This window comes from Castellaniella hirudinis, assembly GCF_042651965.1.
Classification (GTDB): domain Bacteria; phylum Pseudomonadota; class Gammaproteobacteria; order Burkholderiales; family Burkholderiaceae_B; genus Castellaniella; species Castellaniella hirudinis.
On record NZ_JBHSDY010000001.1, the window covers coordinates 1 to 110349 of the forward strand.

Sequence of the window (110349 nt, forward strand, 5' to 3'; positions counted from 1 at the left end):
AAGCCCACACACCGGGAAACTTCTACCTGGCCCTGGACCCTGGAGCGACGCGGTAACCATTCTGGTAAAGCCGTTCAATCTAGGGGTTAACCCGGGTGCCTGGCGGCGAAGAAACGAGACTATAGCACAGCTTTTTTAGACGATGCAAATCCTGTCATCAAAACGTCAAAAAAAGCGGACTCAAGGGGGAGCGCCCTCTATGCAGGCGCCGGTACGACGCTGCCCATGCGCTTGCAGACAGCCATCAATACCAGGGAAGCCAGGATCATGACGGCGGACATCCAAGGGAGGTCCGCCAGGCCGAAGGTCCGTGTCACCAGCCCACCCAGGGCGGTGCCCAATGCAATCCCCATCTGCATGCCGGATTGATTGAGCCCGACCAGGACGCCCCGCGCCTCCGGCACGAGGGCTGCGGCCCGGACCTGTTGGGCGGGCCCCGCCGCCCAGGCCGTCACCGACCACATCACCAGGACCGCAGTCACCGCCCACACCGAGCCGGGCGACCAGAACCAGAGGACCAGCGGCAAGGCCAGCATAAAGCACATTTGCAGGAGCTTGGACGAGACCAGCGTGGCATAAAACCCGAGCCTGTCGGTTCCGACGCCGCCCAACTGCGAACCCGCCAGGCTGGCCACGCCGAAGACCAGCAGCACCGGACTGACCCACGCAGAGGGCAGGTGCTGGACCTCTATCAGATAAGGCGTGAGGAAACTGTAGGTCATGACATAGCCCGCCATCCACAGCACGGTCACCATCACGCCGCCCAGCACCGGCAGGCGTCGAAGCAGGGCCAATTGCGCCCGCAGGGGAATGGAGGCCGCGGGACTGAGGACGGGCAGCGCGAGCCGCTGGCTGAGCGCCGCGGCCAGGCTCAGTACGCCGATCAGGGGAAAGATGGCATGCCAGCCAAAACGCAAGGCGATCTCCCGACCGATCGGGACGGCCACGATCAAGGACGCGGTGAACCCCATGATGACTGTGGCGATGGCCCGCCCCTGGCGCTGCGGCCCCGCAATCGAGACGGCTGTCGACAAGACGGTGACTCCGGCCGTTCCGCCCGACAGGGCCTGGATGACGCGGATCGGCAGAAACGTCCAGAAGTCATCTACCCAGACCGTCATCAGGTTGGCCAACCCATAGATCACCATCGCGGCGACCATGATCTTGCGCCGGCCGATATGGCTGGTCAGCGCGATGACGATCGGCACGCACAGACCATAGACGAAGGCGTACAAGGTGATCAACTGCCCGGTCAGCTCGACCGGGACGCCCAGACCCGGCGACACCAGATCCAGGATGCCGGCAAGAATGTATTCATTGGCCCCGGCGACGAAGGTCGTCATGGCGAGCAGAAGAATCTGATATCGGGGAGAGACATTCATGATTTCACATCTACAATTTTGGATTTATCAATACGTTAAGATAAAAAAAACGGCCGAAAGCCCCTCTTCCGACGGCGATGAAGCCGTCCGGGGCCGGACGCACGAGGTCAAAGGTCCCGGATGATGGCGGCGGCCACCGCAGCCACCGCCTGTTCGTCGCGTTGATAACGGGTGTATTTCCCGACCCGGGACGCCGTGACCAGACCGGCGGCGCGCAGCATCGACATATAGGTCGAGGCCGTGGACTGGTTGACGCCCAGCAGTTCGGACACCTGCGTCACACACACCCCATCGATCAGCGGGTCGGTCCCGCCGATCGGCTTGAAATGCCTGCGCGGGTCCCGCATCGCCGAAAGGACGGTGCGCCGGTGGGTGTTGTCCAGCGCTTTGAGTGCCAAGTCCAGATCCATGCCGGGAATATTAAATGACATATCGCAAATCGTCAAATTGTTTGATGGACGCCCCCGAGGCAATCCCCTGAAAGACAGGGTGTCACGCCCCGATCCCGTGACCATTCAAGCCTCTCAGCATTTTCTGGCTATTGTATCCAGTTGACTGGTCTACAATGCCTCCTTCTTGCTCTCATCTGAAAGGTCCTCTGGCGTGGAACAGGCATCCAGTCAACGCAAACCTCTGAAACGTCAGAATCTGGCTTCCATGCTGGTGGACGACCTGCGTAAACGCCTGCTCAGCGGTGAATTCAGCGGCGGCACCCTTTTGCGTCAAGAACAGCTCGCCCAGGAGTACGGGGTGTCGCGGATGCCGGTACGAGAGGCCCTGCGGCAACTGGATTCAGAGGGCCTGGTCATCATGCAGGCCAACCGGGGGGCCACGGTCTCCGAGCTTTCAGTGGCCGAAATCGATGAAATCTTCGACCTGCGCACGGTGCTGGAGCTGGATCTGCTCGAACGCGCCATTCCGAACATGACCCCGGCGTCGATCGACAAATCCCAGCGGATACTCGACGAACTGGACGCGGCCTACGCGACACGCGACATCGCGCAGTGGGGCTCGCTCAACGGCAAATTCCACATGAGTTTGTACGAGCCCTCCGGACGGTCGATCTCGCTGTCGCTGATCAGCCGCATCAGCCTGCAGGTCGACCGCTATCTGCGCCTGCAGATCTCGATGACCGAAGCCATGATCGATGGCGCAGTCGAACACAAAGCCATGCTGGAGCTGTGCAGCCAGGGCAAGACCGTCGAGGCGCTGGAACTGCTCGCCACCCACATCCGACGCACCAAAGCCCAGTTGATCGGCATCCTTTCCGCCCGTCACGGCGACTGACCCTTACAGTCACGATGCGCGTCCGGGATGAAAGCCCGGCGCACGCGCACGCCTCCTGCTTCTGAGCCCAGGGTCCACGCGGCCCTCCCCGCGCACGCCCACGGCGAGCGCGATTCCCGGAATCCGCTCTACCCGCACCAGGGTTTCTCCCGATCCCAATCGCGTTGACACGCCCATGCCCGGCCATTACCATGGCCTTTCATTTTGGATACAGGATACTTTCGGCAGGATCCTATGAACAAATTCTTGATGTTTCTGATCGACCGGATCAACTTTTTCACCCGCATCCTGCTCGGCGTCGGCCTGCTGTGCATGGTCGTGCTGATCTCGCTACAAGTCGCCGTGCGCTTCATCCTGCCCAAACTGGGGATGCCCGCGGGCCTGCCCTGGACGGAAGAGGCCGCACGCTATCTGATGGTCTGGGTGATCTTCCTGGGCGGCGCCATCGCCGCGCGCCACGGGCTGTTGATCGCCGTCACCGCGCTCATCGAAGCCCTGCCGACGACACCCTCGCGCCTGTTGCGGCGCACGGCCCTGGCTCTGCTGGCGTGCATCTTCGCCGCCATGACCTGGTACGGCTGGCAATGGACCTTGTTCGGGGCCGATGAAATCTCCCCTGCTCTTACGCTGTCCAAGTTCTGGCTCTACCTGGCGATGCCCGTCGGTTGCGCGCTGGCCGCCGTGAACACCCTGGTACTGATGTGCCAGAACGGCGAAACGCAGGAAGCCCTGGCCGCCTGAGCCCCCCCCTCCCCACAAGCACAACAACACCGAGACACACCACCATGCTCCTCATGTTCGGCACCTTGCTGTTCTGTCTGGCGATCGGCGTGCCCGTCTTCGCCTGCCTGGGCATCGCCGCCGGCTTGGCCATGCTGCAATTCGGCCTGGACCTGCTCAGCGCCCCCCAGACCATCTTCGAATCGCTCGACTCATTCACGCTGATGGCTGTCCCGTTCTACATCCTGGCGGGCAACCTGATGCAGACCGGCGGCATCTCGCGGCGCCTGATTCATCTGGCCAACTCGATCGTGGGCTGGTTGCGAGGCGGCCTGGGCGCCTCCTCGATCCTGACCTGCATGTTCTTCGCCACCATGTCGGGCTCGTCCTCGGCCACCACGGCCGCGATCGGGTCGAGCATGATTCCCGCCATGGAAAAGAAAGGCTATCCCAAGAACTTCGCCGCGGCCTGCGTGGCCGTCGGCGGCGAACTGGGCGCCATCATTCCGCCCTCGCTGACCATGATCGTCTACGGCCTGGTGGCCAACGTGTCGATCGGCAGCATGTTCATCGCGGGCATCCTGCCCGGTCTGCTGGTGGGCTGCTCGCTGATGCTGACCATCGTGCTGGTGGCCTCGCTCCGCGGTTTCGACAACGTCACCCGGGTCAGCCCCGGCGTCTGGCTGAGCAATGTCTACACCGCGCTCAAAGGATCGATCCTCGCACTGCTGATGCCGGTCATCATTCTGGGCGGCATCTATTCAGGGATTTTCACCGCCACCGAAGCCTCGGTCGTCGCCGTGCTCTACGGCCTGCTGGTGGGCGGTCTGATCTACCGCGAGCTGACCCTGCGCGACCTGATCAAGACCTTCATCGATTCGGCCGTCATGACCGGCGTGATCATGCTGATCGTGGGCTGCGCCGCCCTGTTCGCCTACATGCTGACTCTGAATCAGGTGCCGCAGACCTTCGGCCGCTTCATCGTCGAGATCGCCGGCGGCCCCATCGGCTTCCTGCTGCTGGCCAACCTGCTGCTGTTCGTGGCCGGCATGTTCATGGAAGCCTTCGCCCTCATCATCATCCTGGTGCCCATCCTCGCGCCGATCGCCGTCCAGTTCGGCATCGACCCGATCCACTTCGGCATGATCATGATCGTCAACATCTGCATCGGCATGGTGACCCCGCCGGTCGGCGTGAACCTGTTCATCGCCTGCCAGATCGCCAACCTGCCGATCGAAAAACTGCTGCGCCCCCTGGGCATCTTCCTGGCCGTGCTGATCCTCGACGTCCTGCTGATCAGCTACATCCCCTGGTTTTCCATGGCATTCCTCTAGCCTCCCGCTCCCTCCCCCCACACCATCAACGGAGACACACCATGAAAAAAATCCTGCTTTCGGCCTGCCTCGCCGCCGCGTTGCCTCTGGGCGCCGCCCAAGCAGCCGACGTCGTAGAGCTGAACCTGGGCCACGTGCTGGCCACCGACAGCCACTACCACATCGTGGCCCAGAAACTTGCGGAGGTCGCCGCAGCAAAATCCAATGGCACCCTGAAAATCAACGTCTTTCCCAGCGGCCAACTGGGCGGCGAGGTCAAGCTGATCCAATCGGCGCGCACCGGTGCAGTCCCTCTGGTCGTGACGGGCGAACCCCCCGTCGAAAACACCGTCAAGGAATTCGGCGTCTTCTCGCTGCCGTACCTGTTCCCCGATCTGCAGAAAGCCAACCACGCCATGCAGAGCGACTTCGGCAAGCATATGCTGGGGTACCTGGACAAACACGGCCTGGTCGGCCTGGGCTGGATCTCGTCGCTGGAACGCAATATCTACGGCGTGCGCAAGGTCGCGCATCCCGACGACATGAAGGCCATGAAGATCCGCGTCATTCAGTCGCCGGGCTACGTGAAAGCCTATGAGGCGCTGGGCGCACAACCCACCCCCATGGCGTATTCCGAGGTCTACCTGGCGCTGCAGACCGGCGTGATCGACGCCGGCGAAGCATCGCCGGACACCATGATCCAGGACAAGTTCGCTGAAGTCAGCAAATACTACAACCTGGTCAAGATCCACTACATGCCCGCCGTCCTGCTGATGAGCAAAGCGCGCATGGACAAGCTCTCGCCGGAGCACCAGAAGATCATGCGCGAGGCCGCTGACGAAGCAGTCAAGTACGGCATCCAGTACTACACCGACGGCTACGCCAAGAGCCTGGAGCAGATCAAGGGCATGGGCGTCGAGATCGTCACGCCGGACATCACCGAATTCCGCGAGAAGACCGCCACCCTGTATCCGTCCCTGCTGGCTGACATTCCCGATGGCGAAGCCAACGTGAAGGCCGCACGGGCCGCCATCGACTAGTCACTCCCCCTCTCTCATCAACCCCAACAGATAGCCCGGGCGCTCCCCGGGCCAGGAGATTGTCATGTCCCAAGAATTGAAAGGCATCTGCGCCGCCGCCTGCACCCCCATGAGCGATGATGGTTCGTCGGTGGATTACGACCGCCTCAAGACCCATCTGGACACCCTGATCGAAGCCGGTGTGCACATCATCGCCGTGTGTGGCGGCACGGGTGAATTTCCGTTCCTGTCCACCGAGGAAAAGCGCCGGATCGCCGAGGTCGCAGCACGCCACATCGACGGGCGCACCAAGCTCATCGTCCAGTCCTCGGCCATCCGCACCGAGGACGCCATCGAGGCCTCGCGCCACGCCGCTGACCTGGGCGCCGACGCCCTGCTGGTGCTGCCGCCCTACTTCGAAGGCCCCACCCCCGATGGCGTCTACAGCCACTACGAACGCATCGCCCAGGCGGTCAAGACGCCGATCATGGCCTACAACATCCCCGTGCACTCGGGTTTCGACATTACGCCGGACTTCTTCAAGCGGCTGCAACAGATCGACAACGTCAAGTACATCAAGGACACCAGCGGCAACTTCGTGCGCCTGCAGGAGTTGATCGCCGCCGGCCTGCCGGTCTTCAACGGCGCCGATCCGTTCGCCTTCCACGCCCTGGTGGCCGGTGCTCAGGGCTGCTTCTGGGGCGCCGTCAACGCCATGCCGCGCCAGGCCGTCGAACTTTACAACCTGGTCCAGGCCGGCCAGGCCACCAAGGCCGCCGAACTCTGGAAGCGCATGCTGCCCGCCAACCTGTTCTTCTGGAACCACCCGTACAACCCGGCGGTCAAGGCCGCAACAAATCTTCTGGTGAACAAGGTGGGCGCCTGCCGTCAGCCGGTTCAGCCTCTGTCCGACGCCGATCTGCGCGAGCTGGACGTCGCCCTGCAACCTCTGCGCTGACCCGGCGCACATCAAAAAGGAGCCTCCATGTCCGCCATCGAACGAGTCTACGGCCAGGCCCGGGCCGGCACGCTGTATGCCGGCCCGGTGATCCCGGGATTCCAGGCCTCGGCCGCCCGCATGCCTGTCGTCAGCCCCATCGACAACACCACGATCGGCGCCCTCGTCGCCGGCACGGCAGCCGACGTGGATGCTGCCGTCGCCGCCGCCCGCGCGAGTTTCGAGTCGGGTGAATGGTCGGGCCTGGCTCCCGCCGCGCGCAAACAAGTGCTGCTCGACTGGGTGTCGCTGATCCGTGAGCACGCAGAGGAAATCGCCGCGCTGGATTGCGTGGACGCAGGCAAGCCCATCACGGAATGCCTGAACACCGACATGCCCGCGACGCTGGATACCTTCGCCTGGTACGCCGAGGCCGTCGACAAATGCTTTGGCCGCATCTCGCCCACCGGAGGCGACGCCCTGGGCCTGATCGTCAAGGAGCCCATCGGCGTCGTCGGCGCGGTGCTGCCCTGGAATTTCCCGGCCCTGATGTTCGCCTGGAAGGTCGCTCCGGCCCTGGCGGCCGGCAACTCGGTGATCGTCAAGCCGGCCGAGCTGACCTCGCTCAGCGCCTACCGCCTGACCCAGCTCGCCCACCAGGCCGGCGTGCCCGCCGGCGCGTTGACGCTGGTCACCGGCACGGGCGAGGACACCGGCGAACCCCTGGGCCGCCATCCCGACGTAGACATGGTGTCCTTCACCGGATCCACCGAGGTCGGCCGCCTGTTCCTGAAGTACTCCGCCGAGAGCAATCTGAAGGAAATCGTCCTGGAATGCGGCGGCAAGAGCCCGCAAGTCGTGTTCGAGGATGCCGACCTGGATGCGGCGGTTGGCCAGATGCTGTCGGCGGCCTATTGGAACATGAGCGAAAACTGCAGTTGCGGATCGCGTCTGATCGTGCAGGCCACCATCAAGGACGCCGTCATTGAGCGCCTCAAGCAGGGCCTGGCCGATTGGAAAGTCGGCCTGCCCACCGATCCGGCCACGCGTATCGGCCCCATGGTCGAAGAGCCTCATTTCCAAAAAGTGCGAGCCTTCCTCGAAGAAGCGCCGGCCGCAGGCGCACGCCTGGCGCACGGCGGGCGCATTCATGCCGAACTGGGCAGCGGCTGGTACGTCGAACCGACGATCTTCGACGGCGTAACGCCCTCAATGCGCCTGTTTCAGGAAGAGGTCTTCGGCCCGGTCCTGGCAGTCACCACCTTCGAGACCGAGGACGAGGCCGTGGCGCTGGCCAATGACACCCAGTATGGACTCGCTGCTTCGCTCTACACCCGGGACGTGGGCCGGGCGCAGCGTGTGTCTCGCCGCATCAAGGCCGGCACGGTGTCAGTCAATGGTTTCTCCGAAGGCGACATCACGGCGCCCTTCGGCGGCTACAAGCTCTCGGGCTTCGGCGGCCGCGACAAAGGCATGGAGGCGTTCGACCAGTACACCCAGACCAAGGTCATCTGGTACATGAACGTCTGAGCGCGCTCGAGGAAACGGCGATGGATCCGAAAGATGCTCTAGGCCCCGAAACGCTACAGCGCCTGCTCGAAAAACAGGCGCTGCTCTGGCTGTCTCCGACGCACGATCCGACGGATGACGGCCGGGACCTGCCCTACGACCCTTCGGCGGCGCATGCCCGCTTCGAGCGTTGCGCCGGCCTGCTGGCCCGCTTGTTCCCCGAGCTGGAGGCGGCCGGCGGCCGGCTATCCTCGCCGCTGTCGCCCATTCCCCGTCTGCAGCAAAGACTCTCATCAGTGGGTGAACCGGGCGCCGGCTCGGAAGGCGCCTGGTTCCTCAAGCGGGACGACATTCTGCCCGTGGCCGGTTCGGTCAAGGCGCGCGGGGGGTTCCACGAAACCCTGTGCCTGGCTGAACGCCTCACGCTGGAGGCCGGACTGCTGAATGCGGACGCCGACCGTGCGCGGCTGGCCGAGCCCTCGGTCCGCCAGTACCTCGGCCGGCATACCCTGTCGGTCGGCAGCACCGGCAACCTGGGCCTGGCCATCGGCCTGATCGGCGCCGGCCTGGGATTCCACGCGGCCGTCCACATGTCCTCGGATGCCAAGGCCTGGAAAAAAGACCGCCTTCGAAACTGCGGCATCACCGTCATCGAACATGCCGGCGACTATGCCGCCGCCGTCGCCTCGGGACGCGCAGCGGCCCTGGACGACCCCTTGACCCATTTCGTCGACGACGAGCGTTCCGAGGCGCTTTTCCTGGGCTATGCCGCTGCAGCGCGGGAACTGCTGGACCAACTCCAGGCCGCCCGACGTCCCGTGGACGCCGCCCATCCCCTGTTCGTCTACCTGCCCTGCGGCGTGGGAGGGGCCCCCGGCGGCATCGCTTACGGCCTGAAGCGCCTGCTCGGCCCGCACGTGCATTGTTTCTTCGCCGAACCCGCCGCTTCGCCTTGCATGCTGGTACAACTGGCTGCGGACACCCGGACCCCGGTGTCGGTGCACGACATCGGCCTGGACAACCAGACCGAGGCCGATGGCCTGGCCGTCGGCCTGGCATCGCCCCTGGTCGCTCCCCTCATGTCCCGGCTGCTGGCCGGCGTCTTCACCGTGGACGACGCCACGCTGTTCCGCGATGCGCTGACCCTGGAGCAGGCCGAAGGCATCTCCATCGAGCCCTCGGCCGCCGCCGGCCTGCGGGGGCCTCGCTGGCTGCTCGGTTCGCCGCGCGGGCGCCGCTACCAGCAACGGCACGACCTGACCCCAGTCATCGGCGGCGCCACCCACGTGATCTGGAGCACCGGCGGCGCACTGGTGCCGGAAGACATGCGCGCCCAGTTTCGGGCGCGCGGCGCGCACTAACCCTGCAGCGCCTTGATGGCCGCCGCCACCCCCGCCCCATAAGCAGGGTCGGCCTGGGTGCAGTGCTCGATATGGCGGGCCTGCACGTCGGGCGTCACACCGGCGATGGCGCGGGCGGTATTGTCGAACAGGGCCTGTTGCTGCTCGGGACTCATCAGGCGGAACAGCGCGCCCGGCTGCGAGAAGTAGTCGGTGTCCTCGCGGTGGTTCCAATGGTCGGCCGCGCCTTCCAGGCTGAGCGGCGGCTCGCGGTAGTCGGGCTGCTCGGCCCATTCGCCCGCGCGGTTGGGTTCGTTACCCGTCAGGCCGCCGTGGTTGCCGTCCACCCGCATGGCGCCGTCGCGGTGATAACTATGGAAGGGACAGCGCGGGGCGTTGACCGGGATCTGATGGTGATTGACCCCCAGGCGGTAGCGCTGGGCGTCGCCATAAGAGAACAGGCGGGCCTGCAGCATGCGGTCCGGCGAAAAACCGATGCCCGGCACGACGTTGGCCGGGGTGAAGGCGGCTTGTTCGACTTCGGCGAAGAAGTTTTCCGGGTTGCGGTTCAATTCCAGCACGCCGACCTCGATCATGGGGTAGTCGCCATGCGGCCAGACCTTGGTCAGGTCGAAGGGGTTCAGGTGATAGCTGCCGGCTTCTTTTTCGGGCATGACCTGGATGAACAGCGTCCAGCGCGGGAAGTCGCCCTTGGCGATGTTGTCATACAGGTCACGTTGGGAACTTTCGCGGTCGCGGCCGATCAGGTCGGCGGCCTGCGCGTCGGTCAGGTTGCGGATGCCCTGCTGCGACTTGAAGTGGAATTTCACCCAGAAACGTTCGTTGCCGGCATTGATGAAGCTGAAGGTGTGGCTGCCGAACAGATGCATGTGGCGGAAGTCGGACGGAATGCCGCGATCGCTCATGACAATGGTGATCTGGTGCAGGGCCTCGGGCAGGCCGGTCCAGAATTCCCAGTTGTTCTGGGCGCTGCGCATGCCGGTGCCCGGGTCACGCTTGACCGCGTGGTTCAGGTCGGGGAATTTCAGCGGATCACGGAAGAAAAACACCGGCGTGTTGTTGCCCACCAGGTCCCAGTTGCCCTGCTCGGTGTAGAACTTCATGGCGATGCCGCGGATGTCGCGCTCGGCGTCGGCCGCACCGCGTTCACCGGCGACCGTGGAAAAACGGGCGAACATCGGGGTCTGCTTGCCGATCTGTGAGAACAGCGCGGCGCGCGTGTAGCGGGTGATGTCGTGGGTGACGGTGAAGGTGCCGTAGGCGCCTGCGCCCTTGGCATGCATGCGGCGCTCGGGGATCACTTCGCGGTCGAAGTGGGCCAGCTTTTCGAGCAGCCAGACGTCCTGCAACAGGGCCGGGCCGCGCGGGCCGGCGGTCTGGATGTTCTGGTTGTCGGCGACGGGCGCGCCGGCGGCGGTGGTCAGTTGCTTCATGAGCCTCTCCTGTGCGGTAGCGCCGCCTTCTGCGCGGCGCCAGTTCGGGGAATCGTGGAACCCACGTACCGGGTCCCTCATGAAAACAGTCTAGCGAGGTCTGCTGGATAAATAAAATTGAATATTACTGTCGCTTTAATAGCGAACAACTATGCTAGGTCGGCAGTTCGGTCGTTTCCTTGATGGATTGCAGCGCAAAGCTGCTGCGGATGTCGACGACGGCCGGATGCCGCATCAGGGTATCCATGGCGAAACGGGAAAAGGCCGCCAGGTCCTCGACCTGGACGCGCAAGAGGTAATCCATGTCGCCCGACATGGCATAGCACTGGACGACTTCCGCCCAGCTCTGGACGTCACGGGCGAAAGCGGACATGGCGCCGTGTTCGGCGCGATGCGACTTGTCCAGGCGGACGAAGACATAGGCCAGCAGCCCCAGGCCGAGCTTTTCCGGATCTGCCAGCGCGACGTAGCGGCGGATGTAGCCCTGGTCCTCCAGCCGCTTGACGCGCCGCAGGCAGGGGCTGGGCGACAGGGCCACCCGCTGGGCCAGGTCCTGATTGCTGATCCGGCCGTCGCGCTGCAGATGCGTCAGGATCAGGCGATCTGTCCTGTCCAGGTCGTCGATAGGCATCATATTGTCTCAACCACGAATTATTAGATGAATGATTGCGTCACGGTAGGGGATCGTACCGCAAGTTTGCAATCTTTCCCCCCGCTGTTTTCCCTAGACTAGAAGCGGCATGCCAATGACGGAGACCCTCATGACCGAATCCTTCACCCCCTGGGACAATCCCCTGGGCACTGCGGGCTTTGAATTCGTGGAATACACGGCGGAAGATCCCGCCGCGCTGGGCCGCGTGTTCGAGGCCCTGGGCTTCCGGGCCATCGCCCGGCACCGCAAAAAGGCCGTCACGCTGTACCGCCAGGGCGCGATCAATTTTCTGATCAACGCGGAACCGGACTCTTTCGCGCAGCGTTTCGCGCGCCAGCACGGCCCGTCGATCTGCGCCATCGGCCTGCGCGTGCAGGATGCGGCCCACGCTTACAAACTGGCCCTGGAACGCGGCGCCTGGGGTTTCGATTCGCATAGCGGCCCGATGGAACTGAACATCCCCGCCATCAAGGGCATCGGCGATTCCCTCATCTACCTGGTGGACCGCTGGCGCGGCAAGCACGGCCACGGCGGCATCGGCGACATCAGCATCTATGACGTGGACTTCGAACCCCTGGACCACGCCACGGCCCAGGACGATCTGCGCCACGCAGGCGCCGGCCTGATCGGCATCGACCACCTGACCCACAATGTGCACCGCGGCCGGATGGGGGAATGGGCCGAATTCTACGAGCGCATCTTCAATTTCCGCGAAATCCGCTACTTCGACATCGAGGGCCAGTTGACCGGGGTGAAATCGAAGGCCATGACCTCGCCTTGCGGACTGATCCGCATCCCCATCAACGAAGAAGGCGGCGAGACCCCCGGCCAGATCCAGGAATACCTGGACCAGTACCGGGGCGAAGGCATCCAGCACATCGCGCTGTCCACAGGCGACATCTATCGCACGGTAGAGCAACTGAACGGCCAGGTGAAGTTCCTGGGCACCCCGGATACTTATTACGAGTTGCTGGACGGTCGGCTGCCGGGCCATGGCGAGGATGTGGAACGCCTGCGCCGCAACCGCATCCTGCTGGACGGCGCTCCGGGCGGCGGCCTGCTGCTGCAGATCTTCACCGCGAACCAGATCGGGCCGATCTTCTTCGAGATCATCCAGCGCAAGGGCGACGAAGGGTTCGGCGAAGGCAATTTCAAGGCGCTGTTCGAATCCATCGAACTGGACCAGATCCGACGGGGCGTGCTGCAGCGTTAAGGAGCAGACGCGAGCAGGCGCGCGCTGGCATCAGGAGCGCCCTACAATGCCGGGATGCGGCCCGCCCGACGACGCGCCGCCCCTCCCGGAATCATCCATGCTCCATTACCTGAACACCATCCGGCTGCGCAGCACGCGCATGTTCCTGACGATCACGCGCATCATGCTGCCGGTGATGGTGATCGTCTACATCGCCGACCGCCTGGGCCTGGTGCGCCTGGCCGGCGAGGCCCTGACGCCCGCCATGGCGTTGCTGGGGCTGCCGCCCGAGGCCGGCATCATCTGGGCCACCACCGTGTTGACCAACATCTACGGCGGCATGGCCTCGATGGCCGCGCTGTCCGACAGCATGCAGATGACGGTGGCCCAGGTCAGCGCGCTGGGATCGATGATGCTGTTCGCCCACAACATCCCCACTGAACAGTCCGTGGTACGCCGCGCCGGCGCCAGCGCACTGATCACGGGGGCGCTGCGCATCCTCGTCGCGCTGGTCTACGGTGCGGCCGTCAGTTGGATCTGCCGGGCGCTGGACGTGCTGCAGGATCCGGTTTCCCTGGGCTGGATGCGCCAGGATGCGGGACTGACCCAGGGGCCGCCGGATTTCTGGCCCTGGGTCCTGTCCACCCTGCAATCGCTGGCGCTGGTCCTGGGCGTCATCATCGGGCTGGTGGTGCTGCTGGACGTGCTGGAACGCCTGGGCATCACACGGCTCGTGACCCGGCTGCTGACGCCCGTGCTGCGCCTGTCCGGCCTGGAGGAACGCGCCGCGCCCCTGACCACGGTGGGCGTGCTGCTGGGCCTGGCCTACGGCGGCGCGCTGATCATCGACGCGGCCGAGCGCGAAAACTACAGCCCGCGCACGCGGCTGCTGGCCCTGTCCTGGCTGTCGCTGTGCCACGCCTTGATCGAGGACACGCTGCTGATCCTGGCGCTGGGCGCCGATATCTGGGTGATTCTGGTGCTGCGCGGCCTGGTGACGCTGGGGGTGCTGGCGGGGCTGGCGGCGCTGACGCGGCCGGACACCGCCTGGGGCCGCAGACTGGCAAGATCAGCGCAATAAGTGCGCGTAGCGCCGGCGGAACTTCGCCATCTTGGGCGCGATGACGAACTGGCAATAGCCTTGTTCCGGATTGCGCCGATAGTATTCGGCGTGCACCGCTTCGGCGACCCAGAACGGACCGGCGGCTTCGATGCGGGTGACGATCGGATCGTCAAAGGCCGCCTGGGCCTCGTCGCGCACGGTCTCGGCCAGGACGCGCCGGGCCTCGGTCTCGTAGAAGATGACCGAGGCGTACTGCGGGCCGACGTCATGCCCCTGGCGATCCCGCGTGGTCGGGTCATGCGTGCCGAAAAAGACTTCCAGCAGGGTGCGATAGCCGACACGGGCCGGATCGAAAGACACCTGCACGACCTCGACGTGGCCTGTGTCCTGGCGGCAGACCTGTTCGTAAGTGGGATGGTCAACGCGCCCCCCGCAATAGCCGGGCTGCACGTCCAGCACGCCGTCCAGTGCGCGGAACACGGGTTCCAGGCACCAAAAACAGCCGCCGCCGAAGATCGCAGTCTCGGATGCGGAATTCTCTGGGTGTTCCATGTGATGCTCCTCGTCTCGTGCAATCCGCTGTCCGGCAGACGCAGTCATCAATCCGCCGCAGCGTCCTTCAGCGACAGGATCCACAGCGCCAGGCGCCTGGCGTCGATGTCGGACAGGCGGGTCTGGGCCGGCATGGGGATCGCGCCCCACTGGCCACGGCTGCCCTCGCGCATCATGCGGGCCAGATGATCGGCGGCTTCCGGCCGGCCCTGGAACCGTTCGGCGATGGCGCGAAACGGCGGTCCCACCCGACGGGCGTCGACCTGATGGCAGCCCAGGCACTGGCGCTGACTGGCCAGCGCCAAGCCATCGACTGCCGCGCCGCCGGTCGTCTGGGCGCTTGCCGCACCCACTGCGCCCAGCGTCAACACAGCCGCCCGCATGATTCTGATTGCTTTACCGCGCATTCCGGTCCGTTCCTTCATCCCGCCCCGATCACGGTATTATCCATGATTGTTTTCCCTCTCGGCCGCGCCCATGCCCTTCCCCCACATCGACCCCATCGCCCTGCAGATCGGTCCCATCGCGATCCATTGGTACGGACTCATGTACCTGGCTGGTTTCGGCCTGGCCTGGCTGCTGGGCCGCTGGCGCATCCAGCACCATCCCGTCCCGGAAGGGCTGACGCTGCGCGACCTGGAGGACATCATTTTCTACGGCGTGCTGGGCGTGGTGCTGGGCGGGCGCCTAGGCTACGTGCTGTTCTACAAGTTCGACGACTACCTGGCCCACCCGCTGTCGATCTTTGAGGTCTGGCAGGGCGGCATGTCCTTTCACGGCGGTCTGATCGGCGTGATTCTGGCGATGCTGTACTTCGCCCGCAAGCGCGGCCAGCCGCTGCTGGCGATCGGGGATTTCATCGCCCCCCTGATCCCCCTGGGCCTGGCGGCCGGGCGGCTGGGCAATTTCATCAATGGGGAGCTGTGGGGCCGCCCCACGGACCTGCCCTGGGGCATGGTCTTTCCGGGGGCGGGCGACGGTACGCCGCGCCACCCCTCGCAGTTGTACGAGATGGGGCTGGAGGGTTTTGCCCTGTTCGCCCTGGTGTGGTGGTTCGCCCGCAAGCCCCACCCGACGGGTCAGGTGGGGGCCGTCTTTCTGATGGGCTACGGGTTGTTCCGGTTCCTGGTGGAATTCACCCGTGAACCGGACAATTTCCTGGGGCTGCTGGCGGGCGGGCTGTCCATGGGTCAGCTTTTGTCGCTGCCCATGATCCTGGCCGGGCTGGCGTTATTCATTTGGGCAGCAAAACGATCGTCCCCTGCACCGACACGCTGATCCGCTCGCGCCCGCCCTCGACGGGTGCAGCGGTCTTGTCGGCGGCCATGGCGCTCATCATCATGCGGGGAGCAGGCGCATACGGCATGGCGCCCTGCCCGCCCAGATCGACGGTGCGGAAGCGATAGTCGGCGAAGCCCAGCGCCTGGGTCAGCGCCTGGGCGCGGGTCTTGAACGCCTCGACGGCCTGGCCCAGCAGCTTTTGTTCTTCGGCCGCGCGCCGTTCCCGCGAGACCGAGAATGCCATGCCGGAAATCGGCATGCGGTCGCCCAGGCCGGCCGCGAGCTTCGAGACGGCGGGAAAATCACGCGATTCCAGCACGATTTCGGCCTGGCCCCGCCATTCGGCGATCTTGCCGTCACGATCGGTCGTCGGCCAGATCCGGTAGGAACCGCTGCGGGCCTCGATGCCTTCGTGCCCCTTGGCCTGCTTCATGACCGAGTCCAGACGCTGATTCAAGGTCTCGGCGACCTGGGTCTGCGACGTCCCGGACAGTTCGGCCGACAGTGTGATTTCGACCGTGTCCTGACCGACCTCGGCCGAGGCCTCGGCCGACAGCGAGGCCCGGGGCTCAGCGGGTTCTTTGGCTTCGTGGGCCACCACAGGCAAGGCCGCCGTCGCCAGAGCCAGTGACAGACCAAACAGAAAATTCTTGCGATTCAGCACGCTTCGACACATATGACATCCCTGGAAAGACGAAAGCCCGTCGCGATGTCACGACGAGCTTTCTGGTAATGCCCCGCCTGTGCCGTCTAGGCCGGCATCCCGGAACCGAGGGTTCACGGTGGTCGCCATCAGTCAGGTTTCGGGCCGTCCAATGAAGGCAGCGCTCCTATCTGTCAATCCGGCAACCTATGCCAAATAGCATTGGTTCAAGGAATGTATGGCCAGGTCACGAACACGGCAGGGACTTAAACGACCGGATGACCTGGCGCATCCGGAAAGTAAACTTTAAACGGCGCTGCCCAGGACTTCATCGAGCATGCTGTTCATGGATTCGATTTTACCCTTGAAATCGCCCAAGGCAATATTTCCGAGGGGACCGTCGGGCGCGCGCATGCTGAGCAGCTCGTTGGCGATCTGGATGGCCGCCATCACGGCGATGCGCTCGTTGCTGGCGATCTTGCCGACGCCCTTGATGGCCAGCATGCGCTGATCGACCAGGCGCACAGCGGACAGCAAGGCGGCTTTTTCTTCGGGGGGGCAGGCCAGCGAATAATCGCGGCCGAGGATAGCGACGTCGACGCGTTCCATGCTTCGCGGCTCCTTGGTCAGTGTGGGCAGGCCCTACTGGGCTTGCGCGCCGGGCAGGCGCTCGAGGATGAGTTCGATCTGCTGCTGGGCGCCGGTGGCGGCCTCGCGCAGGCGGTCACGTTCGGATTCGACCTGGATCAGGCGGCGCTGCAGGGAATCGGAACGGATCTGATGGTCGCGCGCCTCGGACTCCAGGGCCGCCCGATGCTGGCCGGATTCTTCGCGTGCGGACTGGAGTTCCTGGTCGTGGCGCGCCAGCCGTTCGGACATGCGGGCGAATTCCTGGCCTTCTCGCAGTTGCTGGTCTTTCAGGGCCTGGCATTCTTGCTCGAGTTGCCGGACCTTGGCCTGCAAGGCGGTGCGTTCGGATTGCAGTTCCCGCGCAAGCTGAGCGACTTGGCGGATCCGCTGGGACAAGGCGTCGAGGTCTTGGAGCATGCGGTCAAACCTTTTGGGGTGCCGGCGCGGTGCGCCACGAAAGGGATTGAATCATACCTGTTCAGGCCGTGGGTTTTTGGGGGCCGGCGCATCCGCCGCCTGATCGGCGGCGCGTTCGTGCGGCCCGGCGCCCCGGGGGCCCCGGTGACGCAGATAGCGGTTTTCACGCCCCCGGCGAAACAGCAGGCCCGACAGTTCGTTGAGCGCCAGGGAATAGACCTCGCGCTTGAATTCGATGACGGCCTCCAGCGGCACCCAATAGGCGTTCCAGCGCCAGGCGTCGAACTCCGGCGTGTCGGTGGCGCGCAGGCTGACGTCGCTGTCGCGACCCACCATGCGAAGCAGAAACCAGATCTGCTTCTGGCCCTTGTAGTGGCCGCGCAATTCGCGGCGCACGTAATGATCCGGCACGGTATAACGCAACCAGTCCCGGGTCCGTCCCAGAATGCGTACATGTTCGGCGAGCAGGCCGGTTTCCTCGTGGAGTTCGCGGTACATCGCCTGCACGGGGGTTTCGCCGTGCTTGATGCCTCCTTGAGGGAACTGCCATGCGTGTTCCCGGATGCGCTTACCCCAGAAAACCTCATTTTTCTGGTTCACGAGAATGATGCCGACATTCGGACGGTAGCCTTCGCGATCCAACATGGGGCCACCTCGGTTGTGAATTCAATACAATTACCGTCGATTATACGTACCAACCGGAATCCCTACCATGCGCGCCAGCCAGTACCACTTGAACACCCTGAAGGAAGCCCCCGCCGAAGCGGAAGTCGTCAGCCACCAGTTGATGACGCGGGCGGGCATGATCCGCAAGATCGCCGGAGGCGTCTACACCTACATGCCGATGGGCCTGAAGGTGCTGCGCAAGATCGAGGCCATCGTGCGCGAGGAAATGAACCGCGCAGGCGCCATCGAACTGCTGATGCCGGTGATCCAGCCGGCCGAGCTGTGGCAGGAATCGGGCCGCTGGGAACAGTACGGCCCAGAGCTGCTGCGCATCAAGGACCGCCACCAGCGCGACTTCGTGGTGCAGCCGACGTCCGAGGAAGTCATCACCGACATCGCCCGCAACGAAATCCATAGCTGGCGCCAGTTGCCGGTGAACTTCTACCATATCCAGACGAAGTTCCGCGACGAGCGCCGGCCGCGCTTCGGCCTGATGCGCGGGCGCGAATTCACCATGAAGGACGCCTATTCCTTCGACCGCGACGAGACCGCCGCCCAGGCCAGCTACGACGCCATGTACGCCGCCTACCAGCGCATCTTCACGCGCCTGGGCCTGACGTTCCGCGCCGTGGCGGCCGACACCGGCTCGATCGGCGGCTCGCGCAGCCACGAGTTCCAGGTGATCGCCGACACGGGCGAGGACCTGATCGTCTACAACCCGGATTCCGAATACGCCGCCAACATCGAACTGGCGGACGCGCCCTGCCTGCTGGCCGAACGCGAGCCGGCGCGCGAAGCCCTGGAAAAACGCGCCACGCCCGACGCCCCCAAATGCGAGATCGTGGCCGAACAACTGGGCCTGCCGCTGTCGCGCACGGTCAAGGCCGTGGTGCTGGCCACCGACCCCGCCGAAGGCCCCGCCCGCCTGTGGCTGCTGCTGATCCGCGGCGACCATGAAACCAACGAGATCAAGGTCGGCAAGCTGCCGGGCTTCGGCGACGGCTACCGCCTGGCCACCGAGGCCGAGATCGACTCGGTCTTCCACTGCGCCCCGGGCTACCTGGGCCCTGTCGGCCTGCCCCCCAAGGCCATCACCGTCATCGCCGACCGCACGGTCGCCCACATGGGCGACTTCGTCTGCGGCGCCAACGAGGCCGGCTACCACCTGAGCGGCGTGAACTGGGGCCGCGACCTGCCCGAGCCGGACCTGGTCGCCGACCTGCGCAACGTGGTGGCGGGCGATCCCGATCCGCGCGGCGGCACCCTGGCGATCCAGCGCGGCATCGAGGTCGGCCACGTGTTCTTCCTGGGAGACAAGTATTCGCGCGCCCTGAACGCGACCTTCCTGGAAACGGACGGCAAGCCGGCCGTGCTGCAGATGGGCTGCTACGGGATCGGCGTCAGCCGCATCTCGGCCGCCGCCATCGAACAGAACCATGATGACCGGGGCATGATCTGGCCGCGCGCCATCGCACCGTTCGAGGTCGTGCTGTGCCCCATCGGCATCGGCAAGAGCGACGCCGTGCGCGAGGCCGCCGAATCGCTGTACCTGGCGCTGCAAGCGCAAGGCGTGGACGTGATCCTGGACGACCGCGACACCCGGCCGGGCATCATGTTCGCCGACTGGGAACTGATCGGCGCGCCGCTGCGCGTGACGCTGGGCGACCGCGGCCTGAAGGAAGGCATCGTCGAAATCCAGGCGCGCCGCGACGACCAGGCGCAGCGCATCGCCCAGGCCGACGCCCTGGCGTACATCCTGGAACGGCTGGAATCCCTGTAAGCGCCGGCCCCGTCCACGGGCGCTGCCGTCCCGGCGCCCGTGTCACAAGGCCTCACCAAAAAATGTATCCCGATCGAACCAATCCCCCCGGCGAACTGTCCATTCGCGTATATTACGAAGACACCGACACCGGTGGGGTCGTGTACTACGCGAACTACCTCAAATTCTTCGAACGCGGTCGCACCGAATGGCTGCGCGCGCTCGGAATGGATCAACACACTCTCGCAACACAGGAACAGATGATGTTTGTGGTCAAGCATGCGGACATTGCCTACCGGCAACCAGCCCGCCTGGACGACTGCATCCTCGTCCGAACCGCCGTGACCGGGCTGGGCGCTTCGACGATCCGGTTCAGCCAGCAGGCGCTGCGCGGTGACACCTTGCTCGCCAGCGCGGACATTGATATCTGCACGGTACACGCCCTCAGTTTCAAACCCATTCGTCTCTCCCCCTCCGTCAGGGATCTACTGGAAAAGGCCCTTCATTAACCATGCAAGCCTCTAGCGATTTGTCGTTGCTGTCCCTCATCGGCAACGCCAGCCTGCCCGTGCAGATCGTGATGCTGATTCTGCTCGGCGCCTCGGTCCTGTCCTGGACCTACATCTTCAGCAAGCGGGCGGCCCTGCGGCGCGCCGACGAGCAGACCCGGCGTTTCGAAGACGATTTCTGGGCGGGCGGCGATCTGACCGTCCTGCAACAGGCGATTGCCAGCCGCCGCAACGAACACGGCGCCCTGGCGCGCATCTTCGACGCCGGCATGACCGAGTTCGTCAAGGCGCGCCGTTCCTCCAGCCGGGGCGACACCCTGCTGGACGCGCCCCGGCGCGCCATGAAGGCCGCCTTCCAGCGCGAGATGGACAGCCTGGAATCACACCTGAACTTCCTGGCCTCCACCGGCTCGGTCAGCCCCTACATCGGGCTGCTGGGCACGGTCTGGGGGATCATGCACGCCTTCATGGGCCTGTCGACCATGCAGCAGGCCACCCTGGCCGCCGTGGCCCCGGGGATTGCCGAGGCCCTGATCGCCACCGCCATCGGCCTGTTCGCCGCCATTCCGGCCGTGCTGGCGTACAACCGCTACACCAATCAAATCGACCGGCTGTCGATCCGCTTCGAGAGCTTCGTCGACGAGTTCCTGAACATTCTCCAGCGCCAGGTGCATTGAGATGAGTGCATTCAGCAGCCGTCGCTCACGCCGCATGAAGAACGACATCAACGTCGTCCCCTACATCGACGTCATGCTGGTCCTGCTGGTGATCTTCATGGTCACCGCGCCCATGATCACCCCGGGCCAGATCGAACTGCCTTCGGTCGGCACGGCCTCTGACGTGCCCGTGCAGCCCATCGAAGTCCAGATCGACGAACAAGGCGCGATCGCCCTGCGGGTGCGCGAAGGCGGCGCTTCGTTCCGTCCCGTCGACAAGGCCAATCTGCTGGCCGAGGTCCGGGCCGTCGCCACGGCGGACACCCCGGTGGTGATCTCCGCCGATGGCAAGGTGCCCTATGAATCCGTCATGCAGGTCATGGACCAGTTGCGCAACGGCGGGATCGGCAAGCTGGGCTTGCTGGTCAACCAGAACGCCCCGGCCACGCGCTGACATTCCACCCCATGAATCTGTTCGACCGTTTCTTCAACGCCGGCTCCCACGATGACGCGCGCCCCGGCGCGCGCGACGATCGGCGCGGCCTGATCGTCTCGCTGGTCGCCCACGGTCTGCTGATCCTGCTGATGGTGGTGGGCTTTTCCTCCGCACCCGACAATCCCGGTCCCGTCCAGGTCGAACTCTGGGCCCAGGGCACGGTGTCCGACGCCGCACCGCCGCAGGAGCAGCCTGAAGAACAACAGCCCGAGCCGAAACCCGAACCCACGCCCGAGCCGGAACCCGAACCGAAACCGGACGACAGCGCGCGGCAGGCCGCCGAGCAGGCTGCCCAGGAGGCCGAGCGAGCCGCCCAGGCCGAGGCCGCGCGGCAGGCCCAGATCGCCGAGGCCCAGGCGCGCGCCGCCGAGGCGGCCCAGGCCAAGGCCGAGGCCGAAATCGCCCTGGCCAAGGAACGCAAGGCGCGCGAGGACATGGAACGCCGGCTGGCCGAACAGGAAGCCAAGGAAAAGGCTGACAAGGAAGCCGCCGCACAGGCCGCCCGTGAAAAGGCCGCTCAAGAAAAGGCAGAGAAAGAAAAGGCCGAACAGGAAAAGGCTGAAAAAGCCGCAGCCGAACAGGCGGCCGCCGAGAAGGCCGCAGCGGACAAGGCTGCGAAGGAAAAGGCAGCCAAGGACAAGGCCGACAAGGAAGCCGCCGCGCAGGCCGCCAAGGTAAAAGCCGAGAAAGAAAAAGCTGACAAGGAAAAGGCTGAAAAAGCCGCCGCCGAGAAAGCCGCCGCTGAAAAGGCCGCGGCCGAAAAAGCGGCCAAGGAAAAAGCCGCAAAGGAAAAGGCCGCAAAGGAAGCCGAGGCCAAGCGCGAAGCCCTGCGGGCCGCCATGCGCGGCGACGCCCTGGAGGCCGCCGGCATTCCCAGCGGCAACGCGGACCGCAACCAGCGCGGGGGCGGCGGCAACGACGGCTACGCGGCCAAGGTGCGCGCCTGCGTCCAGCCGCGCGTGGTGTTCAACCCGCCTCAGCAAAGCGGCTCTGCCAACCCGACGGCCACTTTCCGTGTCCGTCTGCAATCCTCTGGACAAGTCCAGGGCGCCGACCTGACCCGATCTTCTGGCAATCCCCGTTTCGACGATGCCATCCAGAAGGGGATTCTGGCCTGCTCGCCCTTCCCGAAACCGCCTGGCGGCAAGTATCCGTCGTATATTGACGTGGACTACCGCATGTACGATTAAGGAGATCGTCACTATGACCGTATTCACAGCCTCCGGCTTCCTCGGGCGCCTCTGGCAGCGCGCCTCAGCGGCCGGCCTGGGCCTCGCGCTGGCCGCCACCGTCGCGCCGGCCGCCCATGCCCAGTTGCGCGTCGACATTTCCGGCGTCGGCGCCACCCAGTACCCCATCGCCATCGCCGATTTCGCGGGCACGTCCGGCGCCACCTCGACCCCTGAGGTCATCCGCGCCGACCTGACCCGCTCCGGCCAGTTCCGCCTGATCGGTGCCTCGGGCGCCGGCCTGGATGTCCAGAGCAAGATCGACTACGGCACCTGGCAGGCGCGCGGCGCCGACTACCTGGCCTACGGTACGGTCGCCCAGAACGGCGGCCAGTACACGGTCAGCTACCGGCTGGTGGACAACGTCCGCAAGACCGAACTGGACCAGGCCTCCTACAGCGGATCCGAATCGGAAATGCGCCGGATTTCGCACCGGATCGCCGATCGCATCTACGAAAAGATCACCGGCGTGCGCGGCGTATTCTCGACCCGGATCGCCTATGTGTTGCAGACTGGCAACGGATATGAGTTACAAATTGCTGACGCCGACGGCCAGAATCCGCAGGTGATGCTGCGTTCGAAGCAGTCCATCATCTCGCCCGCGTGGTCGCCGGACGGCTCGAAGCTGGCCTACGTCAGCTTCGAATCGGGCAAATCCGTGATCTATGTGCAGACGCTGGCGACCGGACAGCGCCAGCCGGTCTCCAATTACAAGGGCAACAACAGCGCGCCCGCCTGGTCGCCGGACGGTCATCGCATGGCGATCGTGCTGTCAAGAGATGGCATTTCCCAGATCTACACCATCAACTCGGATGGATCTGACCTGCGCCGGGTGATGCGCTCGCCGCTGATCGACACCGAGCCGCGCTTCACCCCCGACGGCCAGTCCCTGGTGTTCACCAGCGACCGGGGCGGCAGTCCCCAGGTTTACAAGGTGCCGGCTGGCGGCGGAGACGCCCAGCGCCTGACCTTCTCGGGCAGTTACAATATTTCACCTAGGGTATCGCCGGATGGACAACAACTGGTGTACGTTACTCGCAGAAATGGTGCTTTCAGGATTGCAAGCCTCGCCTTGAACTCGGGTTCCGAACAAGTGCTGACGGACGGCCCGGACGACCAATCCCCCAGCTACGCGCCCAATGGAATGCAGGTGCTTTACAGCGCCATCCAGAACGGTCGCAGCGTGTTGGCGGTGACTTCGATCGACGGGCGCGTGCGCCAGACGTTGTCGGTACTCAACGGCAAGGTCCGCGAGCCGGCCTGGGGCCCTTTCACAGACTGATTTTTCCGTGTGACTCTTTTCTAAAGGACATTAAATGAGCTCGCGCATCACCAGGACCCTGACTATCGCCGCCTTCGCTGCCTCGCTGGCCGCCTGCAGCTCCGTGCCGCTGGACCAGAACGGCGCCGGCAACGGCTCCGATTCGGCGTCCGCTGGGCAAATCATGGATCCCTTCAATCCGCAAAGCCCGCTCGCGCAACAACGCTCGGTCTACTTTGACTTCGACAGCTACACGGTGCCCGAACAGTACCGCAGCGTCGTCGAGATGCATGCCAGCTACCTGAGCAGCCACCAGGGCCAGAAGGTCCGCGTGGAAGGCAACACCGACGCACGCGGCAGCACCGAATATAATCTGGCCCTGGGCCAGCGCCGTTCGGATGCCGTGGCACGCATGATGACCCTGCTGGGCGTCAATGCCAACCAGATCGAAGCGATCAGCTTCGGCAAGGAACGTCCCAAGGCCCTGGGCAACACCGACGCCGATTACGCCGAGAACCGCCGCGCCGACATCAACTATCAACATTGATCGTCAGCCCCAGGCAGTGACAACGCCGTAGCGGCCCCCGCTACGGCGTTTTTTCATGGAAGACTCATGACCGCACCCTATCGCCTGCACGCCCTTTCCGCCGCCGCTCTGCTGGCGCTGACGCTGGCAGCCCCTGCCGCTCAGGCCTTTTCGGACGACGAGGCGCGCCGCGCCATCCTGGAACTGCGCACCCAGATCAAGCAGATGAACGAACAGAATCAGCAGGCCCGGCTGCAGCTGGCCGACCAGATGGACCTGCTGCACCAGGAAATCGCCTCGCTGCGCGGCCGCGTCGAAGAACTGAGCCAGCGCGCGCCCTCGGCCGGCGGCAACGCCGGCCATGCCAACGCGCCCCAGACGCCGCAAGCCGGCGATCCGCAGGAGCAGGCCGTCTACGAAGCTGCAGCCGACCAGTACCGCAACGGCCGCTACAAAGAAGCCGCCGCCGGCTTCTCGTCCTTTCTCCAGTCCTATCCCGACAGCGATCTGTCCGGTGACGCGCAGTTCTACCTGGGCAGCAGCCAGTACGCCTCCAAGGACTTCAAGAACTCCATCCAGACCATGCAGTCGCTGGTCAAGAACCGCCCTGAAGATCCCCGGGCGCCGGACGCCCTGCTGGTGGTGGCCGCCGACCAGATCGAACTCAACGACATGAAGAGCGCCAAGGCCAGCCTGCAGCGCATCATCAAGGACTACCCCGGCAGCCCCTCCGCCGAGACGGCCAAGAGCCGCCTGAAGCTGCTGTAATGCCGGCGCCGCACCCCGAACCACCGCACCACATCCTGCCCCTGCCCGACGGCGACCTGCACTACACCCAGGCCGGCGCGGGCACGGATGCGCCGATCCTGCTGATCCATGGTTCGCTGTGCGACTACCGCTACTGGCGCTGGCAGACGCCGGCCTTCAGCGACACGCGCCGCGTCCTCGCCCCCAGCCTGCGCGGCTGCTGGCCCGGCGCGCAATCCCATCCCCAGGCCACCTACGCAGTCAAGCGCCATGCGGGCGATCTGGCGCATCTGCTGCGCGCGCTGGACGCGTACGGCGGCGCCCACGTGATCGGCCATTCGCGAGGCGCCCAGGTGGCCCTGGCCCTGGCAGTCCAGGCGCCGGACCTGTGCCGCTCGCTGACGCTGGCCGACCCGGGATTTCGCTTTGCGGACGAGCCGGAAACGCCCGTCTTCTATGCCGCCGCCGTGCAACGGCTGCAGGCCGGAGACACGGAAGACGCGCTCGAACAGTTCATCGACACGGTGAACGGCGCCGACACCTGGCGCAAGATGGTCGGCTGGTTCAAGGACATGGTGCGGGACAACGCCGCAACGCTGCTGTCGCAGATCGTCGAAGCCAACCTGCCGGTGGATCCCCGGGACGCTGCCGCCCTGTCCTGCCCGCTGCTGCTGATCACCGGCGCCAACAGCCCGGCCAAGTACGGCACGCGCCTGGACCGGCTGCAGCAACTGCTGCCGCAGGCGCAGCGCGCCCGCATTGCCCTGGCCTCGCATGGCATGAACCTGGCCAATCCCCGGGCCTTCAACCGCGCGGTGCTGGATTTCATTGCGGACGCCTGAGCGCGCCGGCCCTGGCCAGGCCCGGCCCGGCGGCACACGCTCCCGCGGGGCGCCGCCGCAGCCCCGGCAAGCGCGATGTCCTGCCGGGGCCGTGGCACGCGATCAGTGCTTCATGTGCTTGGACATGTCATGCCCGCCCGTGCCCGGCATGGCCTTGGGCGACTTGACCTCGCAGGTCGCGGAGAAGCCTTCGCCGTCGGCCAGCGTGAAATCCACTCGCACGGAATCGCCGATCTTCAGCCCGTCGCGAGGCTGTTCCAGCATCAGGTGGTAGCTGCCCGGCTTGAACGCCAGGTCCTTGCCCGCCGGAATGGCGACCTGATGGACCATGGCCATCTTGCTCATGCCGCCGGATTCGGTGGTCTCGTGCAACATCACCATGCCGTAGTCGGGCGAATGGGCGCCCGTCAGCACGGCGTCGGCAGACCCGGCGTTGTGCGCCACGAAGAAACCGCCCGAAGGCGCCGGAGACGGGATCAGACGGATCCAGCAATCGGACGCCGTCACGGTGGCGGAAGCCTTGGCCGGTGCGGCGGCCGGCGCACCGTGCGCCGCGCCGTGTCCCTGCCCCCAGGCCGAGGTCGCCAGCAGCAAGCCGGCCGAAATTCCCAGTGTGCGCGTCAAGAATCTATTCATTTCACTACCCAATGATGTGGCCCGCAGTCCGCCCTGGCGGCCCTGCGGCGGGACCGGCCGGAACGCCGGCCGGCGCGGCCGGTCAGCACCCGTCTGATCCGGCTGAGCCAGTGTACTATGGGCTTTTTCACCCTTCTTTGCGCTATGTCCACGCCGCTCGAAATCGTCGCTGAAACCGCCACGCCCGCTGCCCCCGAGGCCCGCATCAGCCTGGAAGCATTTCGCGAACTGCTGGACCGGCTGCATCCCTTTGCCGCCGTGCTGGGCATCGAGATTCTGGACATCCAGTACGGGCAGGCCACGCTGCGCCTGCCGCCCAGCCCGGCCAACCAGCGGCTGGGCGGCATCGTCGCCGGACCGATGCTGATGGGACTGGCCGACCTGGCCCTGTACGCGGCCGTGGTCGGCGCCACCGGGGTCGCCGAAGCCGTCACTTCCAGCCTGACGATCAATTTCATGCGCGGCGCGCCCGCCGGCGGGATCATCGCCCAGGCGCGGGTCTTGAAAACCGGCCGCATGACGGCCGGCGATGTCCTGCTGCTGCCCGAAGGCGGCGGCGACCCGGTCGCCCAGGTCGTCAGCACCTGGTCAGTACCCCGTAAGGCGGATTAAGAACCCTTTTTGCCGCCGGGCCGCCCCAAGGCAAAAAGCGCCCCCTCGGGGGGCAGCAAGCGGCCGAAGGCTGCGCAGCGTGGGGGCTCTAGTTCTTCGTCAGCTTCCCGACCACGCCTTCGACGTAATAGTCCATGGCGTTCAGGCCCGCGTCGTCCAGCGCGCCTTCGGCCAGCACCACCTTGCCCTCGTTGGACTTGAGCGGCGCGGCGAAGACGTTCAGCGAACCATTGGCGATGGCGTCTTCCTTGGCCTTGAGATCGGCCTTCAGCGCGTCATCCACGGCCGGACCGAAGCCTTCGAGGGCGACCATGCCTTCCTTGAAGCCGCCCCAGACCTGGTCGGACTTCCAGGTGCCGTCCAGCATGGCCTTGGCTTCGCGGGTGAAGTATTCGCCCCAGTGGTGGGTCACGGCGGCCAGTTGGGCCTTCGGGCCGAACTTCAGCATGTCGGAGTGATAGGCGATGGCCCACTTGCCGCGTTCCTCGGCCGCCTGTACGGTGGCGGTCGAATCGGTGTGGTGGGTCACGATGTCGGCCCCCTGGTCCAGCAGCGCCAGCGCGGCGTCGCGTTCCTTGCCCGGATCGAACCAGCTATTGACCATGATGACGCGCACCGTGGCGTCGGGCTTGACGCTGCGCAGGCCGAGCGTGAAAGCGTTGATGCCTTGCAGCACCTCGGGGATCGGGTAGGCGCCCACATAGCCGACCACGCCGGTCTGGGTCTTGTGCCCGGCCAGCACGCCGGCGACATAGCGCGACTGGTAGAAGCGGGCGTTGGTGGTGGCGACGTTCGGCGCGGTCTTGTAGCCGGTGGAGTGCACGAACTTCACGTCCGGGAACTGCTTGGCGACCTTGATGGTCGGATTCATGTAGCCGAAGGACGTGGTGAAGATCAGCTTGTTGCCTTGCTGGGCCAGGTCACGGATGACGCGCTCGGCGTCGGCGCCCTCGGGCACGTCTTCGACGTACTGGGTCTTGATCTTGTCGCCCAGTTGCTGCTCCATGAACTTGCGGCCCAGGTCCTGCTGCCAGGACCAGCCCGCCTCGCCCACCGGGCTGACGTAGACGAAACCGATCTTCAGGGGTTCATCCGCAGCGGCGGGGCCGGCGGCCCAAAGGCATGCCGCAGCAGTCGCGGCCACCAGGGTTTGACGAATCAAGCGAGTTTTCATGAGAAGGTCTCCGTAGGACGACAACAATCAGTGATTGGGGTTGAACACGCGCCCCAGGGACGCGGGCATATTGATGCGGATCCAGTTCACGTTGCGCGAGATCAGGACCAGCACCAGAATGGTGGCCAGGTAGGGCAGCATCGACAGCAACTGCGAGGCGATCGGCACGCCCAGCGCCTGCATGTGGAAGGTCAGGATGGTGATGCCGCCGAACAGATAGGCGCCGACCAGCACCCGCAGCGGGCGCCAGGTGGCGAACGGCGTCAGCGCCAGGGCGATCCAGCCGCGCCCGGCGACCATGTTCTCGACCCACATCGGCGTGTAGACCAGCGACATGAAGGCCCCGGCCAGGCCGCAGCAGGCCCCGCCGAACAGCAAGGCCGCCAGGCGGATGCGGCGCACCGAGTAGCCCAAGGCATGCGCGGACTCGGGGGATTCGCCCACGGCGCGCAGGATCAGCCCGGGCCGCGTCCGGTACAGGAACCAGGTCAGCCCGACGGCCAGCGCCAGCGCCCCGTAGACCAGGGGATGGTGCTGGAACAGGGCCGGGCCGACGAACGGCAGATCGGCCAGCCCCGGCACCGCCCAGGCCGAAGCCTGGATCGTGGCGCCGACGTAGGGCAAGCCGATGAAGGCCGACAGGCCGACGCCGAACAAGGACAGGGCCAGGCCGCAGGCGACCTGATTGGCCCCCAGCCAGACCACCAGCCAGGCGAACAGGCCCGCCATCGCGGCGCCGGCGGCCGCCCCGGCCAGGAACCCCAGCCCGGAACTGCCGAACTGCACGGTCACGGCAAAACCCAGGGCCGCCGCCACCAGCATCATGCCTTCGGAGCCCAGGTTGATGACGCCGGATTTCTCGTTGATGAGCAGGCCCAGGGCCGCCAGCATCAGCGGCGTGCCGGCGTTCATGGCGGCTGCGATCAGGGGAGCCAATACGTCCATGGTGTCAGCGCCTCCAGCGCAGGCGTTGGTGGATCAGCACATCACAGGCCAGCAGCGAAAACAGCAAAATGCCCTGGAAGATGCCGGTGATGGCGTTGGGCATGCCCAGCCGCGTCTGCGACAGTTCACCGCCGATGTAGAACAGGGCCATGACGAAGCTGGCGAAGATCACACCGATGGGATGCAGCCGCCCCACAAAGGCGACGATGATGGCGGCAAACCCATAGCCCGGCGAGATCGAGGGCGTCAGCTGGCCGATCGGCCCCATGATTTCACAGGCGCCGGCCACCCCGGCCAGGGCGCCGGAACCCAGCATGCAGCCCCACAGTGCGCGGCGCGAGGAAAACCCGGCGTAGCGTGCCGCCAGCGGCGCCAGACCGCCCACCGTCAGGCGGTAGCCGGCGAACAGGCGCGACAACAGCAGCCAGGCGGCAAAGGCCGCGACCAGTGCCAGTCCGAAGCCCAGGTGCAGACGGGTGCCCGGCCACACCGGCAGCAGGAAACCATCATCGAACAAGCGCGACTGGGGAAAGCCGAAGCCGTCCGGGTCGCGCATCACGCCGTGCACCAGGTAGCTGAGCAGCAGTTGCGCCACATACACCAGCATCAGCGACACCAGGATTTCATTGGCGTGATAGCGATCGCGCAGCCAAGCCACCAGCCCCGCCCACACCGCCCCGCCCAGGGCGCCGGCCAGCAGCGCCAGCGCGATCATCAGCAGTCCGCCGCCACCGCCCGTCCCGTCGTCGAAATGCAGGATGAAGGCGCCGGCCACGATCGCGCCGACTGCCAGCTGGCCCTCGGCCCCGATATTGAAGATATTGGCGCGAAAGCACAGCGCCAGGCCGACCGCGCACAGCAGCAGCGGCGCCATCTTGACGCCGATCTCGGCCCAGCCGTGCTGGCTGGAGAGCGGTTCGATGAAAAAGACGGCCAGGCCTTGCAAGGGCGGCTTGCCCATGGCCAGAAACATGCACAGGCCGCACAGCGCCGTCAGCGCGACGGCCAGCAGCGGCGACAGCCACACCATCCGGCGCGAAGGCTCGGCGCGGGGGATGAGCTCAAGCATGGGCGGCCTCCGCGTCAGCACGCACGGCTTGATCACCGGATGCGTCGGGCGCGGCAGCCCCAGGCCACAGGCCGCTCATCCACTGGCCGATCTGTTCGCGCGTCGCCTGGGCGCGGGCGATGGCGGGCGACAGGCGCCCCTTGGCCAGGACGACCAGGCGATCGGACAGTTCGAACAATTCGTCCAACTCCTCGGAAATCAGCAGGATGGCGCAACCCGCGTCGCGCAAGGCAAGCAGTTCGCCCCGGATCTGCGCCGCCGCGCCCACGTCCACCCCCCAGGTGGGCTGGGCGATGATCAGCAGCCGGGGTTGGCGCACGACCTCGCGGCCGACGATGTATTTCTGCAGATTGCCCCCCGACAGGCTGCCGGCCAGGGCCTGAGGCCCGGGCGCCTTGACGCGGAAGCGTTCGATGATGTCCGCGGTGATGCGGCGCACGGCCCCGGTGCGGATCCAGCCCCGCTGCACGGTGTCCGGCCCCTGGTGCGAGAGCAGCAGATTGCGCGCCAGGGACAGTTCCGGCACGGCGCCGCGCCCCAGGCGTTCTTCGGGGACGAAAGCCATGCCGCGCGTGCGCCGCCAGGCCGACGAGCGCTGGCCCACGGGCTGGCCGTCGAACAGGATGCTGTCCCGGGCGGCGCGCGTGTCTTCGCCCGACAGCACGCCCATCAATTCCTGCTGGCCGTTGCCGGACACGCCGGCCACGCCCAGGATCTCCCCCGCGTGCAGATCGAATCCGATGTCCGCCAGCGGCGTGGCGAAGGGATGCGCGGGCGGCAGGCTCAGGCGACGGGCCTGGAACAGCACCGGTCCGTCCTGCGGCGCCCGGTGCTCGTGCACCGGCAGATCGGCGCCGATCATCAGGCGCGACAAGCCGGCCTCGGTTTCCTGGCGCGGATCGCAGACCCCGGTGATCCGGCCGGCGCGCATCACCGTGCAGCGATGGCACAGGGCGCGGATCTCGTCGAGTTTGTGGCTGATGTACAGAATGCTGCAGCCTTCGGCCGCCAGTTGGCGCAGCACCTCGAACAGGCGCAGCACGGCCTGCGGCGTGAGCACCGAAGTCGGTTCGTCCAGGATCAGCAGGCGCGGCCGCCCCAGCAAGGCGCGCACGATCTCCACGCGCTGGCGTTCGCCCACCGACAAGGTATGCACGTGGCGGCGCGGCTCGACGTCCAGGCCGTATTGCGCCGCCGTGGCGGCGATCCGCGTTTCGAGCTCCTGCATGTCCGTGCCCGGCGGCAGCCCCAGGGCGATGTTTTCCGTCACGGTCAGGGTGTCGAACAGGGAAAAATGCTGGAACACCATCCCCAGGCCCAGCGCCCGCGCCGCTGCCGGATTGGCGATCTGGACTTCCTGGCCGTCCCAATGGACGGTGCCCTCGTCCGGGCGGACCACGCCGTAGATGATCTTCATCAGGGTGGACTTGCCCGCGCCGTTTTCACCCAGGATGGCGTGTATCTCGCCGGCTTCAACGGTCAGATCGATGGCATCATTGGCCCGGACCGCCGGGTAGGATTTGCTGATATTGCGTAAAGCCAGTCGCGGGGACATGCAGGCATCCTGTTCGAATCGTTCGTGAAACACCCGGGATGCGAAAAATTCTACTCAGGATGCGCAAGGCCACCTAAAGGGGATAAACCCCTAGCCGGACTGGACGCATGCGACCCGCCGCCGCCGTGCCAGAGGGACGACGCGCGAAAATACCGGAACATCACTCAACATGAATGATCGGTATTATTACACGATGATGATGCGGCGTGCCGGCATCTCCATGGGGAAATACCGGAAAATTTCAGGCCTCAAACGCCATGCGTCCCGCGAACCACAGGAACAACAGGCCCACCAGGCCGCTGCCGGCGCGCGCCAGGCCCTGGCGCCGCCGGAACGACGCCGCCAAACGCGACCCGCCGAAGATCAGGGCGGACAGATACAGCAGGCTGCACACCTGCAGGATTGCGGCCAGGAAGAAGAACGACAGCCCCGGATGCGGGTAGGTCGGATCGACGAACTGCACAAAGAATGACAGCAGGAACAGGATGGCCTTGGGATTGAGCAGGCTGAGCAGCAGCGCCTTGCGAAACGGGCTGCCCGGGCCGCCGGTGACCGCATGCGTCTGCGCCGGCCCCGGCCGCCAGGCCGACATCAGCAGCCGGATCCCCAGGTACGTCAGGTAGACCGCCCCGGCGGCCTTCAGGGCGATGAACACCATGGGCAGCAGCCGCAACACCGAGGCCGCGCCGGCCGCCGTCAGCGTCATCAGGATGGAATCGCCGACGAACACTCCGAAAGCAGCCTGGTAGCCGGCGCGGATGCCGCGACCGGCGCCGATCGCCAGCACGAAGAGCGAGTTCGGGCCGGGCAGCAGGATGATGAAGATCACGCCGGCCAGGTAGGTCCAGACGTCCAGTACGCCGTATTGGGACAACATGATGAGTGCGATCGCCCGGGCGCCCGGCGCCCGGCCTGCTTGTTCAGATAAGCGTCATTGTATCGACACGGGGGCGCCCATCGGAAGCGATTTCAGGGTCCCGCCCCGCCTGCCGGCGCTGCCAGAACAGCGACTCACGCCAGCGCGGCTGAGCGCCGTAATAAAAATCGAGCTGGGTCCGATAAGCGTCCCAGGCGCGCGCCTGTCCCTGCGCATAGCGGCGCAGCCAACCGTCCTGCGCCCCCGCGCCCGCGCGGCCTTCCTGCAGCAGGCCGTGCACCAGGTGACCGGCCTGGCTGCCGGTGTCCAGCGCCTTCCAGATGCCTTGCGAAGACAAAGGATCGTAGGCCTGCGCGGCGTCGCCCGCAGCCAGCCAGCCCTCGCCGCAGAATGCGTCCAGACACTGGCTGTGCGCCGGGGCGCCGCGCACCGCGCCCGTGGCGCGATAGCCGCGATCCCGCAGCAGCGGCCCCAGGTGCGCGGAATCCTGCAGCACACGATCAAAGCCCTCGGCACGGGCGGCGGCACGGGCCACCGGACTGTCCTGGTCACCATGAAACACCACCAGGCGCCTGGCCCCCGCACCCTCGGCGTGCAGCCGATTGCTGTACCACCAGCCATGCGGCCCGGCTTCGATGCGCGTCAGCCGATCCTCGTCGGCCACGGGACTGTCATACCAGCGAGCATAGGCAAACAGCCGATCCCGCTTGGCATGGCCCACGCCCAAAGCCCGGCCCACGGCCGCCTGGCGGCCCGAACCATCGATCAGAAAGCGCGCCCGGCAGGACCGTTCCTGTCCATCCACCGCTACGGACACCTGCCAATCCGCCTGGGCATCCGCCGCATCCGATACACGCACGCACGAATCAAAGCGCGCGCCCATCAGCACCGTGGCGCCCGCCTGGGCCGCGCGCTGCCGCAAGGCCTCGTCAAACGCCAGGCGGTCCACGCACAGGCCGAACCCGGCCGGCGTGAAAAAGAAATCCGTGGTTTCGGGTTCGGCGCCCGACCAGACGGACAGATTGCCCGCCGTACGGAAGCAGGCCAAGCCATCGGGAAACGTCTCGGGTTCGCCCAGGAACTGCCGCACCAGCCCCAGCGCGGGCGGCGCGATCGATTCGCCCAGCTTGAAGCCGGGCGCCCCGCCGCGATCCAGCAGCAGCACCCGTCGGCCGTACCCGGACAAGACGATGGCAGCCGCGCTGCCGGCCGGCCCCGCGCCGACGATGATCACATCCCAGACGGCTGCGGACGCGGCCGGCGCGCCGCGTCCAGACGCCGTCGGGCTGCCGGCCATCAACCGCCCATCTTGGCGGGCGGACGATCCAGGGCGGGATCGCGCTGCTGCTCGACGAAGACGATTTCGCCGTTGTCGACCACCACGCTGCCGTCGGCGGCTTTCAGGGGCAGCACCATGCCCAGCTTGGGCCAGGCATACACCATCTGGTCGTAGCCATCGTCGGAGGACAGCGGCTCGCCCTGCTCGTCGTAGCCACGGAACCATTCCCGGTGCGTGCGGGATTGGTCCTTGGTGTCGTACTGGAACACGACGTCCGGCCGTTGCGTCGGCCACCAGGCCGTATTGCAGGACCAGAAATCCCCATGCCAGGGGCTGGACATATAGGCGCTGAGTTCGCCCGGTTCGATATCCCCGGCCACCCGGAATGCGGCGGCGAATTTTTCCCGGTAGATGATCAGATAGGGGAATTCGATGCCCGGGTGGAAGCCCCCGCCGATGGTGGGTTCGAGCGCAGCGGCATCCAGGGCGTGCGGCTGCCCCGCGACCGGCACCTTGTCGAACGGCACCGGTTCCTGCGGCGTGCCGGTTTCGAAATTGCCCTCCGCCCAGTCTTTCAGGTGGCGCAACTGCCAGTCGGTCAGGCTGAGGAACTGATTGGGGAAGTTGTCGCCCAATTGTTTGTTCTGCAAGGGTTTGCCGCCCGTGCCCCAGAGTTTCGGCATCTGGCGGTCATCGACCTTAGGGTCGAACTTCGGGTCCTGCCAACTGGTGGGGCGCAGCGGCGGCGCCGGCATCAAGGAATCCACCAGACGGCTGCGCGGACCCGAGGCATGGCGCATGAAACCGTAGATGCGCTGGCGCAGCGGCTTCATGGTGTCGCTGGGATCGGACAGCGCGGTCACGTATCCCGGGCTGAGCAGATTGCCCGGCTGCTTGGGGCCGTGCGCCAGATCCTTGGTGTTCGCCGCAACGCCCGCCGCCTCGGCGCTGACCCAGCCGTAATTCACGGCCTTGGCAAACAGCGGGTAGACGTCTCGGTAGAAGACCGTCTTGCTGTCCGTGTGGGGATAGGCTTCCGGGAAGGCCTCGTAGACGCGATCCAGGATGGACACCACGTGCATCATGTGCGGCGCGTATTTGGGCGGCGCGGTGACGATCCAGGCGCCCTGGGTCGGGTTGCGGCTGCCCTCGTCCTCGGCCTTCTTCACACCGTCGCGGGTGCTCAGCACCGTACCGTCCTTCAACGTGACGGTGACGTCGATCTCGCCCCCACAGGTGTCGTCCCACCAGCCGGGGATGTTGAAGTAGGCGAACTGGTTCGTCAACGGATCCTTGCCGCCCTGGGGGCCATTGGGCGCATCGTGGAATTCACTGGGGTTGGACAAGGCCACGCGCGGCGTGGTGACGCATCCGCCCTTGCCGGGCGAGGCCACGAACAGCAGGCGTCCGGCGGGGTCCAGCCGCAACTGGCCCAGTTCGATGTCGTGCGCCGCCTGGTAGGTGACCTCGACAGGCTTGGAAATGTCCTTGGGCGTGAAGCCCTCGTAGCGCAGTTCTCCGGGCAAGGTGCCCTTGTCGATGCCGGTGAACACGCTGCCCTTGAGAACCACCGGCCCGGCCTGACCCGTCGCAATCACCTGCGCGCCCGGATCGATGATGAGCTGCTTGCGTTCGCCGGGCTTCAGGCCCGGCTGGATGCCGGGGTTGCGCAGCTTGTCCGGATCAAACAGAAAAGCGCCCTGGAACGCATAATTGGCGGCCTTCATATTGCGCACGTGGACACGCCAGCGCAAGGACGCGACCTGATCCGAATCGGCGGCCAGTTCGCCGATGACAGCGCCCGATTCGTCGTAGGCATAGACCCGGTAGCGCTGCGCCTGACGCTTCAGGCGCATGCTGCCGTCACGGTACGAGCCGCCCGGATCGGCGACGACGCCCGGCGCTTCGGGGCCGATGAAAAATTCATCGCTGTCGCCCATGCGGGCCATGCCGATGCCGGGGTGGATGCGAATGCTTTTGATAGCTGCTGTCACTGGGTGTCTCCGATCTTGTTCAAGTCTTGTTCAAATACACGCCACGGTGGCCCGGGCGGTCAGACGGGCGATGCTGCGACGACCTGCCAGTCGAACAGATCGGGGGAAGTCACCAGGTAGCGGGAACCGCCGTGCCGGATATCGGCATAAACCAGCCCATCCACGGCGCGATGGCTCTGCACGGAGAACCCGCCGCCAAAACCGGCCTTGATGGATTTTTCGACGTGCGCGGCATCTGCCGCAGCGGCGGAGCGGGCGTCCGCCCCCGTCAGCAGCGATGCACCCGCAAGACCGGGCACGGTCGCCACCCCTGCGGCGCCGCCACAGACTTTCATGAAATTTCTGCGCTGGCTATTCATATGACCTCTACGCTAAGAGAGAAATACGGTCGAGCCTGCGGACGCAAGCCCTGGAACTGAGTCGAATCAATTCTAGATTCTGTGACTAAGACTGTCTAGAAATGCAAAAAGTATCTGCCTGAAATGAAATGCGTCCTTCCTGCGTTCGCCCGATGCGTGATGTGATCGGACGAGTGTAGGAAGGACGCGGGCGGAAACCTTGCGAAAGATTGCTTCAGCAAGGCCGGTCAGGTTTTAACGGCCGGCTCAAGCGACGGCCTTTTCCTCAGTTTCGACCGAACTCCGGATCAGGTGATCGAAGGCGGCCAGCGCAGCCTTGGCGCCTTCGCCGGCGGCGATGATGATCTGCTTGTACGGCACCGTCGTCGCGTCGCCTGCCGCGAACACGCCGGGCACCGAGGTCTGCCCGCGGGCATCGACCACGATCTCGCCGTGCTTGCTGAGTTCGACCGTGCCCTTGAGCCACTCGGTGTTGGGCACCAGTCCGATCTGGATGAACACGCCGTCCAGCTCGACGCGCTGCGCGGCGCCGCTGGTGCGGTCCGTGTAGCTCAGGCCGATCACGCGCTTGCCGTCGCCGTGGATCTCGGTGGTCTGGGCCGAGGTGATGACGGTCACGTTGGCCAGGCTGCGCAGCTTGCGCTGCAGCACGTCGTCGGCCCGCAGTGCATCGCCGAACTCGATCAGCGTGACGTGGCCCACGATGCCGGCCAGGTCGATCGCCGCCTCGACGCCGGAATTGCCGCCGCCGATCACCGCCACGCGCTTGCCCTTGAACAGCGGGCCGTCGCAGTGCGGGCAGTAGGCCACGCCTCGATTGCGGTATTCGTCTTCGCCGGGCACGTTGATCTGGCGCCAGCGCGCGCCGGTCGACAGGATCACGGTCTTGGCCTTCAGGACCGCGCCGCTGGCCAGTTCGACCTGGACGGACTTGCCCGGCACCAGGCGGCTGGCCCGCTGCAGGTTCATGATGTCCACTTCGTAGGCCTTGACGTGCTGCTCCAGCGCGACGCCGAACTTGGGTCCTTCGGTTTCCAGCACCGAGATGTAGTTCTCGATCGCCATGGTGTCCAGCACCTGGCCGCCGAAACGCTCGGCCACCACACCGGTGCGGATGCCCTTGCGCGCCGCATACACGGCCGCCGCAGCGCCCGCCGGGCCGCCGCCGACCACCAGCACGTCGAATTCTTCACGGGCGTTCAGGGCCTCGACCTTGGCCGCATCGTCACCGGCGTCCAGCTTGGCCAGGAATTCCTCGACCCCGGCGCGGCCCTGGTGGAACAGCTCGCCATTCAGGAACACGGCGGGCACGGACAGGATCTCGCGCTGCTGGACTTCGTCCTGGAACAGGGCGCCGTCGATCGCCACGTGGCGGATGCGCGGGTTGATGACCGACATCGCGTTCAGCGCCTGGACCACGTCCGGGCAGTTCTGGCACGACAGCGAGAAATAGGTTTCGAAGGTGTAGTCGCCCGGCAGATTGCGGATCTGCTCGACCACGGCTTCGTCCAGCTTGGGCGGATGGCCGCCGACCTGCAGCAGGGCCAGCACCAGCGAGGTGAATTCGTGACCCAGGGGGATGCCGGCGAAACGCACACCGATGTCGGTGCCCGCGCGGGCGATTTCGAAAGACGGCACACGCGCGCCGGAAGCGTCGTCCGTCACGGTGATCTTGTCGGACAGACTGGCGATTTCTTCCAGAAAGACGCGCAATTCCTGCGCCTGGGCGCTGCCATCCAGGGAGGCGCGCAGCTCGACGGATTCTGTGACCCGTTCGAGGTAGGTTCCTAATTGTCCTTTGAGGTTCGCATCCAGCATATTCACACCTTTTTGGAAAAAACTGCCCCGGGACAGACCTTAATGGTACTGCCCAATGATGAGTATCGGGGTGAGGGGGCGGCCCGCCCTTTGACGGGCCGCAATCGCTGTGGACGCGGGCGGCCCGAGCCGCCGCGCATCGTTCAGGCGATGAAGATCAGATCTTGCCGACCAGATCCAGCGAGGGGGTCAGCGTCTTGGCGCCTTCTTCCCACTTGGCGGGGCAGACTTCGCCCGGGTGGCTGGCGATGTACTGGGCAGCCTTGACCTTGCGCAGCAGTTCGGACGCGTCGCGGCCGATGCCGTTGTCATGGATTTCCAGGACCTTGATTTCGCCGGCCGGGTTCACCACGAAGGTGCCGCGCAGCGCGATGCCTTCTTCTTCGATCAGCACGTCGAAGTTGCGCGACAGCGCGTGGGTGGGGTCGCCGATCATCGGGTAGTTGACCTTCTTGATGGCGTCGGACGTGTCGTGCCAGGCCTTGTGGGCGAAATGCGTGTCGGTGGACACGGAATAGACTTCCACGCCCAGCTTCTGGAACTCGGCGTAGTGGTCGGCCAGGTCTTCGAGTTCGGTCGGGCAGACGAAGGTGAAGTCGGCCGGGTAGAACACGAACACGGACCACTTGCCGGCGACGGTCTGCTCGGTGACGTCGACAAACTTGCCGTTGTGATACGCGGTCGCCTTGAAGGGCTTGATGGTGGTGTTGATCAGGGACATGAAAAAAGCTCCTCGTTCAGGGGTTCAGTGAAAGGGCCATAAGGCCAACGGAGACCAGTGTAGGCGAGCCCACACCATAAGTAAAATTGATTGTCTAAATAGAGTCGATTGCTTTCAACTATCGAAATGAGGTTATGCGTTCTGAAACACGATCGTGAAGCACTTCTCTATGCAAAATTAGCATGAATAAACATGTAAAAAAGTCATGAAATCCTAGTATGATGCCCATTCATCTCAAGAATAGCCGTAAGTCATTGATACCAAAGATATTTTAAGCCTTAACGATCCTGAGGATCCCCATGCGCAAGAACCTGCCCGTCACCCAACAGGAATACGATTTCCCCGGCGATGAAACGCTGCTGTCCGCCACGGACCTCAAGGGCCGCATCACCTACGCCAACGCGGCGTTCGTGCGCGTCAGCGGTTTCGAATACGACGAACTGCTGGGCAAGGCCCACAACATCGTGCGCCACCCCGACATGCCTCCCGAAGCCTACCAGGATCTGTGGGACACCTTGAAACAAGGCCGCTCATGGACGGCCGTGGTCAAGAACCGGCGCAAGAACGGGGATCACTACTGGGTGCGCGCCAATGTCGCGCCCGTCTACCACCAGGATACGCTCAGCGGCTACCTGTCGGTCCGCACCAAGCCCAGCCGCGCGGAAATCGCCGCGGCCGAGCACGTCTGCGCGACCTTCCAGGCCGGCCGGCCCGCCGGGCGCTTCCACCATGGCCTGTTGATGGATACCGGATGGCGGCGCTGGCGCAACGGCACGCGCACCCAGTCGCTGCGCCAGCGGCTGGCCCTGGCCCTGGGCGGCCTGATCCCCTGCTGGATCGGCCTCGCCTGGCTGGCCGGGCTGCGGGGCCAGGCCTGGCTCGAGGCCGGCGTCGGCGCCGCCGCGCTGGTCCTGCTGGCCGGCCTGTACCTGGATCATCGGCTGGTACGGCCGCTGCGCGCTATCCAGCGCCAGGCCATCCAGGCCGCGACCGGCCAACCCGTGGACGACTGGCGGCTGCCCCGGCTGGACGAGATCGCCTCGATCCAGAAGGCCATCACGCAATCCAGCCTGAACCTGCGCTCTTTCATCGACGACGTGCACGGCCAGCTCGGCGGCCTGCGCGGCGCCTCGGGCGAAATCGCCCAGGGCAGCCAGCATCTCAGCGCCGAGACCGAACAGGCGGCCAGCCGTCTGGCGGAGACCGCCGGTTCGCTGGAAGCACTCGCCGAACTGATCGACGGCAATGCCGAACGCGCCCGGCAGGCCGTCGCCCTGGCCAAGGATTCGGGAGACGCCGCCACCCGGGCGGCCGGCATCGTGAACCAGGCCGCGCAGCAGATCGAGCGCATGGACGCAGCCAGCCAGAAGATCGGCGAAATCGTGGGCGTGATCGACAGCATCGCCTTCCAGACCAACATTCTGGCCCTGAACGCGGCCGTGGAAGCCGCCCGCGCCGGAGAACAAGGCCGCGGCTTCGCCGTGGTGGCCGGCGAAGTGCGGGCGCTGGCCCAGCGCTCGGCCGGCGCCGCCAAGGAAATCGGCGGCCTGATCCGCGAAACCGTGCAGATCGCCCAGGGCGGCGTGGCCCGCACGCGCGAAGCCACCGAAGCCATGGGCCACATCCTGGAACAGAACCGACAGGTGGGCGCGCTGATCGACCAGATCCACCACGCGGGCCAGGAACAGACCGGAGACCTGGCGCGCATCCAGCAGACCTTCGTCCAGCTGGGCGACCTGACCCGGGGCAACGCCGCCATGGCCGAGGAATCCTTTACCGCCGTGCAGACCCTGAACGGCCAGACCCTGAACCTGGCCAGCGCCGCCGGGGTGTTCAGGCGGGACATCCACATCGACACGCCCGCGCGGGTGCGGCCCGCGCTGGCTGCGCCCGTGGAGGTGCCGCGTTTGGCGGCAGCGGCTTAGGGCGGGCGCGCGTCAGGCGGCCGTCGCGCGCCGCCGCAGGCGCCGGAACGCGGCCGGCGTCTCTCCCTCGTTCCGGGCGAAGAACCGCGTGAAATACGCAGGATCCTCGAAGCCCAGGTCATAGCCGACCTCGGCCACCGTCTTTTCCGTGTAGAGCAGGCTGCGCTTGGCCTCCAGCAGGACCCGCCGGGCCACGATCCGCCCCGGCGCCTGGCTCGCCAGGCCCAGGCACAGGCGCCGCAAGCTGCGCTCCGTCGTCGCCAGCGCGGACGCATAGTCGGCCACGCTCCAGCGGTCGCGGAAATGCGTCTCGACCAGTTCCTTGAACCGCCGGTACAACGCCTTTCCGCCCGGATCGGCCGGGACGGCCTCGCACAAGCTCAGGTGCCGGAGCCGCGCGACCTCGGCGAACAGTCTCAACACACTGCCCGAGATGGCCGTGCCGCGGCACACGCGATCGTGCACATACTCGTCCAGGATCGTTTCGAACAGGCGCCCCAGCCGTTCGATGCTGTCCGGATCGACGGCGCCGGCGACGGTCAGCAGCCGATCCAGCAAGGCGCCGACCGCGGGATCGCCCGACCAGAGCGCCAGATCCGCCACGAAGCCTTCGGCGACCGTCAGGATCAGCCCCTCGGTTCCCGGCCGCCACTGGAAGCCGTGCACGATGGGCGGCGGGATGCTGATCAGCACCGGCGCCCGCAGCGTCAGCCGCTGCTCATCGAGCATCACCGTCCCGCACCCTTTTTCCACCCAGATGAGCTGGTACAGGTCATGGTGCCGGTGCGGCCGGATGAACCAGTCATACACCCGGTTGCGCGACTCCAGCGACTCCAGGTGCAGGAAGCGCAGTTCGGCGGCCGTGTCGATCTGGCCATACAGGGAATACAGCGGTATCGAAGAATCGTTCATGTCCGGAAAACACCACCATCCGTCCCGTTCGTCCATTCACGCGCGCCCTCCCGGACACGATCATGGGCACAAGGTCATCGCTCATTAAAGCTTAAAGGTTCGAGGCCGACCTGTACAAGCCGCCACCCAACCGGAGGAACGCATGGCATCACCGCAACTCGACCGGAACCGCCCCATCCCGGACACGATCGTCTTCGACCTGCGCGAATCGCGCAAAGGCTACCGCCTGAACAAGATGTGTGACTCCCTGACGTCCGAAGCGAATCGCCAGGCCTACAAGGCCGACGAGGAAGCCTACCTGGCACGCCACGGCCTGAGCGAATACGAAAAGCGGCTGGTCCGCGCCCGCGACTGGAGCGGACTGAACGCGGCGGGCGGGAACATCTATTACCTGCTCAAGCTGGGGTTCGTGGTGGGCCACGGCCTGTACCGCATGGGCGCCCAGATGCGCGGAGAGCCGTTCGAGGCCTTCCTCGCCTCGCGCCACGCCAAGGGAGCCCGCTGACCATGGGAAAGATCATCGCGGGCATCGGGACTTCGCACGTCCCCTCGATCGGCGGCGCCTACGACCGGGGCGCCCAGGCCGAGCCGGACTGGAAACCCCTGTTCGACGCCTACGTCCCCGTGCGCGAGTGGCTGGCGGACCTGAAGCCGGACATCGCCATCATGGTCTACAACGACCACGGCGCCGATTTCTTCTTCAAGCAATATCCGACCTTCGCCGTGGGATGCGCCGACCAGTACGCGATCGCCGACGAAGGCATGGGCATCCGTCCGCTGCCCCGCATCAAGGGGGACTTCGAGTTCTCGCGCCACCTGTGCGAATCCCTGGTCTACGACGAATTCGATCTGACCCTGTGCCAGGAAATGGCCGTCGAGCACGGCTTCCTGGTGCCCATGCACCTGTGCTTCGATCCGGCGCCCGACTGGAACGTCGCGGCCGTGCCGCTGGCCGTCAACGTCCTGCTGCATCCTCTGCCCACCGCGATGCGCTGCTTCAAGCTGGGCCAGGCGATCCGCCGCGCCGTCGAGGCCGACCCCCGCGACCTGCGCGTCGTCATCCTGGGCACCGGCGGCATGTCGCACCAGTTGCAGGGCCGGCGCTTCGGCGCCATGAACCCCGCATTCGACCACGACTTCCTCGACCGCATCGAGCACGACCCGGAAAGCCTGGCCCGCATGACGCACCAGGAACTCATGGAGCGGGCGGGCGCGGAGGGCATCGAACTGATCATGTGGCTGGTGATGCGCGGCGCGATCTCCGGCGAGGCACGCCGCGTGCACCGGCACTACTACGGCCCCATGACCACGGGCATGGGCCTGATCACCTTCGAAGAACCTTGAACCTCACTCATCGACAGGAGTCACCCAGATGGAAACCCGCCGCACCCAGGTCGTCATCATCGGAGCCGGGCCCTCCGGCCTGCTGCTGGGGCAATTGCTGCACAAGCACGGCATCGACCACCTCATCCTCGAAGCCCGCAGTCCCGACTACGTCCTCGGCCGCATCCGGGCCGGCGTGCTGGAACAGCCCACGATCGCCGCACTGAACGAAGCGGGCGCAGGCGAACGCGCCGAACGCGAGGGCCTGCACATGCGCGGCTTCGATTTGCGCTGGGACGAGGAGCGCTGCCACATCGACTTCGGCCTGATCGGCACGCACGCCACCGTCTACGGCCAGACGCGCATCACGCGCGACCTGATGGACGCGCGGGCCGCCACGGGGGGCATCACGCTCTACGAGGCCGCCGACGTCCGGCCGCACGACATCGAAAGCGATCATCCGTGGGTGACCTGCCGCCATGAAGGCAGGGATCTGCGCATCGATTGCGACTTCATCGCGGGCTGCGATGGCTTCCACGGCGTCTCGCGCCAGTCCATCCCGAAGGAGCACTTGCGCGAGCAGGGCCTGGCCTTTCCGTTCGGCTGGCTGGCCCTGCTCGCCGACGTTCCGCCGGTTTCGGAGGAAGTCGCCTGGATCAACGGCGCCGAGGGCTTCCTGATGTGCAGCCTGCGCTCGCGCACCCGCAGCCGCTACTACATCCAGGTCCCGGCCGACGAGCACATCAGCCAATGGAACGCCGACCGGTTCTGGGACGCATACCGCAGCCGGCTGCCTTCGGATCTGGCCGAAAAGCTCATCACGGGGCCTGCGCTGGAAATGAGCATCGCGCCGTTGCGCAGCTACGTGTGCTCGACGATGCGCCACGGCCGCCTGTTCCTGGTGGGCGATGCCGCGCACGTCGTGCCGCCGACCGGCGCCAAGGGCCTGAACCTCGCCGTCGGGGACGCCAAGACCCTGGCCGACGGCCTGCGGCAGCACTACCAGGACCATGACGCCCACGGCATCGACCAGTACTGCGAGCACGCGCTCAAGCGGATCTGGAAGGCGGTGCGTTTCTCCTGGTGGATGACCCATCTGACTCACCGCATCACGGACAACCCGTTCGAACGCCAGATCCAGATCGCCGAACTCGAATACACCCGGGAATCCGTCGCCGCCCGGACCGCGATCGCTGAGAATTTCTGCGGCCTGGCCTGACGGAGAAAAAACGAGAGACCGGATCCACCCCATCCCAACCGGAGGAAGACATGACACTCACGAAAAGACTGGCCGCGCTCGCCCTTGCCACGGCGGCCACCGGCGCCCAGGCCGCCGACGATCTGAAGATCGGCCTGGTGCTGCCGCTGTCCGGGCCCTTCGCGGCCCACGGACAGCAGATCGAGAACAGCGTGCGCCTGTACATGAAGGAGCACGGCGACACCGTTGCGGGCCGCAAGATCCGGCTCATCGTCAAGGACGACACCGGCATCGCCCCGGCCATCAGCAAGCGCCAGGCCCAGACCCTGCTGATCCAGGACAGGGTGGATATCCTGGCCGGATTCGGCATGACGCCCTCGGCCTTTTCCGTGGCGCCGCTGGCCACCGAGACCCGGACGCCCATGATCGTCATGAACGCGGCGACCTCGTCCATCACCACCAAATCCGACTACGTCGTCCGGACCTCGTTCACCCTGCCCCAGGTCACGACGCCGATCGCCGCCTGGGCCCTGAAGAACGGCATCAAGACGGTCTACACCATCGTCTCCGACTACGGCCCCGGACACGATGCCGAAGGGCAGTTCATCAGGGCCTTCGAGGCAGGCGGCGGGAAGATCGCCGGTTCGACACGCACGCCGGTGAGCACCCCGGACTTCGCGCCTTTTCTCCAGAAGGCCAAGGATGTCCGGCCGGACGCCGTGTTCCTGATGCTGCCTGCCGGCGAACAGGGCGTGGCCTTTGCCAAGGGCTTCAAAGAACGCGGCCTGGACAAGGCGGGCATCCGCCTGATCGCCACCGGCGACATCACCGACGAGGGGGTGCTGGACGCCATGGGCGACGCCGCCGTGGGGATGATCACCTCCTTCCACTATTCGCAGGCCCACGATTCGCAGGAAAACAAGGCGTTCGTCCAGGCCTATACGCAGGCCTATCCCGGCGAACGCCCCAACTTCTGGTCGGCGGGCGGCTACGACGGCATGCACCTGATCTACGAGACGCTGAAAAAGACCGGCGGCCGCACCGGCGACGCCTTCATGGCCGCGGCCCGCGGCATGCACTGGGAGAGTCCGCGCGGTCCGGTGTCCATCGATCCGGTCACGCGCGATATCGTGCAGAACGTCTACATCCGCAAGGTCGAACGCGTTGACGGCGTGCTGCAGAACGTCGAGTTCGACACGGTTCCCGACGTCAAGGATCCCGGCAAATAAGCCCGGCGCCGGCATGCCCGGGCGTGCGCCACCACGCGCCCGGCCCTACACTGCACACATGGCCCCGCCGCTTCGCGACATCGCTCTCTTGGTGCAGGTACGTTCCCGCCACGGGCGGCCGGCGCACGCGCTGGCCGCGCTCCTGCTGGCCCTGTGCTGCGCGGGACCGGCACACGCCGCGCACATTCTGGTGGACGCAGGCCACGGACCGGAACGGCCGGGGGCGATCGGCGCCAGCGGCCGCGCAGAGTATCTGTACAACCGCGATCTGGCCGCCGCCCTCGTCCGCGTGCTCGCGGCGCTGGGCCATCGGACCACCCGGGTCGAAGGCATCGCCACGGACATCCCGCCCGCCCGACGTCCGGCAGGCGCACCTGCCGCCGATCTGCTGGTCTCGATCCATCACGATGCGGCGCAGGCGCGGTATCTGCAAGCGGGCAGGCAGGCGGAATTCGCGGGGTATTCGATTTTCATCTCGATGCAGAATCCCCATCCGGCTCGCAGCCTGCGATGTGCTCAAGAGATGGGTTCACAACTGCGGGCAGTTGGGGAACGGCCGTCCGAATACCACGCCGAACGGGTCGAGGGTGAAAACCGGCCCTTTCTCGACCGCCGATTGGGAGTACACCGCTACGACGGCCTGGCGGCGCTGCGGCACGCGCCCATGCCGGCCGTGCTGATCGAGGCGGGCGTCATCATCAATCCTGCGGAAGAAGCCCGGCTGAGGAGGCCGGAGACGATCAAGCGGCTGGCGGGGGCGATTGCGCGGGGGGTGAGCGCTTGTTTGAAGGGTCCTCGTGGCGGGGATTGACCCGCTACGCGAGATCGAAACCGATCAGTTCGGCTTCGTCGCCGCTTCCGGGTAAAGTTCCGGGAACAAGAACTGCAGGCTGTCGAGCGGCATGCCCCAGCGCACCGGTCCAGCGGCTGAATCGCTCACGATCAGACCGTCCTTCAGCAATCTTGAGATCAAAGACCGGGCCGTGCGCTCGCCCAGGTTCGTCATTTGGGTAAATTCCTTGCGCAGGAGAGGCCCGGCAGCGAACAAATGGTAGAGCGGCAGGATGGCCTCCATGCGCACGGCCTTATCCTGCGCGTGACGGAACGTGATGAGCGCTTCGATGCGTTGCCGCATCCCATCCAGCTCAAGCATACGGCCCATGAACTTCACTTGGTCCTCGCAGACACCGAGAAAGAACTCGATCCACTCGTTGAGGCCTGCAGTCGTCAGGTTGCCCCTACCGTCCAAGTCTCCGCGACGCGGCGCATCTGCATTGTGCAATCGGGCGTAATAGTCCACCGTCGTGCGAGCCAAGCCCCTGCTTGGGGACCATAGGCCGTCAGACAACTGCCAAAGAGCGCAGTGGCTCTGCAGCCTGGCAGCGCGGCCATTGCCGTCCAGGAAGGGATGCACCCATGTCGCACGGTGGTGCATGCACGCGACCTGGATGAGGTGCTGGTCCCAGGAGCGTCGTCGGTCGTAGACCTCATCCATGCGTTCCATAAAGCGGGGCAAGGATGCCGCGGTAGGCGGGATGTGCAGACCGACCTCGACGTCCTCGTCCCGAATCTTCCCTGGGTTGACGATGCGACCATCGTCCGTCGTCCGGTCCTCTGCCGCGAGCCGGGCGTAAAGGGCGTCGTGGGCCTTGGTCATGAACGCCGCTGTCATCGGAGACTCGCCCTCGGCAACCAGGCGCTCTAGCTCGATTTCCGCCTCGATGTGCGCCAGCGCGACCCGCTGTAGCCGCGCCACGTCGGGCTTGTCGGAAAACTGCTGATGCAGCGCGGCATCGATGTGGAGGGGATGGGTGCTCTGTCCCTCGATGCGGTTCGAATAGTACGAGTTCATGGAACGCACCTGTTCGCGGATCGTTTCACGCGAAGAAGCGTGAGCCATACCGGTCAAGCGGATTGCTTCGCGCGCAATCTCGGCCGCCTTGTCGGTCATGGCAGGAGGAATGCTCGCAGGAACCAGGGGTTCGAACTGATGCGGGGAATCGTACATATTTTTGCCGCCTTTTTTGCCGCCTTTTTTATCAATTTAGTACATTGATAATTAAAGGAATTATAAGCAATAAAGACCATCAAAAAAATAAAATTTTGCCGCCTTTTTTACCAGTCTTCTAGCCGGTCTTTATGCCAGTGACGTGACCGACTGTTCCCGACGCGGGCAATCTCCATGGGAACCTGCCCTGAAACAGGCCACACCCGGCTCCTCAGCAGCGTTTACTCCCCCACATGTAACAACTCCCCACCCACCCCTTGAAACCCCGGGAATCGTCCTTATAATTAGCACTCGATGGGGTGGAGTGCTAACAATGCCCTGCCCCCGCACCCTCAATTTCTTATGTACAGGAGTTCCTCCATGGCACTGCGTCCTTTGCACGATCGCGTGATCGTCAAGCGTCTGGACAACGAGCGCACCACCGCCTCGGGTATCGTCATCCCTGACAGCGCGGCTGAAAAGCCCGATCAGGGCGAAGTCCTGGCCGTCGGCCCGGGCAAGAAGACCGAGGACGGCAAAGTGATCCCGGTCGACCTGAAGGTCGGTGACAAGGTTCTGTTCGGCAAGTACGCCGGCCAGTCCGTCAAGGTCGATGGCGAGGAAGTGCTCGTCATCCGCGAGGAAGAAGTCCTCGCCGTGATCCTGTAAGCCACCTCACTGTTCAATCCCAAGGAATTTCAACATGGCTGCAAAGCAAGTTTATTTCGGTGACGACGCCCGCTCGCGCATCGTCCGCGGTGTCAACATCCTGGCCAACGCCGTCAAGACCACCATGGGCCCCAAGGGTCGCAACGTGGTGCTGGACCGCTCCTTCGGCGCCCCCACCGTGACCAAGGACGGTGTCTCCGTCGCCAAGGAAATCGAACTGAAGGACAAGTTCGAAAACATCGGCGCCCAACTGGTCAAGGAAGTCGCTTCCAAGACCTCCGACAACGCCGGTGACGGCACCACCACCGCCACCGTGCTGGCCCAGGCCATCGTCGAAGAAGGCCTGAAGTACGTGGCCGCCGGCATCAGCCCCATGGACCTGAAGCGCGGCATCGACAAGGCCGTAGTTGCCGCCGTCGACAGCCTGCACGCGCTGTCCAAGCCCTGCACCACCAGCAAGGCCATCGCTCAAGTCGGCTCGATCTCGGCCAACAGCGACACCTCCGTCGGTGAAATCATCGCCAACGCGATGGACAAGGTCGGCAAGGAAGGCGTCATCACCGTCGAAGACGGCAAGTCCCTGGAAAACGAACTCGACGTCGTCGAAGGCATGCAGTTCGACCGCGGCTACCTGTCGCCCTACTTCATCAACAACCCGGACAAGCAAGTCGCCGTCCTGGAAGATCCGTTTGTCCTGATTTTCGACAAGAAGATCAGCAACATCCGCGACCTGCTGCCGGTCCTGGAACAAGTCGCCAAATCCAGCCGTCCGCTGCTGATCGTGGCTGAAGACGTCGAAGGCGAAGCCCTGGCGACCCTGGTCGTCAACAACATCCGTGGCATCCTGAAGACCACCGCCGTCAAGGCCCCGGGCTTCGGCGACCGCCGCAAGGCCATGCTGGAAGACATCGCCATCCTGACGGGCGGCACGGTGATCTCCGAAGAAACCGGCCTGTCGCTGGAAAAGGCGACCCTGGCCGAGCTGGGCCAGGCCAAGCGCATCGAAGTGGCCAAGGAAAACACCACCGTCATCGACGGCGCCGGCGATGCCAAGAACATCGAAGCCCGCGTCAAGCAGATCCGCGCCCAGATCGAAGAAGCCACGTCCGACTACGACCGTGAAAAGCTGCAGGAACGCGTCGCCAAGCTGGCGGGCGGTGTGGCCGTCATCCGCGTCGGCGCTGCGACCGAAGTCGAAATGAAGGAAAAGAAGGCCCGCGTCGAAGACGCCCTGCACGCCACGCGTGCGGCCGTCGAAGAAGGCATCGTCCCGGGCGGCGGCGTCGCGCTGATCCGCGCCAAGGCCGCCGTGGCCAAGGTCAAGGGCGACAACGCCGACCAGGACGCCGGCATCAAGCTGGTCCTGCGCGCCATCGAAGCCCCGCTGCGCACCATCGTCAGCAACGCCGGCGACGAAGCCAGCGTGATCGTGAACGCGGTTGCTCAGGGTGAAGGCAACTACGGCTACAACGCCGCCACCGGCGAGTACGGCGATCTGGTCGAGCAAGGCGTCATCGACCCGACCAAGGTCACCCGCACCGCGCTGCAAAACGCCGCCTCGGTCGCCAGCCTGCTGCTGACCACCGAAGCCGCCGTGGCCGAAATCGTTGAAGACAAGCCCGCTGCTCCGATGCCCGACATGGGCGGCATGGGTGGCATGGGCGGCATGGGCGGCTTCTAAGCCCCTGCCCTTCCCGGTCCGGCGCCGCGTGCGCCGGCCGGAACCCGGCTCAGCATTGAAAAATCCCCGTCACCTCACCGTGACGGGGATTTTTTTGCACGCTACGCAGCCGGGCGCGCCGCAAAGGCCGCCCGGATCGATCAGGCGACGACCGACAGCAGCGCCGCCGCCTCGCGGGCCGCGACCCGGCCTTCGTCGGTGGGGATGACCCAGATTTCCACGGCGCTATCGGGCGCATGGATGGCATGGGCGGCTTTGCCGTCGGCCTCGCGATTGCGCTGCCAATCCATGCGGATGCCCAGCCAGGCCAGGCGCACGCACACTTGTTCGCGCAGCACGACGTCGTTTTCGCCGATGCCGCCGCTGAACGCCAGCACGTCCAGTCCGCCCAGGCAGGCGAGCATCCCGCCGGTCTCGCGCACCACGCGATGGGTGAACAGATCGATGGCGCGGCGCGCGTCCGCGCTGCGTTCGCCGCCCTGGGCGACTTCCTCGCGCAGCCTGCGCATGTCGGCCGAAAAGCCCGACACGCCGAGCAGCCCGCTTTGCTTGTACAGCAGCTTTTCGAGCTGCGCGTGCGCCCAGCCTTGCTCCAGCAGATACAGCAGCAGTCCTGCGTCCAGCGAACCGCTGCGCGTCCCCATCACCAGGCCGTCGAGCGCCGAGAAGCCCATGGTCGTGGACATGCTGACGCCGTCGCGGCAGGCGCACAGGCTGGCGCCGTTGCCCAGGTGGGCCATGACCACACGGCCATTGGCGCGCAGCGTCTGCCGTTGCAGGACGGACATGATGTACTGGTATGACAGGCCGTGAAAGCCGTAGCGGCGCACGCCCGCATCGCGCAGCTCACGCGGCAGCGCAAACGCATAGTCCACCTCGGGCATGCCGGCATGGAAGGCCGTGTCAAAGCAGGCGATCTGCGGCACATCGGGAAACGCGGCGCTGAACTGGCGGATGCCTTCGAGGTTGTGCGGCTGGTGCAGCGGCGCCAGCGAATTGAAACGCGACAGGCGCTGCAGCACCTCGTCGGTCACCCGCACGCTTTCGGTATAGACGCCGCCGCCGTGCACCACCCGGTGGGCCACGGCCGTGATGCCGACGCTTTCCAGCGATTGCACCAGGGCGCGCAGGCGCCTGAGCGCGGCGACGAACACGGCGCCGTCCTCGGGGACCGCCAGGGTTTCCTGGCGTTTTTCCCCCTGGTATTTCCAGTCCATACGGGGGCTGCCGCCCGGTTCCAGGCCCTGGACGCACCCAGACAGCGCGTGCGGCTGCACCCGGCCGCCTTCGAGCGGATGCAGCGAAAACTTCAACGAGGAGGAGCCGGCGTTGACGGCAAGTATGGCCATGAAGCGATCCTTTCTATGTCACTTTCCAGTGTCGATCAGGGCTGCCGCTCAGCCCTGTTTCCAGGCATCGGCAGCCTGCTGCCGACGCTGATCGTGCGCAACCAGCACGGCCAGCACGGCGGACGCCACGCGAGCCCTCGGGCCATCGGCCCGGCTGGTCAGGGCGATCGGCACGCGCGCGCCCAACACCAGGCCCGAGCCGCTGGCGCCTGCCAGGTACTCAAGCTGCTTGGCCACCATATTGCCGCTTTCCAGATCGGGTACCGCCAGGATGTCGGCCTGGCCCGCGACCTCGGACACGATGCCTTTGATCGCCACGGCTTCCTGCGAGATGGCATTATCGAAAGCCAGCGGCCCGTCGAGCAAACCGCCGGTGATCTGGCCGCGATCGGCCATCTTGCACAGCGCGGCGGCATCGAGGGTCGACGGAAGGCTGGGCGTCACCGTCTCCACGGCCGACAAAATCGCCACCTTGGGCTGGTCCGTGCCCATGATCCGCGCGAAGTCGATGGCGTTCTGGATGATGTCCGCCTTGTCCAGCAGCGTCGGCGCGATATTGATGGCGGCGTCGGTGATCAGCAGGGGCTTGGGGTACAGCGGCACGTCGAAACGGAAGATGTGCGACAGCCGACGGCCCGTGCGCAGCGCTTTTTGGGCCAGCACGGCCTTGAGCAGTTCGTCCGTGTGCAAGCTGCCCTTCATCAGGATTTCGACCTCGCGGCGCGCGGCCATGTCCGCGGCCAGCTCGGCGGCGGCGTGGCTGTGCTCCACGGACAGGATCTCGACGCCTTCCAGGCGGATGCCGGCCTCTTCGGCCACGCGGCGGATGCGGCCCTCGGGGCCGATCAGCACGGGCCGGATCAGGCCGTGCGCAGCGGCGTCCATGGCGCCGGTCAGCGAGCCCGCGTCGCAAGGATGGGCCACCGCACAGCGCAGGGCTTCCAGCCCTGCCGCGCGCGCCAGCAGCTCCTTGAGGCGTGCCTCGGGGTCAAAGTGCGGGATACGCGGCGTATTCATATCGGGGGTTGGGGTGTTCATGGCAGGGTTTCGACAGATCCGGGGCTGACATTGTGCTGGCGCCGCGCATGGGCGAATTTGATACGAATCAACATTACTACGGGCAGGGTCTTACCCGTTCAAAGACGACACACTATAAATCCAGCGCAAAACGACCGCTTCCGCCGGTGCCGCCAGAAATCTGACCTACTATACGAACCGAGCGCCTCCCGGCGACATCTTTCCAAGGAACGATCGACATGACAATCACAACCGTCGGCATCATCGGCGCCGGCACCATGGGCAACGGCATTGCGCAGGCCTGCGCAGTCTCCGGCATCAATGTCGTGATGGTGGACATTTCCGAAGCCGCCGTGCAAAAGGGCCTGGCCACCGTGGCCGGCAGCCTGGATCGCCTGATCAAGAAGGAAAAAATCACCGAAGCCGACAAGGCCGCCGCGCTGGCCCGCATCCAGACCTCGATCCGCTACGAAGACCTGAAGCCCGCTCAACTGGTCATCGAGGCCGCGACCGAGAACGACGCGCTCAAGGTCAAGATCCTGCAGCAGCTGGACGCGCTGCTGGGCGAAGACGTGCTCATCGCCACCAACACCTCGTCCATCTCCATCACCCGGCTGGCCGCTGCAACCCGGCGCGCCGACAAATTCATCGGCATGCACTTCTTCAACCCCGTGCCCATGATGGCGCTGGTGGAGATCATCGTCGGCCTGCAGACCTCGGACGCCACGCACGACGCCGTCCAGGCCCTGGCCCGGCGCCTGGGCAAGACGCCGATCACCGTCAAGAACGCGCCGGGCTTCGTGGTCAACCGCATCCTCATCCCGATGATCAACGAAGCCTTCTTCGTGCTGGCCGAAGGCGTCGCAACGGCCGAGGACATCGACGCCGGCATGAAACTGGGCTGCAATCAGCCCATCGGCCCGCTGGCCCTGGCCGACATGATCGGCCTGGACGTGTGCCTGGCCGTGATGGAGGTCTTCCTGGAGGAGTTCGGCGACGGCAAGTACCGCCCCTGCCCGCTGCTCAAGGAAATGGTGGCCGCCGGCCGCCTGGGCCGCAAGACCGGCCAGGGTGTGTATTCCTACTAGGCTGCGAGTCCGGCCCTGTCGGGCCGGGCGCGGCGCCCATCTATTACAATGCCGGCACTACCCCGACCTGCCGCCCCCATGACCCAGCCATCCCCCTACAAAAGCACCGGCGGACTGCTGCGCATCGCGCGCGCCCTCGGCTATTCGCTGCAGGGGCTGGGTGCGGCGTGGCGCCACGAAGCCGCGTTCCGTCAGGAAACCGCGCTGGCGGTGATCCTGATCCCGCTGGGTCTGTGGCTGGGCGACACTGCGCTGGAACGGCTGCTGCTGGCCGGCATGCTGGTGCTGGTGCTGGTGGTGGAACTGATCAATTCCGCGATCGAGGCGCTGGCCGACGCGATCAGCACGGATCACCACCCCTTGCTGGGGCGCGCCAAGGACATCGGCAGCGCGGCGGTGCTGCTGACGCTGCTGCTGACGGGCGCCGCCTGGGCGGCGGTCCTGGCGCCGCGCTGGTGGCCGTCCTGAATGCAGAAACACGCGGCTGGCGCGCGTGCGACACACGGCGGCGAGCCGCGCAACCCGCCTTTCTCCAACCCCCTACGACATACGGCCTGACCCCATGACCTTCATCGACAAGCTGAACCGCGCCTGGGCCGCCCAGGACTCCCTGCTGATGGTCGGCCTGGACCCGGACCTTCGGCGCTTTCCCAAGGAACTGGCCGGTCGCCCGGACGCAATCACCGAGTTCTGCCTGCGCATCGTCGAGGCCACCGCACCCTATGCCTGCGGTTTCAAGCCGCAGATCGCGTATTTTGCCGCGCTGGGCGCCGAGGATCAGTTGCAGGACATCTGCCGGACGATCCGCGAACGGCATCCGGATCTGCCCATCGTGCTGGACGCCAAGCGCGGCGACATCGGCAGCACGGCCTCCCAATACGCGCGCGAAGCCTATGAGCGCTACGGCGCCGACGCCGTCACCGTCAGCCCCTATCTGGGGCGCGACTCGGTACAGCCCTATCTGGACTACAACGACCGCGGGGTCATCATCCTGTGCCGCACCTCCAACCCCGGCGGCGCCGACCTGCAGGAGATGCGCCTGGCCAACGGCATGCCGCTGTATCTGCACGTGGCCGACCTGGTGGCGCGGACCTGGAACACGACGGGCCAGTGCGCCCTGGTGGTGGGCGCGACCTTCCCCGACGAGATCGCCCAGGTGCGCCGCCGGATCGGCGATATGCCGCTGCTGATCCCCGGCGTGGGCGCCCAGGGCGGCGACATCCCCGCCACGGCACGGGCCGGCCGCACGGCGGCGGGCACGGGCATGATGATCAACTCGTCCCGTGCGATCCTGTACGCCAGCCAGGGCGACGATTGGGCGCAAGCCGCCGCCCTGGCCGCCCGTGCAACGCGCGATGCCATCCGCGCGGCACTGCAGGACTGACGGACGCCCATGACCCTCGACTATCGCTGGCTCTACGACACGGTCCGCGCGCGTTTCGACTCCGATGCGGCGCTGGAGGCCTTTCTGCCCCAGTCACTGACGCCCCAGGCCCTGAAGGAACAAGGCGACGACCGCTATCTGTCCGCGATGACGCGCCGGGTCTTTCACGCGGGCGTGCAGCACACCATGGTCGATGCCAAGTGGCCTGAATTCGAAAAGGCGTTCGAGGGGTTCGTCCCCGAAATCATGGCGCAGCTCGGCCCGGATCAGATCGAAGCGCACATGAAAAACGAGCGGATCATCCGCGACCGCGCCAAGATCAAGAGCATCCCCGAAAACGCCCGCTTCATCCTGGACATCCGCCAGGAACGGGGCGCCGGCTTCGGCGCGTTCCTGGCCGACTGGCCGGACACCGACACCATCGGCCTGTGGCGCCTGCTGGCCAAGCGGGGCGCGCGCCTGGGCGGACGCTCGGCCGCCGGCTTCCTGCGCCTGGCCGGCAAGGATACATTCCTGCTGACCAGCGACGTGGTGGCGCGGCTAAAGGCCGCCGGCGTCATCGACCGTGAACCCACCAGCCAGCGCGATCAGCAGGCCGTACAGGACGCCTTCAACGCCCTGCAGCAGGCCTCGGGCCGGCCGCTCTGCCAACTGTCGGCCCTGATGTCCCTGAGCATCAATCCGATGTTCTGAGGTTCTGAAGGCAGGCGGCGCGGTTCGTACGCGCCAGACACACGGCCAGCACAGCCGGTGCCGCACCTGCCGCACCCTGTTCAGGCCTTCCCCAACTCCACCAGCGCCGCCTGCAGGGCGCGGCGCACGGCGGCGGTGCGCACCGCATCCCGGTCACCCTCGAAGACCTGGGTGAACGCGCGGGTCACGATCCCGGGACCGGCGCGGCGGGCGATGCCGAAGCACACCATGCCGACCGGCTTGCCCGGGGTGGCGCCGCCCGGCCCGGCGATGCCCGTGGTGGACAAGGCCAGATGGGCCTGGGGGACCGCCGCCAGCACGCCGCCGGCCATTTCCATGGCGGTTTCCTCGCTGACGGCGCCGAAGCGTTCCAGGGTGTCGGGCGACACCCGCAGTTGTTCGATCTTGGCGGCGTTGCTGTAGGTGACGAAACCGCGCTCGAACCACAGGCTGGAGCCGGGGCAGGACGTGATGGCGCCCGCCAGCAGCCCGCCGGTGCAGGATTCCGCCGTGGCGCACAGCCAGCCGGCAGCGCGCAGCGCAGCGCCCACTTCGCCCGCCAGGGCGCGCATTTCGCGTTCGTTCATGACAGTACCCCCAGGCGGACGAGCAGCGCCCCGACCAGCAAAGCGTACAGGGCCGCGACGATGTCGTCGATCATGACCCCGAAGCCGTTCTTGAAGCGCCGGTCGAACAGGCTGACCGGCGGCGGTTTGACGATGTCGAAGAAGCGGAACAGCACGACCGAGACGGCCTGCGCCCAGAACCCGTGCGGCATCAGCCACAGCACCAGCCAGATGGCGACGATCTCGTCCCAGTTGATGCCGCTGTGATCCGGTACGCCCAGGGCGTCGCCGCAACGCTGGGCGGCCCAACAGCCGATGCCGAAGGACAGCAGCAGGACCAGCGCCATCCAGCCGTCCGCCAGATCGCGCAGCAGGACGGCCCACAGCAGCCAGCCCACCAGCGTCCCCCAGGTGCCGGGAGCCGGATACACCAGGCCGGAACCCAGGCCAAAGGCCAGGATCCGTTCGGGGCGGGCAAAGACCCAGGCGGCGGACGGACGCACGGCAGGCCCGGCGGGCGCCTTTGAAGCAGTCTGATGGGTCATGCGATATCCCCGCACGGTGCGGAAAAATGATCGAAGCCCCGGCGCGTCACCGACACGGCCTGGCCCGCGCCATCCAGCACGCGCGCGCCCTGGCCGCGCACCAGCGTGCCCACCCGGGTCACCGGGACATTCAATTGGCGCCCCAGGGCTTCGATCTGCTCGCGCCACAAGGGCCGGGCAGTGAAACACAATTCGTAGGCGTCCCCGCCGGACAGCATGGCCTCGCGGCGCAGGGACTCGTCCAGGCCGGCCAGCGCCGGATGCGCCGGCAAGGCATCCAGCCACAGTTCGGCGCCGCAGTGGCTGGCCTGAAGGATATGGTCAAAATCCTGCAGCAAGCCGTCGGACACGTCGATGGCCGCATGGGCCACGCCGGCCAGATAGCGGCCCAGTTTCAGGCGCGGCATGGGGCGGTCCAGCGCAGGCCGGGTGGCGCGCAGGCGTTCGGGATCGGGGGGCAATTGCCCCAGCGCCAGACGCAGCGCCAGATCGGCCGCGCCCAGCGTGCCGGACACCCAGACGTCATCGCCGACGCGGGCCGCATCACGGCGCAAGGCGTGTGAACGGCGGACTTCGCCCAGCACGGTGATGCTGAGCACCACCGCGTCGCCGCGCGTGGTATCCCCCCCCACCAAAGGGCAATGGGATTCGCGGGCCAGGGTGTGAAAGCCGTCGGCAAAGGCTGCCAGCCAGGCATGGTCGACGGCGGGCAGCGACAGCGCCAGCGTGCAGGCCAGGGGCCGGGCGCCCATGGCCGCCAGATCGGACAGATTGACGGCCAGGGCCTTGTGCCCCAGGGCCTGAGGATCGACGTCCGGCAGGAAATGCCGGCCCTCGACCAGCATGTCGGTGCTGACGGCCAGTTCGCAGCCCTGCGACAGCGGCATCAAGGCGCAATCGTCGCCCACGCCCAGCATCCGCTCGGGCGCCGGCCGCTTGAAATAGCGCGAGATCAGGTCGAATTCGCCATCCGCCTGCATAAGTCCACCTTGCGGCGCCTCAACGGCGCGCCGTCGCCTGGACCTCGGGGGCGCGGACTTCGGCGGCGAGTTTGTCGAGCACGCCGTTGACGAAGCGATAGCCGTCCGTGCCGCCGAACGACTTGGCCAGTTCGACGGCCTCGTTGATGGCCACGCGGTAGGGGACTTCGACGTGCTGGACGAGTTCGAAACTGCCGATCAGCAGCACGGCGTGTTCGATGGGGGACAGTTCCGCCAGCGGCCGGTCGATGTAGGGCACGAACCGTTCGCGCAGCGTGACGGCCTGGGTGGCCGCCCCCTGCAACAGGGTCTGATACCACTGGGCGTCGGCCTGGTCGAAGTCCTCGCCGTCGCGCACGTGGGCGTCGATCTCGCCGAGCTCGCCCAGATCGGCGCCGCCGCGCAGCAGCCAGGCGTACACGCCCTGCAGCGCGAATTCGCGCGCCAGACGGCGCGCGCTACGGGCGTTGGCGCGGCCGGCGCGCGCGGGTTTGGACTCAGTCATCGACATCCTCGTCGTCCTCGTCGTCGAAGTCGTCGTCCTCGTCTTCGTCGTCCTCGGATTCAGGTTCCAGGGCGGCGACCAGATTGGCCATTTCGACGGCGGCGCGGGCGCAGTCGCGTCCCTTGTCGGCCGCGCGGACCTGGGCCTGCTCGTCGGTGTCGGTGGTCAGCACGCCGTTGGCGACCGGGATGCCGGTTTCCAGGGCGATGCGGCTGATGGCCGACGCCGATTCGTTGCTGACGATTTCAAAGTGATAGGTGTCGCCGCGGATCACGGCGCCCAGAGCGATCAGGGCGTCGAATTCGAAGGTTTCAGCCATCTGGGCCAAGGCCACGCCCATTTCCAGCGCGCCGGGCACGGACACCACCATGACGTCGCGCTCATCGACACCCAGGGCAGCCAGTTCGTCCAGGCAGGTCTGCAGTTCGGCGGTGCCGATTTCTTCGTTGAACCGAGCACGCACGATGCCGATATGCAGGCCTTCCCCGTTCATGTCGGGGGTCATCACGTAGGGGTTCATAGTCGCGATTCCTTGATCAATCAGGTCGCGGCGTCGGATACGCCGGGTTCGTTATGGTAACCCGTAATGGTCAGGGAGAACCCTGCCATGCTGGGCATTTTGCGCGGCCGCGCCAGCAGCCGGGCCTGGCCCACGCCGAGGTCGCGCAGGATCTGCGCACCGATGCCGAACGTGCGCAGGCCGTGGCGTTCGCCGTCGACGGCCGGCCGGGCGGGCTGGGCGTCACCCGCGCTGCGGGCCCAGGCGTCGAACTGCGCGAACAGCAGGTCGGCGCCGCCGTGGCAGTTCAACAGCACCAGGACGCCGCTGGGCGCCTGCGTGATGGCCTGCAGGGCCTGGGGAATGGTCCAGCTATGGCTGGTGGCGCCTTCGCACAGCAGGTCCAGCACGCTGGCCGGCTCGTGCACGCGCACCAGGGCCTCGGCGTCAGGCTGGATGTCGCCATGCACCAGCGCCAGGTGCGGCGCGTTGGAGGCGCGGTCCCGGTAGGCCACGGCGCGGAACGATCCCCAGGGGGTGTTCACCGGGCGCTCGACCAGGCGTTCGATCATGGATTCATGTTCGCTGCGGTACTGGATCAGGTCGGCGATGGTGCCGATCTTCAGTCCGTGCTCCTTGGCGAAGACCATCAGGTCCGGCAGACGCGCCATGGTGCCGTCGGGCTTGAGGATTTCGCAGATCACGGAAGCCGGGGTCAGGCCCGCCATGGCAGTCAGGTCGCAGCCGGCCTCGGTGTGGCCGGCGCGCACCAGCACGCCGCCCTGGACGGCGCGCACGGGGAAGATGTGACCCGGCTGGACCAGATCGGCCGGCCGCGCGTCGCGCGCCACGGCCGCCTGGATGGTGCGTGCGCGGTCAGCCGCGGAAATGCCGGTGCCCACGCCCTCGGCGGCCTCGATGGAGACCGTGAAATTGGTGCCGTAGCGGGTGCCGTTCTGGTTGGACATCATCGACAACTGCAACTGCTCGCAGCGTTCGTGCGTCAGCGTCAGGCAGACCAGCCCGCGCGCGTGGGTCACCATGAAGTTGATCGCGTCGGGCGTGACGAAATCCGCCGCCAGGACCAGGTCGCCCTCGTTCTCGCGGTCTTCTTCGTCCACCAGGATGACCATGTGGCCGGCCCGCAGCTCGTTCACGATCTCCTGGACCGGGGAAATGTCGAAGGGCGGCTCGATCGGCGCCGCGCCGGATGCGCTGTTCATGGATGTGCCTAGTCAAATTAAGAAAAAACGGATTGTGGGCATTTTAGCCCTTGGCGCTCTCCGGTCCGCCCAGCAGGGCGTCGGCGAATTCCGCGGCGACGAAGGGCTGCAGGTCCTGCATGCCCTCACCCACGCCGATCCAGTACACGGGCACGGGCCGCACCCCCTGGCTGCCGGCCGCCACCGCCGCCAGCGTCCCGCCCTTGGCCGTGCCGTCGAGCTTGGTGACGACCAGGCCGGTCAGGCCCAGCGCGGCGTCGAAGGCGCGGATCTGCGCCAGCGCGTTCTGGCCGGTATTGCCGTCCACCACCAGCAGGACCTCGTGGGGCGCGTTGGCATCGGCCTTGCCGATGACGCGCTTGATCTTCTTCAGCTCTTCCATCAGGTGCAGCTGGGTCGGCAGCCGGCCCGCCGTGTCGACCAGCACCACGTCCGCCGCACGCGCGCGGCCGGCATTGACCGCATCGAAGGCCACGGCCGCCGGGTCGCCGCCCTCCTGGGCGATGACCGTGACGCCGTTGCGCGCGCCCCAGGCCACCAGTTGCTCACGGGCCGCCGCGCGGAACGTGTCGCCGGCGGCCAGCAGCACCGAGGCCTGGCGTTCCCGCAGGGCATGGGCCAGCTTGCCGATGGAGGTGGTCTTGCCCGCGCCATTGACCCCCGCGATCATGACCACCATCGGCGCGGCCTCGCCCACCACAAACGGCTTTTCCAGGACCTTCAGGTGCTCGGCCAGAATGTCGCGCAGCGCGGCGCGCACGGCTTCGGGCTGCTCGATGCGCTGGCGCCGCACGTGCGCGCGCAGTTCCGCCAGCAGCTTTTCCGTGGCTTCGACCCCGGCGTCGGCCATGATGAGCGCAGTTTCCAGTTCCTCGAACAGGCTCTCATCGACCTTGACCCCGACGAACAGGCCGCCCAGGCTCTGGCCGGTGCGCGACAGGCCGCGCCGCAGCCGGCCCAGCCAGGAGCCGGAAGATGCGGGCTCGGCGGCCGCCGCGGCCTTGGCGGTATGATCCAGCCGCGCCAGCGGATCGGCCGTCTCGTCCGGCCGGTCCGACCAGGCATCGGGCGGCTGCTGCGCGGGCGCCTCGACGGGCGCGGGCTCGGCGCCGTCCGTGAACTCGGATACGGAGTCGGCCGCCAGGGGCGGCAATTCAGGTGGCGCCGTCGTGGGGACCGCCACGCCGGACGCGGTGGCGCCGGGCGGCAGTTCGGTCGGCGCCACCGGCGCCACTTCGGGCGCATCCAGCGCGTCCGGCACGTTGGGAACGGGGTCCGGCAAGAGCGCCGATTCCTGCGGCGCGGGCGCCTTTTTGCGTTTAAAGAAACTGAACATAGGCTTTACACTGAAAACGATCCGGCCAAGGCCCGGCGCAGACTGGGCGCCGCGACTCGACGCCGACTGCCCGCGCATGAAAAAACATCAGATCCGTATTGTAGGCGGTGCCTACCGCCGCACACCCATTTCGGTCCCGGACGGCGACCACCTGCGTCCGACGCCCGACCGGGTGCGGGAAACCCTGTTCAACTGGCTGGCCCATTTCTGGGACGGCGCCTTCGCCGGCCGCCGTGTGCTGGACCTGTTCGCCGGCACCGGTGCGCTGGGCTTCGAGGCCGCTTCCCGGGGCGTGGAGACCGTCCAACTGGTCGAGCAGGCCCCGGCCGCGCTGGCCGGCCTGCGGGCCGTCCAGGCCCGCCTGAAGGCGCCCGCCATCCGCATCCACGCGGGCGATGCCTGCGCCTTTCTGCGCGCCCAGCCGGCCCCGTCCTACGACCTGGTGATGCTCGATCCGCCTTTCGGCGCGGGCTGGCTGCCGCGCCTGCAGCCCCTGCTGGACCGGGCCGCGCTGCCAGGCAGCCTGCTGTACCTGGAATCCGAGGCCTCCCTGGACGCGCTGCCGCCGGAATGGGAGGTCTTGCGCCAGGGACGGGCGGGCCAGGTCCACTACGGGTTGATCCGGTTTGCTGCAATGCAAAAAAGTATGAATAATGGGCCCTCGGATTCCGCACATTGATTCCGTCAACCTATACGGAGACTCCATGATCACCGCCGTCTACCCGGGCACTTTCGACCCGCTCACCCGTGGGCACGAGGACCTCGTGCGACGGGCGGCCAGTCTGTTCGACCAGGTCGTCGTGGGCGTGGCCCACAGCCAGAACAAACGGCCGTTCTTCACGCTCCAGGAACGCCTGGAAATCGCCGAGGAGGTCCTGGGACACTACCCCAACGTGAGGGTGCGCAGTTTCGGCGGCCTGCTGAAGGATTTCGTGCGCGAACAGGACGCCCGCGTCATCGTGCGCGGCTTGCGCGCCGTGTCGGATTTCGAGTACGAATTCCAGATGGCCGGCATGAACCGCCACCTGCTGCCCGAAGTCGAGACCCTGTTCATGACCCCGTCGGACCAGTACCAGTTCATCTCCGGCACCATCGTGCGGGAAATCGCCATCCTGGGCGGTGACGTCAGCAAGTTCGTGTTCCCGTCCGTGGAACGCTGGCTGCACGCCAAGGCCAAGATCCTGCGCGAAGCGCAGGACGCAACGAACGGGAAGTAAGCGCGCCGGCTCAGGCCGGCCAGGCGACCTGGCCGGCGTCCGGATGCACCTTCACCAGCCGGCAGGGCCGGCCCAGCCATTGGGAAAACCAGGCTGAGGCCAGTTCCCCCTCATCGACCACGCGCACGTCGCGCCCGCCGATCGACGCGGTGCGTTCGACGCTGTCGTCGTCCTCGATCACGTCCAGCGGCACGTCCAGGCGCAGCATGCCGTCCGCGCGGATCACCAGATAGCCGAAGCGCAGGCTGACGTCCAGCCCGGCCAGGCCCGGCGCCCGGTCGGCTTCCAGCCAGCAGTCCTGGTCGTCGACCGCCAGCCAGCGGCGGTCATAGGGCCGGGCGGCCTCGTCGGCCAGGGCGGTCGCCCCGGCGATCGGCTGAAAAGCGGATTCGGTCGTCATGGTGCGGTTTTCCTTATGATCGTCACTGTCCCAGCAGGCCTTTGAGGGCCTTGCCGATGCGTTCCACCGGGTCGGCGCCGGATGCGGGCGCCGCAGCGTTCTTCGGGGCTTCGCCGGCCGCCTCAGAGTCGGAATCAGGCGACGGCAGGGCCTGCTCGATCAGGTCTTTGCCCTTGAGCAGTTCCCCCAGGCCCGACTTCAAGGCGCGCTGGATGGACGGATTGCGGATACCCGACCAGTCCACCTCGTATTCAGGGTGATCCCAGGCGCCGGCGATGCGGATGGGGATGGTCGCCCCCAGGAGCGGCGTCAGCGCGGCATCCAGGCCCTTGGGCAGCCGCGCCGCCACCTGGGCCTGCAGCACCAGGTCCAGGCTGCGGCCGGGCACGTCGATGCGCGCCGGCTTGCCTTCGGACACGCGCACCAGATCGGAGACCACAGAGACCTTCGACAAGGTGCCCTGCCCATCCTTGAGATCGAGGCGGGTGTCCAGCGTGCTGAAAGCCGTGCTGCGGCGCTTGTCGAACGGCGAGGCCAGCGCATCCAGGCGGCCCTTCAGGACGTTGCCCAAGGCCGCCGACACGTCCCCCAGGGTCCGCGAGGCATCCACGCCATGCACGGCGCCATCACGCACCTGCACGGCCACCCGGCCCGCCAGCGCACGTTGCAGCGCGTCCATCGTGGCGCCCTGCGCGCGCAAGTCGATCTGCGCCGCGCCTCGTCCCGACAACACATTCCGGCCCAGCGCGGCCTGAATCAGAGGCGCCACGGCAATCTTGTCCAGATTCAGCTTCAAACCGAACGTCTGGTCGGCCGCTGCGCTGAACTGCCCCGCCAGCGTGCCTTCGTACAGATTGGCCGACAGTTTGGAGACGGTCAGCGAACCCTGCTGGACCTTGGCCTGGGCAGCCACGCTCTTGAGCTGCACGTCGCGCACCCGCAGATCGCCGATCCGCACGTCGCCTTCGACATCCAGGCCCTGCAGGAACGACAGGTCGATGGGCGCAGGCGCGGGCGGCGCCTGCGCAGCGGCGTCTGCGGGCTTGTCCGTCGCGTCCGCCGCCTTTTCCTGGTCCTTGTCCGCCTCCTTGCCCTCATCGCCGGACTTGGCCGCGGCAGCGGCCGGGGGCGCCGGCAGCCAGCGGTTCAGGTCGAGCTTTTCCGTGTTCAGGGTGAACTGGGTGCGCGGCTGGGGCGTGGCCAGCTTCGTGGTCTGGGACTTGAAGGCCGCCTGCCCGCCGTCGATCACGGCATTCAGGTCTGCCGACAGCAGATCCTGCACCAGGTCCAGATGCACGTTGCCGATCATGGGGAATTCATAGCTGCCGGACGGCAGCGCCCGATCGCGCACCCCCATATCGCCCTTGATGGCGCTCAGGGAGCCCTTGCGCAGAGAAGTGTTCCAGTCCAGCGGCGAGGTCAGTTGCAGGCGCAGCAGGCGATCACCCTGGGTCAGCCCCCCGTCCAGGCTGGCCGTGCGGAACTGCCATTCGTTGGCATTGCCCGACAGGCCTTCCAGGCCCAGCGAGACGGCCAGCGTGTCATCGCCGGTCCATTTCAGGGTGCCGGTCACCGGATCGGCCTGGGCGGACTCGGGTGAAATCGCCAGCGCCGGCGCATCCAGCGCCAGATCCAGGGCGCGCTTGCCGTCCTGGCCGACGGCGCGCAGCGCCAGCTTGTTGATCTTGAGCGCGGTGTTGCTCTGGTCCAGGCGCAGTTGCGCCGCCGTCAGGCTGGCCTTCAAGCCCTGGATCGGGTGAGCGCCGACGATATTGCCGCTCAGGGCCAGTTCCAGATTGTCGGCGGAGAAATGGCGGGCCTTGCCGTCGTAGGCCAGATTGCCCCGCAACGTGGCCTGCGACTGGTCCAGATTGCCCAGGCGCCCGCTCAACTGCACATTGATTTTCTGCGCCAGATAGCCTTGCCCACGCGGGTTCAGGCGCAGCAGCGCCTGGGCCTGGAGCTGGGCGTGCTGCACCGGGTCGTTGCCCGTGATCACGGCCTTCAGGGACGCGTCGAAGGGCTGGTCGTACGTGACCCGGCCGGTGTTGGCCTCGATCTGTTCGAGGGTCGTGGACAGGCCGTCATGCAGGTCGATGTACTGGACCCGCCCTTCCTTCAGTTCCAGGCCGGCGATGTCGATGTTGAAATCGGATCCGGCGCCGGTCCCGGGCGCGGCAACGGCCGCGGCAGCCGCCATGGGCGCGGGCGCCACCCCGGTCGTGGACACCCCCTCTGCATCCAGCAGATCGCTGAAGTTGAAGCGGCCCTTGGCATCCCGCACGACATAGGCCTTCAAGCCCGTCACGGCCACGTGGTCCACCACCAACTGGTTCGACAGCAGCGGCCAGATCGCCACCGCAAAGCGGGCGCTGTCGATGGAGACGAAGGTGTCTTTGGCGTCACGATTGGACAAGGCCACGTCGCTGACGGACAGACCGATGCGGGGGAACAGCGACAAGCTGATGTCGCCGCCGATGGTCAGCGTGCGCGCGGTGCGTTCGAACACCAGGGCTTCCAGCCTGGATTTATAGGCGTTCGGATTGAAGGTCAGCAGGAAAATCGCCAGCCCGACCACCGCCAGCAGCAGCGCCACGACCAGGCTGAACAACACCCGCTTCAACCAGACATTCATTTTTTGACCTACACCCTCGATAGGAGTCCCGCCCACGGTGGGACAACACCCGGCAATGCTAACCCATGCCCAGGCTGCGCATGGCCGTTTACTGCGCTCGGCCGCATTCTATTGCACCGCATTGCATTTCGTAGAGGGATGCGAAGCGGATTCAAGGTTTTTATATTATTTTTAGTTATATTAAAATATTCGCATAGACCTTATATTGACAGCACATTCACCAGTACGATGGTCAATTACTCTAAAAATGCCGCACAGGAGACTTTCCACATGACCCGCCGCTTCGAGACCCTGGCCATCCACGCCGGCTACACCCCCGATCCCACGACCAAAGCGGTCGCCGTGCCGATCTACCAGACCACCTCGTACGCCTTCGACGACACCCAGCACGGCGCGGACCTGTTCGACCTGAAAGTGGCGGGCAACATCTACACCCGCATCATGAACCCGACCACCGCCGTGCTGGAAGAGCGCGTCGCCGCCCTGGAAGGCGGGGTGGCCGCGCTGGCCGTGGCCTCGGGCATGACGGCCATCACCTACGCCATCCAGACGCTGGCGCAGGCGGGCGACAACATCGTCTCCACCAGCAAGCTCTACGGCGGCACCTACAATCTGTTCGCCCACACCTTCCCGCGCCAGGGCCTGGAAGTCCGCTTCGCGCCCCACGACGACGTGGCCGCCCTGGAAGCCCTGATCGACGACAACACCCGCGCCGTGTTCTGCGAATCGGTCGGCAACCCGGCGGGCAACATCATCGACATCCAGGCGCTGGCCGACGCCGCCCACCGCCACGGCGTGCCGCTGATCGTGGACAACACGGTCGCCTCGCCCGCGCTGTGCCGCCCCATCGAATGGGGCGCCGACATCGTGGTGCATGCCCTGACCAAGTACATGGGCGGCCACGGCACCAGCATCGCCGGGGCCATCGTGGACAGCGGCAAATTCCCCTGGGCCGAACACCGCGACCGTTTCCCCATGCTGAACGAACCGGACCCGTCCTACCACGGCGTGGTCTACACCGAGGCCTTCGGGCCGGCCGCGTTCATCGGCCGCTGCCGCGTCGTGCCCCTGCGCAACACCGGCGGGGCGATCTCGCCCTTCAACGCTTTCCTGGTGCTGCAGGGCATCGAGACCCTGGCCCTGCGCATGGAGCGCCACTGCGCCAATGCCCTGGCCGCGGCCCGCTTCCTCAAGGACCACCCGCAAGTCGCCTGGGTCAATTACGCCGGCCTGCCGGATCACGCGGAACACGCGCTGGCGCAAAAATACATGGGCGGGCTGCCCGCCAGCATCCTGTCCTTCGGCATCAAGGGCGGCCTGGCCGCAGGCGCCCGCTTCATCGATGCCCTGCAACTGATCCTGCGGCTGGTGAACATCGGCGATGCAAAGTCCCTGGCCTGCCATCCGGCCTCGACCACGCACCGCCAGCTCAGCCCCGAAGAACTCGCTCGTGCCGGAGTCGGCGAAGACATGATCCGCCTGTCCATCGGCATCGAGCACATCGACGACATCCTCGACGATCTGCGCCAGGCGCTGGACGCCAGCCGCTGACCCGGCCCCGTCCCGCCTCATCCTCAAGACATCAAGGAAAACCCATGCAATACCGCCGCATCCCCGCCGGGAGGCCGCCATGCAGGTAGGCATCCCTCGTGAAACCCTGCCCGGCGAAACCCGGGTCGCCGCCACCCCCGAAACCGTCAAGAAGCTGGCCCAGGCCGGCCATCGGGTCCTGGTCGAACGCGGCGCCGGCACCGCCGCCCGCTACCCCGACGCCGACTATGAAAAAGCCGGCGCCGAACTGACCGACGCCGACGCCGCCCTGGGCAGCGAACTGGTCCTCAAGGTCCGCCGTCCGGACGCCGCCGAACTGGGCCGCATGAAACCGGGCGCCGCGCTGCTCGGCATGCTGGATCCCTTCGACGCCGACGGCCTGAAGGCCCTGGCGGGCGCCGGCCTGACCGCATTCGCCCTGGAAGCCGCACCGCGCACCACCCGCGCCCAGAGCCTGGACGTGCTGTCGTCCCAGGCCAATCTGGCCGGCTACAAGGCCGTGCTGCTGGCGACCCAATACTACGGCCGCATCTTCCCCATGATGATGACCGCCGCCGGCACGCTCAAGGCCGCCCGCGTGGTGGTCCTCGGGGCGGGCGTGGCCGGTCTGCAGGCCATCGCGACCGCGCGCCGCCTGGGCGCCGTGGTCGAAGCCTCCGACGTGCGCCCCGCCGCGCGCGAACAGGTCGAGTCGCTGGGCGGCAAGTTCATCGACGTGCCCTACGAAACCGACGAAGAGCGCGAAATCGCCGAAGGCGTCGGCGGCTACGCCCGGCCCATGCCAGCCGCGTGGATGGCGCGCCAGGCTGCGCTGGTGGCCGAACGCTGCAAGCAGGCCGACATCGTCATCACCACGGCGCTGATCCCCGGCCGTCCGGCGCCGACCCTGATCCAGCCGGACACGGTCGCCGGCATGAAACCGGGCTCGGTCATCGTCGACCTGGCGGTGGAACGCGGCGGCAACTGCCCGCTGTCCGTGCCGGGCGAGGTCGTCGAGCGCGACGGCGTCACCCTGGTCGGGCTGAGCAATCTGCCCGCCCTGCTGGCGACCGACGCCTCCGCGCTGTACGCGCGCAACGTGCTCGATTTCCTGAAACTCGTCATCGACGCCGAGGGCCGCCTTGCGCTCCCGGAGGACGACGACATCGTCAAAGCCTGCCTGGTCTGCAAGGACGGCCAGGTCCTGAGGAGCGCCTGATGGAAGCCGTCAATCCTACCCTGATCAACATCATCATCTTCGTGCTCGCCGTCTACGTGGGTTTCCACGTGGTCTGGAACGTGACCCCGGCCCTGCACACCCCCCTGATGGCCGTGACCAACGCCATCTCGGCCATCGTCATCGTCGGCGCCATGCTGGCGACCGGCCTGACTGACGGCGGCCTGGCCCAGTCCATGGGCGTATTCGCCGTGGCCCTGGCGGCGGTGAACGTCTTCGGCGGCTTCCTGGTCACCCAGCGCATGCTGGAGATGTTCAAGAAGAAGGAACGCAAGGGGGGCCAGGCATGATCTCGGCCAATCTCGTCACCCTGCTCTACCTGATCGCTTCGGTCTGCTTCATCCAGGCGCTCAAAGGCCTGTCCCACCCCACCACCTCGCGCCGGGGCAATGCCTTCGGCATGATCGGCATGGCGATCGCCATCGTGACCACGGCGGCGCTCATCGTCGGCCTGGCGCGCGACGGCGCCACCATCGCAGGTCTGGGGCGCGTGGTCCTCGGCCTGCTGATCGGCGGCAGCATCGGCACCCTCCTGGCCCGCAAGGTCCAGATGACCAAGATGCCGGAACTGATCGCCTTCATGCACAGCATGATCGGTCTGGCCGCCGTCGCCATCGCCACGGCGGTCGTGGCCGAGCCGCATGCCTTCGGCATCGCGGCCGTCGGCGCCCCCATCCCCGTGGGCAACCGGCTGGAACTGTTCATCGGCACCTTCGTCGGCGCCATCACGTTCTCCGGCTCGGTGATCGCCTTCGGCAAGCTGTCGGGCAAGTACAAGTTCCGCCTGTTCCAGGGCGCGCCGGTGGTCTTCTCCGGACAGCACATGCTGAACCTGCTGCTGGCGATCCTGATGCTGGCCTGCGGCTTCTGGTTCATGGCGACGCAGTCCTGGCTGCCCTTCATCATCATGACGGCCATCGCCTTCCTGCTGGGCGTGCTGATCATCATCCCGATCGGCGGCGCCGACATGCCGGTGGTGATCTCCATGCTGAACAGCTACTCGGGCTGGGCGGCGGCGGGGATCGGCTTCTCGCTGAACAACCCGATGCTGATCATCGCCGGTTCGCTGGTGGGCTCGTCGGGCGCGATCCTGTCCTACATCATGTGCAAGGCGATGAACCGGTCGTTCTTCAACGTGATCCTGGGCGGCTTCGGGGCCGAGGCGTCCGCGGGGGGCGCAGCCGGCGACGGCGTGCAGCGCAGCGTCAAATCGGGCAGCTCGGACGACGCCGCCTTCCTGATGAGCAATGCCGATACCGTCACCATCGTCCCGGGCTACGGCCTGGCCGTGGCGCGCGCCCAGCACGCACTCAAGGAACTGGCGGCGAAACTGTCCGCGCAGGGCGTGACGGTCAAATACGCCATCCACCCGGTGGCCGGGCGCATGCCGGGCCACATGAACGTGCTGCTGGCCGAAGCCGAGGTCCCCTACGACCAGGTGTTCGAAATGGACGACATCAACGGCGAATTCGGCCAGACCGACGTGGTGCTGGTGCTGGGCGCCAACGACGTGGTCAACCCGGCCGCCAAGAACGACCCGAACTCGCCCATCGCCGGAATGCCGATCCTGGAGGCCTACAAGGCGCGCACCGTGATCGTCAACAAGCGTTCCATGGCGGCGGGCTACGCCGGCCTGGACAACGAACTGTTCTACATGGACAAGACCATGATGGTGTTCGGCGACGCCAAGAAGGTCCTGGAGGATATGGTCAAGGCCCTGGAATAGAAGTCGCGCCAGAGCGTCTCCGGCCCCGCCGGAGACGCTCCGCCCAAAACCCGTGCATGCGGGCTTACCCGCAGTCCGCCGGCCCCGATTCCGGGGCCGGATCGTTTAAAATCAATAACTGTTACATTCTCGGCATAGACCACGACCATGCCCTTCCAGGAAGACGATCCCTGTCTGGTATCGCAATCGCTTGAAATCAGCTCCATCCTGCAAGGCCTGCTGACTCAGCGGGTCCTGGTGCGCCTGGATATCCCCGGCAAAGCCGTCTCGATCATCTCCACCGCACTCGAGGTCGACCCGAAAACCGGCACGCTGCTGCTGGACAATGCCTCCGAAGAACAGACCAACAGCCAGTTGCTGCGCGCCACGTCCGTGCGGCTGCAGGGCACGCTGGATCGCGTGATGATCGAATTCTCCGGGCCGCTCAGCCCCGCCATGCACGGCGGCAAGCCGGCCCTGGCGATGGTCTGGCCGACCCAGTTGCGGCGGGTCCAGCGGCGCGAGTTCTTCCGGGTCGACATCCCGGCCAGCAACCCCGCCCATTGCCTGATCGAACACGCATCCCTGCCTGCGGGCAGGGCCCGCTTCCGCATCGCCGACATCAGCGCCGGCGGCCTGCAACTGGTGGACCGCGACCTGCTGCTCACCGATGCCGCCGTGGGCACGGTCTTCGAGGAATGCACGCTGGAACTGCCCGGCGCCCCCGAACTGGATCTGGGCCTGCGCGTGCTGCGATCCACCCAACTGGCCCAGGACAACGGCAAGCCGCAGCAGCAGATCGCCTGCCGCTTCGTCAATCTGCCGGACAACCGCCAGATCGCCATCCAGCAATACATCGGCGGGATCGAACGGGCCGTCCTCTCGCGCCGCTGGGGCATGGACTAGGGCGCGCCGCTGTTTCGGCGCGCGACCTCTGCCGCCCCCTCCCGCGCCCGCGCCGCATCACCCCTGCCTGGTAAATATATCTATTGAATATTTACCGTGCCTGTGAAATCATCCCTGGTATCGGGCTCGCACGGGCCCTCCCGGCACCGAGCCCTCATCATGAACGCTTCCTCCTGTGACGTCGCCATCGTGGGCGGCGGCATCATCGGCCTGAGCTGCGCGCTGTACCTGCGCGAAGCCGGACACGATGTCGTCGTGGTCGAACGCAACGACCCGGCCAGCGGCGCCAGCCGGGGCAACGCGGGCGCGCTGGCCTTCGCCGAGATCCTGCCGCTGGCGTCCCCGCGCATCATCCGCAAGGCGGCCCGCTGGCTGTTCGACCCCCTGGGGCCGCTCAGCCTGCCGCCCGCCTATCTGCCGCGCATCGCTCCCTGGCTGCTGCGCCTGTGGCGCGCCAGTTGGCCCTCGCACTACCGGGCCAACATCCAGGCGCAGGTCGCTCTGATCGGCCTGGCCCAGGCAGAAATGCTGGACATGCTGGCCCGCACCGGGCTGGACCGCCATCTGCACACCGAAGGCGTGCTGGAAGTCTACGAAGGCGCGGACCGCTTCGCCGCCGCCCAGGAAACCGCCCGCCAGCGGCTGGCCTACGGCATCGAAAGCCGGCCCGTCCAGGGCGACGAACTGGCGGCGCTGCAGCCCGGCCTGGCCGCGCGCTTCACCCACGGCATGCTGGTGCCCCGCTGGCGCAACGTCGATGATCCCCAAGCCCTGGCCGTGGACATCGGCCTGCGCGCGCAGGCGCTCGGCGCCCGCTTGCTGCGCCGCGAGGTCCGCGCCGTCGAAGCAGCCGCCGAAGGCGGCCGTCTGCGGCTGGATGACGGCGCCACGCTGCAAGCGCGCCGTGTCGTCATCGCCGCCGGCGCCTGGTCGCACCAGCTCAGCCGCCCGCTGGGCGACCCCATCCCCCTGGAAACCGAACGCGGCTACAACACCACGCTGCCGCCGGATGCGCTGGACCTGCGCCGCCAGATCACGTTCGCCGACCACGGCTTCGTGATCTCGCCGCTGACCTGCGGCATCCGCGTGGGCGGCGCCGTCGAGCTGGCCGGCCTGAAGCGCCCGCCCGACTACCGCCGCGCCCAGGCCATGCTGGACAAGGCCAAGGCCTTCATGCCGGCGCTGCGCACCGAGGGCGGCGAGCAATGGATGGGCTTTCGGCCCAGCCTGCCCGACTCGCTGCCGGTGATCGGCCGCGCCCGGCGCCACCCCGACATTCTCTACGCCTTCGGGCACGGCCACCTGGGCCTGACGCAGTCGGCCGCCACCGCCCGCCTGATCCGCGATCTGGTCGGCGGCCAGGCGCCCGCCATCGACCTCACCCCCTACCGCCCGGCCCGTTTTTTCTAAGGACACACCATGCATCGCATCACCATCCTGGATTCCCACACCGGCGGAGAGCCGACCCGGCTGGTGCTCGACGGCTTCCCCGATCTGGGCGCCGGCTCCATGGCCGAACGCCGCGCGCTGCTGGCCGAGCGGCACGACGCCTGGCGCAAGAGCGTGATCCTGGAGCCGCGCGGCAACGACGTGCTGGTCGGCGCCCTGCTGTGCGCCCCGGTCGATCCCGGCGCCGCCGCCGGCGTGATCTTTTTCAACAACACCGGCTACCTGGGCATGTGCGGCCACGGCACCATCGGCCTGCTGGCCTCGCTGGCCTGGCTGGGCCGCGTCGAACCGGGCGAGCACCGCATCGAGACCCCGGTGGGCACCGTCACCACGACCCTGCACGAAGACGGCTCGGTCAGCGTGCGCAATGTCCCCGCCTACCGTCATCGCAAGGCGGTGGCCGTGGACGTGCCCGGACACGGCGTGGTGCACGGTGACATCGCCTGGGGCGGCAACTGGTTCTTCCTGGTGGACGCCCCCGACCGGGTGGTGCCCGGCGCCGACCGCGACGCGCTGACGGAATACACCTGGGCCATCTGCCAGGCCCTGGACGCCCAGGGCATCCGGGGACGCGGCGACGCGCGCATCGACCACATCGAACTGTTCGGGGCCGACGAGGACGCCGACAGCCGCAATTTCGTGCTGTGCCCCGGCAAGGCCTATGACCGCTCGCCCTGCGGCACCGGCACCAGCGCCAAGCTGGCCTGCCTGGCCGCCGACGGCAAACTCTCCCCGGGACAGATCTGGCGCCAGTCCAGTATCATTGGCAGCCAGTTCCAGGCCAGCTACGAGCCGGGCGAGCACGGCGAGGTCATCCCGACCCTGCGCGGACGCGCCCACATCAGCGGCGAAACCACCCTGATCCTGCAAGACGACGACCCCTTCCAATGGGGCATCGAATCGCAGCCCTGATTGTTCTGCGATATGACTTCCGCATCCCCTACCGTCAAGATCCGCGCCACCGAAGCAGCCTACGACCGCATCGAACAGATGATCGCCACGCTGCAGCTGGAGCCCAACCAGCCGATCGTGGAAAGCGACCTGATCCAGATGACCGGACTGGGCCGCACGCCCATCCGCGAGGCCCTGATGCGGCTGATCGCCAGCGGCCTGATCGAACAGCAGCCCCGGCGCGGGCTGCGCGTGAGCGAAATCCGCATCGCGGAACACCTGATCCTGATCGAGACCCGCCGGGTGCTGGAGCGCCTGATCGCCGGTTCGGCGGCCCGCCGGGCCACGGCCGGGCAGCGCGCCGCCCTGCTCCAAGCCGCGCATGACATGACCGAAGCCGCGCGCCAGGGCGATCTGGCCGGCTATATGGCGGCCGATCAGGCGCTGGACCGCGTCACGCACGAGGCCAGCCGCAATCCCTACGCGGTGCAGGCGATCATCCCGATGATCATCCAGTGCCGGCGCTTCTGGTACGCCTACCGGCACGAAGGCGACCTGGAACGCGGCGCCCGCTGCCACCTGATGCTGGCCGAAGGCATTCATGCCAATGACCCGGAGCGGGCCATCGCGGGCGCGGATGCGCTGATGGATTACCTGATGGAATTCACCCACACGGTGATCGAGGGGTGAAAAAAAAGCGCCCGAGGGCGCTTTTTTTCACTTCAACTTCAGTTCACATACCAGATCGTCTTGACCTGCTGGTACTGGTCCAGGGCTTCCAGGCCGTTGTCACGACCGCCGAAACCGGACTGCTTGTAGCCGCCGAACGGGGTGGTGATGTCGCCTTCCGAGAAACCGTTGACCGACACCGTGCCCGCCTGGATGGCGCGCGCCATGCGCTGGGCGCGGCCCACGTCGCGGGTGTACAGGGACGCGGCCAGGCCGTAGTTGCTGTCGTTGGCCAGCTCGATGGCCTCGGCCTCGGTCTCGAAGGTGGACACGGCCAGGATGGGGCCGAAGACCTCTTCGCGGAACAGGCGCGCTTCGCGCGTGACGCCGTCGAAAATGGTCGGTTCGACATACCAGCCGCTGCCCAGTTCCGAATGGATCCGGCCGCCGTGCGCCAGACGCGCGCCGTCGGCGGCTGCGCCTTCCAGGAAGCCGCGCACCTTCTCGAAGTGGGCGCGCTCGACCATGGGGCCGATCTGCACGGACTCGTCCGTGGGCAGGCCGACCTTCCAGTTCGACAGGCGCGCGCGCAGGCGATCCAGCACCGCGTCCTTGACGCTGGACTGGACGATCAGGCGCGAGCCGCAACTGCAGTTCTCGCCCATGTTCCAGAAGGCGGCGTTCAGCACGTGGTCCACCAGGCCGTCCAGATCGGCGTCCTCGAAAATCACCTGCGGGCTCTTGCCGCCGCATTCCAGGACGATTTCCTTCAGGTTGCTCTCGGCGGAATACTTCAGGAAATAGCGGCCGACTTCGGTGGAACCGGTGAAGGACACCACGTCCACGTCCATGTGCCGGCCCAGGGCCTCGCCCACCGATTCGCCCAGGCCGGTCACCAGTTGCAGCGCGGCGGCCGGGACGCCGGCCTCGTGGGCCAGTTGCGTCATGCGATAGGCGCTGAGCGAGGTCAGTTCGGCCGGCTTGACGATGACCGAATTGCCGGCCGCCAGCGCGGGCGCGACCTTCCAGGCGTACATCTGGGCCGGGAAATTCCAGGGCAGCACGGCCCCCACCACACCGATGGGTTCCTTGACGATCAGGCCGGTGGCGGCCGGACCGGTCGGCGCGATGCGGCCGAAGCACTTGTCGATCGCCTCCGAATACCAGCGGAAGGTATCCAGCGTGGCCGGCATGTCCGTGTTCAGGCATTCGGTGATCGGCTTGCCGGCGTCGATGCAGTCCAGCGCGGCCAGTTCTTCGGCGTGGGCCGTCATCAGGTCCGCCCAGCCCAGCATGATGCGCTTGCGTTCGGCGGGCGCCAGTTGCGACCACTCGCCGGACTTGAAGCTGGCGCGCGCCACGCGCACGGCCAGGTCGACGTCGGCGGCGGTGCCCGATTCCAGGGCGCCGATGACGCTGTTGTCGATCGGCGTAGTGTTGTCCATCCGGGCGCCCGGCACATCATGGCCGGGGATCAGGTGGCCGGCCCACAGCTTGCCCTCGCGGGCCTGGGCGAATATCTGTTCCTTGGTCTGCGGCATACGGCGGTCTCCTTAACCTTGGTAGGCGTCCAACAGCGCCAGGAAGGCGCGTTCATCCTGTTGCGACATCGGCGACAGGGGCAGGCGCACCGGGCCGGCCTCGACGCCATGACGGCGGCAGCCCAGCTTGGCCTTCTGATTGTAGTCACCCGACTCCATGGCCTGGATCACCGGGTACATGCCGCGCATCATGCCGCGGACCGTGTCCCACTGGCCCTCGCCGGCGGCCTTGACCATGGCGGCCTGTTCGGCCGGGAACACGTTGGCGCCGCCGCTGATCCAGCTGCGCACGCCCCAGAACAGGAAGTCGGCGGCCATGTCGTCGGAACCGCTGATGATCTGGAAATCGGGGATGTCGGACTGGATCAGGGCCAGGGCGCGGTTGAAGCTGCCGCTGCTTTCCTTGATACCGACGATGTTGGGGATGCGCGCCAGCTCGATCACCGTTTCCACGGCGATCTGCACGCCCACCCGCGCCGGGAAGTCGTACATGATGATGGGCATCTTGGTGGCCTGGGCAACCGTGGTGAAGTGCTGCACGATCCCGGCCTGCTCCGGCAGGCTGTAGGGCGGCGTGGACAGCATCAGGCCGTCATAGCCCAGGGCCTCGGCCTGCCGGGCATTGCGGATGGCCTGCGTCGTGGACAGGGCGTTGATGCCGGCAATCGACGTCACGCGGCCCCGGGTGGCTTCGGCCACCGTGCGCAGGACCAGTTCGCGCTCGTCGTCTTCCAGCGCATAGTATTCGCCCGTGGTGCCGCAGGCCACGATGCCGGCGACGCCGGCCTCGATGAAACGTTCCACCAGTTGACGCAGCGCAGCGGCATCAACGCTGCCGTCCGCAGCGAACGGGGTAACGATGGGAACCAGGACTCCGTCGGTTTTCATATGCTTTCCTAAAGACTCAAAAGACGGCCCGTGCGATCGGGCCAGGACGGGGCGCATGGCCCCGGGATCGAAATCAGAACCCGACGACGCGCTGCGGCAGCCAGGTGGCCAGGGCCGGGAACAGCACCACCAGCGCCAGGGTCGCGAACTGGACCAGGATGAAGGGCACCACGCCCTTGCAGACCTGGCCGTACTTCATGTCGGGCGGCGCAATCGACAATAAATAGAAGATCGAGGACGCCATCGGCGGGGTCAGGTAGCTGGTCTGGATGACGATGATCACCAGCGTGCCGAACCAGACCGGATCCACGCCGGCCGCCGTCAGCACGGGCAGGAACAGCGGCACGCAGATCAGCACGTTGGCGGTCCAGTCCAGCACGAAACCCAGCAGGAACACAATGCACAGGAACAACACCAGCGTGCCCGACAGCCCCAGGCCCATGTCGGAGATCAGCCCCTGGATCAGGCGCGAGCCCCCATTGGCGGCGAAGATCCCGGTGAACATGATACCGCCGGCCACGATCAGCAGGATCATGGCGGAAATCCGCACCGTGATCGCCAGCGACTCGCGCATCACGGTCAGGCTGAACTTGCCATAGCAGATGCACAGGATCAGCGCGCCGATGGCGCCGACGGCGGCGGCCTCGGTGGGCGAGGCGATGCCGGCCATCAAAGAGCCCAGCACCGCCACGATCAGCAGCATGGTCGGCAGCAGGCCGCTGAAGGTGATCTTCAGCTTTTCCATCAGCGGCAGGCGCATGTCCGGATCATCGGCGCGGGGGCCTTTCTTCGGGTCCAGGATGCAGACCACGACGATGTAAAGGACGAACAACCCCACCATCACCAGGCCCGGGAACAGCATGGCGGCGAACAGCTCGCCCACTGAAATCTGGGCCAGCGAGGCGTACACCACGGCCACCACCGAGGGCGGAATCATGGTGCCCAGCGAACCGCCCGCGCAGATGGTGCCGGCGATCAGCGAATTGTCATAGCGGAAGCGCTGCATGGCGGGAATCGCCATCAGGCCCACCATGACCTCGACCGCGCCCACCACACCGGCGGCAGCCGCAAAAGTGGCGCCCATGGCGATGGTGGCCACGGCCAGGCCGCCGGGCAGCCGCCCCAGCCAGAGCTGCATGGTGCGGAACAGCCGCGCGGCGATGCCGGAGCGTTCCAGGATCGCGCCCATCAGCACGAACATCGGAATGGCCGACAGGATGTAGTTGGTGGCCGCCGAATACAGGCCGCCGTAGAGTTGATTGAACACCTGGTCGCCGAAGGCGAACCAGCCCGCGACCAGGGCGGGAATGATCAGGGACAGGGAAACGGGGATGCCGAGAAAGATCAGCAGGAACATCCCCGGGAACATCAGGGCGGCGATGGTCGGATTCATCAGTGATCCTTCTTGGCGTCGGAATCCAGGCCGCAGAAGGCCCGCAGCCCTCCCACCGCCAATTGCAGGGTCAAGGCGATCAGGCCGATCGCGATGCAGAGATAGAACGGCCACATCAGCGGCGCCCAGGGGCTGACCGTCTCGACCTCATGCCGCACCCAGGCGCGCCAGGTATGCGACACGGCGATCCAGGACAGCATGCCGAAGAACGGCGCCAGGATCAGCAAATAAGCGACCCCCTGGACCCCATGATTGAAGCGGGCCGGCAGGCGGTTGCGCAGCACATCGATGCGGATGTGTGCGTCTTCCCGCAGGACGTAGGCCACGCCCAGCAGGAAGACGGCGCCGTTGGCCATGTAGGCGACGTCGAAGGCCCAGGCCGTGGGCGCATCGAACACATAGCGGGCAAAGACCTCGTACACCATGGCCACGGTCAGAACGGCCGCCGCCACGCTGGCCAGCTGGGAGGCGCACCAGGACACGCCGTTTGCAAATCGGGTCAGGGCATTGAGCATCTCGGCCTCGCTAAGGGCGTGCTGGATCAGTCGCGCATCAGGTAGTTGCTTTCAGCCTTCCAGCGCTTGTGGTAGGCCTCGTAGTCGGCCAGCACCTCGGCCATGTCCGGCTTGCCGGCCGCCTTTTGCGCGTCGGCCGTCTTGTGCATCCAGTCGTAGCCCGCATCGGACAGCTGCTTCACGAACTCGGGGCTGAGCGTGATGATCTCGTTGCGGCCGGCGCGGTACTTCTCCATGGCCTTCATGTCGGCGTCATAGAAGAAGTCCAGGCTCTGCTCGGTGGTCAGATAGGCGGCGGCTTCGATCAGCGGCTTCAGGTCGGCCGGCACCTTGTCCCAGGTTTCCTGCTTGACGACCACTTCCCACATGAAGGTCGGCTGGTGCACGCCCGGCACGACGATGTATTTGGCAGCCTGGTGGAAGCCTTCCGGCATATTGGCCGACGGCGGCGCCCATTCCACGGCGTCCACGCCCTTGCGCTGCAGCAGCGTGTAGGTCTCGCCCGCCGGCACCACGGTCGGCACGGCGCCGAAGTAATCGCGCATCACTTCGGCCCAGGGGCCGGAGGTGCGGTACTTCATGCCTTTCAGGTCTTCCGCGCTGCGGATGGGCTTGTTGGCGTGCGCCAGGACTTCGGTCGAACCGATGCCGACGATCATGGTCTTCAGGCCTTCGCCGGCGCGCAGTTTTTCCAGGCGCTCTTTGCCGCCGCCCTGATACAGCCAGGCCTTGTAGGCATCCGGCCCCATGCCGCCCGGGAAACCCGAGAAAATGGCGTTTTCCGGATTCTGGTTGACCAGGTAGCTGGAGGTGGAGTGGCCGGCCTCGACCACGCCGTCACGCACCGCGTCGAACACCTTCAGGGCGGGCACGATGACGCCGGCGCCAAAGGGCTGGATCTCGACCCGGCCGGAGGTGATGGTCTTGACGTTGGAGGCGAAGCGCTCCAGGAAGTTCTGATAGAAAGGCGAACCTTCGGGCACCGAGGTCGGCACGCGCCAGGTCACGTCAGCAGCCGTCGCGGCGCCCGCGGCGCACATCGACATCGTGAAGGCCGCCACGGCCAGGGTACGGAAAATCTTCTTCATGGTCTCCCCCTCGAAGGATTGGATTCGGCGCCGGTTGAACAGCCCTCGCGCTGCTTCCAGTCTAATATCCAATAAATATATTTACAACATATTTAGGGTAAACACTGACGCATCCCAGCTATGCTAGGCTCCCTCCTCAACCTTCACAGGAGCCACGCCATGCCGACCATGCACATTGAATTGTTCGAGGGCCGCACCCCCGAAAAAAAGCGCGAACTCGTTCGCGCGCTGACCGAACGCACCTGCGAAGTCCTGGGCTGCCAGCCGGATTCCGTGGACATCATCCTGACGGAAGTCAGCAAGGACCGCTGGGCCACAGGCGGGGTGTTCTGGTCCGAAAAAAACTAGGGAACCGCTGCATCAGAGGCTCCCTCAGGCTGCCGGGGCGCGGCCCCGGCAGCCACGCCTACTGCCCGACCATGCGTTCGACCTTCTGGCGCAACTCGGGACTCTCGCGCACGGCGCGGCTGATGCCGTTGTATTCAGCCACGCTCATGCCTCCGGCCTCGACCTGATCCACCATTTTCTGATCGGCCTCGACGCGCACCGCCTGCTTGGCAGGCTCGTCCTGGGCGGACTCCAGCTTGGGCTGGTATTCCGCCGCCACGGCGCTGACCTTGCGCACGGCGACGGCGTAACGCTGCAGTTGTTCATCAGTCGGCTTGTCCACGGCCTCGTAAGACGTCTGCGCGCCTGCGGTCTTGGCAACCATCAAAGGCCCCGCCAATCCCAGCGCGATGACGGAAGCCGCGAGAAAGCCTTTCATCAATTGATTCATTCTGTACTCCTGCGTCGCGTAATCAACCACCTCATGATCGCGGCGGGGGCAGGGGGTTTCAAGTTTCCCGATGTACAGTCCTGTGTCATCATGCCACCAGCCGCCGCCGTCCCCGGATGCCGCACCGCCCGGGGCGCACACCTCGAACCCCCGCATAGAGACACACATGGATACGGATTTCTGGCTGCAGCGCTGGGAACAGGGACAGACCGGCTTTCATCAGTCCCGCGTCATGCCCCTGCTGCAAAAACACTGGCCCGGGCTCGGTCTGCCGGCCGGCAGCCGGGTGCTGGTGCCGCTGGCCGGCAAGACCCTGGACGTCCTCTGGCTGGCGGAACAAGGTCACGCCGTGCTGGCGGTGGAGCTATCCCCCATCGCCGTCCGGCAGTTCTTCGAAGAACACGCCCTGCAGCCCGAGATCCGGTCCACGCCCCAGGGCACGCTGTACCGGACCGGGCCGATCGAATTCCTGTGCGGCGACATCTTCGGCCTGGACGCGGCCACGCTGGCCGATTGCACGGGCTGCTATGACCGCGCCGCCCTCATCGCCCTGACGCCCGAACTGCGCGAGCGCTATGTGCGCCACGTCTATGGGCGGCTGCCCGCCGGCTGCCGCACGCTGCTGCTGACGCTGGACTACCCGCAAGCAGAGATGGACGGGCCGCCGTTTGCCGTGCCGGCATCCGAGATCCAGGCGCGCTACGGCGACCGTTGGCGCATCGAACCGTTGGAAACCCGCGACATCCTGGCCCAGGAACCCAAGTTCGCCGCACGCGGCCTGTCCCGCCTGAGCACGGAAGTTTTCCGCCTGACGGCGGTCTGATCCGCGCAATCCCACACAAAGGAATTGAGGCCCCACCGGGCGCCTGTTATTCGCTTTGAAATCAACCCCGTTTCGTAAAATCGCCTGTAAACAATTGTTTGGACCGCGACGGACGGCTGCCGACGCGTCTCCAGGAGACACCCAGCCAAAACACGAGCACACCATGCGTAATTTGAAGATCGGCACCCGACTGGCCTTGGGCTTCGGGCTCATCATCATCCTGTTGCTGATCATGTCCGGCATCGGCGCCTGGCGCATGATCGACGGCCAGAAGGCCAACGATAATCTCGAAGAACGGCAGATCGCGAACTCCCTGATCCTGCAATGGGCTCGCCAGGTGGAGGTCAATGCCAACCAGGCGCTGGCCGCCGCCAACCTGACCAATCCGGACGTACTGGCGGTCTTCAAGAAGGGCATGGACGCCTCGGACCAGCACGCGTCCGAGACCCGGGCCAAGATCGAGGCCATGGTCACCAGCCCCGAGGCCAAGGCACTGTACGGCAACGCGATGAAAGCCCGCGAATCCTACGTGACGGGCCGCACCCAGGCCTTCAAGGACCTGGACAACGGCGACTACGCCAAGGCCGACACCTTCTTCAACGTGGAAATGCCCAAGATCACGGCCACGTACATCGCCGAGATCGACAAGCTGTCCAAATTCCAGGGCGACTTCGTCAGCCATCTGTTCAGCGAAAGCAAGCGGGCCACCGAACTGGGCCTGAGCATCCTGGCAGTGGCCACCCTGCTGGCCCTGATCCTGGGACCGCTGTTCTCCTGGCGCGTGACGCGCTCCATCACCCACCCGTTGCGCCACGCCGTGGCGCTGGCCGGCTCCGTCTCCCAACGCGACCTCAGCCAGGACATCCACCCCCAAGGCAAGGACGAAGTCACCCTGCTGGAACAGGCGCTGCGCAACATGGGCCAGGACTTGCGGAGCACCGTCAGCGAAATCCGCACCGGCTCGGACGCGATCGCCTCGGCCTCGGCCGAGATCAGCGCCGGCAACCTGGACCTGTCCTCGCGCACGGAACAACAGGCCAGCTCCCTGGCCGAGACCGCCGCCACGATGGAGCAGATCACCGCCACCGTGCGCCAGAACGCCGACAACGCCCAGCAGGCCAACACCCTGGCGGCCTCCGCCGCCAAGACCGCCACGGACGGCGGCGCCATCGTCGCCGAGCTGGTCTCCACCATGAGCGAGATCAACACCAAGTCCCAGCAGGTCGCCGACATCATCGGGGTGATCGATTCCATCGCCTTCCAGACCAACATCCTGGCCCTGAACGCGGCGGTCGAAGCCGCCCGCGCGGGTGAGCAGGGCCGCGGCTTCGCCGTGGTCGCCTCTGAAGTTCGCGCGCTGGCGCAACGATCGGCCGGCGCCGCCAAGGAAATCAAGGGCCTGATCGACACCTCGGTGGAATCCACCGCCAAGGGCAACGAGCAGGCCTCGCGCGCGGGCGCCACGATGCAGGACATCGTCGACGGCATCAATCGCGTCACCGACATCATGGGCGAGATCAGCGCAGCCAGCCGCGAACAGACCACGGGGATCGAGGAAATCAACTCCGCCGTCACCCAGATGGACGACGTCACCCGCCAGAACGCCAGCCTGGTCGAAGAATCGGCGGCCGCGGCCACCAGCCTGCAGGAGCAGGCCGACACCCTGGCGCAACTGGTCGCCACCTTCACCCTGAGCAAGACCGACGCCGGGGCCGGCGCGCAGCCAGGCGCCCAGTCCCGCACGCAATCAAGCGCTCAGGCGGGGGCTGCCCCGGGCGCCGGCGCCGCGCGCGCTTCCCAGCCGCCGCGTCTGCCCTCGGCACCGGAAAAGGTCGTCAGCCCGGCGCCGCAACGTGCCCGCAGCGCCTCCGCGGCCGACGCGCCCGCTGCCCGCGCTGCCGCCAAGCCCGCCCTGCGCGCACCCGGCAAGCCTGCCCCGGCCTCCGCGGATACCGGGGAATGGACCGAATTCTAGGGCTTTTCATTACAATCGTGTGAGATCTGCGCACGGCCCGCACTCGCGGGCCGTGCTTCATTCAGGAGACATCCGCCGTGAACATCCGCATCCCTGGCGCCGCGCTGGCGGCCGTGCTGGCTTTGGCCTTTCCGCTCCACGCCCATGCCCAGGTCAAAGTCGGCGTGGTCGTGTCCGCCACCGGCCCGACAGCCCTGGTCGGCATTCCCCAGAAAAACACCGTGCCGCTGCTGCCGACCCAGGCGGGCGGCCAGACCATCGAATACATCACCCTGGACGACGCCAGCGATCCGACGCAGACCGTCACGGCCTTCAAGAAACTGATCACCGAATCGCACGTGGATGCCCTCATCGGCCCGACCGGCTCGCCCAACTCCATGAGCGTGCTGCAGTTCGCGGCCGAATCCGGCACGCCGATGCTGGCCCCCGTGGGCGCAGCCTCGGTGGTGCTGCCCATGACCGAACAAAAGAAGTGGGCCTTCAAGACCACCCAGAACACCGACATCATCGCCCAGGCCCTGGTCCAGGACATGGTCAAACGCGGCATCAAGACCGTCGGCTTCATCGGTTTTGCGGACGCCTACGGCGACGACTGGTATCAGGTCTTCAGCCGCATGGCCAAAGACCAGGGCCTGGACCTGATCGCGACCGAGCGCTACCAGCGCACCGACACCTCTGTCACCGGACAGGCCTTGAAGCTGCTGGCCGCCAAGCCCGACGCCATCCTGGTCGCCGGCACCGGCGGCGCTGCCGCATTGCCGCAGACGACGCTGGCGCAACAAGGCTACAAGGGCCGGTTCTACCAAACCCACGGCGCCGCCCTGCCCGCCTTCCTGAAATTCGCCGGCAAATCGGCCGAAGGCACCATCCTGGCCGCCAGCCTGATGCTGGTGCTGCCCGAAATCCCCGACAGCAACCCGTCCAAGCCCATCGTCCAGGACTACATCCAGCGCTACCAGGCCAAGTACGGCGAAACACCGGCCACCTTCGGGGCCAACGTCTACGATGCCGGCCTGCTGCTGCAACACGCCATCCCCACAGCCCTGAAATCCGCCCAGCCGGGCACACCGGAATTCCGCCGCGCCCTGCGCGATGCCCTGGAGCAGACCCACGAACTGGTGGCCACCCAGGGGGTCTATTCCATGACGCCCGAGGATCACAGCGGCTTTGACAAGCGCGGACGCGAACTCATCACCGTCAAGGACGGCGCCTGGACCTTGCTGCACTGACGGCTGTCCAGCACGCCTCGGTTCGGGCAATCCTCACGCCGAGGCGGCTGCGCAAGCGCCGCGCGCCACTTCACCCCGCCATAGGGGCGGCCTCGCGCACCTCGTGAATCGAATGAAACGCGATGCACAGCCGGTTGAAGGTATTGATCAAGCCGATGGCAACGGTCAGCCGGGAGAGTTCGCTCTTGCTGAAATGCTGGAGCGCCTGTTCATAGAGTACATCCGGGACGCCGCCATCGGCGACGAGCGTCACCCGTTCGACCCACGCCAGCGCCGCGCGCTCGCGCGCCGAAAACAAAGGGGATTCCTTCCAGGCCGAGACCAGAAAGACGCGCTGCTCGGTGTCCCCGTCTTCACGGGCTTCGCGGCTGTGCATGTCGACGCAGTACGAGCAGCCGTTGATCTGTGAGGCACGCAGATTGACGAGATGTATGAGCGAGCGTTCCAGGCCGCATTCATCGATGGCCTGCTTCAGGCCCATCACGGCCTTCATCTGCTCGGGTGCTTCGGCGAAGAAGTTCAGTCGAGGTTGCATGTGCATGGATTCATCCTTTCAAGAGGGGCGTGGATCGCCTGGCAAGGTCGCGTCGCAGTGACGCGACCTTTCAGTCGAGTACACCCATCAAGACGGATGAGCCGGCGGAGTTGTGACCGCCGCCCGAAAATCTTCCTGAAAATGCCGCACGGCTGTCACACAGGCGCATGCCGGTTCGTCTTGTTATATCGTGGCGGCAATTCGTGGCGGCAATGGCCAAGGTGAATGTCCCGATGGAAAACGAGATGGCAAACGACCAGGCGCTGGCCGCACTGCGCCCCCGCCTGTTTCGGCTGGCCTACCGGATGCTCGGCCTGCGGCAAGAGGCCGAGGACGCCGTGCAGGAGGCCTTTTTACGCTGGCATGCCAGGCAGCCCGAGGACGTGCGCTCGATGGAGGCCTGGCTCGTGACCGTGCTCTCGCGCCTGTGCGTGGACCGCTTGCGCGCGCTCCAGGTCGAGCGCGAAGCCTATATCGGCCCCTGGCTGCCCGAACCTCTGGTGGCGATGGAGCCGCCCGCCGACCAGGCGACGGAGCTGGCCTCGGAGCTTTCCATGGCCCTGCTGCTCGTCCTGCAAAGATTGTCCGCCGAGGAGCGCGTGGGCTTCCTGATGCACGACGTGTTCGATTGCGCCTATGCGGACATCGCCACGGCACTGGGCAAGAGCGAAGCGGCCTGCCGCCAACTGGTGCATCGCGCCCGCGAACGCGTCGGCCGCGACAAGCCGCGCTTCGAGGTCTCCGAGGCCGCGCACCAGCGATTGGTGCAGCAGTACGTTCAGGCCGTCCAGGCCCGCGACGCCGGGCGCATTGCCGAACTGCTCGCCCCCGAGGCCGTCTACCTGAGCGACGGCGGCGGCAAGGTCGGCGCGTCGCGGCGCCCCATCATCGGCGCCCGGCGCATCGCGCGCCTGGAGATCGGCGTGCTGGGCAAGCTGCCCCCGGACTTCTCGATCGAGGCGGGCCGGGTCAATGGCCGCACCGGCGCCATCGCCCGGATCGACGGCCGTATTTTCGCCGTGTCGTCGTTCGAGACGGACGGCGCCCGCATCCTGTCCGTGATGCGGGTGCTCAATCCGGAAAAGCTGACGGGCGTGGATACTAACCTTGCGCGTCCAGCTTCTGCTTCAGCGCTTCCAGCGGCAGCGCGCCGTTGACGCGCGTGCCGTCGGCGAAGAACAGGGCCGGCGTGCCTTGCACGTTCAGCTTGCGCCCCAGGACCAGATTGGTCTGGATCGGCGTGTCGCATTCAGCCTTGGCCGGGTCCTGGCCGTTCAACATCCAGGCCTTCCAGGCCTTGGCCGGGTCGGCCGCGCACCAGATATCGCGCGAACGCGTGGTGGAATCCGGCGACAGGATCGGGAACAGAAAGGTGTAGACCGTGACGTTGTCCACGTCTTCCAGGGTGCGGTGCAACTGCTTGCAGTAGCCGCAGTTGGGGTCCTCGAACACGGCGACCTTGCGCGCGCCGGTGCCCTTGACCTGCTTGATCGCATGATCCAGCGGCAGGCTGTCAAAAGCCACCTGTTGCAAGGCTTCGAGCCGTTCGGCCGTCAGGTCGCGGCGCGCCTGGGCGTCGATCATCGAACCCTGCAGCACGTAATCCACCTGGGCATCGGTGTACAGCAGGTCCATGCCGACCTGGACCTCGAAAATCCCGTTCATGGGCGTCACCCGGACGGCGTCCACCTGGATCCCGGGAAAGCGCTGCTCGAAGACGCGGGCGACGGCCCGGGCCGAATCGGACTGGGCGGGCGAGGTGGACAGGACGCGGTCCTTCGTACCGTCACGCGCGGGGGCGGACGATTCGGCGGGCGCGGCCCGGGAGGACGACTGGGTGCTCAAGACCTGGTCGCCGGACGGCTCCGCCAGCGCGGGTTGGACCAGGGTGGACAGGCTGCCGCACAGCAGCAGCGCGGCCAGGCTCAGGGGGTGTTTCATGGAAAAAACCTCAGTGATGAACTCAATCGCCGACGGCAGCCCGGATCAGGCGGCGTTTCAAAAAAGGCAGGCCGTCGACGAGACGCATGCCCTGGTTGCGCGCCCAGGCCGTCGGGGCATTGGAGGCGCCGAACAGCCGGTGCAGGCCATCCGTGACCAGGCCCATGGCCCAGACGGGCTCGGCCCGGCGGCGGCGATAACGCGCCAGGACCCGAGGGTCACCCGGCGCGCGCTGGGGCTCGCGTGTCCGCAGCACGTCCAGCAGATCCTTCACGTCGCCCAGGCCCAGGTTCAGGCCCTGCCCGGCAAGCGGATGCACCCGATGCGCGGCATCACCCACCAAGGCGACACCCGGCGCCGCCATGGCGCTGCGTTCCAGCGTCAGCGGGAAGCCCTGGGGGCGCGTACGCAGACGCAGCGGCCCCAGGCGATCGCCCGTAATGGCCCGCGCGTGCGCAGCAAAAAACGCCTGCTGGGCGTCGGCGTCCATCGCCTGCCATTCGCGCGCCCGGCCTTCGAGCATGGACCATACCAGAGACGCCTGCGGACCATCCGTCGTATCCGGCATGGGCAGCAGCGCGAATACGCTGTCGCCCGTGAACCACTGGCAGGCACGATTCTGATGCGGCAGGCCGATGTCCAGGTGCGCGACCACGCCCATGTCGCCATACGGCGTGTAATGATGTTCGATGCCGGACGCCAGCCGGACCGGCGAACGCGCACCGTCGGCGCCCACCAGCAGCGCGGCATCCAGCGCACGGCCCTGTCCGGTCGTCACCCGCACGCCCAGGCCACGGGTTTCCAGGCGCTCGAAGCGGTCTTCGTGCCATTCGATCCCCATGACCTGCACGGCCTGCTGGAGCGCGCGTTCGATTTCCCCGGATTCAACGATCCAGGCCAGCGTGTCGCGCGCGTCCTGCCAGGCGGACAGGTCCAGGCGGCCCTCGGCATCGCCCTGGATTTCCATGGCCTCGACGGCGGTGACGCGGCGCGCGTCCATCAACCGCCAGGCGCCCAGGCGGTCGAGCAGGTCGCGGCTGGCCGGTGAAATCGCGTAGACACGCGGATGGTAGTCGTCCGCCGCGCGCATGGCCGGGACCTGGCGCGGCCCCAGCAGGGCGGCGGGCAGGCCCGCCCGGGCCAGCCCCAGCGCGCAGGCCAGGCCGGCGATGCCGGTGCCGCAGACGAGAATGGGTTCCTGATGCTTCATGTGCTCATCATACTGCGCCGTGCCGCCGGACGAATTGCGCCAGGCCAAAGGGTTCAACGCGCCGACGGCGCCCCGGCCCGCGCAGGCCACAGCAGCCACATCCGGCTGGCTTGTTTCATGCGGCCGGCGCGCGCGCCGGCCTCGTCGCCGGTGCCCCAATAAAAGTCAGCCCGGGCGGCGCCCTTGATCGCCGCGCCCGTATCCTGGGCGAACACCAGCCGCCGCAGCGGCGCAGCGCCGCCTTGGGGGCCGGTTTCCAGGAAGACCGGCGTACCCAGCGGGACAAAGGCCGGATCGACCGCAATCGCGCGCTGCGGCAACAGCGGGACCCCATAGGCGCCCCGGGGACCGAGTTCCGGATCGGTGATGGCTTCCTCGCGGAAGAACACCATGGCCGGATTCACGTTCAGCAGTTCCGGCACGCGGTCGGGATGAGAACGCGCCCAGGCCTTGATGTTCTGCATGGACGTCTGCGCCAGCGGCATCTCGCCCTGCCGGGCCAGCCACTGGCCGATGGACGCGTAGGGCCGGCCGTTGTGGTCGGCATACGCCAGCCGCAGCACCCCGCCATCGGGCAGCACGGCCCGCCCCGACCCCTGGATCTGCAGGAAGAAGGCTTCGACGGGATCATCCGCCCAGACGATCGCAGCCGGCTGGCGGGCCGGGTCAGACGTGATCTGGGCCCGCGTGTCGTAGGGCACGACCCGACGGCCGTCGAGTTTGCCGCGCACCCGCTTGCCGGCCAGTTCCGGATAGACCGATCCCAGGTCGATGGTCAGAAGATCGTCCGGCGCGGCGTAGAGCGGCCATTGATAGGCTCCGGTGCGCGTACGCGATGCGCGGATGAGCGGTTCGTAATAGCCCGTCGCCGTCCCGGCGGCGGCCTGACCGGCGCCGTCGTCCAGCCGCCACGGGCGCAACTGGTCCTGCAGGAAGCGGCGCACGGCCGGGCCGCCGGCCTCGGGCCCCAGGCCGGATTGCAGCGCCGCCTGGCAGACCGGCTGCCAGGCCCGGGGCGCCGCACGCGCAGGCAGCGCCAGCGAACCCGACACGGGCCGCATCAAGCCCCGGCAATCGTTCAGCAGCCCTTTCCAGACATGGGTCAGATCGTCATTCCCCCAGCCCGGCACACTGTCCCAGGAGACCGCCGTATAGCGTCCCTGCAGGGGCCGCGCGGGGGTTTCCGGCAAGGCAGACAGCGGCGGAACGGTCAGGGGCTGCTCGACCGACACGGCAGCGCCGGATGCGCTGCCGGGAGTGGATTCTTCGAGCGGCACCGAAGAACAGGCGCTCAGGAGGGCCAGCGCGGCCACGGGCCACCAATGGATTTTCATACGCACGGGATCGCACCCGGGGGTGCACTAAAATGGAGGACTGCAAACCGTCATCATGACATATCCGGACCCTCTTTCGCCATGACCGAACTGCCCGCCGCCCGCATCGCCCCCAGCCTGCTGTCCGCCGACTTCGCCCGCCTGGGCGAGGAAGTCGCCCATGTCGTGGCCGCCGGCGCCGACTGGATCCACCTCGACGTCATGGACAATCACTACGTCCCCAACCTGACCGTGGGCCCCATGGTGTGCGCCGCCCTGCGCCCCCACACCACGGCCCCCATCGACGTGCACCTGATGGTCGAACCCGTGGACGCGCTGGTGCCCGCCTTCGCCAAGGCCGGCGCGAACATCATCAGCTTTCACCCTGAAGCCTCGCGCCACGTCGACCGCACCCTGGCCCTGATCCGCGACCACGGCTGCCGCGCCGGCCTGGTGTTCAATCCGGCCACCTCGCTGGAATGGATGGATCACGTCATGGAGCGCCTGGACCTGGTCCTGCTGATGTCGGTCAACCCGGGATTCGGCGGCCAGTCCTTCATCCCGCACACGCTGGACAAGCTCGCCCAGGCGCGCGCGCGCATCGACCGCTGGCGTGCCGAAGGCGGCCAGGCGATCGACCTGGAAGTCGACGGCGGGGTCAAGGTCGACAATATCGCCGCCATCCGCGCCGCCGGGGCCGACGCGTTCGTGGCAGGTTCCGCCGTGTTCGGCCAGCCGGACTACCCGCGCGTGATCGCCGCCCTGCGCGACGGCATCACCCAGGGCGACGCCCGCCGCCGGGATCAGCGCCGACTGGGCGCAGGCGGTTCGGATCACTGAGGGTTCGTCACCAGAAACCGAGCGGCATATCACCTCCAGTAATGATACGATGACGCCCGCCGCCGCCGGCAGCCCAGCCCCATCTGTTCCGGCGTCCCTATGATTCACCTGGCCGCCGATCCGGTTCGGCCGCTTTCCCCGGCACGCGACATCATGCAATTTTCCGGAATTCTGTTCGACCTGGACGGCACCCTGCTGGACACCATCCCCGATCTGGCGGACGCCGCCAACGCCATGCGCCAGGACATGGGCCTGGCGCCGATCGCCGAAAGCACCATCGCCGCCTACGTCGGCAAAGGCGTGGAACAACTGGTCATCCGCACCCTGGGCCACGAGGGCAAACCCGCCAGCGTGGACATGGTGATGCGCGGCCTGGCCCGCTACCAGGACCACTACCGCGCCCTGAACGGCCAGCGCAGCCGCATCTACCCCGGCGTGGTGGCGGGCCTGCAGGCCTTCCGCGACCAGGGCGCGCGCCTGGCCGTGGTCACCAACAAAAGCACCGAATTCACCCTTCCCCTGCTGCGCCAGATGGGTCTGGACGGCTATTTCGACGTCGTGGTCTGCGGCGACACCTGCGAGCGCAAAAAGCCCGACCCCATGCCGCTGTTTCACACCTGCGACCTGCTGGGCATCACCCCCGCCCAGGCCCTGTTCATCGGCGACTCGATCAACGACGCCCTGGCTGCGAACGCCGCCGGCATCCGCGTGCTGACCCTGCCCTACGGCTACAACGAAGGCCGGCCCGTGCAGGAGCTGCCCGTGGATGCTATAGTGACCTCCATCGTCGAGGCCGCCCAGTGGGCCGCCGACGCGACTTCACCGACCGAACACGCATGAACATCATCCGTTATTACCCGATCACCGCCGGCGCCTATTGGCGCTGGTGGTGTTTTCATTCCGGGTCATAACGGTTACACGGTGTGCGGGCCTTCCCGCGACGCCCACCCCCGCAGCCCGGACCCTTGATCGGCCGGGCTGTGTTGTTTCTGTCCCGGTCTGTACCCCCCACCCAGAGACCACCATGACAGAAATCGAATTCAACGCACTGGCCGCCCAAGGCTACAACCGGATTCCACTGATCGCGGAAACCTACGCCGACCTGGACACGCCGCTGGCGATCTATCTGAAGCTGGCCCACGCCGGTCCGGAGGCCGGCCGCAACAGCTGCCTGATGGAATCCGTGGTGGGTGGCGAACGCTTCGGCCGCTACTCCTTCATCGGCCTGCCGGCCAAGACCCTGATCCGCGCCACCGGCACCACCACCGAGGTCGTCACGCGCGGCCAGGTCGAGGAAACCCACGAAGGCGATCCGCTGGCCTTCATCGAGTCCTTCCAGCAGCGCTTCCGCGTCGCCATGCGCCCCGGCATGCCGCGCTTCGCCGGCGGTCTGGCGGGCTACTTCGGCTACGACACCGTGCGCCACATCGAGCCGCGCCTGGGGCCGTGCGTCAAGCCGCGTCCCGCCGGCCAGCAGCCCGGCACGCCCGACATCATGCTGATGCAGGTGGATGAACTGGTCATCGTCGACAACCTGGCCGGCCGCACCTACCTGATCGTCTACGCCGACCCCCGGCAGCCCGAAGCCTACGCCCTGGCCCGCCGCCGCCTGAAGGCCCTGCGCGAAAAACTGCGTACGCCCGTGGTCATCCCCTATGCCTACGCCAGCATGCAGACGCCCACGGAACGCGAGTTCAAAAAGGACGACTACCTGGACGCCGTGCGCAAGGCCAAGGACTACATCGCCGCCGGCGACCTGATGCAGGTCCAGATCGGCCAGGTCATCGCCAAGCCCTTCCGCGACTCGCCGCTGTCGCTGTACCGGGCGCTGCGGTCCCTGAACCCCTCGCCCTATATGTACTACTGGAACTTCGATTCCTTCCACGTGGTGGGCGCCTCGCCGGAGATCCTGGTGCGCCAGGACCGCGAATTCGAGGACGGCCGCGCCCGCGAGATGGTCACCATCCGCCCCCTGGCCGGCACGCGCAAGCGCGGCGCCACCCAGGACGACGATCTGCGCCTGGAACAGGAACTGCTGGCCGATCCCAAGGAACGCGCCGAACACGTCATGCTGATCGATCTGGCGCGCAACGACATCGGCCGCGTGTCCAAGGCCGGCACGGTCGAAGTCACCGACACCATGGCCATCGAGCGCTATTCCCACGTCATGCACCTGGTATCCAACGTGCGCGGCGAACTGAACGACGGCATGAGCAACATCGATGTGCTGCGCGCGACCTTCCCGGCCGGCACCCTGACCGGCGCGCCCAAGGTCCGCGCCATGGAAATCATCGATGAACTGGAACCCGTGCGCCGTGGCATCTACGGCGGCGCCGCCGGCTACATGAGCTACGGCGGCGAAATGGACCTGGCCATCGCCATCCGCACCGGCATCGTCCGCGACGGCATGCTGTACGTGCAGGCCGCCGCCGGCATCGTCGCCGATTCGGACCCCGAAAAGGAATGGCAGGAAACCGAGGCCAAGGCCCGCGCCCTGCTGCGCGCGGCGGAACAGGTGCAATTCGGGCTGGACGAGCCTATTTGAAGGGCAAGGGCCCCCACGCTGCGCGGTCTACGCCCACTCGCTGCCCCCCAAGGGGGCGCTTTTTGCCTTGGGGCGGCCCGGCGGCAAAAAGGGCCCCCACGCCGCGCGGTCTACGCCCGCTCGCACCCACCTCGCGGCCTGCATGCCGCTCGGATGCGCCAGGCACAGGCCAGTCCTCAAGGACTGTCCTGTGTCCGGGCTTATCCCCACGCCGCGCAGGCTTCACGCTTGCGCAGCACAGTATCAGTCACGCACCAGCAGATCCCGCGTGATGTCGGCGATGGTACGCGCGCCGGTCAGCGTCATGGCCACGCGCATTTCCTTTTCGATCAGGTCCAGCAGATTCGCGACGCCCGCCTCGCCGCCGGCCGCCAGGGCGTAGAGCCAGGCGCGGCCGAGCAGCACCGTGTCGGCGCCCAGCGCCAGCATGCGCACCACGTCCAGACCGGTGCGGACACCCGAATCCGCCAGCAGCGTGATCTGGCCTTTGACCGCGTCGGCGATCGCCGGCAAGGCGCGGGCGGTGGACAGCACCCCGTCCAGTTGCCGCCCGCCGTGATTGGACACCACGATGCCGTCGGCCCCGAAACGCACGGCCTCGCGCGCATCGTCCGGGTCCAGAATGCCCTTGATGATCATCGGCCCCTTCCAGAAATCGCGGATCCACTGCAGATCCTTCCAGGAAATCGAGGGGTCGAAATTGGCGCCCAGCCAGCCGATGTAGTCCTCCAGCCCTGTCGGCTTGCCCAGGTACCTGGACACATTGCCCAGATCATGCGGCCGGCCCCACAGGCCCACATCCCAGGCCCAGCGCGGATGCAGCACGGCCTGGGCATAGCGGCGCAGGGCGGCGTACGGGCCGCTCATCCCCGCGTGGGCATCGCGGTAGCGCGCGCCCGGCACCGGCATGTCCACGGTGAACACCAGCGTCGACACTCCGGCCGCCTGGGCGCGCTCCAGCACGCTCTTCATGAAGCCCCGGTCTTTCAGCACATAAAGCTGGAACCACATGGGCCGGCTGATCTCGGGTGCGACTTCTTCGATGGGGCAGACCGACACGGTGGACATGGTGTAGGGAATGCCTTTGCGATCCGCAGCCCGCGCCACCTGGACCTCGCCCCGGCGCGCGTACATCCCCGTCAGGCCCACCGGCGCCAGGGCCACCGGCATGGACAGGGTCTCGCCGAACAGCCGCGTGGACAGATCCAGTTGCGACATGTCGTTGAGCACCCGCTGACGCAACGCCACCCCCGCCAGGTCGCTGACGTTGTGCTGCAGCGTGTATTCGGCGTACGCCCCGCCGTCTCCGTAATGGAACAGAAAGGGGGGCAGGCGGCGCCGGGCGGCTTCGCGGTAATCAGTGGAAGCGGAAATGATCATGATGTCAGTGTGAAAGGTGGCAAACGGGAGAAACGGGCGAGGCGTGCCTCGTCTTCGTCGAACTTGCGCACGTGGCCGTGCACGAATTCCAGATGCTGCCAGACCGCAGACCGGGCGGCCTCGGCGTCGCCGCGCAGGATGGCGTCCATCAGCGCCCGGTGCTGGGCCGTCAACTGGTCCTGGGTATGCTGGACCTGGTACATACGCTGGCGGTTTTCGGTGACGGTGGCGCGCAGCAATTCGAACACGCCCCGCATCATCTGCAACAGCACCACATTATGGGACGCTTGCGCGATGGCCAGGTGGAACTGGACATCGGCCTGCGCCGCCTGTGCCGGATCCCCCTGCTCCTGAAAATGCTGCATGTCGTCGAAGCACCGCATGATCGCCTGACGATCCTGGGCCGTGGCGCGCACAGCGGCATGCCAGGCGGTGCTGCCCTCCAGCGCATAGCGGGCTTCCAGCACATCGTAGCGGTATTCGGGGTCGTCGGACACCAGTTCGTCCAGCGGGCGCATCAGATGCCGGTCGGGCCAGTCGACGGCGGATTCGGCGGCCTGGACGTACGTGCCACCCCCCTGCCGGCTGCGCAACAATCCCTGGCTGGCCAATTGGCGGATGGCCTCGCGGACCGAAGGCCGCGAGGCGCCCAGCGCTTCGGCCAAGCGGCGCTCGGCCGGCAGGCGGTCGCCCGGCTTCAGGCCCTGTTCATCGATCAGGGCCCGGAGCTGTACCGCAAGTCGGTCGGAAAGGCGCATGGTTCAGGAGAATCCGTTCAGAGCGCAAGCATCATCCAGATGGAATTATAGAAGTTGAGCTGTAAATTGGTCAATCCAAAATATATAAAATGGTCATACCAATCTAATTGAGAAACCCCTCGGTATTTACCCCGCTCGACAAGGTTCGCGCCGCACAGTAGAATGCCCACCATGATTTCACTTGCGACCGTGCACGCTTCGTTCTGGTGGCGCTCCTCCTAGGGGCGGCATCCTCATGCGTGATTCATCGCACCTTGCCGCCGTTCTGGCAGGCATAGGTCTTCGTGAATCTATCTCCGGTGCGGCGGCTCCTGACTCCAAGGAAGACCATGTCCGTATCACTCTCCCCCTCCGGCATCCCCCAGCCTTCGCGGCCCGCTTCGGTGTGCGCGCTCGTTTCCCGACACTGACCAGGACGATCCGATCATGAAGCTGCTGATGCTGGACAACTACGACTCCTTCACCTACAACCTGGTGCAGTATTTCGGCGAACTCGGCGCCCGGGTCGAGGTCGTGCGCAACGACCAGATCGACCTCGCGGGCATCGAGGCGATCGACCCGGACCGCATCTGCGTGTCCCCGGGGCCGTGCTCGCCTGCCGAGGCCGGCATCTCCATCGAGCTGATCCGGCACTTCGCCGGCAAAAAGCCCATCCTGGGCGTTTGCCTGGGACACCAGGCCATCGGCGCGGCCTATGGCGGCCGCATCGTGCGCGCCCGGGAAATCATGCACGGCAAAGTTTCGCCCATCACGCACCGGGGCACCGATGTCTTCGCAGGACTGCCCTCGCCCTATACCGTCACTCGCTATCATTCCCTGGCGATCGAGCGCGCCTCGCTGCCCGACTGCCTGGACATCACCGCCGAGACCGCCGACGGCGAGATCATGGGCGTCGCCCACAAGACCCTGCCCGTCTACGGCGTGCAGTTCCATCCGGAATCCGTGCTCAGCGAACACGGCCACGCGCTGCTGCGCAATTTCCTGGAACTCTGACGCCCCCGCACCGGACCACCTGAACAGACACGAAGACAGAAGGAACAACCATGCCGCCGATCACCCCCAACGAAGCCCTGGCTCGCTGCATCGAGCACCGGGAAATCTTCCACGACGAAATGCTGGAACTGATGCGCATGCTGATGCGCGGGGAAATGTCCCCCCAGTTGGCCAGCGCCCTGCTGATGGGCCTGCGGGTCAAGAAGGAAACCGTCGGCGAGATCACGGCGGCCGCCCAGGTCATGCGCGAATTCGCCCTGAGCGTGGACACCCCCTACCCCGAGGAACTGCTGGACATGTGCGGCACGGGCGGGGACGGTTCGCACACCTTCAACATCTCTACCGCCTCCATGTTCGTCGCCGCCGCAGGCGGGGTGAAAATCGCCAAGCACGGCAACCGCAGCGCCTCATCCTCGTCGGGCAGCGCCGACGTGCTGGAAGCCCTGGGCATCCAGGTCACCGCCACGCCTGCCCAGGTCGCCGAATCCATCGAGGCCACCGGCATCGGCTTCATGTTCGCCCCGGCCCACCACGGCGCCATGAAGAACGTCGCCGCCGTGCGCCGCGAACTGGGCGTGCGCACGATTTTCAACATCCTCGGACCGCTGACCAACCCGGCCGGAGCCGCCAACCAGCTCATGGGCGTGTTCCACCCCGACCTGGTCGGCATCCTGGTGCGCGTGCTGCAGCGCCTGGGCTCGCGCCACGTGCTGATCGTGCACGGCAAGGACGGCATGGACGAGGCCTCGCTGGGCGCAGCGTCCCTGGTGGGCGAACTGAAGGACGGCGAGGTCCGCGAATACGAGATCCATCCCGAAGACTTCGGGATGGCCATGGTGTCCAACCGCAGCATCAAAGTCGCCAACCGCGACGAATCCGCGCAACTGGTGCGCGCCGCCCTGAACAACACCGCCGGCACCGCCCGCGACATCGTCGCCCTGAACGCCGGCCTGGCCTTGTACGCCGGCAACCGCGCCGACTCGATCGGCGACGGCATCCGCCAGGCCTTCGAACTGATCGCCTCGGGCGCCGCGCGCGACAAGCTGGAACAATTCCGCCAATACACGCAAAGGTTCTCCGCATGAATGACATCCTGGCCAAAATCCTGGATACCAAGCGCACCGAAGTCGCCACCGCGCGGCAGATGCGCAGTGAATCCGAGGTCCTGCGCGAAGCCCAGAGCCGCCAGGACATCCGCGGCTTTGCGCGCGCCATCGAAGACAAGATCGCCCAGGGCAAGCCCGGGGTGATCGCGGAAATCAAACGCGCCTCGCCCTCCAAGGGCGTGATCCGCGAGGACTTCCGCCCGGCGGACATCGCCGCCAGCTACGCCTGCCACGGCGCGGCCTGCCTGTCGGTCCTGACCGACGTGCAGTACTTTCAGGGGGGCTACGACCACCTGCGCCAGGCGCGCGCCGCCTGCAGCCTGCCGGTGCTGCGCAAGGACTTCCTGATCGACCCCTATCAGGTCATCCACGCCCGGGCGCTGGGCGCCGACTGCATTCTGCTGATCGCCGCCGCCCTGGCGCCCGCCCAGATGCGCGAATTGGAAACCGTGGCCGCCGACCTGGGCATGGACGTGCTGGTCGAAGTCCACGACCGCGAGGAACTGGACGCGGCCCTGTCGCTGAACACCCCGCTGGTCGGCATCAACAATCGCAATCTGCGGACCTTCGAGACGCGCCTGGAAACCACCTTGGCGATGCTCAAGGACGTGCCGGCGGGCAAGCGGGTCGTGACCGAAAGCGGCATTCTGCTGCCCGAGGACGCCGACCGCATGCGCGAATACGGCGTTCAGGCCTTCCTGGTCGGCGAGGCCTTCATGCGCGCGCCTGATCCCGGCACCGCCCTGCACGAACTGTTCTTCGCCCGCTGACCGCACCCCGTCCCTGCGCCTGCGTTGGCGGGCGGCAGGCCCCGCCCTCCCTCCGTCTTCGCCATGGCCTTTTCTCCCGACTGCCCGCTCTGCGTTTCGGACCACGCCCCCCTGCTCTGGCAGGACGACAAGCTGCGCATCATCCGCGTGGACGATCCCCGGCACCCGGGCTATGTGCGCGTCATCTGGCAGCGCCACGTGGCGGAGATGACGGACATCGATCCCATGGACCGCCTGCACCTGATGCGCACCGTATTTCAGGTCGAACGCCTGCAGCGGGCCTTGCTGCGGCCCGACAAGATCAATCTGGCCAGTCTCGGCAACCAGGTGCCCCATCTGCATTGGCACCTGATCCCCCGCTGGCGCGGCGACCCCTGCTTCCCGGACGCCATCTGGGCGCCGCCCCGGCATGACGCCGTCCAGGCCGCCGCCTGGGCCGAGGCCTGCAGCACGCTGGCGCCGCAGGTCGAACACCTGCACCAGATCCTGAAGACCCGGGGGCCGGCGGCGGACGTGCCCGTCCCTGACGGCGCCCAAGACGCCCCGGGCGCCTGAACCTCCCGACGCACCCCGGGCACCCGATCCGACCATGGCGCCCGACCGGGACGCCCCCGACCTTCCACGCATTTCCCCTCCATGCCCGACTCTCCTTCCGCATCCGGGACGCCGCCCGCCACGCTGGCGCGCAGCCTGAAAAACCGCCACATCCAGATGATCGCCCTGGGCGGCGCCATCGGCACCGGCCTGTTCTACGGCTCGGCCGCCTCGATCCTGCTCGTCGGCCCCGGCATCATCCTGTCCTACCTGATCGGCGGCCTGGCCATCTATCTGATCCTGCGCTTCCAGGGGGAAATGTCCACCCAGGAACCCGTCAGCGGCGCCTTCAGCCACTTCGCCTACCGCTACTGGGGCGGCTTCGCGGGCTTCCTGGCGGGCTGGAACTACTGGCTGCTATACATTCTGGTCAGCATGGCCGAACTTTCCGTGGTGGGTCTTTACGTCAGCTACTGGCTGCCGGATTTCCCGGCCTGGGCCAGCGCGCTGATCGTGCTGCTGAGCGTCACCGGCCTGAACCTGCTGAACGTGCGCCTGTACGGCGAAAGCGAATTCTGGCTGGCCTTCATCAAGATCGCCGCCATCATCGGCATGATCCTGCTGGGCGGGGTGCTGATCGCGCGCGGCGCCGGCGGCGCGGGAATCGACAATCTCTGGGTCCACGGCGGTTTCCTGCCCAACGGCGTCCACGGCCTGCTGCTGTCCCTGGTGGTGGTGATGTTTTCCTTCGGCGGCACGGAACTGATCGGCATCACGGCAGGCGAGGCCGACGATCCCCGGCGCAGCATCCCGCGCGCCGTCAATCAGGTGATCTGGCGCATCCTGATCTTCTACATCGGCGCCCTGGCGGTGCTGGTGACCCTGTATCCCTGGAACGAGGTCGGCCTGAACGGCAGCCCCTTCGTGCTGATCTTTTCCCGCCTGGGCATCCCCGCCGCGCCGGACATCCTGAACCTGGTGGTGCTGAGCGCCGCGATCTCGGTCTACAACAGCGGCATGTACAGCAACGGCCGCATGCTCCGCAGCCTGGCCGAACAGGGCAATGCGCCGCGTGTCTTTCTGCGCCTGAGCCGGCGCCAGGTGCCCTGGGTCGGCGTGCTGTTCTCGTCGGCCTGCACGCTGGCGATCGTGATCGTCAATTTCCTGGTGCCCGAAGGCGCCTTCATGCGCATCATGGCTGTGGCGACGGCGGCGGCCGCCACCACCTGGATGATGATCGTGCTGGTCCACATGCGGTTTCGCAAGGCCCACGCGCGCGACGCGCTGCTATTCCCCGCGCCCTTTTATCCCTGGACCAACTACCTGTGCGCCGCCTTCCTGGTGCTGCTGATGGGACTGATGACGCAACTGGACGACACCCGCCCGGCAGTCTACGTGCTGCCGGTGTGGCTGGGCGTGCTGTACCTGGGATACCGGCTGCGCAGCAGGCGTCCCGCCTGAAACGGCGCGCCCCTTGCTACGCCGCACGCCGCGACCGCGTGCCCAGGTAGGTGCCGACCATCACCGCCACCAGGCCCGCCAGGTGGTTCCAGCCTAGCTGTTCGTCCAGCAGCAGGGCGGCGAAGGCCGCGCCGAACACCGGCACCCAGTACAGGAACACGGCGGCGCGCGCCACGCCGATGCGGGCGATGGAATTGTTCCAGATCAGGTTGACGATGGCGGTCGACACCGCGCCTGAAAACACGATCAGGAACCAGAGCCACGCACTGTCCGGCAACACGCCGTCATAGCCCGCGCCCCAAAGCCCGGCGTGACCGATCAGCATCAGCGCGCCCAGCGCGTAGATGACGCTGCTGATCGTCAAGGCATCGAGCCGGCGCGCAATGCCCTGGATCAGCACGCCGCCGCAGGAAAAACTGAATACCCCCACGATCACCAGCAGATCGCCCACGCCCATCACGGCCAGCCGGGCGCCGCTGTGTCCAAGGATGATGACGGCGACGCCGCCAAAGCCCAGCGCCACGCCGCACAGGCGCACCCAACCCAGGCGCTCGCGAAAGGCCAGCGCGGCCAGCAGCGCCGACACCAGCGGGCCGAGCGCCATGAGCAGGGCGCCATTGGTGGCGCTGGTGCGCACCATGCCTTCGGTGAAGAAAATCTGATTCAAGTAAACCATCAGAAAGGCGCAGGCCGCCAGGCCGGCCCACTGGCGACGGTCCAGACGCACCCGCGCCGGGCGCCGGACCAGCCAGATCGAGACCAGCGTCGCGCTGGCCACCAGCATGCGCAGCATGGCGATCGTCGACGGATCGAGCGCGCTCGTGAGCTGTTTGACGAGCGTGATGTTCAAACCCCAGATGGCCATTGAAACCAGCAGGACCACCTGCACGGCGATCGCACCGCGCGCACGGATCATCATGTTGTTTTTTCCTTGAACGCGCGCGCCCGGAAACGCCGGGCCGCCACCAGGGACAACACCAGCAAGCCCGGCCCGACGAGGGCGAAGATCAACGTATCCGAGCCGTGATCGGCGACCCAGGCGGCCGCCAGCACGCCCACCGACTGGCCCAGGAACAGCACGCACGCGAACAGCGCCATGGCGGCGCCGCGCGCCGCAGGCGCCATCTGAGTGGCATTGGTCTGCAGGGTGTTGTGCAGGCAGTAAAAACCGAAGCCCGATAGCGCACAGGCGGCGGGAATCCAGACAAGGCTGGGCGCATAGGCGAAGACCAGAAAGCCCAGGCACAAGGACGCGCCGCCCAGGCCGGCCAGCCCGGCCTCACCGACGCGGCGCAGCAAGCGGCCGGCCACCCGCGAATAGAAGAATCCGCCGGCACCGTAAAACGCCGTCAGGCCGCCGGCCAGCGAAAGCGAGGCCCCATGATGGCGTTGCAGCAGGCTGGGCATGAAGGCCAGGGCGCCAAAGGCCAAGGCCCCTTCGAGCGCGGTGACGATCAGCAGCCAGCGCGCCGCAGGCAGCGCCAGGATGCCCAGCAGCGCGGGCCGCCCCTGACGGGCTGCCCTCGGCGGCGGCGCGGCGCCGCGCGCCGCGCGCAGCAGCAGGCCGCCGGACACCAGGAACAGCCCCGCCAACAGGGCGAACATCGGACGCCAACCCACCCATTCGGCGATCAGCCCGCTCACCCATTGTCCGGCCAGCGTGCCCAGGACGCTGGCGCTGACTAGGCGAGCCAGGGCCACCTGGCGCTCGCCGTAAGCGACGTTGTCGCCCACCCAGGCCATGGCCATCGGATAGATGCCTGCCGCGAAGGCGCCCGAAACGATGCGCGCCGCCACCAGCCAGTCCAGGCTCGGAGACACGAAGGCGATGCCGTTGCCGATCACGCAGGCCAGGGCGCACAGCGCGATGACCCGCAGCTTGCCGTAGCGGTCGCCCAGGGGGCCGAAACAGAGCTGGAACACCCCGTAGGCCACGGCAAAGACGAAAACGACCCGGGACGCCTGCCCCACCGTGACCGAAAACTCGTCCGCGAGCGCGGGCAGCAGGGTGTCGCAAGCCCGCATGGAGGCAATGCTGGCAAAACAGCAAGCGCCCAGCAGCCATGGGACGGTGGCCTGGGAATCGGTGGAGTCTTGCCGGTGGGATTCCAGAGGATGCTCCCTTGGGTCTGGAAATCGTGTGATTTGAAAATGTGTCTTGAAAATGCACAGGGACGGCGTACCGTCCCGACCGCATCATCTTACACAGATGCGCAAAAGAAAAAGCGCCCGAGGGCGCTTTTTCTTGACCGCGAAGGACCCGATCAGTGCGAGCTGCGCTTCTGGCTGAACTTGCGCGCAGCGGCAGCCTGGGCCGCCAGCATGGCGAGTTCGGCTTCGACCACGGCGATGTCGGCCTTTTCCTTGGTGTTGCGCAGGGCTTCCTCGGCGCGCTCACGCGCGGCGACGGCCTTGGCCTCGTCCAGATCGGTCGCACGAATGGCCGTGTCGGACAGCACCGTCACGGAATTCGGCTGGACTTCCAGGATGCCGCCGGCCACGAAGATGTATTCCTCGGTGCCGTCGTCACGCCGGATTTTCAGCGTGCCGGGACGCACGCGCGAGATCAGCGGAGTGTGCCCCGGCAGAATGCCGAGGTCGCCCGACTCACCCGGCAGGGCGATGAAGGCCGCCTCGCCGGAAAAGATCGAGGCTTCCGCGCTGACCACTTCGATGTGCAGAGTCGCCATGTGCAATCCTTATTGGAGGGTCTTGGCCTTCTCGAAGGCCTCGTCGATGCCGCCCACCATGTAGAAGGCCTGCTCGGGCAGCGCGTCGCACTCGCCCTCGACGATCATCTTGAAGCCGCGCAGGGTCTCGGCCAGCGGCACGTACTTGCCGGGCGCGCCGGTGAAGACTTCGGCCACGTGGAAGGGCTGCGACAGGAAGCGCTGGATCTTGCGGGCGCGGGCCACGGCCTGCTTGTCTTCCGGCGACAGTTCATCCATGCCCAGAATGGCGATGATGTCGCGCAGTTCCTTGTAGCGCTGCAGCGTCTGCTGCACGCCGCGGGCGATGTTGTAGTGCTCTTCGCCGACGACTTGCGGGTCGAGCTGGCGGCTGGTCGAGTCCAGCGGGTCCACGGCCGGGTAGATCCCCAGGGCGGCGATGTCACGCGACAGCACCACAGTGGAGTCCAGGTGGAGGAAGGTGGTGGCAGGCGACGGGTCGGTCAAGTCGTCGGCAGGCACGTACACGGCCTGGATGGACGTGATGGAGCCGGTCTTGGTGGACGTGATCCGTTCCTGCAGCTTGCCCATTTCTTCGGCCAGCGTCGGCTGGTAACCCACGGCGGACGGCATCCGGCCCAGCAGGGCGGACACTTCCGTACCGGCCAGGGTGTAGCGGTAGATGTTGTCCACGAAGAACAGCACGTCGCGGCCTTCGTCGCGGAACTTTTCCGCCATCGTCAGGCCGGACAGGGCCACGCGCAGACGGTTGCCGGGGGGTTCGTTCATCTGACCGAACACCATGGCGACCTTGGATTCCGCCAGGTTGTCGAGCTTGATGACGCCCGCGTCGGACATTTCGTGGTAGAAGTCGTTGCCTTCACGGGTACGCTCACCCACGCCGGCGAACACCGACAGACCGCTGTGGGCCTTGGCGATGTTGTTGATCAGTTCCAGCATGTTCACGGTCTTGCCCACGCCGGCGCCGCCGAACAGGCCGACCTTGCCGCCCTTGGCGAACGGGCAGACCAGGTCGATCACCTTGATGCCGGTTTCGAGCAGTTCGACCGAAGGCGACAGTTCGTCGAACTTCGGGGCGGGCTGGTGGATGGCGCGCTTTTCGTCGGACTGGATGTCACCGCGCTCGTCGATCGGACGGCCCAGCACGTCCATGATGCGGCCCAGGGTGCCGGTGCCCACGGGCACGGAGATAGGCGCGCCGGTGCCGGCCACGGCCATGCCGCGGCGCAGGCCGTCGGACGAACCCATCGCGATGGTCCGCACGACACCGTCGCCCAGTTGCTGCTGGACCTCGAACGTCAGGCCCTTTTCCGCGAATGCGGAGGACTCGTCGGTCAAGGTGAGCGCGTCGTAAATGTTGGGGATGCTGTCGCGGGGGAACTGAATGTCCACCACGGCGCCGATGCACTGAACGATGGTACCGTTGCTCATGTTTAGTCCTATAAGTATCTCTGGGTTGCCGGTGCTTGCGTCGATCAGACCGCGGCGGCGCCGCCCACGATTTCCGAAATTTCCTTGGTGATGGCCGCCTGGCGGGTCTTGTTGTAGACCAGTTGGAGGTCGCCGATGACTTTCTTGGCGTTGTCAGACGCGGCCTTCATGGCGACCATCCGGGCGGATTGCTCGCTGGCCATGTTTTCCGCCACAGCCTGGTAGACCAGACCCTCGACGTAGCGCAGCAGCAGCTCGTCGATCACGGTCTGGGAATCCGGCTCGTACAGATAGTCCCAACCGTATTGGCTCTTCAGGGCTTCTTCGTCCTGGGAACCGGTCTGGAAAGGATCTTCCAGGCCCGAAGGCAGCGGCAGCAGGCGGATGAAGCCGGGGTCCTGCTTCATGGTGTTGACGAAGCGGCTGGTCGCCAGATAGACCGCGTCCACCTTGCCATCGACGAAGTCGTCGAGCTGGACCTTGATGGCGCCGATCAGACGTTCCAGGTTGGGCGCATCGCCCAGCTGGACTTCCGAAGACACCACGTTGACGCCGACACGGTTCAGCAGACCCAGGCCCTTGGAGCCCAGCGCCGTTGCCTGGACGCGCACGCCCTGCTGTTCGAATTCCTTGATCCGCGCGAGCACCAGGCGCGAGATGTTGGTATTCAGACCGCCGCACAGACCCTTGTCGGTGGTGACCAGCACCACGCCCACGGACGACAGCTTCTCGCGTTCCACCATGTAGGGGTGGGTGTAGTCCGGGTTCGCCTGCATCAGGTGGGCCGCGATGGCACGCACCTTGGTGGCGTAGGGACGGCCCGTCCGCATCCGGTCCTGCGCCTTGCGCATTTTGGAGGCGGCGACCATTTCCATCGCCTTGGTGATCTTGCGCGTGTTTTGCACGCTCTTGATCTTGGTTCGAATTTCCTTGATTCCGGCCATTCCACTATCCTGTCAGGGCTGCCCGGGGCACGCATCGCGCGCCCCGGTCGCTACTTAAAACGTGCCGTGCTTCTTGAATTCCTGGATCGCGGCGCCCAGAGCGGCGTCGTCTTCCTTGGAGAGTTCCTTCACGTCTTCGATGCGCTGGATCAGGGCTTCTTGCTTGGCCTTCAGGTAGTCCTTCAGGGCCTTCTCGAAGGCCAGCACCTGACCGACTTCGAGGTCGTCCAGGTGGCCGTTATTCACGGCGTACAGGGCCACCGCCAGTTCCCAGACTTGCTGCGGCTGGTACTGAGGCTGCTTGAGCAGTTCGACCACGCGCTTGCCGCGTTCGAGCTGGCGACGGGTGGCGTCGTCCAGGTCGGAAGCGAACTGCGCGAAGGCGGCCAGTTCACGGTACTGGGCCAAGTCGGTCCGGATACCGCCGGACAGCTTCTTGACGACCTTGGTCTGAGCGGAACCGCCCACGCGCGACACCGAGATACCGGCGTTGATGGCGGGACGGATGCCGGCGTTGAACAGGTCGGTTTCCAGGAAGATCTGGCCGTCGGTGATGGAAATCACGTTGGTCGGCACGAAGGCGGACACGTCGCCGGCCTGGGTTTCGATGATCGGCAGCGCGGTCAGCGAACCGGTCTGGCCCTTGACGGCGCCGTTGGTGAACCGTTCGACGTATTCGGGGTTCACGCGGGCGGCGCGTTCCAGCAGACGGGAGTGCAGGTAGAACACGTCGCCGGGGTAGGCTTCGCGTCCGGGCGGACGGCGCAGCAGCAGAGACACTTGGCGATAGGCCCAGGCTTGCTTGGTCAGGTCGTCGTACACGATCAGGGCGTCTTCGCCGCGATCGCGGAAGTATTCGCCCATGGTGCAGCCCGAGTAGGCAGCCAGATACTGCATGGCGGCGGAGTCGGAAGCGGCGGCGGCCACGACGATGGTGTATTCCATCGCGCCGTGTTCTTCGAGCTTGCGCACCACGTTGTTGATGGTGGAAGCCTTCTGGCCGATGGCGACGTACACGCAGGTGACGCCCTTGCCCTTCTGGTTGATGATGGTGTCGACGGCCACGGCGGTCTTGCCGGTCTGGCGGTCGCCAATGATCAGTTCACGCTGACCACGGCCGATCGGCACCATGGAGTCGATGGCTTTCTGGCCGGTCTGCATCGGCTGCGACACGGACTGGCGCGCGATCACGCCCGGCGCGACCTTTTCGATCACGTCGGTTTCTTTGGCGTTGATCGGGCCCTTGCCGTCGATCGGGTTGCCCAGCGCGTCCACGACGCGGCCGCGCAGCTCCGGGCCGACCGGCACGGACAGAATCTTGCCGGTGGTCTTGACGGCGTCGCCTTCGGACACGCCGACGTAGTCGCCCAGCACCACGGCGCCCACGGAATCACGTTCCAGGTTCAGGGCCAGGCCGAACTTGTTGTTGGGGAATTCGAGCATTTCGCCCTGCATCACATCGGACAGGCCGTGGATGCGGGTGATGCCGTCGGTGACCGACACGACCGTGCCCTGAGTGCGGACATCAGTGGACGCGCCCAGGCCTTCGATGCGGCTCTTCAGCAGTTCGCTGATCTCGGACGGGTTAAGTTGCATGGTAAGACTCCTGGAATCCTGTTGTATGGCCCGCCATCACGCGGCCAGCGTATCGCGCAGACCGGCCAGCCGGGCCTGCACGGAGGTGTCGAGCACGTGATCGCCGACGGCGACACGCACCCCGCCGATCAATTCCGGGTCGACCGTCACTTCAGACTTGAGCTTGAGGCCGAACTTGCGTTCCAGGCCCTGCAGCAGACCGGCCACCTGGGCGTCGTTCAGCGGGTAGGCGCTGGTGATGCGCGCCAGGGCGGTGCCCTCGAGCTTGTTGCGCAGCAGTTCGAATTGCTCGGCCACCTGGGGCAGCGCCTGGACGCGGCCGTTTTCGACCACCAGAGCGACCAGATTGGCCGCCTGCACGGGCAGTTCCTGGGGAACCAGACCCGTCAGCAGCGTGGTGCGCTGGGCGTCGGACAGGCGCGGATCGGCCATGGCCTCGAGCACGTCGGGCATGCCGGACACCTGGGCCAGCAGCGACATCACGCCGGACCAGTATTCGAGCCCCTGCGCATCGTTGCGCACGGAATCGAACAGGGCCTCGGCGTAAGGCCGCGCGATAGTAGACAGTTCAGCCATGACTCGCCCTGGTTCAGAGTTGCGCCTGGAGCTGGTCGAGCAGCTCGGCATGCGCCTTGGCATCGACTTCGCGACGCAGGATCTGCTCGGCGCCCTTGACGGCCAGCACGGCCACTTCGGCACGCAGCGTTTCACGCGCACGCTGGACTTCCTGAGCGGCATCCTGACGGGCCTGAGCGACGATCCGGGCCTTTTCGGCTTCGGCTTCGCGGCGGGCTTCGTCGATCAATGCGGAAGCCTGCTTTTCGGCTTCGGCCAGACGCGAATGGTTTTCCGTTTTGGAGGCAGCTTCCATCAGACTGACGCGGGCCTGGGCCTGGGCCAGATCGGCCTTGCCCTTTTCGGCGGCGGCCAGACCGTCGGCGATTTTCTGGCGACGATCATCCATTGCCTTCGTCAGGGGCGGCCAGATGAATTTCATCGTAAACCAACCCAGAACGAAAAACACGATCATCTGGAAAAAGAGAGTCGCGTTTAAATTCACGGTCGTTTTCCTAATTTACCCGTTCGTGCCTTGCGGCGATTCCGCAAGGCACCTAATCCGGCCGTCCACAGCCCGCAGGCCGCCGACGAACCCCTGGCCTGCGATCCATGCGCAGGCCTGTGCCGTCATCAGCCCACGAAGGGGTTGGCGAACGCGAACAGCATGGCCAGACCGACGCCGATCAGGAAGGCCGCGTCGATCAGGCCGACCAGCAGGAACATCTTGGTCTGCAGGGTGTTCATCAGTTCGGGCTGGCGCGCGGAGGCTTCCAGGTACTTGCCACCCATCATGCCGATGCCGATGCAAGCGCCGATGGCGCCCAGACCGATGATCAGACCGCAAGCGAGAGCAACGAATGCAACGTTGGTCATAACAACTCCTTGGTAAGTAAACGTTGTTTAGTAAAAATCAAAAAACCAGAAATCAGGGCAAGCCCCGCGAGCCCGCCCGGGGACGCCCCGGGCGAATTTTTAGTGGCCTTCGTGCGCCTGCCCGATATACACCAGGGTCAGCATCATGAAGATGAACGCCTGCAGCAGGACGATCAGGATGTGGAAGATCGCCCATGCCGAACCGGCGAGCACGTGTCCGAACGCAAGACTGATGCTGGAAGCATTCGCCCCCGTCCAGGCACCACCCAGCAAAGCGATCAGCATGAACAGCAGTTCGCCTGCATACATATTGCCGAACAGCCGCATGCCCAGCGACACGCACTTGGCCGCATATTCGATGAGGTTCAGCAGGAAGTTGAAGGGCGCCAGGATCAGCGCGGCGACACCATGCGCGTGGAACGGCGCGGTGAAGAGTTCTTTGACGAAGCCGCCCGGGTGCTTGATCTTGATGCCGTAGTACAGCATCAGCACCAGCACGCCCAGCGACATGCCCAGGGGGATGTTCAGGTCGGCCGTCGGCAGAATGCGGTGGTAGTACAGCGGATCCGAGTGATCGGCGCCCAGACCGGTGATCTTGAAGATCCAGCCGACCAGGTCGACCGGGATCAGGTCCAGCGTATTCATCAGTGTGATCCAGAGGAACACGGTCAGGGCCAGCGGCGCAGCAAACTTGCGCGTGGTTTCGTTGGGGATGATGCCCTTGGCTTCTTCGTGGACCATGCCCACGAGCATTTCGATGCCCATCTGGAAGCGGCCCGGCACGTCGGTGGTGGCCCGGCTGGCGGCGCGCCAGAGGAAGAAGATGACGATGGCGCCCATCAGGATCGACCAGAACAGCGAGTCGTAGTTGACGACGTCGAAGTTGGCGATGATGTCCTGCTTGTGCCCGAGATTGTTCAGGTGAACCAGGTGGTGCTGGATGTATTCGGACTGAGGCGTCGTTACAGCGTCGGTCATCGGAAACCCTTTATCGTATTCAAATCATGGCAAGCGGCGCACGGCCAGCAATACCACGTACCCCTTCATGACGCCCAGCAGGCCCAGCAGGAAAGCCGGCCAGTGCAGCCAGCCGCCCCACCGCCACGCCACCAGGACCACCACCCCCGCCACCATCAGCAGCTTGAAGAGTTCGCCCCAGAAAAAGGCGAGCGATCCCGGGCGTTTCGGCCCGAAGTACCCCAGCAGCAGCCGCAAGGCGAACAGCGCGTTGGGCACAAAATAAGCCGCCGCCCCGATCAGGGCGGAGAACCCGGCGTCCTTCCCAGCAATTCCCCAGGCGCCCAGCACCACCAGCATTCCTGTGAATGCCTGCGCTGCCAGCGCCCGAAACAGACCTGTCTGCGAACGTCTGGCAACCGTGATCCGATCCTCGTCGCTGAGCACCAGCGGCGCGTCTGAATCGGACAGTGCCGCATCAGGCAACGCACCACCCGGCCCCGGGGTCGCTCGATCAACCATATGCAAGTCGTTCGCAATCTGCCCGACGCCCGCTGCCGACTCAGCGACCTGATTTGGTGACCTGGTTCGGCAACTAAACGTAAGGCAATAGTCAAACTCATTAATTATAGCGTTTTTGGCGGGAACCTTCAGCCCCTCCGCTCAAAAGGCGCACCATTTTAACCCAGTTCGCCTCGGCGTGCGGCCCCTCCGGCCTCCTCCCGACGAACTACACCGTTTTTCCGACGGCCGGCTGATCCACCCTCCAGAAAACGGTGTAGCGATTCCGGCCTATAGGTGGGCACGAGGCCCGCTCATAACATGCTCCCTACGACATCACAGTTCGATACGTCCGGAAAAAATCATTACGCAGGACAGGAGCACCGCCATGCGGTTCACGGGTTTGCGGCTTGGCATCATCATCGCGGCGCTGCTGGGCGCGGCGGCGATCGCGCAGGAGCCCGGGCCGTCCCCGCGCAACCTCGACGAGGGTCGAATCAACAGCGACCCTCTGAAGGGCCTGATCATCAACCGCACCGTCACCGTGATGGGATGGGATTTCTACAGCAACTTCACGCAAGTGTGGCAGGCGCTGTATCCGGACTCGCAGGACACGATGACGGTCATCGAACGCCCCACTGCGCAATTCGGCAGCGAGATCTGGATCAATGCGCTGGGCCAGACCGTTTTCCACACGTTCCTGTCCCCCGCCCGCTCCCGGGCGAAGGACCAGAGCCGGGAAGTCGTCCAGGCAGTCCGCGAAAACATCGACATCATCAACGCCCAAAGAAAGTTCATCCAGAACGCCGATCTAGGGCCCGAGGAGATGTAAATGAGGCATTCCACACGCAATCCTCGCATCAGGTCCGCCGGGACCGCCGCGATCCTCCTGGGCGCATTGATCGCGCTGCCATGGGCATCACTGCCCGCATCGGCGGGACAACTGCTCTACAACCCGGTGAATCCCAGTTTCGGCGGCAACCCGCTGAACGGCCCCACCCTGCTGCAAAGCGCGCAGGCGCAGAAGCGATATCCCTACCCCATGGACGACCTCGGTCTGGACAACATCGGGCAGATCCTGCAAACCGACAACGGCTTCCTGATCCAGAAAGGCGACAAGCTCTACTGGGTCGATCTGAATGGCAATTCACATCCCATCGACCTTGGCAGCGCCAACGCCAGCGGCACCCCCATCAACTGACCCGGAACCGGAAAGGCCCGTCATGGACACCCTGAAAATGCCTGGAGCCCGCGCATTCGCATCCGTACGCGGCGCATGGATCGCTCCGGTACTGGCGCTGACCCTGTCCGCAT

Annotated in this window: 114 protein-coding genes, 1 other RNA gene and 1 pseudogene (1 of these 116 only partly in view); 58 read left to right on the forward strand and 58 right to left on the reverse strand. The window is 66.3% G+C overall.

What is annotated here, in order from left to right; genetic code table 11:
* Positions 1–197: 197 nt before the first annotated feature.
* Both ACFO0J_RS00005 and ACFO0J_RS00010 read right to left on the reverse strand, forming a co-directional pair.
* A complete protein-coding gene (locus ACFO0J_RS00005; protein WP_376811010.1) occupies positions 198–1343 on the reverse strand; it encodes an MFS transporter in 1146 nt (381 codons plus the stop codon).
* Between the two features lie 146 nt (positions 1344–1489).
* Positions 1490–1813, reverse strand: a complete 324-nt coding sequence (locus tag ACFO0J_RS00010; RefSeq protein WP_376811011.1) for an ArsR/SmtB family transcription factor — start codon at positions 1811–1813, stop codon at positions 1490–1492.
* Positions 1814–2039: 226 nt separating this feature from the next.
* Here ACFO0J_RS00010 and ACFO0J_RS00015 point away from each other — a divergent pair, with 226 nt between their 5' ends.
* The 7 genes from ACFO0J_RS00015 to ACFO0J_RS00045 all read left to right on the forward strand — a co-directional run bounded on the left by ACFO0J_RS00015 (position 2040) and on the right by ACFO0J_RS00045 (position 9528).
* The gene (locus tag ACFO0J_RS00015) at positions 2040–2669 is read left to right on the forward strand and encodes a GntR family transcriptional regulator (protein ID WP_376811012.1); all 630 of its coding nucleotides are present in this window, start codon (positions 2040–2042) and stop codon (positions 2667–2669) included.
* A 234-nt stretch (positions 2670–2903) separates the two neighbouring features.
* Positions 2904–3410, forward strand: coding sequence for a TRAP transporter small permease (locus ACFO0J_RS00020; protein WP_376811013.1), 507 nt, complete (start codon positions 2904–2906; stop codon positions 3408–3410).
* Between the two features lie 44 nt (positions 3411–3454).
* The gene (locus tag ACFO0J_RS00025; protein ID WP_376811014.1) at positions 3455–4723 is read left to right on the forward strand and encodes a TRAP transporter large permease; all 1269 of its coding nucleotides are present in this window, start codon (positions 3455–3457) and stop codon (positions 4721–4723) included.
* Between the two features lie 41 nt (positions 4724–4764).
* Complete coding sequence (locus ACFO0J_RS00030) at positions 4765–5742, forward strand: TRAP transporter substrate-binding protein (protein ID WP_376811015.1); 978 nt, start codon at positions 4765–4767, stop codon at positions 5740–5742.
* A gap of 64 nt (positions 5743–5806) precedes the next feature.
* Positions 5807–6679, forward strand: a complete 873-nt coding sequence (locus ACFO0J_RS00035) for a dihydrodipicolinate synthase family protein (protein ID WP_376811016.1) — start codon at positions 5807–5809, stop codon at positions 6677–6679.
* Positions 6680–6706: 27 nt separating this feature from the next.
* Positions 6707–8188 (forward strand): aldehyde dehydrogenase, encoded by a 1482-nt coding sequence (locus tag ACFO0J_RS00040; protein WP_376811017.1) that lies wholly within the window; start codon positions 6707–6709, stop codon positions 8186–8188.
* 20 nt (positions 8189–8208) lie between these two features.
* Positions 8209–9528 (forward strand): D-serine ammonia-lyase, encoded by a 1320-nt coding sequence (locus ACFO0J_RS00045; protein WP_376811018.1) that lies wholly within the window; start codon positions 8209–8211, stop codon positions 9526–9528.
* Here ACFO0J_RS00045 and ACFO0J_RS00050 read toward each other — a convergent pair.
* Together ACFO0J_RS00050 and ACFO0J_RS00055 are read right to left on the reverse strand one after the other, a co-directional pair.
* Positions 9525–10961 carry a catalase gene (locus tag ACFO0J_RS00050; protein WP_376811019.1) on the reverse strand — a complete coding sequence of 479 codons (1437 nt, stop codon included), beginning with the start codon at positions 10959–10961 and terminating at the stop codon, positions 9525–9527. The two genes, ACFO0J_RS00045 and ACFO0J_RS00050, sit on opposite strands and share 4 nt — an antisense overlap.
* Positions 10962–11115: 154 nt before the next feature.
* Positions 11116–11592 carry an Lrp/AsnC family transcriptional regulator gene (locus ACFO0J_RS00055; RefSeq protein ID WP_376811420.1) on the reverse strand — a complete coding sequence of 159 codons (477 nt, stop codon included), beginning with the start codon at positions 11590–11592 and terminating at the stop codon, positions 11116–11118.
* 130 nt (positions 11593–11722) lie between these two features.
* On the opposite strand from ACFO0J_RS00055, the gene hppD reads away from it, so the two are divergent.
* Both hppD and ACFO0J_RS00065 read left to right on the forward strand, forming a co-directional pair.
* Positions 11723–12826: a 4-hydroxyphenylpyruvate dioxygenase gene (gene hppD, locus ACFO0J_RS00060; RefSeq protein ID WP_376811020.1), complete on the forward strand. Its 1104-nt coding sequence runs from the start codon at positions 11723–11725 to the stop codon at positions 12824–12826.
* 97 nt (positions 12827–12923) lie between these two features.
* The gene (locus ACFO0J_RS00065) at positions 12924–13886 is read left to right on the forward strand and encodes a nucleoside recognition domain-containing protein (RefSeq protein ID WP_376811021.1); all 963 of its coding nucleotides are present in this window, start codon (positions 12924–12926) and stop codon (positions 13884–13886) included.
* Here the strand turns inward: ACFO0J_RS00065 and msrA are convergent.
* Together msrA and ACFO0J_RS00075 are read right to left on the reverse strand one after the other, a co-directional pair.
* A complete protein-coding gene (gene msrA, locus ACFO0J_RS00070) occupies positions 13875–14420 on the reverse strand; it encodes a peptide-methionine (S)-S-oxide reductase MsrA (RefSeq protein WP_376811022.1) in 546 nt (181 codons plus the stop codon). The two genes, ACFO0J_RS00065 and msrA, sit on opposite strands and share 12 nt — an antisense overlap.
* 47 nt (positions 14421–14467) lie before the next feature.
* Positions 14468–14827 carry a c-type cytochrome gene (locus ACFO0J_RS00075; protein ID WP_376811023.1) on the reverse strand — a complete coding sequence of 120 codons (360 nt, stop codon included), beginning with the start codon at positions 14825–14827 and terminating at the stop codon, positions 14468–14470.
* 70 nt (positions 14828–14897) lie between these two features.
* Here ACFO0J_RS00075 and lgt point away from each other — a divergent pair, with 70 nt between their 5' ends.
* On the forward strand, positions 14898–15698 hold the full coding sequence (lgt, locus tag ACFO0J_RS00080) for a prolipoprotein diacylglyceryl transferase (RefSeq protein ID WP_376811024.1): 801 nt from the start codon (positions 14898–14900) through the stop codon (positions 15696–15698).
* On the opposite strand, the gene ACFO0J_RS00085 is transcribed toward lgt, so the two are convergent.
* From ACFO0J_RS00085 to ACFO0J_RS00105, 5 genes are all read right to left on the reverse strand, one after another.
* Entirely contained in the window at positions 15655–16365 is a 711-nt protein-coding gene (locus tag ACFO0J_RS00085) for an SIMPL domain-containing protein (protein ID WP_376811025.1), read from the reverse strand. The genes lgt and ACFO0J_RS00085 overlap by 44 nt on opposite strands.
* A 66-nt stretch (positions 16366–16431) precedes the next feature.
* Positions 16432–16612: non-coding RNA, 6S RNA (gene ssrS, locus ACFO0J_RS00090), on the reverse strand.
* Between the two features lie 38 nt (positions 16613–16650).
* A complete protein-coding gene (locus ACFO0J_RS00095) occupies positions 16651–16953 on the reverse strand; it encodes a cell division protein ZapA (protein ID WP_376811026.1) in 303 nt (100 codons plus the stop codon).
* A 33-nt stretch (positions 16954–16986) separates the two neighbouring features.
* The gene (locus ACFO0J_RS00100) at positions 16987–17391 is read right to left on the reverse strand and encodes a hypothetical protein (RefSeq protein WP_376811027.1); all 405 of its coding nucleotides are present in this window, start codon (positions 17389–17391) and stop codon (positions 16987–16989) included.
* A 51-nt stretch (positions 17392–17442) separates the two neighbouring features.
* Positions 17443–18036, reverse strand: a complete 594-nt coding sequence (locus ACFO0J_RS00105; protein WP_376811028.1) for an RNA pyrophosphohydrolase — start codon at positions 18034–18036, stop codon at positions 17443–17445.
* 67 nt (positions 18037–18103) lie between these two features.
* On the opposite strand from ACFO0J_RS00105, the gene ACFO0J_RS00110 reads away from it, so the two are divergent.
* The 9 genes from ACFO0J_RS00110 to ACFO0J_RS00150 all read left to right on the forward strand — a co-directional run bounded on the left by ACFO0J_RS00110 (position 18104) and on the right by ACFO0J_RS00150 (position 26082).
* Positions 18104–19837, forward strand: a complete 1734-nt coding sequence (locus ACFO0J_RS00110) for a proline--tRNA ligase (protein WP_376811029.1) — start codon at positions 18104–18106, stop codon at positions 19835–19837.
* Between the two features lie 62 nt (positions 19838–19899).
* Complete coding sequence (ybgC, locus tag ACFO0J_RS00115; protein ID WP_376811030.1) at positions 19900–20325, forward strand: tol-pal system-associated acyl-CoA thioesterase; 426 nt, start codon at positions 19900–19902, stop codon at positions 20323–20325.
* 2 nt (positions 20326–20327) lie between these two features.
* Positions 20328–21002 (forward strand): protein TolQ, encoded by a 675-nt coding sequence (gene tolQ / locus ACFO0J_RS00120; protein WP_376811031.1) that lies wholly within the window; start codon positions 20328–20330, stop codon positions 21000–21002.
* 1 nt (position 21003) lies between these two features.
* A complete protein-coding gene (locus tag ACFO0J_RS00125) occupies positions 21004–21435 on the forward strand; it encodes an ExbD/TolR family protein (protein WP_376811032.1) in 432 nt (143 codons plus the stop codon).
* Between the two features lie 11 nt (positions 21436–21446).
* Complete coding sequence (gene tolA / locus ACFO0J_RS00130; RefSeq protein ID WP_376811033.1) at positions 21447–22667, forward strand: cell envelope integrity protein TolA; 1221 nt, start codon at positions 21447–21449, stop codon at positions 22665–22667.
* 13 nt (positions 22668–22680) lie between these two features.
* Positions 22681–23988, forward strand: coding sequence for a Tol-Pal system beta propeller repeat protein TolB (gene tolB / locus ACFO0J_RS00135; protein WP_376811034.1), 1308 nt, complete (start codon positions 22681–22683; stop codon positions 23986–23988).
* Between the two features lie 34 nt (positions 23989–24022).
* On the forward strand, positions 24023–24514 hold the full coding sequence (gene pal, locus ACFO0J_RS00140) for a peptidoglycan-associated lipoprotein Pal (protein ID WP_376811035.1): 492 nt from the start codon (positions 24023–24025) through the stop codon (positions 24512–24514).
* A gap of 66 nt (positions 24515–24580) precedes the next feature.
* Positions 24581–25261: a tol-pal system protein YbgF gene (ybgF, locus tag ACFO0J_RS00145; RefSeq protein ID WP_376811036.1), complete on the forward strand. Its 681-nt coding sequence runs from the start codon at positions 24581–24583 to the stop codon at positions 25259–25261.
* Positions 25261–26082 (forward strand): alpha/beta fold hydrolase, encoded by an 822-nt coding sequence (locus ACFO0J_RS00150; RefSeq protein WP_376811037.1) that lies wholly within the window; start codon positions 25261–25263, stop codon positions 26080–26082. The genes ybgF and ACFO0J_RS00150 overlap by 1 nt, the downstream gene beginning before the upstream one ends.
* A gap of 102 nt (positions 26083–26184) precedes the next feature.
* Here the strand turns inward: ACFO0J_RS00150 and ACFO0J_RS00155 are convergent, their stop codons facing one another.
* Positions 26185–26706 (reverse strand): copper chaperone PCu(A)C, encoded by a 522-nt coding sequence (locus ACFO0J_RS00155; protein WP_376811038.1) that lies wholly within the window; start codon positions 26704–26706, stop codon positions 26185–26187.
* A 156-nt stretch (positions 26707–26862) separates the two neighbouring features.
* Here ACFO0J_RS00155 and ACFO0J_RS00160 point away from each other — a divergent pair, with 156 nt between their 5' ends.
* Positions 26863–27330 carry a PaaI family thioesterase gene (locus ACFO0J_RS00160; RefSeq protein WP_376811039.1) on the forward strand — a complete coding sequence of 156 codons (468 nt, stop codon included), beginning with the start codon at positions 26863–26865 and terminating at the stop codon, positions 27328–27330.
* Positions 27331–27418: 88 nt separating this feature from the next.
* Here the strand turns inward: ACFO0J_RS00160 and ACFO0J_RS00165 are convergent, their stop codons facing one another.
* The 10 genes from ACFO0J_RS00165 to ahpC form a co-directional block, all read right to left on the reverse strand.
* Positions 27419–28504, reverse strand: a complete 1086-nt coding sequence (locus ACFO0J_RS00165; RefSeq protein ID WP_376811040.1) for a BMP family ABC transporter substrate-binding protein — start codon at positions 28502–28504, stop codon at positions 27419–27421.
* 27 nt (positions 28505–28531) lie between these two features.
* Entirely contained in the window at positions 28532–29449 is a 918-nt protein-coding gene (locus ACFO0J_RS00170; protein ID WP_376811041.1) for an ABC transporter permease, read from the reverse strand.
* A 4-nt stretch (positions 29450–29453) separates the two neighbouring features.
* The gene (locus tag ACFO0J_RS00175; RefSeq protein ID WP_376811042.1) at positions 29454–30518 is read right to left on the reverse strand and encodes an ABC transporter permease; all 1065 of its coding nucleotides are present in this window, start codon (positions 30516–30518) and stop codon (positions 29454–29456) included.
* Complete coding sequence (locus tag ACFO0J_RS00180; RefSeq protein ID WP_376811043.1) at positions 30511–32073, reverse strand: ABC transporter ATP-binding protein; 1563 nt, start codon at positions 32071–32073, stop codon at positions 30511–30513. The genes ACFO0J_RS00175 and ACFO0J_RS00180 overlap by 8 nt, the downstream gene beginning before the upstream one ends.
* Positions 32074–32314: 241 nt before the next feature.
* A complete protein-coding gene (gene leuE, locus ACFO0J_RS00185; protein ID WP_376811044.1) occupies positions 32315–32950 on the reverse strand; it encodes a leucine efflux protein LeuE in 636 nt (211 codons plus the stop codon).
* A 43-nt stretch (positions 32951–32993) separates the two neighbouring features.
* Positions 32994–34247: an NAD(P)/FAD-dependent oxidoreductase gene (locus tag ACFO0J_RS00190; protein ID WP_376811045.1), complete on the reverse strand. Its 1254-nt coding sequence runs from the start codon at positions 34245–34247 to the stop codon at positions 32994–32996.
* Positions 34247–36223, reverse strand: coding sequence for a LodA/GoxA family CTQ-dependent oxidase (locus ACFO0J_RS00195; protein WP_376811046.1), 1977 nt, complete (start codon positions 36221–36223; stop codon positions 34247–34249). The genes ACFO0J_RS00190 and ACFO0J_RS00195 overlap by 1 nt, the downstream gene beginning before the upstream one ends.
* 59 nt (positions 36224–36282) lie before the next feature.
* Positions 36283–36558, reverse strand: coding sequence for a twin-arginine translocation pathway signal protein (locus ACFO0J_RS00200; RefSeq protein ID WP_376811047.1), 276 nt, complete (start codon positions 36556–36558; stop codon positions 36283–36285).
* Between the two features lie 270 nt (positions 36559–36828).
* Entirely contained in the window at positions 36829–38400 is a 1572-nt protein-coding gene (gene ahpF / locus ACFO0J_RS00205; protein ID WP_376811048.1) for an alkyl hydroperoxide reductase subunit F, read from the reverse strand.
* A 157-nt stretch (positions 38401–38557) separates the two neighbouring features.
* A complete protein-coding gene (gene ahpC / locus ACFO0J_RS00210; protein WP_376811049.1) occupies positions 38558–39121 on the reverse strand; it encodes an alkyl hydroperoxide reductase subunit C in 564 nt (187 codons plus the stop codon).
* Positions 39122–39420: 299 nt separating this feature from the next.
* Between ahpC and ACFO0J_RS00215 the strand changes: the two genes are divergently transcribed.
* Positions 39421–41046 carry a methyl-accepting chemotaxis protein gene (locus tag ACFO0J_RS00215; RefSeq protein WP_376811050.1) on the forward strand — a complete coding sequence of 542 codons (1626 nt, stop codon included), beginning with the start codon at positions 39421–39423 and terminating at the stop codon, positions 41044–41046.
* Between the two features lie 12 nt (positions 41047–41058).
* On the opposite strand, the gene ACFO0J_RS00220 is transcribed toward ACFO0J_RS00215, so the two are convergent.
* A complete protein-coding gene (locus ACFO0J_RS00220) occupies positions 41059–41958 on the reverse strand; it encodes a helix-turn-helix domain-containing protein (protein ID WP_376811051.1) in 900 nt (299 codons plus the stop codon).
* Positions 41959–42100: 142 nt separating this feature from the next.
* On the opposite strand from ACFO0J_RS00220, the gene ACFO0J_RS00225 reads away from it, so the two are divergent.
* From ACFO0J_RS00225 to ACFO0J_RS00245, 5 genes are all read left to right on the forward strand, one after another.
* Positions 42101–42463, forward strand: coding sequence for a protocatechuate 3,4-dioxygenase (locus tag ACFO0J_RS00225; protein WP_376811052.1), 363 nt, complete (start codon positions 42101–42103; stop codon positions 42461–42463).
* A gap of 2 nt (positions 42464–42465) precedes the next feature.
* The gene (locus ACFO0J_RS00230) at positions 42466–43302 is read left to right on the forward strand and encodes a class III extradiol dioxygenase family protein (RefSeq protein WP_376811053.1); all 837 of its coding nucleotides are present in this window, start codon (positions 42466–42468) and stop codon (positions 43300–43302) included.
* A 28-nt stretch (positions 43303–43330) separates the two neighbouring features.
* Positions 43331–44500, forward strand: a complete 1170-nt coding sequence (gene pobA / locus ACFO0J_RS00235) for a 4-hydroxybenzoate 3-monooxygenase (protein WP_376811054.1) — start codon at positions 43331–43333, stop codon at positions 44498–44500.
* Between the two features lie 50 nt (positions 44501–44550).
* Positions 44551–45708 (forward strand): ABC transporter substrate-binding protein, encoded by a 1158-nt coding sequence (locus tag ACFO0J_RS00240; protein ID WP_376811055.1) that lies wholly within the window; start codon positions 44551–44553, stop codon positions 45706–45708.
* A gap of 91 nt (positions 45709–45799) precedes the next feature.
* The gene (locus ACFO0J_RS00245) at positions 45800–46519 is read left to right on the forward strand and encodes an N-acetylmuramoyl-L-alanine amidase (protein ID WP_376811056.1); all 720 of its coding nucleotides are present in this window, start codon (positions 45800–45802) and stop codon (positions 46517–46519) included.
* A gap of 24 nt (positions 46520–46543) precedes the next feature.
* Here the strand turns inward: ACFO0J_RS00245 and ACFO0J_RS00250 are convergent, their stop codons facing one another.
* Positions 46544–47716, reverse strand: coding sequence for a Fic family protein (locus tag ACFO0J_RS00250; RefSeq protein WP_376811057.1), 1173 nt, complete (start codon positions 47714–47716; stop codon positions 46544–46546).
* A 360-nt stretch (positions 47717–48076) separates the two neighbouring features.
* Here ACFO0J_RS00250 and ACFO0J_RS00255 point away from each other — a divergent pair, with 360 nt between their 5' ends.
* Positions 48077–48364 (forward strand): co-chaperone GroES, encoded by a 288-nt coding sequence (locus ACFO0J_RS00255; protein WP_343836007.1) that lies wholly within the window; start codon positions 48077–48079, stop codon positions 48362–48364.
* A gap of 34 nt (positions 48365–48398) precedes the next feature.
* Positions 48399–50045 (forward strand): chaperonin GroEL, encoded by a 1647-nt coding sequence (gene groL, locus ACFO0J_RS00260; RefSeq protein ID WP_376811058.1) that lies wholly within the window; start codon positions 48399–48401, stop codon positions 50043–50045.
* A 140-nt stretch (positions 50046–50185) separates the two neighbouring features.
* Here the strand turns inward: groL and ACFO0J_RS00265 are convergent, their stop codons facing one another.
* Positions 50186–51394, reverse strand: a complete 1209-nt coding sequence (locus tag ACFO0J_RS00265) for an acetate/propionate family kinase (protein ID WP_376811059.1) — start codon at positions 51392–51394, stop codon at positions 50186–50188.
* Positions 51395–51442: 48 nt separating this feature from the next.
* Positions 51443–52438 (reverse strand): annotated as a pseudogene (locus ACFO0J_RS00270) (bifunctional enoyl-CoA hydratase/phosphate acetyltransferase); the annotation flags it as partial.
* Between the two features lie 212 nt (positions 52439–52650).
* Between ACFO0J_RS00270 and ACFO0J_RS00275 the strand changes: the two are divergent.
* The 4 genes from ACFO0J_RS00275 to ACFO0J_RS00290 all read left to right on the forward strand — a co-directional run bounded on the left by ACFO0J_RS00275 (position 52651) and on the right by ACFO0J_RS00290 (position 55576).
* A complete protein-coding gene (locus tag ACFO0J_RS00275) occupies positions 52651–53499 on the forward strand; it encodes a 3-hydroxybutyryl-CoA dehydrogenase (RefSeq protein WP_376811060.1) in 849 nt (282 codons plus the stop codon).
* A 78-nt stretch (positions 53500–53577) separates the two neighbouring features.
* Positions 53578–53967: a diacylglycerol kinase gene (locus ACFO0J_RS00280; RefSeq protein ID WP_376811061.1), complete on the forward strand. Its 390-nt coding sequence runs from the start codon at positions 53578–53580 to the stop codon at positions 53965–53967.
* Positions 53968–54061: 94 nt separating this feature from the next.
* Positions 54062–54883, forward strand: coding sequence for an orotidine-5'-phosphate decarboxylase (pyrF, locus tag ACFO0J_RS00285; RefSeq protein ID WP_376811062.1), 822 nt, complete (start codon positions 54062–54064; stop codon positions 54881–54883).
* A 9-nt stretch (positions 54884–54892) separates the two neighbouring features.
* The gene (locus ACFO0J_RS00290) at positions 54893–55576 is read left to right on the forward strand and encodes a DNA-3-methyladenine glycosylase I (RefSeq protein WP_376811063.1); all 684 of its coding nucleotides are present in this window, start codon (positions 54893–54895) and stop codon (positions 55574–55576) included.
* Positions 55577–55656: 80 nt separating this feature from the next.
* Here ACFO0J_RS00290 and ACFO0J_RS00295 read toward each other — a convergent pair whose 3' ends face one another.
* The 7 genes from ACFO0J_RS00295 to ftsY are packed head-to-tail and all read right to left on the reverse strand — an operon-like array spanning position 55657 to position 61230.
* The gene (locus ACFO0J_RS00295; protein ID WP_376811064.1) at positions 55657–56163 is read right to left on the reverse strand and encodes a CinA family protein; all 507 of its coding nucleotides are present in this window, start codon (positions 56161–56163) and stop codon (positions 55657–55659) included.
* The gene (locus tag ACFO0J_RS00300; protein WP_376811065.1) at positions 56160–56687 is read right to left on the reverse strand and encodes a phosphatidylglycerophosphatase A family protein; all 528 of its coding nucleotides are present in this window, start codon (positions 56685–56687) and stop codon (positions 56160–56162) included. The genes ACFO0J_RS00295 and ACFO0J_RS00300 overlap by 4 nt, the downstream gene beginning before the upstream one ends.
* On the reverse strand, positions 56684–57667 hold the full coding sequence (thiL, locus tag ACFO0J_RS00305) for a thiamine-phosphate kinase (RefSeq protein WP_376811066.1): 984 nt from the start codon (positions 57665–57667) through the stop codon (positions 56684–56686). The genes ACFO0J_RS00300 and thiL overlap by 4 nt, the downstream gene beginning before the upstream one ends.
* A gap of 19 nt (positions 57668–57686) precedes the next feature.
* A complete protein-coding gene (gene nusB / locus ACFO0J_RS00310; protein ID WP_376811067.1) occupies positions 57687–58172 on the reverse strand; it encodes a transcription antitermination factor NusB in 486 nt (161 codons plus the stop codon).
* Entirely contained in the window at positions 58165–58692 is a 528-nt protein-coding gene (ribH, locus tag ACFO0J_RS00315) for a 6,7-dimethyl-8-ribityllumazine synthase (RefSeq protein ID WP_376811068.1), read from the reverse strand. Before ribH ends, nusB begins: the two co-directional genes overlap by 8 nt.
* Before the next feature lie 20 nt (positions 58693–58712).
* The gene (gene ribBA, locus ACFO0J_RS00320) at positions 58713–59894 is read right to left on the reverse strand and encodes a bifunctional 3,4-dihydroxy-2-butanone-4-phosphate synthase/GTP cyclohydrolase II (RefSeq protein WP_376811069.1); all 1182 of its coding nucleotides are present in this window, start codon (positions 59892–59894) and stop codon (positions 58713–58715) included.
* A gap of 43 nt (positions 59895–59937) precedes the next feature.
* Positions 59938–61230 (reverse strand): signal recognition particle-docking protein FtsY, encoded by a 1293-nt coding sequence (gene ftsY / locus ACFO0J_RS00325; RefSeq protein WP_376811070.1) that lies wholly within the window; start codon positions 61228–61230, stop codon positions 59938–59940.
* 76 nt (positions 61231–61306) lie between these two features.
* On the opposite strand from ftsY, the gene ACFO0J_RS00330 reads away from it, so the two are divergent.
* The gene (locus tag ACFO0J_RS00330; RefSeq protein ID WP_376811071.1) at positions 61307–61909 is read left to right on the forward strand and encodes an RsmD family RNA methyltransferase; all 603 of its coding nucleotides are present in this window, start codon (positions 61307–61309) and stop codon (positions 61907–61909) included.
* 25 nt (positions 61910–61934) lie between these two features.
* Positions 61935–62447, forward strand: a complete 513-nt coding sequence (gene coaD / locus ACFO0J_RS00335) for a pantetheine-phosphate adenylyltransferase (protein ID WP_376811072.1) — start codon at positions 61935–61937, stop codon at positions 62445–62447.
* A 10-nt stretch (positions 62448–62457) separates the two neighbouring features.
* Here the strand turns inward: coaD and ACFO0J_RS00340 are convergent, their stop codons facing one another.
* Together ACFO0J_RS00340 and ACFO0J_RS00345 are read right to left on the reverse strand one after the other, a co-directional pair.
* Positions 62458–62847, reverse strand: coding sequence for an MOSC N-terminal beta barrel domain-containing protein (locus ACFO0J_RS00340; RefSeq protein WP_376811073.1), 390 nt, complete (start codon positions 62845–62847; stop codon positions 62458–62460).
* Between the two features lie 22 nt (positions 62848–62869).
* Positions 62870–65482, reverse strand: coding sequence for an AsmA family protein (locus tag ACFO0J_RS00345; protein ID WP_376811074.1), 2613 nt, complete (start codon positions 65480–65482; stop codon positions 62870–62872).
* A gap of 270 nt (positions 65483–65752) precedes the next feature.
* Here ACFO0J_RS00345 and ACFO0J_RS00350 point away from each other — a divergent pair, with 270 nt between their 5' ends.
* The 8 genes from ACFO0J_RS00350 to ACFO0J_RS00385 all read left to right on the forward strand — a co-directional run bounded on the left by ACFO0J_RS00350 (position 65753) and on the right by ACFO0J_RS00385 (position 73890).
* Entirely contained in the window at positions 65753–67033 is a 1281-nt protein-coding gene (locus tag ACFO0J_RS00350; protein WP_376811075.1) for a bifunctional O-acetylhomoserine aminocarboxypropyltransferase/cysteine synthase, read from the forward strand.
* Between the two features lie 79 nt (positions 67034–67112).
* Complete coding sequence (locus tag ACFO0J_RS00355) at positions 67113–68231, forward strand: Re/Si-specific NAD(P)(+) transhydrogenase subunit alpha (protein WP_376811076.1); 1119 nt, start codon at positions 67113–67115, stop codon at positions 68229–68231.
* Complete coding sequence (locus ACFO0J_RS00360) at positions 68231–68539, forward strand: NAD(P) transhydrogenase subunit alpha part 2 (RefSeq protein ID WP_043684843.1); 309 nt, start codon at positions 68231–68233, stop codon at positions 68537–68539. The genes ACFO0J_RS00355 and ACFO0J_RS00360 overlap by 1 nt, the downstream gene beginning before the upstream one ends.
* On the forward strand, positions 68536–69975 hold the full coding sequence (locus ACFO0J_RS00365; protein WP_376811077.1) for an NAD(P)(+) transhydrogenase (Re/Si-specific) subunit beta: 1440 nt from the start codon (positions 68536–68538) through the stop codon (positions 69973–69975). The genes ACFO0J_RS00360 and ACFO0J_RS00365 overlap by 4 nt, the downstream gene beginning before the upstream one ends.
* Before the next feature lie 147 nt (positions 69976–70122).
* The gene (locus tag ACFO0J_RS00370) at positions 70123–70860 is read left to right on the forward strand and encodes a flagellar brake protein (protein ID WP_376811078.1); all 738 of its coding nucleotides are present in this window, start codon (positions 70123–70125) and stop codon (positions 70858–70860) included.
* Between the two features lie 159 nt (positions 70861–71019).
* Positions 71020–72270 (forward strand): NAD(P)/FAD-dependent oxidoreductase, encoded by a 1251-nt coding sequence (locus ACFO0J_RS00375; RefSeq protein ID WP_376811079.1) that lies wholly within the window; start codon positions 71020–71022, stop codon positions 72268–72270.
* 9 nt (positions 72271–72279) lie between these two features.
* Positions 72280–73221 (forward strand): 4-hydroxyproline epimerase, encoded by a 942-nt coding sequence (locus tag ACFO0J_RS00380; protein WP_376811080.1) that lies wholly within the window; start codon positions 72280–72282, stop codon positions 73219–73221.
* 12 nt (positions 73222–73233) lie between these two features.
* Positions 73234–73890, forward strand: coding sequence for a GntR family transcriptional regulator (locus ACFO0J_RS00385; RefSeq protein WP_376811081.1), 657 nt, complete (start codon positions 73234–73236; stop codon positions 73888–73890).
* A 38-nt stretch (positions 73891–73928) separates the two neighbouring features.
* Here the strand turns inward: ACFO0J_RS00385 and ACFO0J_RS00390 are convergent, their stop codons facing one another.
* The 5 genes from ACFO0J_RS00390 to dctP form a co-directional block, all read right to left on the reverse strand.
* Positions 73929–75410, reverse strand: a complete 1482-nt coding sequence (locus ACFO0J_RS00390) for an aldehyde dehydrogenase (RefSeq protein WP_376811082.1) — start codon at positions 75408–75410, stop codon at positions 73929–73931.
* 12 nt (positions 75411–75422) lie between these two features.
* The gene (gene dapA, locus ACFO0J_RS00395; protein WP_376811083.1) at positions 75423–76298 is read right to left on the reverse strand and encodes a 4-hydroxy-tetrahydrodipicolinate synthase; all 876 of its coding nucleotides are present in this window, start codon (positions 76296–76298) and stop codon (positions 75423–75425) included.
* 73 nt (positions 76299–76371) lie between these two features.
* The gene (locus ACFO0J_RS00400; protein WP_376811084.1) at positions 76372–77691 is read right to left on the reverse strand and encodes a TRAP transporter large permease; all 1320 of its coding nucleotides are present in this window, start codon (positions 77689–77691) and stop codon (positions 76372–76374) included.
* Positions 77691–78206 (reverse strand): TRAP transporter small permease subunit, encoded by a 516-nt coding sequence (locus ACFO0J_RS00405; RefSeq protein WP_376811085.1) that lies wholly within the window; start codon positions 78204–78206, stop codon positions 77691–77693. Before ACFO0J_RS00405 ends, ACFO0J_RS00400 begins: the two co-directional genes overlap by 1 nt.
* Positions 78207–78232: 26 nt before the next feature.
* Positions 78233–79294, reverse strand: a complete 1062-nt coding sequence (gene dctP / locus ACFO0J_RS00410; protein WP_376811086.1) for a TRAP transporter substrate-binding protein DctP — start codon at positions 79292–79294, stop codon at positions 78233–78235.
* Positions 79295–79414: 120 nt separating this feature from the next.
* On the opposite strand from dctP, the gene ACFO0J_RS00415 reads away from it, so the two are divergent.
* Positions 79415–79642, forward strand: coding sequence for a 4-oxalocrotonate tautomerase (locus ACFO0J_RS00415; RefSeq protein WP_376811087.1), 228 nt, complete (start codon positions 79415–79417; stop codon positions 79640–79642).
* A gap of 58 nt (positions 79643–79700) precedes the next feature.
* Here ACFO0J_RS00415 and ACFO0J_RS00420 read toward each other — a convergent pair whose 3' ends face one another.
* On the reverse strand, positions 79701–80072 hold the full coding sequence (locus ACFO0J_RS00420; protein WP_376811088.1) for a DUF4168 domain-containing protein: 372 nt from the start codon (positions 80070–80072) through the stop codon (positions 79701–79703).
* A 166-nt stretch (positions 80073–80238) separates the two neighbouring features.
* Here ACFO0J_RS00420 and ACFO0J_RS00425 point away from each other — a divergent pair, with 166 nt between their 5' ends.
* The 3 genes from ACFO0J_RS00425 (at position 80239) to ACFO0J_RS00435 (ending at position 84099) form a co-directional block, all read left to right on the forward strand.
* Positions 80239–80895: a thiopurine S-methyltransferase gene (locus ACFO0J_RS00425; RefSeq protein ID WP_376811089.1), complete on the forward strand. Its 657-nt coding sequence runs from the start codon at positions 80239–80241 to the stop codon at positions 80893–80895.
* A gap of 163 nt (positions 80896–81058) precedes the next feature.
* Positions 81059–82870, forward strand: coding sequence for a methyl-accepting chemotaxis protein (locus tag ACFO0J_RS00430; RefSeq protein WP_376811090.1), 1812 nt, complete (start codon positions 81059–81061; stop codon positions 82868–82870).
* 77 nt (positions 82871–82947) lie between these two features.
* A complete protein-coding gene (locus ACFO0J_RS00435) occupies positions 82948–84099 on the forward strand; it encodes an ABC transporter substrate-binding protein (RefSeq protein ID WP_376811091.1) in 1152 nt (383 codons plus the stop codon).
* Between the two features lie 70 nt (positions 84100–84169).
* Here the strand turns inward: ACFO0J_RS00435 and ACFO0J_RS00440 are convergent, their stop codons facing one another.
* Positions 84170–84634 carry a carboxymuconolactone decarboxylase family protein gene (locus ACFO0J_RS00440; RefSeq protein ID WP_376811092.1) on the reverse strand — a complete coding sequence of 155 codons (465 nt, stop codon included), beginning with the start codon at positions 84632–84634 and terminating at the stop codon, positions 84170–84172.
* Between the two features lie 245 nt (positions 84635–84879).
* Between ACFO0J_RS00440 and sigJ the strand changes: the two genes are divergently transcribed.
* On the forward strand, positions 84880–85791 hold the full coding sequence (gene sigJ / locus ACFO0J_RS00445; RefSeq protein WP_376811093.1) for an RNA polymerase sigma factor SigJ: 912 nt from the start codon (positions 84880–84882) through the stop codon (positions 85789–85791).
* Here sigJ and ACFO0J_RS00450 read toward each other — a convergent pair.
* Genes ACFO0J_RS00450 through mltA form a run of 3 tightly spaced genes read right to left on the reverse strand, consistent with a single transcriptional unit; the run spans position 85736 to position 89119 of the window.
* A complete protein-coding gene (locus tag ACFO0J_RS00450; RefSeq protein ID WP_376811094.1) occupies positions 85736–86575 on the reverse strand; it encodes a DsbC family protein in 840 nt (279 codons plus the stop codon). The genes sigJ and ACFO0J_RS00450 overlap by 56 nt on opposite strands.
* A 22-nt stretch (positions 86576–86597) precedes the next feature.
* Positions 86598–87785: an FAD-dependent monooxygenase gene (locus ACFO0J_RS00455; RefSeq protein WP_376811095.1), complete on the reverse strand. Its 1188-nt coding sequence runs from the start codon at positions 87783–87785 to the stop codon at positions 86598–86600.
* Between the two features lie 53 nt (positions 87786–87838).
* The gene (gene mltA, locus ACFO0J_RS00460) at positions 87839–89119 is read right to left on the reverse strand and encodes a murein transglycosylase A (RefSeq protein ID WP_376811096.1); all 1281 of its coding nucleotides are present in this window, start codon (positions 89117–89119) and stop codon (positions 87839–87841) included.
* Between the two features lie 81 nt (positions 89120–89200).
* On the opposite strand from mltA, the gene rpe reads away from it, so the two are divergent.
* The 3 genes from rpe to trpE all read left to right on the forward strand — a co-directional run bounded on the left by rpe (position 89201) and on the right by trpE (position 92483).
* On the forward strand, positions 89201–89938 hold the full coding sequence (rpe, locus tag ACFO0J_RS00465; RefSeq protein WP_376811097.1) for a ribulose-phosphate 3-epimerase: 738 nt from the start codon (positions 89201–89203) through the stop codon (positions 89936–89938).
* Positions 89939–90091: 153 nt separating this feature from the next.
* Positions 90092–90778: a phosphoglycolate phosphatase gene (locus ACFO0J_RS00470; protein WP_376811098.1), complete on the forward strand. Its 687-nt coding sequence runs from the start codon at positions 90092–90094 to the stop codon at positions 90776–90778.
* A 184-nt stretch (positions 90779–90962) separates the two neighbouring features.
* Positions 90963–92483, forward strand: a complete 1521-nt coding sequence (trpE, locus tag ACFO0J_RS00475; RefSeq protein WP_376811099.1) for an anthranilate synthase component I — start codon at positions 90963–90965, stop codon at positions 92481–92483.
* 243 nt (positions 92484–92726) lie between these two features.
* On the opposite strand, the gene lldD is transcribed toward trpE, so the two are convergent.
* Positions 92727–93863 carry an FMN-dependent L-lactate dehydrogenase LldD gene (gene lldD / locus ACFO0J_RS00480; RefSeq protein ID WP_376811100.1) on the reverse strand — a complete coding sequence of 379 codons (1137 nt, stop codon included), beginning with the start codon at positions 93861–93863 and terminating at the stop codon, positions 92727–92729.
* Positions 93860–94621, reverse strand: coding sequence for a transcriptional regulator LldR (gene lldR, locus ACFO0J_RS00485; RefSeq protein WP_376811101.1), 762 nt, complete (start codon positions 94619–94621; stop codon positions 93860–93862). The genes lldD and lldR overlap by 4 nt, the downstream gene beginning before the upstream one ends.
* A gap of 426 nt (positions 94622–95047) precedes the next feature.
* Between lldR and ACFO0J_RS00490 the strand changes: the two genes are divergently transcribed.
* From ACFO0J_RS00490 to ACFO0J_RS00510, 5 genes are all read left to right on the forward strand, one after another.
* Positions 95048–95614: an anthranilate synthase component II gene (locus tag ACFO0J_RS00490; protein ID WP_376811102.1), complete on the forward strand. Its 567-nt coding sequence runs from the start codon at positions 95048–95050 to the stop codon at positions 95612–95614.
* A 50-nt stretch (positions 95615–95664) separates the two neighbouring features.
* On the forward strand, positions 95665–96699 hold the full coding sequence (gene trpD / locus ACFO0J_RS00495) for an anthranilate phosphoribosyltransferase (protein WP_376811103.1): 1035 nt from the start codon (positions 95665–95667) through the stop codon (positions 96697–96699).
* Entirely contained in the window at positions 96696–97490 is a 795-nt protein-coding gene (gene trpC, locus ACFO0J_RS00500) for an indole-3-glycerol phosphate synthase TrpC (RefSeq protein ID WP_376811104.1), read from the forward strand. Before trpD ends, trpC begins: the two co-directional genes overlap by 4 nt.
* A 63-nt stretch (positions 97491–97553) precedes the next feature.
* A complete protein-coding gene (locus ACFO0J_RS00505; RefSeq protein WP_376811105.1) occupies positions 97554–98045 on the forward strand; it encodes an HIT family protein in 492 nt (163 codons plus the stop codon).
* A gap of 81 nt (positions 98046–98126) precedes the next feature.
* Entirely contained in the window at positions 98127–99485 is a 1359-nt protein-coding gene (locus ACFO0J_RS00510) for an amino acid permease (protein ID WP_376811106.1), read from the forward strand.
* 16 nt (positions 99486–99501) lie between these two features.
* On the opposite strand, the gene ACFO0J_RS00515 is transcribed toward ACFO0J_RS00510, so the two are convergent.
* The 11 genes from ACFO0J_RS00515 to ACFO0J_RS00565 form a co-directional block, all read right to left on the reverse strand.
* Positions 99502–100404 (reverse strand): DMT family transporter, encoded by a 903-nt coding sequence (locus tag ACFO0J_RS00515; protein WP_376811107.1) that lies wholly within the window; start codon positions 100402–100404, stop codon positions 99502–99504.
* A complete protein-coding gene (locus tag ACFO0J_RS00520) occupies positions 100401–101510 on the reverse strand; it encodes an MFS transporter (protein WP_376811108.1) in 1110 nt (369 codons plus the stop codon). The genes ACFO0J_RS00515 and ACFO0J_RS00520 overlap by 4 nt, the downstream gene beginning before the upstream one ends.
* 239 nt (positions 101511–101749) lie before the next feature.
* On the reverse strand, positions 101750–102175 hold the full coding sequence (locus ACFO0J_RS00525) for a F0F1 ATP synthase subunit epsilon (RefSeq protein WP_376811109.1): 426 nt from the start codon (positions 102173–102175) through the stop codon (positions 101750–101752).
* Positions 102176–102184: 9 nt separating this feature from the next.
* On the reverse strand, positions 102185–103606 hold the full coding sequence (gene atpD, locus ACFO0J_RS00530; protein ID WP_376811110.1) for a F0F1 ATP synthase subunit beta: 1422 nt from the start codon (positions 103604–103606) through the stop codon (positions 102185–102187).
* A gap of 44 nt (positions 103607–103650) precedes the next feature.
* On the reverse strand, positions 103651–104550 hold the full coding sequence (atpG, locus tag ACFO0J_RS00535) for a F0F1 ATP synthase subunit gamma (protein WP_376811111.1): 900 nt from the start codon (positions 104548–104550) through the stop codon (positions 103651–103653).
* A 54-nt stretch (positions 104551–104604) separates the two neighbouring features.
* Positions 104605–106146, reverse strand: a complete 1542-nt coding sequence (gene atpA / locus ACFO0J_RS00540; protein ID WP_376811112.1) for a F0F1 ATP synthase subunit alpha — start codon at positions 106144–106146, stop codon at positions 104605–104607.
* A 36-nt stretch (positions 106147–106182) separates the two neighbouring features.
* On the reverse strand, positions 106183–106722 hold the full coding sequence (locus tag ACFO0J_RS00545) for a F0F1 ATP synthase subunit delta (RefSeq protein WP_376811113.1): 540 nt from the start codon (positions 106720–106722) through the stop codon (positions 106183–106185).
* A gap of 13 nt (positions 106723–106735) precedes the next feature.
* Positions 106736–107206, reverse strand: a complete 471-nt coding sequence (locus ACFO0J_RS00550; protein ID WP_376811114.1) for a F0F1 ATP synthase subunit B — start codon at positions 107204–107206, stop codon at positions 106736–106738.
* A gap of 128 nt (positions 107207–107334) precedes the next feature.
* On the reverse strand, positions 107335–107577 hold the full coding sequence (gene atpE / locus ACFO0J_RS00555; protein WP_043684944.1) for a F0F1 ATP synthase subunit C: 243 nt from the start codon (positions 107575–107577) through the stop codon (positions 107335–107337).
* Positions 107578–107676: 99 nt separating this feature from the next.
* A complete protein-coding gene (gene atpB / locus ACFO0J_RS00560; protein ID WP_376811115.1) occupies positions 107677–108555 on the reverse strand; it encodes a F0F1 ATP synthase subunit A in 879 nt (292 codons plus the stop codon).
* A 24-nt stretch (positions 108556–108579) separates the two neighbouring features.
* A complete protein-coding gene (locus ACFO0J_RS00565) occupies positions 108580–109056 on the reverse strand; it encodes an ATP synthase subunit I (protein WP_376811116.1) in 477 nt (158 codons plus the stop codon).
* A 367-nt stretch (positions 109057–109423) separates the two neighbouring features.
* On the opposite strand from ACFO0J_RS00565, the gene ACFO0J_RS00570 reads away from it, so the two are divergent.
* The 3 genes in view from ACFO0J_RS00570 to ACFO0J_RS00580 are tightly spaced (at most 22 nt apart) and all read left to right on the forward strand, a layout consistent with a single transcriptional unit that may run on beyond the window.
* The gene (locus ACFO0J_RS00570) at positions 109424–109867 is read left to right on the forward strand and encodes a CsgE family curli-type amyloid fiber assembly protein (RefSeq protein ID WP_376811117.1); all 444 of its coding nucleotides are present in this window, start codon (positions 109424–109426) and stop codon (positions 109865–109867) included.
* The gene (locus ACFO0J_RS00575) at positions 109868–110236 is read left to right on the forward strand and encodes a curli assembly protein CsgF (RefSeq protein ID WP_376811118.1); all 369 of its coding nucleotides are present in this window, start codon (positions 109868–109870) and stop codon (positions 110234–110236) included.
* Between the two features lie 22 nt (positions 110237–110258).
* On the forward strand, positions 110259–110349 hold the start of the coding sequence (locus ACFO0J_RS00580) for a CsgG/HfaB family protein (protein WP_376811119.1). 839 nt of this gene lie beyond the right edge of the window; only the first 91 of its 930 coding nucleotides appear in the window; the start codon lies at positions 110259–110261; its stop codon lies off the right edge, out of view.

Bases quoted from the DNA above. Each gene is read 5' to 3' on its own strand.
- ACFO0J_RS00005 (WP_376811010.1), bottom strand. From the start codon at position 1,343: ATGACGACCTTCGTCGCCGGGGCCAATGAATACATTCTTGCCGGCATC.
- ACFO0J_RS00010 (WP_376811011.1), bottom strand. From the start codon at position 1,813: ATGTCATTTAATATTCCCGGCATGGATCTGGACTTGGCACTCAAAGCG.
- ACFO0J_RS00015 (WP_376811012.1), top strand. From the start codon at position 2,040: ATGCTGGTGGACGACCTGCGTAAACGCCTGCTCAGCGGTGAATTCAGC.
- ACFO0J_RS00020 (WP_376811013.1), top strand. From the start codon at position 2,904: ATGAACAAATTCTTGATGTTTCTGATCGACCGGATCAACTTTTTCACC.
- ACFO0J_RS00025 (WP_376811014.1), top strand. From the start codon at position 3,455: ATGCTCCTCATGTTCGGCACCTTGCTGTTCTGTCTGGCGATCGGCGTG.
- ACFO0J_RS00030 (WP_376811015.1), top strand. From the start codon at position 4,765: ATGAAAAAAATCCTGCTTTCGGCCTGCCTCGCCGCCGCGTTGCCTCTG.
- ACFO0J_RS00035 (WP_376811016.1), top strand. From the start codon at position 5,807: ATGTCCCAAGAATTGAAAGGCATCTGCGCCGCCGCCTGCACCCCCATG.
- ACFO0J_RS00040 (WP_376811017.1), top strand. From the start codon at position 6,707: ATGTCCGCCATCGAACGAGTCTACGGCCAGGCCCGGGCCGGCACGCTG.
- ACFO0J_RS00045 (WP_376811018.1), top strand. From the start codon at position 8,209: ATGGATCCGAAAGATGCTCTAGGCCCCGAAACGCTACAGCGCCTGCTC.
- ACFO0J_RS00050 (WP_376811019.1), bottom strand. From the start codon at position 10,961: ATGAAGCAACTGACCACCGCCGCCGGCGCGCCCGTCGCCGACAACCAG.
- ACFO0J_RS00055 (WP_376811420.1), bottom strand. From the start codon at position 11,592: ATGCCTATCGACGACCTGGACAGGACAGATCGCCTGATCCTGACGCAT.
- hppD (WP_376811020.1), top strand. From the start codon at position 11,723: ATGACCGAATCCTTCACCCCCTGGGACAATCCCCTGGGCACTGCGGGC.
- ACFO0J_RS00065 (WP_376811021.1), top strand. From the start codon at position 12,924: ATGCTCCATTACCTGAACACCATCCGGCTGCGCAGCACGCGCATGTTC.
- msrA (WP_376811022.1), bottom strand. From the start codon at position 14,420: ATGGAACACCCAGAGAATTCCGCATCCGAGACTGCGATCTTCGGCGGC.
- ACFO0J_RS00075 (WP_376811023.1), bottom strand. From the start codon at position 14,827: ATGCGCGGTAAAGCAATCAGAATCATGCGGGCGGCTGTGTTGACGCTG.
- lgt (WP_376811024.1), top strand. From the start codon at position 14,898: ATGCCCTTCCCCCACATCGACCCCATCGCCCTGCAGATCGGTCCCATC.
- ACFO0J_RS00095 (WP_376811026.1), bottom strand. From the start codon at position 16,953: ATGGAACGCGTCGACGTCGCTATCCTCGGCCGCGATTATTCGCTGGCC.
- ACFO0J_RS00100 (WP_376811027.1), bottom strand. From the start codon at position 17,391: ATGCTCCAAGACCTCGACGCCTTGTCCCAGCGGATCCGCCAAGTCGCT.
- ACFO0J_RS00105 (WP_376811028.1), bottom strand. From the start codon at position 18,036: ATGTTGGATCGCGAAGGCTACCGTCCGAATGTCGGCATCATTCTCGTG.
- ACFO0J_RS00110 (WP_376811029.1), top strand. From the start codon at position 18,104: ATGCGCGCCAGCCAGTACCACTTGAACACCCTGAAGGAAGCCCCCGCC.
- ybgC (WP_376811030.1), top strand. From the start codon at position 19,900: ATGTATCCCGATCGAACCAATCCCCCCGGCGAACTGTCCATTCGCGTA.
- tolQ (WP_376811031.1), top strand. From the start codon at position 20,328: ATGCAAGCCTCTAGCGATTTGTCGTTGCTGTCCCTCATCGGCAACGCC.
- ACFO0J_RS00125 (WP_376811032.1), top strand. From the start codon at position 21,004: ATGAGTGCATTCAGCAGCCGTCGCTCACGCCGCATGAAGAACGACATC.
- tolA (WP_376811033.1), top strand. From the start codon at position 21,447: ATGAATCTGTTCGACCGTTTCTTCAACGCCGGCTCCCACGATGACGCG.
- tolB (WP_376811034.1), top strand. From the start codon at position 22,681: ATGACCGTATTCACAGCCTCCGGCTTCCTCGGGCGCCTCTGGCAGCGC.
- pal (WP_376811035.1), top strand. From the start codon at position 24,023: ATGAGCTCGCGCATCACCAGGACCCTGACTATCGCCGCCTTCGCTGCC.
- ybgF (WP_376811036.1), top strand. From the start codon at position 24,581: ATGACCGCACCCTATCGCCTGCACGCCCTTTCCGCCGCCGCTCTGCTG.
- ACFO0J_RS00150 (WP_376811037.1), top strand. From the start codon at position 25,261: ATGCCGGCGCCGCACCCCGAACCACCGCACCACATCCTGCCCCTGCCC.
- ACFO0J_RS00160 (WP_376811039.1), top strand. From the start codon at position 26,863: ATGTCCACGCCGCTCGAAATCGTCGCTGAAACCGCCACGCCCGCTGCC.
- ACFO0J_RS00165 (WP_376811040.1), bottom strand. From the start codon at position 28,504: ATGAAAACTCGCTTGATTCGTCAAACCCTGGTGGCCGCGACTGCTGCG.
- ACFO0J_RS00170 (WP_376811041.1), bottom strand. From the start codon at position 29,449: ATGGACGTATTGGCTCCCCTGATCGCAGCCGCCATGAACGCCGGCACG.
- ACFO0J_RS00175 (WP_376811042.1), bottom strand. From the start codon at position 30,518: ATGCTTGAGCTCATCCCCCGCGCCGAGCCTTCGCGCCGGATGGTGTGG.
- ACFO0J_RS00180 (WP_376811043.1), bottom strand. From the start codon at position 32,073: ATGTCCCCGCGACTGGCTTTACGCAATATCAGCAAATCCTACCCGGCG.
- leuE (WP_376811044.1), bottom strand. From the start codon at position 32,950: ATGTTGTCCCAATACGGCGTACTGGACGTCTGGACCTACCTGGCCGGC.
- ACFO0J_RS00190 (WP_376811045.1), bottom strand. From the start codon at position 34,247: ATGGCCGGCAGCCCGACGGCGTCTGGACGCGGCGCGCCGGCCGCGTCC.
- ACFO0J_RS00200 (WP_376811047.1), bottom strand. From the start codon at position 36,558: ATGAAAGTCTGTGGCGGCGCCGCAGGGGTGGCGACCGTGCCCGGTCTT.
- ahpF (WP_376811048.1), bottom strand. From the start codon at position 38,400: ATGCTGGATGCGAACCTCAAAGGACAATTAGGAACCTACCTCGAACGG.
- ahpC (WP_376811049.1), bottom strand. From the start codon at position 39,121: ATGTCCCTGATCAACACCACCATCAAGCCCTTCAAGGCGACCGCGTAT.
- ACFO0J_RS00215 (WP_376811050.1), top strand. From the start codon at position 39,421: ATGCGCAAGAACCTGCCCGTCACCCAACAGGAATACGATTTCCCCGGC.
- ACFO0J_RS00220 (WP_376811051.1), bottom strand. From the start codon at position 41,958: ATGAACGATTCTTCGATACCGCTGTATTCCCTGTATGGCCAGATCGAC.
- ACFO0J_RS00225 (WP_376811052.1), top strand. From the start codon at position 42,101: ATGGCATCACCGCAACTCGACCGGAACCGCCCCATCCCGGACACGATC.
- ACFO0J_RS00230 (WP_376811053.1), top strand. From the start codon at position 42,466: ATGGGAAAGATCATCGCGGGCATCGGGACTTCGCACGTCCCCTCGATC.
- pobA (WP_376811054.1), top strand. From the start codon at position 43,331: ATGGAAACCCGCCGCACCCAGGTCGTCATCATCGGAGCCGGGCCCTCC.
- ACFO0J_RS00240 (WP_376811055.1), top strand. From the start codon at position 44,551: ATGACACTCACGAAAAGACTGGCCGCGCTCGCCCTTGCCACGGCGGCC.
- ACFO0J_RS00250 (WP_376811057.1), bottom strand. From the start codon at position 47,716: ATGTACGATTCCCCGCATCAGTTCGAACCCCTGGTTCCTGCGAGCATT.
- ACFO0J_RS00255 (WP_343836007.1), top strand. From the start codon at position 48,077: ATGGCACTGCGTCCTTTGCACGATCGCGTGATCGTCAAGCGTCTGGAC.
- groL (WP_376811058.1), top strand. From the start codon at position 48,399: ATGGCTGCAAAGCAAGTTTATTTCGGTGACGACGCCCGCTCGCGCATC.
- ACFO0J_RS00265 (WP_376811059.1), bottom strand. From the start codon at position 51,394: ATGGCCATACTTGCCGTCAACGCCGGCTCCTCCTCGTTGAAGTTTTCG.
- ACFO0J_RS00275 (WP_376811060.1), top strand. From the start codon at position 52,651: ATGACAATCACAACCGTCGGCATCATCGGCGCCGGCACCATGGGCAAC.
- ACFO0J_RS00280 (WP_376811061.1), top strand. From the start codon at position 53,578: ATGACCCAGCCATCCCCCTACAAAAGCACCGGCGGACTGCTGCGCATC.
- pyrF (WP_376811062.1), top strand. From the start codon at position 54,062: ATGACCTTCATCGACAAGCTGAACCGCGCCTGGGCCGCCCAGGACTCC.
- ACFO0J_RS00290 (WP_376811063.1), top strand. From the start codon at position 54,893: ATGACCCTCGACTATCGCTGGCTCTACGACACGGTCCGCGCGCGTTTC.
- ACFO0J_RS00295 (WP_376811064.1), bottom strand. From the start codon at position 56,163: ATGAACGAACGCGAAATGCGCGCCCTGGCGGGCGAAGTGGGCGCTGCG.
- ACFO0J_RS00300 (WP_376811065.1), bottom strand. From the start codon at position 56,687: ATGACCCATCAGACTGCTTCAAAGGCGCCCGCCGGGCCTGCCGTGCGT.
- thiL (WP_376811066.1), bottom strand. From the start codon at position 57,667: ATGCAGGCGGATGGCGAATTCGACCTGATCTCGCGCTATTTCAAGCGG.
- nusB (WP_376811067.1), bottom strand. From the start codon at position 58,172: ATGACTGAGTCCAAACCCGCGCGCGCCGGCCGCGCCAACGCCCGTAGC.
- ribH (WP_376811068.1), bottom strand. From the start codon at position 58,692: ATGAACCCCTACGTGATGACCCCCGACATGAACGGGGAAGGCCTGCAT.
- ribBA (WP_376811069.1), bottom strand. From the start codon at position 59,894: ATGAACAGCGCATCCGGCGCGGCGCCGATCGAGCCGCCCTTCGACATT.
- ftsY (WP_376811070.1), bottom strand. From the start codon at position 61,230: ATGTTCAGTTTCTTTAAACGCAAAAAGGCGCCCGCGCCGCAGGAATCG.
- ACFO0J_RS00330 (WP_376811071.1), top strand. From the start codon at position 61,307: ATGAAAAAACATCAGATCCGTATTGTAGGCGGTGCCTACCGCCGCACA.
- coaD (WP_376811072.1), top strand. From the start codon at position 61,935: ATGATCACCGCCGTCTACCCGGGCACTTTCGACCCGCTCACCCGTGGG.
- ACFO0J_RS00340 (WP_376811073.1), bottom strand. From the start codon at position 62,847: ATGACGACCGAATCCGCTTTTCAGCCGATCGCCGGGGCGACCGCCCTG.
- ACFO0J_RS00345 (WP_376811074.1), bottom strand. From the start codon at position 65,482: ATGAATGTCTGGTTGAAGCGGGTGTTGTTCAGCCTGGTCGTGGCGCTG.
- ACFO0J_RS00350 (WP_376811075.1), top strand. From the start codon at position 65,753: ATGACCCGCCGCTTCGAGACCCTGGCCATCCACGCCGGCTACACCCCC.
- ACFO0J_RS00355 (WP_376811076.1), top strand. From the start codon at position 67,113: ATGCAGGTAGGCATCCCTCGTGAAACCCTGCCCGGCGAAACCCGGGTC.
- ACFO0J_RS00360 (WP_043684843.1), top strand. From the start codon at position 68,231: ATGGAAGCCGTCAATCCTACCCTGATCAACATCATCATCTTCGTGCTC.
- ACFO0J_RS00365 (WP_376811077.1), top strand. From the start codon at position 68,536: ATGATCTCGGCCAATCTCGTCACCCTGCTCTACCTGATCGCTTCGGTC.
- ACFO0J_RS00370 (WP_376811078.1), top strand. From the start codon at position 70,123: ATGCCCTTCCAGGAAGACGATCCCTGTCTGGTATCGCAATCGCTTGAA.
- ACFO0J_RS00375 (WP_376811079.1), top strand. From the start codon at position 71,020: ATGAACGCTTCCTCCTGTGACGTCGCCATCGTGGGCGGCGGCATCATC.
- ACFO0J_RS00380 (WP_376811080.1), top strand. From the start codon at position 72,280: ATGCATCGCATCACCATCCTGGATTCCCACACCGGCGGAGAGCCGACC.
- ACFO0J_RS00385 (WP_376811081.1), top strand. From the start codon at position 73,234: ATGACTTCCGCATCCCCTACCGTCAAGATCCGCGCCACCGAAGCAGCC.
- ACFO0J_RS00390 (WP_376811082.1), bottom strand. From the start codon at position 75,410: ATGCCGCAGACCAAGGAACAGATATTCGCCCAGGCCCGCGAGGGCAAG.
- dapA (WP_376811083.1), bottom strand. From the start codon at position 76,298: ATGAAAACCGACGGAGTCCTGGTTCCCATCGTTACCCCGTTCGCTGCG.
- ACFO0J_RS00400 (WP_376811084.1), bottom strand. From the start codon at position 77,691: ATGAATCCGACCATCGCCGCCCTGATGTTCCCGGGGATGTTCCTGCTG.
- ACFO0J_RS00405 (WP_376811085.1), bottom strand. From the start codon at position 78,206: ATGCTCAATGCCCTGACCCGATTTGCAAACGGCGTGTCCTGGTGCGCC.
- dctP (WP_376811086.1), bottom strand. From the start codon at position 79,294: ATGAAGAAGATTTTCCGTACCCTGGCCGTGGCGGCCTTCACGATGTCG.
- ACFO0J_RS00415 (WP_376811087.1), top strand. From the start codon at position 79,415: ATGCTAGGCTCCCTCCTCAACCTTCACAGGAGCCACGCCATGCCGACC.
- ACFO0J_RS00420 (WP_376811088.1), bottom strand. From the start codon at position 80,072: ATGAATCAATTGATGAAAGGCTTTCTCGCGGCTTCCGTCATCGCGCTG.
- ACFO0J_RS00425 (WP_376811089.1), top strand. From the start codon at position 80,239: ATGGATACGGATTTCTGGCTGCAGCGCTGGGAACAGGGACAGACCGGC.
- ACFO0J_RS00430 (WP_376811090.1), top strand. From the start codon at position 81,059: ATGCGTAATTTGAAGATCGGCACCCGACTGGCCTTGGGCTTCGGGCTC.
- ACFO0J_RS00440 (WP_376811092.1), bottom strand. From the start codon at position 84,634: ATGCAACCTCGACTGAACTTCTTCGCCGAAGCACCCGAGCAGATGAAG.
- sigJ (WP_376811093.1), top strand. From the start codon at position 84,880: ATGGCAAACGACCAGGCGCTGGCCGCACTGCGCCCCCGCCTGTTTCGG.
- ACFO0J_RS00450 (WP_376811094.1), bottom strand. From the start codon at position 86,575: ATGAAACACCCCCTGAGCCTGGCCGCGCTGCTGCTGTGCGGCAGCCTG.
- ACFO0J_RS00455 (WP_376811095.1), bottom strand. From the start codon at position 87,785: ATGAAGCATCAGGAACCCATTCTCGTCTGCGGCACCGGCATCGCCGGC.
- mltA (WP_376811096.1), bottom strand. From the start codon at position 89,119: ATGAAAATCCATTGGTGGCCCGTGGCCGCGCTGGCCCTCCTGAGCGCC.
- rpe (WP_376811097.1), top strand. From the start codon at position 89,201: ATGACCGAACTGCCCGCCGCCCGCATCGCCCCCAGCCTGCTGTCCGCC.
- ACFO0J_RS00470 (WP_376811098.1), top strand. From the start codon at position 90,092: ATGCAATTTTCCGGAATTCTGTTCGACCTGGACGGCACCCTGCTGGAC.
- trpE (WP_376811099.1), top strand. From the start codon at position 90,963: ATGACAGAAATCGAATTCAACGCACTGGCCGCCCAAGGCTACAACCGG.
- lldD (WP_376811100.1), bottom strand. From the start codon at position 93,863: ATGATCATTTCCGCTTCCACTGATTACCGCGAAGCCGCCCGGCGCCGC.
- lldR (WP_376811101.1), bottom strand. From the start codon at position 94,621: ATGCGCCTTTCCGACCGACTTGCGGTACAGCTCCGGGCCCTGATCGAT.
- ACFO0J_RS00490 (WP_376811102.1), top strand. From the start codon at position 95,048: ATGAAGCTGCTGATGCTGGACAACTACGACTCCTTCACCTACAACCTG.
- trpD (WP_376811103.1), top strand. From the start codon at position 95,665: ATGCCGCCGATCACCCCCAACGAAGCCCTGGCTCGCTGCATCGAGCAC.
- trpC (WP_376811104.1), top strand. From the start codon at position 96,696: ATGAATGACATCCTGGCCAAAATCCTGGATACCAAGCGCACCGAAGTC.
- ACFO0J_RS00505 (WP_376811105.1), top strand. From the start codon at position 97,554: ATGGCCTTTTCTCCCGACTGCCCGCTCTGCGTTTCGGACCACGCCCCC.
- ACFO0J_RS00510 (WP_376811106.1), top strand. From the start codon at position 98,127: ATGCCCGACTCTCCTTCCGCATCCGGGACGCCGCCCGCCACGCTGGCG.
- ACFO0J_RS00515 (WP_376811107.1), bottom strand. From the start codon at position 100,404: ATGATGATCCGTGCGCGCGGTGCGATCGCCGTGCAGGTGGTCCTGCTG.
- ACFO0J_RS00520 (WP_376811108.1), bottom strand. From the start codon at position 101,510: ATGCGGGCTTGCGACACCCTGCTGCCCGCGCTCGCGGACGAGTTTTCG.
- ACFO0J_RS00525 (WP_376811109.1), bottom strand. From the start codon at position 102,175: ATGGCGACTCTGCACATCGAAGTGGTCAGCGCGGAAGCCTCGATCTTT.
- atpD (WP_376811110.1), bottom strand. From the start codon at position 103,606: ATGAGCAACGGTACCATCGTTCAGTGCATCGGCGCCGTGGTGGACATT.
- atpG (WP_376811111.1), bottom strand. From the start codon at position 104,550: ATGGCCGGAATCAAGGAAATTCGAACCAAGATCAAGAGCGTGCAAAAC.
- atpA (WP_376811112.1), bottom strand. From the start codon at position 106,146: ATGCAACTTAACCCGTCCGAGATCAGCGAACTGCTGAAGAGCCGCATC.
- ACFO0J_RS00545 (WP_376811113.1), bottom strand. From the start codon at position 106,722: ATGGCTGAACTGTCTACTATCGCGCGGCCTTACGCCGAGGCCCTGTTC.
- atpE (WP_043684944.1), bottom strand. From the start codon at position 107,577: ATGACCAACGTTGCATTCGTTGCTCTCGCTTGCGGTCTGATCATCGGT.
- atpB (WP_376811115.1), bottom strand. From the start codon at position 108,555: ATGACCGACGCTGTAACGACGCCTCAGTCCGAATACATCCAGCACCAC.
- ACFO0J_RS00565 (WP_376811116.1), bottom strand. From the start codon at position 109,056: ATGGTTGATCGAGCGACCCCGGGGCCGGGTGGTGCGTTGCCTGATGCG.
- ACFO0J_RS00570 (WP_376811117.1), top strand. From the start codon at position 109,424: ATGCGGTTCACGGGTTTGCGGCTTGGCATCATCATCGCGGCGCTGCTG.
- ACFO0J_RS00575 (WP_376811118.1), top strand. From the start codon at position 109,868: ATGAGGCATTCCACACGCAATCCTCGCATCAGGTCCGCCGGGACCGCC.